The 115,343-nt window shown below is 54.4% G+C and carries 94 protein-coding genes and 4 tRNA genes (2 of these 98 running past the window's edge); 31 read left to right on the top strand and 67 right to left on the bottom strand.

What is annotated here, in order from left to right:
* On the top strand, window positions 1-913 hold the 3' portion of the coding sequence (locus tag K1718_RS14500) for a pentapeptide repeat-containing protein (RefSeq protein WP_265681964.1). 767 nt of this gene lie to the left of the window's left edge; the window shows 913 of its 1,680 coding nt (coding positions 768-1,680); the start codon falls outside the window, past its left edge; its stop codon occupies window positions 911-913.
* Window positions 914-1,080: 167 nt separating this feature from the next.
* Here the strand turns inward: K1718_RS14500 and K1718_RS14495 are convergent, their stop codons facing one another.
* Window positions 1,081-1,761 carry an isochorismatase family protein gene (locus tag K1718_RS14495; RefSeq protein WP_265681965.1) on the bottom strand — a complete coding sequence of 227 codons (681 nt, stop codon included), beginning with the start codon at window positions 1,759-1,761 and terminating at the stop codon, window positions 1,081-1,083.
* Window positions 1,762-1,910: 149 nt separating this feature from the next.
* Here K1718_RS14495 and K1718_RS14490 point away from each other — a divergent pair, with 149 nt between their 5' ends.
* Window positions 1,911-2,843 carry a LysR family transcriptional regulator gene (locus K1718_RS14490; protein ID WP_285806015.1) on the top strand — a complete coding sequence of 311 codons (933 nt, stop codon included), beginning with the start codon at window positions 1,911-1,913 and terminating at the stop codon, window positions 2,841-2,843.
* Between the two features lie 59 nt (window positions 2,844-2,902).
* Here the strand turns inward: K1718_RS14490 and dnaE are convergent, their stop codons facing one another.
* The 36 genes from dnaE to K1718_RS14310 all read right to left on the bottom strand — a co-directional run bounded on the left by dnaE (window position 2,903) and on the right by K1718_RS14310 (window position 43,760).
* Window positions 2,903-6,394, bottom strand: a complete 3,492-nt coding sequence (dnaE, locus tag K1718_RS14485; protein WP_265681968.1) for a DNA polymerase III subunit alpha — start codon at window positions 6,392-6,394, stop codon at window positions 2,903-2,905.
* A gap of 502 nt (window positions 6,395-6,896) precedes the next feature.
* Window positions 6,897-7,613, bottom strand: coding sequence for an ABC transporter ATP-binding protein (locus K1718_RS14480; protein ID WP_152501595.1), 717 nt, complete (start codon window positions 7,611-7,613; stop codon window positions 6,897-6,899).
* A 10-nt stretch (window positions 7,614-7,623) separates the two neighbouring features.
* Window positions 7,624-8,928: a lipoprotein-releasing ABC transporter permease subunit gene (locus K1718_RS14475; protein WP_265681970.1), complete on the bottom strand. Its 1,305-nt coding sequence runs from the start codon at window positions 8,926-8,928 to the stop codon at window positions 7,624-7,626.
* Window positions 8,929-9,028: 100 nt separating this feature from the next.
* Entirely contained in the window at window positions 9,029-10,357 is a 1,329-nt protein-coding gene (proS, locus tag K1718_RS14470) for a proline--tRNA ligase (protein WP_152501594.1), read from the bottom strand.
* Window positions 10,358-10,922: 565 nt separating this feature from the next.
* Complete coding sequence (locus K1718_RS14465) at window positions 10,923-11,213, bottom strand: DUF1467 family protein (protein ID WP_265681972.1); 291 nt, start codon at window positions 11,211-11,213, stop codon at window positions 10,923-10,925.
* Window positions 11,214-11,217: 4 nt separating this feature from the next.
* Entirely contained in the window at window positions 11,218-11,622 is a 405-nt protein-coding gene (mce, locus tag K1718_RS14460; RefSeq protein ID WP_265682565.1) for a methylmalonyl-CoA epimerase, read from the bottom strand.
* Window positions 11,623-11,668: 46 nt separating this feature from the next.
* Window positions 11,669-13,348: a ribonuclease J gene (locus K1718_RS14455; RefSeq protein ID WP_152501592.1), complete on the bottom strand. Its 1,680-nt coding sequence runs from the start codon at window positions 13,346-13,348 to the stop codon at window positions 11,669-11,671.
* 45 nt (window positions 13,349-13,393) lie between these two features.
* Window positions 13,394-14,164, bottom strand: a complete 771-nt coding sequence (locus K1718_RS14450) for a biotin--[acetyl-CoA-carboxylase] ligase (RefSeq protein ID WP_265681974.1) — start codon at window positions 14,162-14,164, stop codon at window positions 13,394-13,396.
* Window positions 14,165-14,172: 8 nt separating this feature from the next.
* On the bottom strand, window positions 14,173-15,612 hold the full coding sequence (nuoN, locus tag K1718_RS14445) for an NADH-quinone oxidoreductase subunit NuoN (RefSeq protein ID WP_265681978.1): 1,440 nt from the start codon (window positions 15,610-15,612) through the stop codon (window positions 14,173-14,175).
* Window positions 15,613-15,635: 23 nt separating this feature from the next.
* The gene (locus K1718_RS14440) at window positions 15,636-17,165 is read right to left on the bottom strand and encodes an NADH-quinone oxidoreductase subunit M (RefSeq protein WP_152501589.1); all 1,530 of its coding nucleotides are present in this window, start codon (window positions 17,163-17,165) and stop codon (window positions 15,636-15,638) included.
* Entirely contained in the window at window positions 17,165-19,174 is a 2,010-nt protein-coding gene (gene nuoL, locus K1718_RS14435) for an NADH-quinone oxidoreductase subunit L (protein ID WP_265681980.1), read from the bottom strand. The genes K1718_RS14440 and nuoL overlap by 1 nt, the downstream gene beginning before the upstream one ends.
* A gap of 6 nt (window positions 19,175-19,180) precedes the next feature.
* Window positions 19,181-19,489, bottom strand: a complete 309-nt coding sequence (nuoK, locus tag K1718_RS14430) for an NADH-quinone oxidoreductase subunit NuoK (RefSeq protein ID WP_094070939.1) — start codon at window positions 19,487-19,489, stop codon at window positions 19,181-19,183.
* 96 nt (window positions 19,490-19,585) lie between these two features.
* Window positions 19,586-20,200 (bottom strand): NADH-quinone oxidoreductase subunit J, encoded by a 615-nt coding sequence (locus K1718_RS14425; protein WP_265681982.1) that lies wholly within the window; start codon window positions 20,198-20,200, stop codon window positions 19,586-19,588.
* Window positions 20,201-20,290: 90 nt separating this feature from the next.
* Window positions 20,291-20,779, bottom strand: coding sequence for an NADH-quinone oxidoreductase subunit NuoI (gene nuoI / locus K1718_RS14420; protein ID WP_152501586.1), 489 nt, complete (start codon window positions 20,777-20,779; stop codon window positions 20,291-20,293).
* A 20-nt stretch (window positions 20,780-20,799) separates the two neighbouring features.
* Window positions 20,800-21,036, bottom strand: coding sequence for a hypothetical protein (locus tag K1718_RS14415; RefSeq protein WP_152501585.1), 237 nt, complete (start codon window positions 21,034-21,036; stop codon window positions 20,800-20,802).
* Window positions 21,033-22,091: an NADH-quinone oxidoreductase subunit NuoH gene (gene nuoH, locus K1718_RS14410; protein ID WP_265681984.1), complete on the bottom strand. Its 1,059-nt coding sequence runs from the start codon at window positions 22,089-22,091 to the stop codon at window positions 21,033-21,035. The genes K1718_RS14415 and nuoH overlap by 4 nt, the downstream gene beginning before the upstream one ends.
* Window positions 22,092-22,107: 16 nt before the next feature.
* Window positions 22,108-24,171, bottom strand: a complete 2,064-nt coding sequence (gene nuoG / locus K1718_RS14405) for an NADH-quinone oxidoreductase subunit NuoG (RefSeq protein WP_265681986.1) — start codon at window positions 24,169-24,171, stop codon at window positions 22,108-22,110.
* Window positions 24,172-24,197: 26 nt separating this feature from the next.
* On the bottom strand, window positions 24,198-25,499 hold the full coding sequence (nuoF, locus tag K1718_RS14400; RefSeq protein ID WP_152501582.1) for an NADH-quinone oxidoreductase subunit NuoF: 1,302 nt from the start codon (window positions 25,497-25,499) through the stop codon (window positions 24,198-24,200).
* Window positions 25,500-25,508: 9 nt separating this feature from the next.
* A complete protein-coding gene (locus K1718_RS14395; protein WP_265681988.1) occupies window positions 25,509-26,759 on the bottom strand; it encodes an NADH-quinone oxidoreductase subunit E in 1,251 nt (416 codons plus the stop codon).
* Window positions 26,760-26,773: 14 nt separating this feature from the next.
* On the bottom strand, window positions 26,774-27,769 hold the full coding sequence (locus tag K1718_RS14390; RefSeq protein WP_265681989.1) for an FkbM family methyltransferase: 996 nt from the start codon (window positions 27,767-27,769) through the stop codon (window positions 26,774-26,776).
* A gap of 3 nt (window positions 27,770-27,772) precedes the next feature.
* Window positions 27,773-28,957 (bottom strand): NADH-quinone oxidoreductase subunit D, encoded by a 1,185-nt coding sequence (locus K1718_RS14385; RefSeq protein WP_152501579.1) that lies wholly within the window; start codon window positions 28,955-28,957, stop codon window positions 27,773-27,775.
* Window positions 28,950-29,393: a GFA family protein gene (locus K1718_RS14380; protein WP_265681991.1), complete on the bottom strand. Its 444-nt coding sequence runs from the start codon at window positions 29,391-29,393 to the stop codon at window positions 28,950-28,952. The genes K1718_RS14385 and K1718_RS14380 overlap by 8 nt, the downstream gene beginning before the upstream one ends.
* A 14-nt stretch (window positions 29,394-29,407) precedes the next feature.
* Window positions 29,408-30,013, bottom strand: a complete 606-nt coding sequence (locus K1718_RS14375; RefSeq protein ID WP_152501577.1) for an NADH-quinone oxidoreductase subunit C — start codon at window positions 30,011-30,013, stop codon at window positions 29,408-29,410.
* Between the two features lie 92 nt (window positions 30,014-30,105).
* Window positions 30,106-30,684, bottom strand: a complete 579-nt coding sequence (locus K1718_RS14370) for a NuoB/complex I 20 kDa subunit family protein (protein WP_152501576.1) — start codon at window positions 30,682-30,684, stop codon at window positions 30,106-30,108.
* Window positions 30,675-31,040: an NADH-quinone oxidoreductase subunit A gene (locus tag K1718_RS14365; protein WP_152501575.1), complete on the bottom strand. Its 366-nt coding sequence runs from the start codon at window positions 31,038-31,040 to the stop codon at window positions 30,675-30,677. The genes K1718_RS14370 and K1718_RS14365 overlap by 10 nt, the downstream gene beginning before the upstream one ends.
* Window positions 31,041-31,550: 510 nt before the next feature.
* Window positions 31,551-31,627, bottom strand: a tRNA-Asp gene (locus K1718_RS14360).
* Window positions 31,628-31,686: 59 nt separating this feature from the next.
* Window positions 31,687-31,763, bottom strand: a tRNA-Asp gene (locus tag K1718_RS14355).
* Window positions 31,764-32,049: 286 nt separating this feature from the next.
* Window positions 32,050-33,669 (bottom strand): Na/Pi cotransporter family protein, encoded by a 1,620-nt coding sequence (locus K1718_RS14350; protein ID WP_265681993.1) that lies wholly within the window; start codon window positions 33,667-33,669, stop codon window positions 32,050-32,052.
* 375 nt (window positions 33,670-34,044) lie between these two features.
* Window positions 34,045-34,120: transfer RNA gene (locus tag K1718_RS14345), tRNA-Val, on the bottom strand.
* A gap of 229 nt (window positions 34,121-34,349) precedes the next feature.
* Entirely contained in the window at window positions 34,350-35,006 is a 657-nt protein-coding gene (locus K1718_RS14340) for a hypothetical protein (protein WP_152501573.1), read from the bottom strand.
* A gap of 155 nt (window positions 35,007-35,161) precedes the next feature.
* Window positions 35,162-35,437, bottom strand: a complete 276-nt coding sequence (locus tag K1718_RS14335; protein ID WP_152501572.1) for an HU family DNA-binding protein — start codon at window positions 35,435-35,437, stop codon at window positions 35,162-35,164.
* 187 nt (window positions 35,438-35,624) lie between these two features.
* Window positions 35,625-38,054, bottom strand: coding sequence for an endopeptidase La (lon, locus tag K1718_RS14330; protein ID WP_152501571.1), 2,430 nt, complete (start codon window positions 38,052-38,054; stop codon window positions 35,625-35,627).
* 338 nt (window positions 38,055-38,392) lie between these two features.
* A complete protein-coding gene (gene clpX / locus K1718_RS14325) occupies window positions 38,393-39,658 on the bottom strand; it encodes an ATP-dependent Clp protease ATP-binding subunit ClpX (protein WP_152501570.1) in 1,266 nt (421 codons plus the stop codon).
* 232 nt (window positions 39,659-39,890) lie between these two features.
* A complete protein-coding gene (locus tag K1718_RS14320) occupies window positions 39,891-40,526 on the bottom strand; it encodes an ATP-dependent Clp protease proteolytic subunit (RefSeq protein ID WP_152501569.1) in 636 nt (211 codons plus the stop codon).
* A gap of 201 nt (window positions 40,527-40,727) precedes the next feature.
* Window positions 40,728-42,077 carry a trigger factor gene (gene tig, locus K1718_RS14315; protein ID WP_265681996.1) on the bottom strand — a complete coding sequence of 450 codons (1,350 nt, stop codon included), beginning with the start codon at window positions 42,075-42,077 and terminating at the stop codon, window positions 40,728-40,730.
* A gap of 330 nt (window positions 42,078-42,407) precedes the next feature.
* Complete coding sequence (locus tag K1718_RS14310; protein ID WP_265681998.1) at window positions 42,408-43,760, bottom strand: flavin monoamine oxidase family protein; 1,353 nt, start codon at window positions 43,758-43,760, stop codon at window positions 42,408-42,410.
* Window positions 43,761-43,965: 205 nt separating this feature from the next.
* Between K1718_RS14310 and K1718_RS14305 the strand changes: the two genes are divergently transcribed.
* Window positions 43,966-44,778: a L,D-transpeptidase family protein gene (locus K1718_RS14305; RefSeq protein ID WP_265682000.1), complete on the top strand. Its 813-nt coding sequence runs from the start codon at window positions 43,966-43,968 to the stop codon at window positions 44,776-44,778.
* A 90-nt stretch (window positions 44,779-44,868) separates the two neighbouring features.
* Here the strand turns inward: K1718_RS14305 and K1718_RS14300 are convergent.
* Together K1718_RS14300 and K1718_RS14295 are read right to left on the bottom strand one after the other, a co-directional pair.
* Window positions 44,869-44,953, bottom strand: a tRNA-Leu gene (locus K1718_RS14300).
* Between the two features lie 88 nt (window positions 44,954-45,041).
* Window positions 45,042-46,577 carry an NAD(P)H-hydrate dehydratase gene (locus tag K1718_RS14295; protein ID WP_265682002.1) on the bottom strand — a complete coding sequence of 512 codons (1,536 nt, stop codon included), beginning with the start codon at window positions 46,575-46,577 and terminating at the stop codon, window positions 45,042-45,044.
* A gap of 371 nt (window positions 46,578-46,948) precedes the next feature.
* On the opposite strand from K1718_RS14295, the gene K1718_RS14290 reads away from it, so the two are divergent.
* On the top strand, window positions 46,949-47,287 hold the full coding sequence (locus K1718_RS14290) for a P-II family nitrogen regulator (RefSeq protein WP_152501565.1): 339 nt from the start codon (window positions 46,949-46,951) through the stop codon (window positions 47,285-47,287).
* 126 nt (window positions 47,288-47,413) lie between these two features.
* The gene (glnA, locus tag K1718_RS14285; protein ID WP_152501564.1) at window positions 47,414-48,823 is read left to right on the top strand and encodes a type I glutamate--ammonia ligase; all 1,410 of its coding nucleotides are present in this window, start codon (window positions 47,414-47,416) and stop codon (window positions 48,821-48,823) included.
* Between the two features lie 67 nt (window positions 48,824-48,890).
* Here glnA and K1718_RS14280 read toward each other — a convergent pair whose 3' ends face one another.
* Together K1718_RS14280 and K1718_RS14275 are read right to left on the bottom strand one after the other, a co-directional pair.
* Window positions 48,891-49,943 carry a DmpA family aminopeptidase gene (locus K1718_RS14280; RefSeq protein WP_265682005.1) on the bottom strand — a complete coding sequence of 351 codons (1,053 nt, stop codon included), beginning with the start codon at window positions 49,941-49,943 and terminating at the stop codon, window positions 48,891-48,893.
* Window positions 49,944-50,057: 114 nt separating this feature from the next.
* On the bottom strand, window positions 50,058-50,327 hold the full coding sequence (locus K1718_RS14275) for a tyrosyl-tRNA synthetase (RefSeq protein ID WP_152501562.1): 270 nt from the start codon (window positions 50,325-50,327) through the stop codon (window positions 50,058-50,060).
* A gap of 521 nt (window positions 50,328-50,848) precedes the next feature.
* On the opposite strand from K1718_RS14275, the gene tyrS reads away from it, so the two are divergent.
* Window positions 50,849-52,102: a tyrosine--tRNA ligase gene (gene tyrS / locus K1718_RS14270; RefSeq protein WP_265682007.1), complete on the top strand. Its 1,254-nt coding sequence runs from the start codon at window positions 50,849-50,851 to the stop codon at window positions 52,100-52,102.
* A 57-nt stretch (window positions 52,103-52,159) separates the two neighbouring features.
* On the opposite strand, the gene K1718_RS14265 is transcribed toward tyrS, so the two are convergent.
* The gene (locus K1718_RS14265) at window positions 52,160-55,276 is read right to left on the bottom strand and encodes a YhdP family protein (RefSeq protein WP_265682009.1); all 3,117 of its coding nucleotides are present in this window, start codon (window positions 55,274-55,276) and stop codon (window positions 52,160-52,162) included.
* 378 nt (window positions 55,277-55,654) lie between these two features.
* Here K1718_RS14265 and bcp point away from each other — a divergent pair, with 378 nt between their 5' ends.
* The 3 genes from bcp to K1718_RS14250 all read left to right on the top strand — a co-directional run bounded on the left by bcp (window position 55,655) and on the right by K1718_RS14250 (window position 58,409).
* Window positions 55,655-56,122 (top strand): thioredoxin-dependent thiol peroxidase, encoded by a 468-nt coding sequence (gene bcp, locus K1718_RS14260; RefSeq protein WP_152501560.1) that lies wholly within the window; start codon window positions 55,655-55,657, stop codon window positions 56,120-56,122.
* A gap of 7 nt (window positions 56,123-56,129) precedes the next feature.
* Entirely contained in the window at window positions 56,130-56,966 is an 837-nt protein-coding gene (locus K1718_RS14255; protein ID WP_173006010.1) for a ferritin-like domain-containing protein, read from the top strand.
* A gap of 90 nt (window positions 56,967-57,056) precedes the next feature.
* On the top strand, window positions 57,057-58,409 hold the full coding sequence (locus K1718_RS14250; protein WP_152501558.1) for a M23 family metallopeptidase: 1,353 nt from the start codon (window positions 57,057-57,059) through the stop codon (window positions 58,407-58,409).
* 47 nt (window positions 58,410-58,456) lie between these two features.
* On the opposite strand, the gene prfB is transcribed toward K1718_RS14250, so the two are convergent.
* From prfB to K1718_RS14235, 3 genes are all read right to left on the bottom strand, one after another.
* A protein-coding gene (gene prfB, locus K1718_RS14245) for a peptide chain release factor 2 (protein ID WP_265682013.1) occupies window positions 58,457-59,588 on the bottom strand; the annotation gives its coding sequence in 2 pieces (ribosomal slippage) (window positions 58,457-59,518 and window positions 59,520-59,588; 1,131 coding nt in all).
* 154 nt (window positions 59,589-59,742) lie between these two features.
* Entirely contained in the window at window positions 59,743-62,214 is a 2,472-nt protein-coding gene (locus tag K1718_RS14240; protein ID WP_209007030.1) for a penicillin-binding protein 1A, read from the bottom strand.
* Between the two features lie 188 nt (window positions 62,215-62,402).
* Window positions 62,403-63,692, bottom strand: coding sequence for an N-acetylmuramoyl-L-alanine amidase (locus K1718_RS14235; RefSeq protein ID WP_265682015.1), 1,290 nt, complete (start codon window positions 63,690-63,692; stop codon window positions 62,403-62,405).
* A gap of 675 nt (window positions 63,693-64,367) precedes the next feature.
* On the opposite strand from K1718_RS14235, the gene K1718_RS14230 reads away from it, so the two are divergent.
* The gene (locus K1718_RS14230) at window positions 64,368-67,259 is read left to right on the top strand and encodes a ribonuclease E/G (protein ID WP_265682016.1); all 2,892 of its coding nucleotides are present in this window, start codon (window positions 64,368-64,370) and stop codon (window positions 67,257-67,259) included.
* 66 nt (window positions 67,260-67,325) lie between these two features.
* Here K1718_RS14230 and K1718_RS14225 read toward each other — a convergent pair whose 3' ends face one another.
* Complete coding sequence (locus K1718_RS14225) at window positions 67,326-68,489, bottom strand: pyridoxal phosphate-dependent aminotransferase (RefSeq protein WP_265682017.1); 1,164 nt, start codon at window positions 68,487-68,489, stop codon at window positions 67,326-67,328.
* Window positions 68,490-68,715: 226 nt separating this feature from the next.
* On the opposite strand from K1718_RS14225, the gene K1718_RS14220 reads away from it, so the two are divergent.
* The 6 genes from K1718_RS14220 to K1718_RS14195 all read left to right on the top strand — a co-directional run bounded on the left by K1718_RS14220 (window position 68,716) and on the right by K1718_RS14195 (window position 75,054).
* Entirely contained in the window at window positions 68,716-70,131 is a 1,416-nt protein-coding gene (locus K1718_RS14220) for a M48 family metalloprotease (protein ID WP_265682018.1), read from the top strand.
* A 62-nt stretch (window positions 70,132-70,193) separates the two neighbouring features.
* Window positions 70,194-70,982 carry a DsbA family protein gene (locus K1718_RS14215; protein ID WP_265682020.1) on the top strand — a complete coding sequence of 263 codons (789 nt, stop codon included), beginning with the start codon at window positions 70,194-70,196 and terminating at the stop codon, window positions 70,980-70,982.
* A gap of 288 nt (window positions 70,983-71,270) precedes the next feature.
* Window positions 71,271-71,753, top strand: coding sequence for an acetyl-CoA carboxylase biotin carboxyl carrier protein (accB, locus tag K1718_RS14210; protein ID WP_152504283.1), 483 nt, complete (start codon window positions 71,271-71,273; stop codon window positions 71,751-71,753).
* A 15-nt stretch (window positions 71,754-71,768) separates the two neighbouring features.
* Window positions 71,769-73,115, top strand: a complete 1,347-nt coding sequence (gene accC / locus K1718_RS14205) for an acetyl-CoA carboxylase biotin carboxylase subunit (protein ID WP_265682021.1) — start codon at window positions 71,769-71,771, stop codon at window positions 73,113-73,115.
* Window positions 73,116-73,164: 49 nt separating this feature from the next.
* Window positions 73,165-73,833, top strand: a complete 669-nt coding sequence (aat, locus tag K1718_RS14200) for a leucyl/phenylalanyl-tRNA--protein transferase (RefSeq protein WP_265682023.1) — start codon at window positions 73,165-73,167, stop codon at window positions 73,831-73,833.
* A gap of 156 nt (window positions 73,834-73,989) precedes the next feature.
* Complete coding sequence (locus tag K1718_RS14195; RefSeq protein WP_265682025.1) at window positions 73,990-75,054, top strand: hypothetical protein; 1,065 nt, start codon at window positions 73,990-73,992, stop codon at window positions 75,052-75,054.
* Window positions 75,055-75,134: 80 nt separating this feature from the next.
* On the opposite strand, the gene K1718_RS14190 is transcribed toward K1718_RS14195, so the two are convergent.
* Both K1718_RS14190 and K1718_RS14185 read right to left on the bottom strand, forming a co-directional pair.
* Window positions 75,135-75,521: an NADH:ubiquinone oxidoreductase subunit NDUFA12 gene (locus tag K1718_RS14190; protein ID WP_152501549.1), complete on the bottom strand. Its 387-nt coding sequence runs from the start codon at window positions 75,519-75,521 to the stop codon at window positions 75,135-75,137.
* A gap of 198 nt (window positions 75,522-75,719) precedes the next feature.
* Window positions 75,720-76,445, bottom strand: coding sequence for a response regulator (locus K1718_RS14185; RefSeq protein ID WP_209006554.1), 726 nt, complete (start codon window positions 76,443-76,445; stop codon window positions 75,720-75,722).
* 637 nt (window positions 76,446-77,082) lie between these two features.
* Between K1718_RS14185 and K1718_RS14180 the strand changes: the two genes are divergently transcribed.
* The 4 genes from K1718_RS14180 to K1718_RS14165 all read left to right on the top strand — a co-directional run bounded on the left by K1718_RS14180 (window position 77,083) and on the right by K1718_RS14165 (window position 85,397).
* On the top strand, window positions 77,083-80,766 hold the full coding sequence (locus tag K1718_RS14180; RefSeq protein ID WP_152501548.1) for a vitamin B12-dependent ribonucleotide reductase: 3,684 nt from the start codon (window positions 77,083-77,085) through the stop codon (window positions 80,764-80,766).
* Window positions 80,767-81,574: 808 nt separating this feature from the next.
* Window positions 81,575-83,140, top strand: a complete 1,566-nt coding sequence (locus K1718_RS14175) for a reverse transcriptase domain-containing protein (protein WP_265682029.1) — start codon at window positions 81,575-81,577, stop codon at window positions 83,138-83,140.
* A gap of 299 nt (window positions 83,141-83,439) precedes the next feature.
* Window positions 83,440-84,891: an HD domain-containing protein gene (locus tag K1718_RS14170; RefSeq protein ID WP_265682031.1), complete on the top strand. Its 1,452-nt coding sequence runs from the start codon at window positions 83,440-83,442 to the stop codon at window positions 84,889-84,891.
* Complete coding sequence (locus K1718_RS14165) at window positions 84,882-85,397, top strand: hypothetical protein (RefSeq protein WP_265682033.1); 516 nt, start codon at window positions 84,882-84,884, stop codon at window positions 85,395-85,397. The genes K1718_RS14170 and K1718_RS14165 overlap by 10 nt, the downstream gene beginning before the upstream one ends.
* A 402-nt stretch (window positions 85,398-85,799) precedes the next feature.
* Here K1718_RS14165 and K1718_RS14160 read toward each other — a convergent pair whose 3' ends face one another.
* Window positions 85,800-86,690 (bottom strand): AraC family transcriptional regulator, encoded by an 891-nt coding sequence (locus tag K1718_RS14160; protein WP_265682035.1) that lies wholly within the window; start codon window positions 86,688-86,690, stop codon window positions 85,800-85,802.
* Between the two features lie 173 nt (window positions 86,691-86,863).
* On the opposite strand from K1718_RS14160, the gene K1718_RS14155 reads away from it, so the two are divergent.
* Window positions 86,864-87,793 carry an SDR family oxidoreductase gene (locus K1718_RS14155; RefSeq protein WP_265682037.1) on the top strand — a complete coding sequence of 310 codons (930 nt, stop codon included), beginning with the start codon at window positions 86,864-86,866 and terminating at the stop codon, window positions 87,791-87,793.
* A gap of 70 nt (window positions 87,794-87,863) precedes the next feature.
* Here K1718_RS14155 and K1718_RS14150 read toward each other — a convergent pair whose 3' ends face one another.
* The 4 genes from K1718_RS14150 to K1718_RS14135 are packed head-to-tail and all read right to left on the bottom strand — an operon-like array spanning window position 87,864 to window position 90,756.
* Complete coding sequence (locus K1718_RS14150; protein WP_265682039.1) at window positions 87,864-88,139, bottom strand: nitrate reductase; 276 nt, start codon at window positions 88,137-88,139, stop codon at window positions 87,864-87,866.
* A complete protein-coding gene (locus K1718_RS14145) occupies window positions 88,136-89,125 on the bottom strand; it encodes a CobW family GTP-binding protein (RefSeq protein WP_152501522.1) in 990 nt (329 codons plus the stop codon). Before K1718_RS14145 ends, K1718_RS14150 begins: the two co-directional genes overlap by 4 nt.
* The gene (locus tag K1718_RS14140) at window positions 89,122-90,276 is read right to left on the bottom strand and encodes a CobW family GTP-binding protein (protein WP_265682042.1); all 1,155 of its coding nucleotides are present in this window, start codon (window positions 90,274-90,276) and stop codon (window positions 89,122-89,124) included. The genes K1718_RS14145 and K1718_RS14140 overlap by 4 nt, the downstream gene beginning before the upstream one ends.
* 57 nt (window positions 90,277-90,333) lie before the next feature.
* Complete coding sequence (locus K1718_RS14135; RefSeq protein WP_173006004.1) at window positions 90,334-90,756, bottom strand: nuclear transport factor 2 family protein; 423 nt, start codon at window positions 90,754-90,756, stop codon at window positions 90,334-90,336.
* A 326-nt stretch (window positions 90,757-91,082) separates the two neighbouring features.
* Here K1718_RS14135 and folE point away from each other — a divergent pair, with 326 nt between their 5' ends.
* Together folE and hisI are read left to right on the top strand one after the other, a co-directional pair.
* Complete coding sequence (gene folE, locus K1718_RS14130; RefSeq protein WP_152501519.1) at window positions 91,083-91,721, top strand: GTP cyclohydrolase I FolE; 639 nt, start codon at window positions 91,083-91,085, stop codon at window positions 91,719-91,721.
* Window positions 91,721-92,197: a phosphoribosyl-AMP cyclohydrolase gene (gene hisI / locus K1718_RS14125; protein ID WP_265682044.1), complete on the top strand. Its 477-nt coding sequence runs from the start codon at window positions 91,721-91,723 to the stop codon at window positions 92,195-92,197. The genes folE and hisI overlap by 1 nt, the downstream gene beginning before the upstream one ends.
* A 109-nt stretch (window positions 92,198-92,306) precedes the next feature.
* Here hisI and K1718_RS14120 read toward each other — a convergent pair whose 3' ends face one another.
* A complete protein-coding gene (locus tag K1718_RS14120; protein ID WP_265682046.1) occupies window positions 92,307-93,401 on the bottom strand; it encodes a cyclic nucleotide-binding domain-containing protein in 1,095 nt (364 codons plus the stop codon).
* A gap of 187 nt (window positions 93,402-93,588) precedes the next feature.
* On the opposite strand from K1718_RS14120, the gene K1718_RS14115 reads away from it, so the two are divergent.
* A complete protein-coding gene (locus K1718_RS14115) occupies window positions 93,589-95,118 on the top strand; it encodes a B12-binding domain-containing radical SAM protein (protein ID WP_265682049.1) in 1,530 nt (509 codons plus the stop codon).
* A gap of 25 nt (window positions 95,119-95,143) precedes the next feature.
* On the opposite strand, the gene K1718_RS14110 is transcribed toward K1718_RS14115, so the two are convergent.
* From K1718_RS14110 to K1718_RS14090, 5 genes are all read right to left on the bottom strand, one after another.
* Complete coding sequence (locus K1718_RS14110; RefSeq protein ID WP_265682050.1) at window positions 95,144-96,187, bottom strand: glycosyltransferase family 4 protein; 1,044 nt, start codon at window positions 96,185-96,187, stop codon at window positions 95,144-95,146.
* On the bottom strand, window positions 96,184-97,059 hold the full coding sequence (locus tag K1718_RS14105) for a UDP-2,3-diacylglucosamine diphosphatase (protein ID WP_265682052.1): 876 nt from the start codon (window positions 97,057-97,059) through the stop codon (window positions 96,184-96,186). Before K1718_RS14105 ends, K1718_RS14110 begins: the two co-directional genes overlap by 4 nt.
* Window positions 97,060-97,148: 89 nt before the next feature.
* Window positions 97,149-97,892, bottom strand: coding sequence for a hypothetical protein (locus K1718_RS14100; protein WP_152501513.1), 744 nt, complete (start codon window positions 97,890-97,892; stop codon window positions 97,149-97,151).
* Window positions 97,889-98,407, bottom strand: a complete 519-nt coding sequence (locus tag K1718_RS14095; RefSeq protein WP_265682054.1) for an RNA polymerase sigma factor — start codon at window positions 98,405-98,407, stop codon at window positions 97,889-97,891. The genes K1718_RS14100 and K1718_RS14095 overlap by 4 nt, the downstream gene beginning before the upstream one ends.
* A 52-nt stretch (window positions 98,408-98,459) precedes the next feature.
* Window positions 98,460-98,903, bottom strand: a complete 444-nt coding sequence (locus K1718_RS14090) for a DUF4399 domain-containing protein (protein WP_152501511.1) — start codon at window positions 98,901-98,903, stop codon at window positions 98,460-98,462.
* Between the two features lie 341 nt (window positions 98,904-99,244).
* Between K1718_RS14090 and K1718_RS14085 the strand changes: the two genes are divergently transcribed.
* Window positions 99,245-100,726: a protein adenylyltransferase SelO gene (locus K1718_RS14085; RefSeq protein ID WP_265682056.1), complete on the top strand. Its 1,482-nt coding sequence runs from the start codon at window positions 99,245-99,247 to the stop codon at window positions 100,724-100,726.
* Window positions 100,727-100,746: 20 nt separating this feature from the next.
* On the opposite strand, the gene K1718_RS14080 is transcribed toward K1718_RS14085, so the two are convergent.
* The gene (locus tag K1718_RS14080; RefSeq protein WP_152501509.1) at window positions 100,747-101,337 is read right to left on the bottom strand and encodes a TetR/AcrR family transcriptional regulator; all 591 of its coding nucleotides are present in this window, start codon (window positions 101,335-101,337) and stop codon (window positions 100,747-100,749) included.
* Between the two features lie 107 nt (window positions 101,338-101,444).
* Here K1718_RS14080 and K1718_RS14075 point away from each other — a divergent pair, with 107 nt between their 5' ends.
* The 4 genes from K1718_RS14075 (at window position 101,445) to K1718_RS14060 (ending at window position 106,213) form a co-directional block, all read left to right on the top strand.
* Complete coding sequence (locus K1718_RS14075; RefSeq protein WP_209006939.1) at window positions 101,445-101,609, top strand: hypothetical protein; 165 nt, start codon at window positions 101,445-101,447, stop codon at window positions 101,607-101,609.
* A 54-nt stretch (window positions 101,610-101,663) separates the two neighbouring features.
* Window positions 101,664-105,077: an acyl-[ACP]--phospholipid O-acyltransferase gene (locus K1718_RS14070; RefSeq protein WP_265682059.1), complete on the top strand. Its 3,414-nt coding sequence runs from the start codon at window positions 101,664-101,666 to the stop codon at window positions 105,075-105,077.
* Between the two features lie 174 nt (window positions 105,078-105,251).
* Window positions 105,252-105,680, top strand: coding sequence for an HIT family protein (locus tag K1718_RS14065; RefSeq protein WP_265682061.1), 429 nt, complete (start codon window positions 105,252-105,254; stop codon window positions 105,678-105,680).
* 167 nt (window positions 105,681-105,847) lie between these two features.
* Window positions 105,848-106,213 (top strand): hypothetical protein, encoded by a 366-nt coding sequence (locus K1718_RS14060; protein ID WP_265682063.1) that lies wholly within the window; start codon window positions 105,848-105,850, stop codon window positions 106,211-106,213.
* Between the two features lie 29 nt (window positions 106,214-106,242).
* On the opposite strand, the gene K1718_RS14055 is transcribed toward K1718_RS14060, so the two are convergent.
* The 3 genes from K1718_RS14055 to K1718_RS14045 all read right to left on the bottom strand — a co-directional run bounded on the left by K1718_RS14055 (window position 106,243) and on the right by K1718_RS14045 (window position 108,123).
* A complete protein-coding gene (locus K1718_RS14055) occupies window positions 106,243-106,893 on the bottom strand; it encodes a glutathione S-transferase family protein (RefSeq protein WP_152501506.1) in 651 nt (216 codons plus the stop codon).
* A gap of 97 nt (window positions 106,894-106,990) precedes the next feature.
* Window positions 106,991-107,362 carry an AzlD domain-containing protein gene (locus K1718_RS14050; RefSeq protein ID WP_247649419.1) on the bottom strand — a complete coding sequence of 124 codons (372 nt, stop codon included), beginning with the start codon at window positions 107,360-107,362 and terminating at the stop codon, window positions 106,991-106,993.
* Complete coding sequence (locus K1718_RS14045; RefSeq protein ID WP_265682064.1) at window positions 107,362-108,123, bottom strand: AzlC family ABC transporter permease; 762 nt, start codon at window positions 108,121-108,123, stop codon at window positions 107,362-107,364. The genes K1718_RS14050 and K1718_RS14045 overlap by 1 nt, the downstream gene beginning before the upstream one ends.
* Before the next feature lie 166 nt (window positions 108,124-108,289).
* Between K1718_RS14045 and K1718_RS14040 the strand changes: the two genes are divergently transcribed.
* Window positions 108,290-109,222 carry a formyltransferase family protein gene (locus tag K1718_RS14040; RefSeq protein ID WP_152501504.1) on the top strand — a complete coding sequence of 311 codons (933 nt, stop codon included), beginning with the start codon at window positions 108,290-108,292 and terminating at the stop codon, window positions 109,220-109,222.
* 102 nt (window positions 109,223-109,324) lie between these two features.
* Here K1718_RS14040 and clpA read toward each other — a convergent pair whose 3' ends face one another.
* The 3 genes from clpA to K1718_RS14025 all read right to left on the bottom strand — a co-directional run bounded on the left by clpA (window position 109,325) and on the right by K1718_RS14025 (window position 112,862).
* Window positions 109,325-111,778, bottom strand: coding sequence for an ATP-dependent Clp protease ATP-binding subunit ClpA (clpA, locus tag K1718_RS14035; RefSeq protein WP_152501503.1), 2,454 nt, complete (start codon window positions 111,776-111,778; stop codon window positions 109,325-109,327).
* A 12-nt stretch (window positions 111,779-111,790) separates the two neighbouring features.
* Window positions 111,791-112,123 carry an ATP-dependent Clp protease adapter ClpS gene (gene clpS, locus K1718_RS14030; RefSeq protein ID WP_148587335.1) on the bottom strand — a complete coding sequence of 111 codons (333 nt, stop codon included), beginning with the start codon at window positions 112,121-112,123 and terminating at the stop codon, window positions 111,791-111,793.
* Window positions 112,124-112,529: 406 nt separating this feature from the next.
* A complete protein-coding gene (locus K1718_RS14025) occupies window positions 112,530-112,862 on the bottom strand; it encodes a phasin family protein (RefSeq protein WP_152501502.1) in 333 nt (110 codons plus the stop codon).
* Window positions 112,863-113,449: 587 nt separating this feature from the next.
* Between K1718_RS14025 and K1718_RS14020 the strand changes: the two genes are divergently transcribed.
* Window positions 113,450-115,114 carry a serine hydrolase gene (locus K1718_RS14020; protein ID WP_418068034.1) on the top strand — a complete coding sequence of 555 codons (1,665 nt, stop codon included), beginning with the start codon at window positions 113,450-113,452 and terminating at the stop codon, window positions 115,112-115,114.
* Between the two features lie 17 nt (window positions 115,115-115,131).
* Here K1718_RS14020 and K1718_RS14015 read toward each other — a convergent pair whose 3' ends face one another.
* A protein-coding gene (locus K1718_RS14015; RefSeq protein WP_265682069.1) for a DnaJ domain-containing protein crosses the window boundary here: on the bottom strand, window positions 115,132-115,343 show its final stretch. 496 nt of this gene lie beyond the right edge of the window; the window shows 212 of its 708 coding nt (coding positions 497-708); its start codon lies off the right edge, out of view; its stop codon occupies window positions 115,132-115,134.

The following is a 115,343-nucleotide window of genomic DNA, read 5'->3' as shown; positions in this document are numbered from 1 at the left end:
CTCCAAGCCATACAGATATCTGGACGCTGGAGACGACTTCGGCAGCGTACAAAGCGCGATAAAGGACGCCATGCAGCGGCGGCGTGAAGAACTCCCGAAATCGTTTGCGCGTATGGCCCGCTTAGGGAACTGGCAAGACGCTCCCGAAGCACGAGCTTTGGTTGCGCGCAGTTACAGCCCCGAACGTGGTCAGCTGCTGGACACGCTTGTGCGCTCTGGTATCAGGTCATTCGAATTCCTGAACTTTTATGGACTTGATCTTTCGCACGCCGCATTACGCGATTTCTTCTTTGGTCCCTTCAGTTTTCAAAATGGCAAGATGGCGTATGCCGATCTCGCAAGGAGCCATTTCACAGAAGTTGATTTTCAGGGAGCAAATCTTGAAAACGCGATCTTGCGCGAAGCACGCATTGAATCCGCGCGGTTTTCTTCGCTGCTGCCGGAACTTGCTCTTCCCCCAGTCGTTTCAACTTCTGAAATTCTGTCTTCCCGCCTGAGCGGTATTGATCTCACCGACGCATTCCTGCAATTCGTCTGGTTCGAAAACGCTCGGCTCACAGCTGCAAACTTCAACCGGGCAACGCTCATGGGAACAGACTTCAGCGGAGCGGATCTGAGCGGGTCAACCTTCAAAGACGCAGTCCTTGGACACGCAGAGTTTAACGGGGCAATCCTTGCCTCGGTTGATTTCGATGGAGCCTATGTTTTTTCCGAAGACTTCCTCGACCAAATTGGCGAAAAAGCTTACCCGGGAAGTTTCAAACGAACCCGTTTTGTTCAAGAAGTCTCGTCAATTGAAGCGGTCATGGAAACCTATTCCACTTTTTCGCAGTTGGAGGCTGACGATTTCAAACAATTGCTCGGATCCGACAACGTTTGGCGTATCAAACGCGTAGAACCGTTTGAGCAATAGACCTTATTGATCCCTGACGCGAAACTGTGCTGTTGCGCATGAGACCCAACAGTTTCAACAAAAATCTGGACCGTTTGAGATCGGCTGAACCGGAAGGACCGTTTCTAAAAAGACTGCCGCCGAGACAATTTTATAAAACTCGTGCCTCGGCGGCGTCAGATCTGGTGTTACAGCGCCATTGGGATCGGTGGATTGCCGGTAAGCCCGACACCTTCGCGGACTTCAGTCGCATTTGCAGCCGTTCCAAGGAAATTGTTCATGGCGGCTTGATATTGACCCATATGCTCGCTGAGCAACCGCCCGATATGCTGCCCGTTCACTTGCGTGTTGGCCGATAGTTCAGCAAGAACGGAAACCCACGTTGTCACAATCGCACCAGCCGCCGCCAGTCGGGTCATCGTGACCTGCTGTATGAAGGGGTTGAAGTCAGCACTTGCGTCCATCACCACGTAAGTCTCATACCCCTCGCGCAAGGCTGCGATTGCTGGGAATGCGGCGCAAACCTCCGTTGCAAGTCCGGAGATGACCAATTTCTTCCGCCCAGTTGCACGGACGGCTTCCCGTGAGGCCTCATCGTTCCAGAAATTGACAAATGGCCGGTCTATCACGTCAACCTCCGGAAACAACGCCTTTAACTCAGGCATGGTCGGGCCATTCGGGCCCTGTGGCCAACTCGTTCCCATTACAACAGGAATGTTCATTGCCTTGGCTGTTTTCGCATGACCAAGAATGTTGTTCTTGAGCAGCATTGGGTCAATCGAGGACAGAAACTGCATGAGCCCGACCTGATGATCGATCATGAGGAAAACGCAATTGTCAGGGGTGAGCTCGGATGTTGGAAGGGTCATTCACTAATTCCTGCGTTTTGAAGTGTGAAAGGCCAGAAAGTTGGCCACACTTCGGTTGAGACAGAGCCAGGCAAACAGCGCATTGCGCGTTGAGGCCCGAGCTCAAAACGCGATATAGACAATTGCATCAATGCGACTAGCAGCAACAAATGCATCTCAATAGTGATGAAAATGGAATGATAATCGAAGACCTTATTGACGCGCGGATACTGGTCGAGCTGCATAACCGATTGAGTTTTGCAGAAGCCGCCAAAGCGCTCGGCATACCGCCGGCTACGGTAAGCCGCCGCGTTATGCGCATGGAAGACAGGGCCGGTTTGCGTCTTTTTGACCGAACCACACGATCCGTATGCCCAACGGAAGCCGGGTCATTGGCTGTAAATCACGCACAGAGAATGATCTCGGAAGTAGAGGCAGTAGAAACGTCATTGTCGTCTATGCGCGATGCTCCCGTCGGCACTATCAGGATCACAACGCCAACGATCTTCGGACAAGCTCTTCTGAGCCCGATTGTCAGTAAATTCCTTGCCCAATTCCCGGCCTGCGACCTTCATATTGACCTCGCCGACGGTCATATAAACCTGGCGGAAGAAGGCTATGATGCTGCAATACGGGTCGGACCGATTGTTGACGATACGCTTGTTGCTAGAAATCTCGGAACAGTACGTGCAGGACTCTATCGGCGTAGTGGAGCACCGGATCTAGACCTGAAAGATCTCAGCGACTTGCCCGTGGCGCTCCTTCACAGAGGCATGAAACCCGAACCCACACTGCAACTTCGTTCCGCCGATGGCGAAAGCCGATCCTTCGCCGTAAAACCACGCCTCATTTGTATGAACCCGTGGTTGTTACTAGAGGCTGCTTTGGCGAGTGATGTCATCGTCGTTTTGCCTGAATTGATTGCAGCGCCAGCTCTTCGAACCAACCAACTCTCCAGAGTGGCTCCTGATTGGTTTGCGCGCCACGTCCCGGTGCATCTGGTCTATCAGCCCCAGCGACTGATGCGCCCTGCTGTAAGGGCCTTTGTCGACCTCGCAGCCGACCAAATTCCGAAATTGATCGAAAGTGTGGAAATCGACTAGAGCACAGACTGGTGTTCAACGGTTTCGCCCAGACTGTCCAATTGTTTCAAGCGTCGCGATCACGCCATCTGTACGTCCATTACACCTGGAACAGCCTTAAGCGCGCCTGCGATTTCCGGGGACAATCTGAACCTTCCGGGAAGTTTGACTTCCACTTCACGTGCCCCGTTTTCCAGAAGCACGATGACTGTCACGTCCCCTTCCCCGCGGACCTTCAGTTGATTGGCAAGGCTTCGGATCGGACGTTCGTCACGAACAAAGACACGCATGCTTTTTTGAAGACGTGCGGCCACCTTGTCGATCGGATCAACCTGTTCAACCCGCAACGAAGGTTCATCGTCACGCATGTCTGCGCCAACCAGAACCACAACGGATCTGCCGGATTGAAGGACATCGCGGAATTGTTCCAGCTTTTCCCTGAACAGCAAGGCTTCGTATTGACCTGTCGCATCTGACAAGCGCGCGATCCCCATGCGTGTGCCGGTCTTGGTTTTACGCTCCTGCATTGAGACGACCGTCCCTGCAAGTCTTCCCGCCGAGGCGCCTTTCTTGACTGCTTCAGCAAATTGCGTCCAAGGCTGAACCCTCATTTTCTCAAGGATTGGTGCGTATTCGTCGATCGGGTGTGCTGAAAGGTAGAACCCAATGGCGGAGTGCTCCCGCTGAAGCTTTTCCTCGTTGGTCCATCCATGCACTTCGTCCAGTTGCAACGGCTCTTCGCTGTCGCTGGCGCCGAACAGTTCATCCTGGCCGAGCGTCTTGTTTTCCTCCGTTCGTTGCGCCAAGCCCATGACTCGATCCAGCCCTTCGAAAACCTTTGCCCGGTTCGGCTCCAACTCATCGAAAGCACCAGCGGCAACCAGGTTTTCCAGTGTCCGTTTGTTGAGTGCTCGCGGTGAAATTCGTCTGGCAAAATCGCCGACACTCTTGAACGGCGCGTCGCCACGCGCCTCCACAATGTGTTCAACAGCTTGCTCGCCGACGCCCTTGATCGCACCCATCGCATAGAGGATTTTGCCATCGGCAACATCGAAAAAGACTTGTGAGCGGTTAATGGACGGCTGCACAATTTCGATACCCATGCGGCGCGCTTCCTGGCGGAAGTCTCCGAGCTTGTCGGTGTTGCCCATGTCAAGTGTCATGGAAGCCGCCATGAACTCGACGGGATGGTTCGCCTTCAACCAGGCTGTATGATAGGAGACCAGCGCATAGGCCGCAGCGTGGGATTTGTTAAATCCGTAGTTCGCGAACTTCGCCACCAGATCGAATATTGTTCCGGCCTGTGACTTGTTGATGCCACGTTCGACAGCACCATCGACAAAACGCGCACGCTGAACCTCCATTTCGGCAGCAATTTTCTTGCCCATTGCCCGCCGCAGAAGGTCCGCTTCGCCGAGCGAGTACCCGGAAAGCACCTGTGCAATCTGCATCACCTGCTCTTGGTAGACGATGATGCCATTGGTTTCCATCAGGATCGGTTCTAGCAACGGATGCAAGCAGTCCGGGTCTTGCTCGCCGTGTTTCACCGCGTTGTAGACCGGAATGTTCTCCATCGGTCCCGGCCGGTAAAGCGCCACCAGCGCAATAATGTCTTCAAATCGGTCTGGCTTCATACCGGCGATTGCGCGGCGCATGCCCTGACTTTCCAGCTGGAACACACCGAAGGTTTCGCCTCGGGCGAGCATTTCATAGGTCTTGATGTCGTCGATAGGCAAACCGGCGACATCGACATTGACCCCACGACGCTCAATCAACTCCACCGCAGTGTCGATGACAGTAAGTGTTTTCAGACCCAGGAAATCGAATTTTACGAGACCGGCATCTTCAACCATTTTCATGTTGAACTGAGCAACCGGCATATCGGAACGCGGATCACGATAAAGCGGCACCAGCTTTTCAAGGGGTCTGTCGCCAATCACCACACCAGCCGCATGCGTTGAGGCATGGCGGTAAAGCCCTTCAAGCTTCTGCGCCATGCCAAGCAAGCGCTCGACAATCTCCTCCTCCTTTGCTGCTTCGCGAAGGCGTGGTTCATCCTCGATCGCTTGGGCGAGCGTTACCGGGTTGGCCGGGTTGGCAGGCACAAGCTTACAGAGCCTGTCTACCTGACCGTATGGCATCTGCAGCACCCTGCCGACGTCCCGCAAGACCGCACGCGCCTGCAGCGAACCAAAGGTGATGATCTGAGCCACTTGCTTGCGGCCATACTTTTCCTGAACGTAGCGGATGACCTCTTCACGGCGCGTCTGGCAAAAGTCGATGTCAAAGTCCGGCATCGAAACACGTTCCGGATTGAGGAACCGTTCAAAGAGCAGCGAAAAGCGCATCGGATCGAGATCGGTGATCGTCAACGACCAGGCAACGAGCGACCCAGCTCCTGACCCACGACCCGGCCCAACGGGAATGTCATTGCCTTTGGCCCATTTGATGAAGTCGGCAACGATAAGGAAATAGCCGGGAAACTTCATACGTTCGATGATACCGGTCTCATAATCGAGCCGGTCCCAATAGTCCTTCTCCTCAAGACCCGGAGCAAGACCGTGAGCATCAAGCCGTGCCTGCAGTCCTTCCCGAGCCTGCTTTTTGAGCTCTTCCGCTTCTGCATGTTCTGCTTCTTCCGGGTCAGCATCCGCACCGGCAAATCGCGGTAGGATCGGGTCCCGTTTCATCGGCCGGAAACTGCAACGACGAGCAATTTCAACGGTCGATGAGAGCGCTTCAGGCAGATCGGCAAACAGTGCGCACATTTCTGCGCGGCTTTTGAAATAGTGTTCAGGTGTCAGGCGTCTGCGGTCATCCTCAATAAGCACGCGCCCTTCGGATATGCAGATCAGCGCATCGTGCGCTTCATAATCTTCGCGCTTCGGGAAAAAAGCTTCGTTTGTTGCGACCAGAGGCAAATCCAGCTCGTAGGCTAGATCCAGAAACGCATCTTCGGTCTTGCGCTCGACATCCATGCCATGCCGCTGCAACTCGACATAACAGCGTCCGGGAAAGCCGTCTGAGATCTGCCGCAAACGCGATTTTGCCAAATCCTTGCGACCCGCGAGAAGCGCGGCTCCAATCGGACCATAAGCACCGCCTGTGAGGGCAATGACATCCTCAGACTTTGAAAGGAGGTACTCTAGCGACACATGTGGTCGCAATCCGGTTTCCGTATCCAGAAAGGCCCGCGACGACAATTCCATGAGATTGCCGTATCCGGTCTCCGTCATTGCAATCAGAACCAGATCCGCAAGGGCTGGCTCTCCGCGGCGACCGCTCTCAAGCCCGTCTTCAAATGCAATTGACAATTGGCAGGCAGTAATCGGCTGAATACCGGCTCCCCATGCCTTCGAGGAGAACTCCTGCGCGCCAAAGAGATTGTTGGTGTCTGCAACAGCCATTGCCGGCTGTTCGTCTGCCTTTGCAAGATCCAAAAGCTTCTTGATGGGCAGAGCCCCTTCAAGAAGGGACAATGCGGAATGAACCCTCAAATGTACAAACCCAGGGCCTGAAGCTGCTCCAACACCCGCTTTGGCGCCACCAGTTGAGGTTTCGGAATTCGTCATTGATGCACTCGCACGCCCGTTCAGAATCAGCACACAAGTGAAACGCTTTGCGAGGGCTCTGTCGAGCCATCAACCCGGTTGTTACCGTTGTTCTTTCTATTGGCGAAAGGCCCAAACCTCAGCCGGACACCACCGTCCGCAATCCTGATATTCTTCGACAAAGCGCACAGCAGCGCTCAGTTACCGGCCTCAACCTGCGGAGAAAAGTACTTCACCCCAAACGGCAAGTGTCGTGCAGAAGCAAACAAGCGAACCAAAAGCTGCAAAGTCACGAGCGATATAGAACATTTCATTCTCCAGACCTGACCTAACGTTGATGAGATCATGTTCTATTTTTGTTCCTTTTGCAAGCCCTTTTTGTTCCTCTTGTCAGTAGGCAAATCAAATTCGATGAAAACCTGAGGTTTTTGCTTTGTTCCAGGCACAGTAAAGCAATGCAGATTGCCTCAATTCGGCATCGTGTCCTGAAAAATCATCTCTAAAGTTGGAAGACTTGACCCGGCTAAAGGTCTTTGACCTGGCCATCCGCAAGTGTGATAGCGCGATCCATGCGACCAGCCAGTTCAAGATTGTGCGTGGCAAAGAGCGTCGCGACACCTGAAGCACGTACCAGTGCGGAAAGCGCTTCGAAAACATAACTGGCTGTTTTGGGATCAAGGTTCCCGGTCGGTTCATCGAGAAGGAGAATGCGCGGAGCATTCGCCACCGCCCGCGCGACTGCAACGCGCTGTTGTTCCCCGCCTGAGAGTTCCGACGGCCGGTGACTGCCACGGTCGCCCAACCTCATGTATTTGAGCAACTCGTCGGCTCTATTGGCAGCCTCCTTGCGCGGCAAGCCACGGATCATTTGCGGCATCATCACATTTTCAACGGCGGTGAATTCCGGCAACAGATGATGAAACTGGTAGACGAAACCAATGTCATTCCGTCGGATCGTAGTGCGCTCCGCGTCAGAGAGTTCGGAGCAATTGACGGGACCGAGAAATACATCACCCTCGTCCGGGCGTTCCAAGAGACCCGCAATATGCAAAAGTGTCGATTTACCGGTTCCTGAAGCAGCCACGAGAGCTACCATTTCTCCAGGCTCAATCCGAAGATTAGCTCCCCGAAGGATGTGCAATTGCCGATCGCCTTCATCAAAGCTGCGCGTAATGCCGGACAGTTCAAGCGCGGCCGGAGCAGTGCCTGGCGTCTGACGCGGATCGACAGCCATGTTCATCTCCCCGCTCCTACTCATACCTGAGCGCTTCAACCGGATCGAGGCGCGCGGCACGCCATGCCGGATAAACCGTTGCCAACAAGGACAGGAGCAACGCCATCAACAGGACGGTGGTCGTCTCTCCACTATCGATTTCAGCAGGTAGTTTCGACAGGAAATAGAGCTCGGGCGAGAACAGTTCGGTGGTTGTCAGCCAAGATACGAATTGGCGGATGCTTTCAATGTTCAGACAGACAACCAGCCCGAGAACAAATCCTGCTAGAGTTCCCACGCAGCCGATACTTGCTCCCGTGATCAGAAAGATACGCATGATGGCGCCACGTGAAGCACCCATTGTGCGCAAGATTGCAATATCCTTGCCCTTGTCTTTCACCAGCATGATCATTCCTGAAATGATGTTCAGTGCAGCGACCAGAACGATCAGTGTCAGGATGATGAACATCACGTTGCGCTCAACTTCCAGGGCAGAGAAGAAGGTTATGTTGCGCTGCCGCCAGTCCGTCACGAAGGTTGGACGGTCTGCGGCCTCTTCGATTGCTGCCTTCATTGTTCCGACCCGGTCCGGATCAAGAACATAAATCTCAATGCCTGTCGCCTTGGTGTCCATGTTGAAATAGGCCTGAGCCTCGTTCAACGGCATGAACAAGAAGGTCGCGTCGTATTCACTCATTCCGATTTCAAAGATCGCTGAAACCGGATAGGCCTTGACCCGTGGCGTTACACCCATGGGGGTCACGCTGCCACGAGGCGAGATAATGGTGACATTGTCACCGACTGTAATTCCGAGCTGTTGCGCCATACGCGAGCCGATGGCAACGCCCTCACCCTCGTCAAATCCATCCAGGGTTCCGCTTCGAACCGTGTTTGCGATCAGCGGGACACGTCTCAGATCACTTTCGTAGATACCCCGAACCAGCGCACCGAAATTTCCGGCCGGTCCAGAGACGAGTGCCTGGCCTTCGGTAAAGGGAATGGCACTGACAACTTCAGGCACGCCCTCAAGGCGTGAAGCAACTGCATCATAGTCCGTCAACGGAAGGTCGATCGGCTGGACCAGCATATGTCCATTGATACCGAGGATTTTGCCCAGGAGTTCGGTGCGAAATCCGTTCATCACTGCCATGACGATGATCAGCGTCGCCACACCAAGCATGATGCCCGCGAAGGAAAAGCCGGCAATCACGGAAATAAAGGTTTCCCGGCGCCGCGACCGCAAGTAGCGGCCGGCGATCATCCATTCAAATGGGGAAAAGGGGCGCGTTGGGGTGGCTTGTTTTTCGTCACGCTCAATGTCCGCAGTGTCTGCCGCTGTCATTGTCCATCCACTTCAGCAACGCCCCAGAGCAATCAAAATAGCCCGTCTGGCCGCAGCGAACCGCGACCGAATCCCCATCACGGAGGATCACCGGACTTGATCAGTCCGTCAATGCCGCCGTCAGCTTGTTCATGGCCGCTTCAGGGGAAAGCATCTCCTTTTCCCCAGTTGCGCGGTCCTTGACCTCCAAAAGACCGTCTTTCAGGCCACGCGGACCAGCAACCACCTGATACGGCAAACCGATCAAATCCATAGTTGCGAACTTCGCACCAGCGCGTGTGTCTCGATCATCGTAGAGAACTTCAATACCGGCTGCTTCAAGCTTGGCATAGAGATCCTCCGACGTCGTATCCGTCAGTGAATCACCCGGCTTGAGGTTAACCAACCCAACATGAAACGGCGCGACGGACTTTGGCCAGATGATTCCGTTCTCGTCATGATTGGCCTCGATCAAGGCGCCAAGAAGGCGGGAAACGCCGACGCCATAGGATCCCATATGCACAGGAACCTCTGTCCCTTCTGCCGTGGCAACCTTGGCCCCCATCGCTTCGGAATACTTGGTGCCAAAATAGAAGATGTGACCGACTTCAATCCCGCGCGCTGACACTTTCGCATCGTCGGGCAACGCATCGAACGCAGTTGCGTCATGCATTTCATCGGTCGCAGCATAGGGTGTCGTCCAGCCGGTTACCAATGACGTGAGGTCTGAATAGAAGTCCGTATCTTCTGAAGGGATCGGCATTTCAAGCAGCGACTTGTCGCAGAAAACCTCGCTCTCGCCGGTATCTGCCAAAATGATGAACTCGTGGCTCATATCGCCACCGATTGGACCCGTGTCGGCTTTCATGGGGATCGCTTTTAGGCCCATGCGGTCGAAGGTGCGCAAGTAGGCGACGAACATGCGGTTATAGGCGTGCCGGGCTCCTTCCTTGTCCAGATCAAACGAATAGGCATCTTTCATCAAGAATTCGCGGCCGCGCATCACGCCAAATCGCGGACGAACCTCGTCACGGAACTTCCATTGAATATGGTAGAGGTTCAGCGGCAAATCCTTGTAGGAACGAACATAGCCGCGGAAAATATCGGTGATCATTTCCTCATTGGTCGGCCCGAAAAGCATATCCCGCTCGTGCCGGTCGGTGATGCGCAGCATTTCCTTGCCATAAGCATCATACCGCCCGCTTTCGCGCCACAGATCAGCTGACTGGATAGTCGGCATCAACAGTTGAACCGCACCAGCCCGGGCCTGTTCTTCTTCAACAATTCGCTCAATCTTGCGCAAAACCTTGTGCCCGAGCGGCAGCCAGGAATAGATCCCTGCGGATTGCTGTCGAATCATGCCCGCGCGCAACATCAGCCTGTGGGACACGATTTCTGCTTCCTTGGGCGTTTCCTTCAGGATGGGCAGGAAATAACGGGAAAGACGCATGAAGGTTCTCTCAGTTTCTGGCAGTGCCTGTTTGGTGCGCAGTCAAAGCGCATGCGGAAGGCAAAAACAAGCCCTTTACTTAAGCACTGTCGGCTTTCGCATTTTTTCGCCTGAAAATCATCAAAATTGACAGAATACCAGCCGTTTTGCCGGCTTAGTTTTACGCCTTGCAAATCCTGACCAAATGTTCAAATTCAAGGTTCGAAATTAGACAAGCAAAAATTTTCATCTCCGCACGACAAATAGGTGACAAACTGCAAACAATGAGCTACGTTCCGTTCCCATAACAAAAAGATGCCTCGGCAGAAATGCTAAGAAGCTCAAGGACATCGCGGTCTGAGTCTTGGGAGGAAGGACTCTAAGGCGCGCCATTTGGTACGCAGCCGCCCAACCAGGTTGTTATCCCAACCGGTAAGGGAAAAGGGTCAGTTTAGACGCGGAACTTTTTTAAGGCAGAGCTTAGCTCTGCCTTTTTTCTTTTATTCAAGCTGTTTTCAACTTTTCAGCAGCCAAGGTTTTGTCATCAAATTGCCCGCCTTCAATTCTGGTAGAACTAAGGCGATGGTCAGCTGCCCGGCTGACTGTAGTTCGCCCCTGGTGGCTTGAAAAACGGAATATCGTCCAATCCGAAGCCTTGCGCCCGCAATGAGACGTACGCCGAAAATACAAGAGTAGTGATAACAGTCGTCAGAACGATCACCTTGAAGAACTTCGGTTTGTCCGGGGCACTCGGCTCAGAACCTGGAATGACTTCCCCTGCTTCTTCCTGCGTGCGGTGCAGTCCAAAAGGAAGGATTGCAAACAGAATGATCCACCACAGCATGAAAAATACTGCCATGCCAAATGCCACGGACATCGCCTTACGCCTCTTCCAGCTCAGTTAAAGTTCCGAGGAAATCCTTTGGATGCAGAAACAACACTGGCTTCCCGTGGGCTCCAATTTTCGGCTCACCATCACCCAATACTCGGGCTCCGTCCGCCAGCAACTTGTCGCGCGCTGCAATGATATCATCCACCTCGTAGCAAACGTGGTGAATTCCGCCAGAAGCGTTCTTTTCCAGAAATTTTGCAATCGGAGAATTGTCGCCGAGCGGTTCAAGCAGTTCGATCTTCGTGTTGGGCAGGTTGATGAAAACCGTGCAGACACCATGATCGGGCTGTTCTTCTTTCGCCGAAACTTCTGCACCCAGCGTGTCCCGATAAACCGCAGTTGCAGCGTCAATATCCGAAACCGCGATGGCGACATGGTTGAGCCGACCAATCATTCGAATTCCTTCCCAAATAGAAACGGCCATGTGCGGCCGTCCGTAATTATAGTTGGGTCACCACCACCTTGCAGAGCGTCTTTTTGCCCCACACATCCAGGATCTGCGCGCGCGCTGCCTTCCGAGCGGCTTCGCCCACCAGGTCCTTGTCTTTGCGCCTTCCCTTCGGAATGCTCGTCACCGCTCCAACAATCGCCTTGGTAACAATGTCCTCCATCGGCTCCCCGTCGTCGTCCGTGTCCGGCAACCCGAGAAGAGTGACATGCGGGTCATCAAGGAGATCGCCGCCTCGGTTCACCACCAACGCAACGACGGCAGCACCAGCGTAAGACAGCTTGCGTCTTTCACGCACACCGGTGACTTCCGGATCATCAAGTATGGCACCATCCTTCACCAGGATGCCGAAGGGTGCTTCGTCGATCACCGCAGCCTTTCCTGCAACAAGGCGAATGATGTCCCCGTTCTTGCCGCGCACAACTTCCGGAACGCCTTGTTCCTTCGCAAATGCGGCATGCGCGGCAAGATGCAAGGGTTCACCATGAACGGGAAGCACGACTTTCGGCTTGATCACCTTATAGAGTTGCTCAAGCTCACCACGGCGCGGATGTCCCGAAACATGCACAAGCGCATCTCTGTCTGTGACAATCTCCACGTCCTTGTCGGCAAGATTATTCAATACCTCACCGACAGCCTTCTCGTTTCCCGGTATCGTACGTGAAGAGAAAATCACCATGTCCCCCTTCGACAAGGCAATGTTGCGATGATCGCCGGAGGCAATCCGGGCAAGTGCGGCCCGGCTTTCGCCCTGCGAACCGGTGCAAAGAAGCACGGCCTTTTCGCGTGGCAGATAGCCGTAGGCTTCCTCGTCATGAAAAGGTTTCAGGCCATCCAGATAGCCAAGTTCACCTGCAACATCGATCACCCTGTGCATGGATCGTCCGACAACGACGACATCGCGATCGTTTGCAGCGGCGGCTTCTGCAACCGCTCGAATTCGGGCAACGTTCGACGCGAATGTCGTGACCGCAATTCGCTTATCGGCCTCTGCCATCACTTTCTTCAATTCTTCGGCGACATCGGCTTCACTCGGGCTGACACCATCCCGGACCGCATTTGTACTGTCACAGACCAGCGCCATGACGCCCTCGCGTCCAAGCTCTGCCAACCGGTTCATGTCGATCGGAAGTCCAACGCCGGGCGTCGGATCTATTTTCCAATCGCCTGTATGTAGAACGAGGCCGGCTGGAGTTCGGATCGCCAGGGCACACGGCTCAGGGATTGAGTGTGCCATGGCAACGAATTCAACGTCGAACGGTCCGATCTTGTGCCGCTCGCCTTGCTTGACGACGGTAACCGGAACATCTTCCTCAAGCGTCTCGCTTTCCGATTTGGCGGCAAGCAGCCCCGCGGTGAAGGCCGTCGCATAGACCGGCACCTTCAAATAAGGCCAAAGGTGCAAGATAGCGCCGTAGTGATCTTCGTGTGCGTGGGTGATCACCATACCGGCAATGTTATCGACCTCGTCCTCCAGGAATTTGATATCTGGAACAACGACGTCAATTCCAGGCAATTCAGGCCCGGCGAAACTGACACCGCAGTCGACTATCAGCCATGTCCGGTCGCCGTCGGGACCGAAGCCGTAAAGGCCGAGATTCATTCCGATTTCGCCGACACCACCAAGTGGCAGAAAGACGATTTCATTTTCATTCAATTTGGCCGAAGCCATTGAGTGCTCCTTCAGAACTTGTTGCCGGCTGATGTGTTTCGGCTCTCAGCCAGGTAAAAACACATCACCCGCAAAGATGGTGCGCTGGCGACCGTCGTCCTGGCGAAGCACCAGATGACCGCGCGCATCCAAATCGGCAAAAATGCCGGTAATTTCTTCCTGGCCAAGTTTGACCGTTATGCGATTGCCCAGATGCGCTGCGCGCTTCAACCACGCCCTGCGAATGGTTTCAAAACCGCCAGGCTGCTGCCACTGCACCAATTGATCCGCCATGGTGCTCGTTAACGCTTCAAACAGTCTTTCAGCGGACACCTGGAACCCGAGACTACGCAAATCCGTCGCCTGATAGAGCGACAGCGGTGGATGGGAAACACAGTTCACACCGAACCCCAGAACGACGGCCTGTCGGCCATCGTTTAGTGTTTCCACCTCCAGCAGAATGCCGGAAAGTTTTGCCCCCTCGACCAGAAGGTCATTTGGCCATTTCAGTTTTACCAGTTGCAGCGTACCGGCAGCTTTGTCAACGGCTTCCGCTAGGGCAACCGCCGCAGCCAGCGGCAATTCACCTATCCTTGCCGCAGGTTCGGGGTTCACCAGCAGAAGGCTGGCAAAAAGGTTCCCGACCGGTGATGCCCAATCCCGTCCGCGTCGGCCCCTGCCTTCCGTCTGGATATCCGATCTGATCCAAAGATTTCCCGGGTTTCCATCACGAGCCCGTTCAAAACAAAGACTGTTCGTCGACCCGACGCTTTCATGGACCTCAAAGCGAAAATCCGGCGCACCTGGCGCCGGATGTCCCATTCCCGAAATGCTCATGTGTGTAATCAGAACAGTGACTGTGCGGCAGCACTTGCTGCATTGACGACCTGACCTAGAGCCAGCCAGAAGAAGATCACGAATATGCTGGAAAGACCGAGCACCACGCGAAGTTCCATCGGCATGGCCTCAAAGCGTTCTGCAGGTTCATCGAAGAACATGACCTTGACGATACGAAGGTAATAGTAGGCACCGACAACCGACATCAAGACGCCGATGATTGCCAACGGATAGAGCCCTGCTTCAACAGCGGCCACGAAGACATACCACTTGCCGAAAAATCCGACGAGCGGAGGAATGCCTGCCAGTGAGAACATCAGCAAGGCCAGCAAGATCGCCATTGGAAGATTGGTCTGGGAAAGACCTGAAAGATCGTCGATTTCTTCAACCATGCCGTCCTTGCGCCTCATGGACAAGATGCAGGCAAACACGCCGAGCGTCATTCCCAGATAGGCAACCATGTAGAAGATCACGCCCTCAACACCGGTCTGCGTGCCAGCTGCCAGACCCACGAGCGCATAGCCCATATGACCTATTGAGGAATATGCCATCAGCCGTTTCAGGTTGCGTTGCCCGATCGCCGCGAATGCCCCAAGCGCCATGGAAGCAATCGACACGAAGACGATCACTTGTTGCCAATCGCTGGTGACCGGATGGAAAGCCTCGATCACGATCCGCACCAACATACCCATGGCGGCAACCTTAGGAGCTGCTGCAAGGAACGCGGTGACAGGGGTTGGAGCACCTTCATAGACGTCCGGCGTCCACATATGAAACGGAACGGCAGAAATCTTGAAGGCGAGCCCTGCAAGAATAAACGTCAGACCGATGACGAGACCGATGGATGCACCTTCATGGGTCAGAGTTTCCGCAATACCGGCAAATGACACTTGCCCCGTGAAGCCGTAAACCAGAGACATACCGTAGAGCAGCATTCCGGAAGACAAGGCACCAAGAACGAAATACTTAAGACCGGCTTCCGTGGAGCGGACGCTGTCGCGGTTGATCGCGGCCACCACGTACAGTGACAAACTCTGGAGCTCGAGACCGAGATAAAGCGCGATCATGTCGTTGGCAGACAGCATCAGCATCATGCCGAGCGTCGCCATGACGATTAGGATCGGATACTCGAAATGGTCGAACGACTGACTTTTGGCATAGGCCCAGGACATCGCGATAGCAAAGAACGAACCCGCCATAACGAGCAGCTTGAGCAGATGCGCGAACTCATCCAGAACGAATGAACCCCCGAAGGTTTCTCCGAAGGAAGGCACCAGCAATAGAACCAGGAAGGCACCGCCCAGCAGGCCCATGGCACCGCCGAATATGGCGTAGCTGACACCTTTGCCACCAAAGGCACCGATCATCAAAAGCACCATTGCTCCGAGGGCCAGGATGATCTCCGGCAGAACCGGCATGAGATCTGGCAGTTGGGTCACGTCTGACATAGCTCTGTCTCGTCCTCGAAACCTTAGTGGGCAACCGCAGCGGCCGCTGCGTGCTGTGTGACGCCGGCAGCGTCAAGTGCAGCGCTATACTGATTGATGAGATTGTCGACTGCTCCCTGGGTAACATCCAGGATTGCCATCGGGTAGAAGCCGAAGAAAATCGTCAGGACAACCATCGGGATCAGGATCGCCTTTTCCCTGAGGTTGAGATCGAGCATCGACTTGAGGCTCTCCTTCTCCAGCGCGCCGAACACAACGCGTCGATAAAGGTAAAGTGCGTAGGCCGCAGACAGGATCACACCGGTTGTGGCAAACAGTGCCACCCAGGTGTTGACCTGGAAGGCCCCCATCAAGGTCAGGATCTCTCCGACAAAGCCCGATGTTCCGGGAAGGCCAACATTGGCCATCGTGAAGATCAGGAAAGCGACCGCATATTTCGGCATCCGATTGACCAGCCCGCCATAGGCCGAGATCTCACGCGTGTGCATACGGTCGTAGATCACGCCAACGCACAGGAAGAGCGCGCCGGAGACGATGCCATGCGATAACATCTGGAAGATGCCGCCTTGAACGCCCTGCTCTGTCATCGTGAAAATACCCATGGTCACGTAACCCATATGAGCAACCGACGAATAGGCAATCAGCTTCTTGATGTCTTCCTGAGCGAGAGCCACCAGCGATGTATAGATGATCGCGACCACCGAGAGCGTGTAGATCATCGGCGCAAACATGTCCGAAGCTATCGGGAACATGGGCAGAGAAAAGCGCAGAAAGCCGTAACCGCCAAGTTTTAGCAGAATACCCGCCAGGATCACGGATCCGGCTGTCGGAGCCTCCACGTGCGCATCGGGCAACCAGGTGTGCACCGGCCACATCGGCATCTTCACGGCAAAACTTGCAAAGAATGCCAGCCAGAGCCAAGTCTGCATATGCGCAGGGAACTTGGATGTTGCAAGCAGCTCCTCAATATTTGACGTGCCGGCCGTCCAGTACATCGCCATGATCGCGATCAGCATCAGGACAGAACCGAGCAATGTGTAGAGGAAGAATTTATACGAAGCGTAGACCCTGCGCGCGCCTCCCCAGACACCGATGATCAGGAACATCGGGATAAGACCGGCTTCGAAGAAGACGTAGAATACCACCAGATCCAGCGCACAGAATACGCCGATCATAAGTGTTTCAAGCACCAGGAAAGCAATCATGTATTCCTTGACGCGCTTCTGAATGCTCTCCCAGGAGGCCAGAACACAGAAAGGCATCAGGAAGGTGGTCAAGATTACGAACAACACGGAAATGCCGTCGACGCCCATCCGATAGTTGATGCCACCGCCCAACCAGTCGCGGTGTTCCACGAACTGGAAGCCCGGGTTGTCGTAGTCGAAATTCGCCCAGATGAAGAGTGACAGCAGGAAGGTGACACCTGTCGTCACCAGAGCGACCATGCGGATGTTTTTCTTGCTGCCCTCATCGTCGCCAGAAACAAGCAGGATGAAGAGCACGCCAAGCAGCGGCAAGAATGTTGTGAGTGACAGAATTGGCCAGTCAATCATTAGTGTGCACCCCCGCCGGTGCCAGCACCGGTGAACATCGACCAGGTGATCAGTGCAGCCACCCCGATCAGCATCGCAAATGCATAGTGATAGAGATATCCGGTCTGCAGTCTGACGACCCATGCGGTCACGTTCTGGACTCGGGAGGCAACACCGTTCGGGCCAAACCCGTCAATTACAGTGCCATCGCCCTTCTTCCAAAGAACACGGCCAAGCCACATTGCAGGACGGACAAAGAGGAAATCATAAAGCTCGTCGAAGTACCACTTGTTCAGCAGAAACTTGTAGAGACCGGTATGGCGTTCTGCCAGTTGCTTCGGCATCTCCGGCTTGCGGATATAGAACTGGTAGGCAACCAGTAAGCCAAGCACCATCATCACGAATGGAGAGACCCGCACCCAGGCAGGCACTTCATGCATGGCATGCAGGACATGGCTGTCGGCAAAGGCTGGCAGCGAACCATCCCAGAAGGCGTTGTAAGCCTCTTCCGAATAGAAGAACGAGCCGTAGAAGACCATCCCGGCAAGAACGGCACCAATCGACAGGACGAACAGCGGAACAGTCATTACCAGCGGCGACTCATGCACATGCTTCATCACGTCCACAGGCGCACGCGGCTTGCCATGGAAAGTCATGAATGTCAGGCGCCAGGAATAGAACGATGTGAGCGCCGCAGCGATCACCGTCAGCCAAAAGCCGTATAGCGCCATCGGATTGGCGTGCTCTCCGCCAGATGCTGCAAACGCAGCCTCGATAATCCCGTCTTTGGAGACAAATCCGGCAAATCCCAGATGGGTGAACGGAATTCCGACACCCGTGAGTGCCAGCGTTCCGATCATCATCGTCCAATAAGTAATTGGAATGTGTTTCCGAAGGCCACCCATCTTGCGCATATCCTGCTCGTCGCTGACGGCGTGGATTACCGAGCCCGCGCACAGGAACAAAAGCGCCTTGAAGAAGGCGTGCGTGAACAGATGGAAGATCCCGATGGAATAAGCGCCGACCCCAAGCGCAACGAACATGTAACCAAGCTGCGAACAGGTCGAATAGGCAATCACGCGTTTGATATCGTTCTGAACAAGACCAATCGTTGCCGCAAAGAAAGCCGTCGTTGCTCCGAAGAACACAATTACCGTCAACGCTGTGTCGGACAGCTCCATCAGCGGAGACAGACGCGCGACCATGAAGACACCTGCCGTTACCATAGTCGCGGCGTGAATGAGCGCGGAAACCGGTGTCGGACCTTCCATCGCATCCGGCAACCATGTGTGAAGAAGAAACTGCGCGGACTTGCCCATCGCCCCCATGAAGAGCAGCAGGCAGATGACCGTCATCGCTGATTGCGCATCGAGGTGATAACCAAGGAACGGCATCACTTCGCCTTGTTCCTCGATAAAGGACGGCGCGTCATTGAAAATCGTGGTGAAGTCGATGCTCTGGAAAACGTAGAAGACGCCGAAGATGCCAAGTGCAAATCCGAAATCACCGACACGGTTGACGACGAAAGCCTTGATGGCCGCGGCATTGGCCGACGGTTTTTTGTACCAGAACCCGATCAAAAGATAAGACGCAAGACCCACGCCTTCCCAACCGAAGAACATCTGCAGCAGATTGTCTGCGGTCACCAATGACAGCATGGCGAAGGTGAATAGCGACAAGTAGGCGAAAAACCGAGGCCGATGCGGATCATGATGCATGTAGCCGATGGAATAAACGTGCACCAGCGCCGAGACCGTGGTCACAACCACCAACATCACCGCAGTCAGCGTGTCCACCCTGATGGACCAGGAAACCTTCAAATCGCCGGTATTGATCCAGCGGAAAAGCTCGACGATTTCCAGTTGCGCCCCGCCAAGCCAGAAGCCGAAAAAGACGATCCACGACAGCAATGCCGCGATTATCAAAAAACCGCTCGTAATGTACTCGCTGGCTTTAGCTCCGATTGTGCGGCCAAAGAGGCCGGCAATCAGAAAGCCGAGCAGCGGCAGGAACAGAATTGCGGAATACATCGGTTCCTAACCTTTCATCACGTTGACGTCTTCCACGGCGATGGAGCCGCGGTTCCGGTGGAAGACCACCAGGATCGCCAGACCGATTGCCGCTTCTGCAGCGGCCACGGTGAGAACCAGCATGGTGAAAACCTGTCCCATCATGTCGCCGAGGAACGACGAAAAGGCAACAAAGTTGATGTTCACCGACAACAGCAACAGCTCGATGGACATCAAGATGACAATCACGTTTTTCCTGTTCAGGAAGATCCCGAAAATCCCGATTGTGAACAGGATCGCCGCGACCGACAGATAGTGCGACAGACCGATTTCCATGGGCGCCTCGCCGTGCTCCCCTCGTTTACCCCAACCAGAAACCGCACGGAGGAGCGTGTCGGTCACCGGACATTCTCTTGCGACGCGCGCTACGCGTCAGATGCCTTTACCAGGCTCAACTTTCCGAACCTCAATGGCTGTTTCGCGGTTCCGCGCAACCTGGTCCGGAATGCTCTGGCGTTTGACATTTCGCTTGTGACGCAGTGTCAGAACGATTGCTCCGATCATTGCCACAAGCAGCACCAGGCCCGCGACCTGGAAGAAATAGATGTATTTCGTGTAAAGCACCGAGCCGAGCGCTTCGATGTTGCTCATTTGGCTCAGATCCGGCGTCGGTTCGGATCCGTGCCCCAAAATCTCAGGGGCAATGATCCAGGTGCCCACACCCATCAGAAGCTCAACCATCAGGATAAGACCGACCAGCGCACCAACAGGCAAATACTGCAGAAAACCCTGACGCAACTCGACAAAGTCCACATCGAGCATCATCACGACAAAGAGGAACAGAACTGCGACTGCACCGACATAGACAACCACCAGCAGCAACGCCAGATATTCAGCGCCCAGCAAGATGAACAGACCCGCAGAATTCACAAAGGCCAGGATCAGAAACAGAACCGACGTCACCGGGTTGCGGGACGCGATCACCATGAATGCTGACGCCACCGTGACGCCGGCAAACAGGTAGAAAAAGAGGGCTTTCAGGATCATTTCAAAGACCTGCCTGTGGTGTGGCCTTTCGGCCGGAAGTGCGGGGCCCGGCCGGATTGCCAAGCGAAAATCGTTATGTGCGGTTAGCTCCTAGCGGTAAGGAGCGTCCATTTCAATGTTGCGTGCGATTTCGCGCTCCCAACGATCCCCATTTGCGAGCAGCTTTTCCTTGTCATAGTAGAGCTCTTCGCGGGTTTCCGTTGCGAATTCGAAATTCGGTCCTTCGACGATTGCATCCACCGGACAGGCTTCCTGGCAGAAGCCGCAATAGATGCACTTGACCATGTCGATGTCGTAACGCGTCGTCCGGCGCGTTCCGTCGTTGCGACGCGGGCCTGCTTCGATCGTAATGGCCTGCGCCGGGCAGATCGCCTCACAGAGTTTGCAGGCAATACACCGTTCCTCGCCATTCGGATAACGGCGAAGGGCGTGCTCCCCGCGGAAACGCGGGCTGACGGGCCCTTTCTCGAAAGGGTAATTGATCGTCGGCTTCGGCTTGAAGAAGTAGCGCATCGCCAGAATGAATGCAGACACGAACTCCTGCAGAAACAGCGATTTGACGGATTGACTGAGTCCCATCGCTTTTTGCCTCTCTTTCCTCAACCTGCCAGCGCGCTGGCGGCCCAATAACCGATGATCGGGAAGCCGATCACCGGAACTCCAAATATCAGAGCGCCCAGAAGCGCCTTGTGCTTTGCGACGGCGCCACCGTCGCCGCCCGCCTGTCTGTTTTTCGTCTCGCTCGCCTGAAGAATACCCTTCAGGATCTTCCAATCGAGCCAGCCGATGTAAAGTCCAACAGCTGCACCGACAAGGCCGGCTATCGAGATACTCACGCTGCGCCCGGCGCCCAGCCCATGACCATCAAAACAGCGGCGACAACCACGACCATCGCCAAAGACAGCGGCAGGAACACTTTCCAGCCCAGGCGCATCAACTGGTCATAGCGGTAACGCGGCACCATTGCCTTCACCATGGCGAACATGAAGAAGCCCAGCAGACACTTCAAAATAAACCAGACGACGCCGGGTACCCATGTGAATGGCGCGAAATCAAACGGCGGAAGCCAGCCCCCCATAAAGAAGATGGTCATCAGTGCGCACATCAGGCAGATCGCGACATACTCACCAAGCATGAACATCATGTACGGGGTCGAGCCATATTCGACCATGAAACCCGCAACAAGTTCTGATTCTGCTTCGGCCAGATCGAATGGAGGCCTGTTGGTTTCAGCAAGGGCTGAGATGAAGAAGACCACGAACATCGGGAACAGCGGCAGCCAATACCAATTCAGGAAAGACAGCCAAGGCACGCCCAGCATGGTCGCCAGGCCAGTCTCCTGTGCGTGGACGATGCCAGAAAGGTTCAGCGTTCCGGCACACAACAGGACAGTAACAATGACGAAGCCGATCGACACTTCATATGAGACCATTTGCGCCGCGGAGCGCAGTGCAGACAGGAACGGATACTTGGAGTTGGAAGCCCAACCACCGATAATGACGCCATAAACCTCAAGTGAAGATACGGCAAAGACGAAAAGCACTCCGACATTGATGTTGGCGACGACCCAGCCGTCGGCCACCGGTATTACCGACCATGCGGCGAGTGCCAGAAGCACAGAAACAAGCGGAGCCAGCAGAAACAGGATCTTGTTCGATCCCGCCGGAATAACCGGCTCCTTCAGCACAAACTTGAGGAGATCGGCGAAACTCTGAAACAGTCCCCAGGGTCCGACAACATTCGGACCACGCCGGATCTGCACGGCTGCCCAGATTTTCCGGTCCGCGTAAAGAACATAGGCGACAATCACCAGAAGCACGACCATCAGCAGAACGCTCTGGAATGCCATCCAGAGGAACGGCCAACCGTAGGTCGTCATGAACTCAGCCATATCGGTCCCCTGCCCCTTATTCTGCTGCTTCTGCCGCACGCGTTTTTGCGAGCGACGAACACTCGGCCATCACCTTGGAGGCACGCGCGATCGGGTTGGTGAGATAAAAGTCCCGGACCTGATTGGCAAATCCGGCACCATCCATTTTGGCCTTGGCGTTGGCCAGCTTCTGAAGATCGGCTGCATTGCCTTCTTCAATCGAGTCGATGCTTGCCATATGCGGCACCGCCTCAAACAATTTCGCACGCAACTCGCTCAGTGAATCGAACTCAAGCGTCTGCCCAAGATGCCCGGACAAGGCTCGAAGTATAGCCCAATCCTCACGGGCATCTCCGGGAGGAAATGCCGCTCTGTCGGCGAGTTGAACACGACCCTCGGTATTCACATAGATCGCGGATTTCTCGGTGTAGGCTGCGCCAGGAAGGATCACATCGGCACGATGCGCTCCGCGGTCGCCGTGTGTGCCCTGATAGACCACAAATGCACCTTCAGGAACGTCCACTTCGTCGACACCCAGCAGGAACAAAACATCCAGTGCGCCCTGCTCAAGCATTCCGCCAGTGTCTTTGCCGCCTTCTCCTGGCACAAAACCAAGATCAAGAGCGCCAACCTGTGAGGCTTCAGTGTGCAATATGTTGAGGCCGTTCCAGCCATCTTTGATCACACCGAGCGACTTTGCAGCTGCAACGATGTTGGCAAAGACGGCATCACCGTCCGGCCGATTGAGAGCACCTTGCCCAACTATGAAAATCGGACGTTCGGCATTTGCCGGCGCATGATCGACGAATTGCTTCAGGCTGTCAGGGCCTGCACCAAGGTAGGTTACCGGATAGGTCAGATCAGCGTTTTCTCCGATCAATCCTATATTGACGTTACCCTGGGACCACCGCTTGCGGATACGGGCATTCAGAACCGGTGCTTCCTGACGCGGATTGGTACCGATCAGCATGATTGCATCAGCTTCTTCAATCCCCTGGATCGTGGAATTGAAGATGTAGCTGGCACGCCCGTTCTTCGGATGCAAAGGCGATCCCGGGAAACGGCTGTCGATGTTGGCAACACCGAGCTTTTCCATCAGGCTCTTGAGCGCAAACATGTCTTCAACGCCTGCCAACTGCCCAGCCAGAGATCCAATCCTGTCTGCGGTTGTTGCCTTCACTTTTTCCGCAATGATCTGGAAAGCTTCATTCCAGGAAACCGGCTGCAGCTTGCCGTCTACCTTGGCATATGGCCTGTCGAGACGTTGTGTTTTCAGTCCGTCCCAGATGTAGCGCGCCTTGTCGGAGATCCACTCTTCGTTGATCTCTTCATTCAGCCGCGGCATCACCCGCATGACCTCCTTGCCACGGGTGTCGACCCGAATGGCGGAGCCCACAGCATCCATCACGTCGACACTTTCCGTCTTGGTCAGCTCCCACGGACGGGCATGGAACTCGTATGGTTTGTGGGTGAGCGCACCCACCGGACAAAGGTCTGCAACGTTGCCCTGCATCTCCGACGACAGCGCGGCCTCGAGATACGTGGTGATTTCGGCGTCCTCGCCGCGGCCAATAAGCCCCATATCGGTTACGCCGCACACTTCCGTCGTGTAACGAACGCAACGTGTGCAGTGGATGCACCGGGTCATGATCGTCTTGATCAGCGGCCCGATTTCCTTGTTTTCAACTGCACGTTTGTTTTCATGGAAACGGGAGCCATCGACCCCATAGGCCATCGCCTGGTCCTGCAGGTCACACTCACCGCCCTGGTCGCAGATCGGGCAATCGAGCGGGTGATTGATGAGGAGAAACTCCATCACCCCTTCGCGGGCCTTCTTGACCATTTCGGATTTGGTGTCGACCACAGGTGGTTCGCCGTTCGGACCGGGGCGCAGATCCTTCACGCCCATGGCACAGGATGCCGTCGGCTTGGGAGGCCCACCCTTCACTTCCACAAGGCACATGCGGCAGTTGCCCGCGATCGACAAGCGATCATGGTAACAAAAGCGCGGAACCTCGGCGCCCGCCTCTTCACAGGCCTGAAGCAGCGTATAGTCCGCCGGGACTTCCACTTCTTTGCCGTCGATGATGAGCTTCGTCATCCGTTGCTCTCCAAATCCCGTTCCGCTTACTCAGCCGCCACCATGGTCGAAGAGGACTTCGACTTGGCGACATAGTCATCGATGCGCTGTTCGATGACCGGCCGGAAATTCTTGATCAAACCCTGGATCGGCCAGGCGGCCGCATCTCCGAGGGCGCAAATGGTGTGGCCTTCGACCTGCTTGGTCACCTTGAACAGCATGTCGATTTCCTCATAAGAGGATTCGCCTTTGACCATGCGTTCCATGACGCGCCACATCCAACCCGTTCCTTCTCGGCACGGGGTACACTGTCCGCAGCTCTCGTGCTTGTAGAAGTAGGAAAGCCTTGCGATCGCCTTGATGATGTCAGTGGACTTGTCCATGACAATCACCGCAGCCGTGCCCAGTCCCGATCCCATGCCACGCAAGGTGTCGAAATCCATGGGCGCTTCCTTGATCTGTTCGGCCGTGCAGCACGGTACCGAAGACCCACCCGGAATGACCGCCAAGAGATTTTCCCAGCCGCCCTGAATGCCGCCGCAGTGCTTGTCGATCATTTCGTCAAAAGGAACACCAAGTTCCTCTTCGAATGTCGCAGGTTTGTTGACGTGGCCGGAGACACAGAAAAGCTTCGTGCCGGTGTTGTTCGGACGTCCAAGCGCCGAGAACCAGGCCGCACCGCGACGCAGGATTGTCGGAGCAACTGCGATCGATTCAACATTGTTCACCGTTGTCGGGCAGCCATAAAGCCCGACATTGGCCGGAAACGGCGGTTTCAGCCTCGGCTGGCCCTTTTTGCCCTCAAGACTCTCGAGCAGAGCAGTCTCTTCACCGCAAATATAGGCTCCGGCACCATGGTGAACGTAGATATCGAAATCGTAGCCGTTCTTGTTGTTCTTGCCGATCAGGCCATCGTCATATGCCTGGTCGATCGCGGCCTGCAGACGTTCGCGTTCCCGGATGAACTCGCCGCGCACATAAATGTATGCAGCAATGGCCCCCATCGCGAACCCGGCGACAAGGCAGCCCTCAACGAGGGTATGCGGATCATGCCGGAGAATTTCGCGGTCCTTGCAGGTTCCCGGCTCCGATTCGTCTGCATTGACTACAAGGTAAGCTGGACGTCCGTCGGTCTCCTTTGGCATGAAGGACCACTTCAAGCCCGTCGGAAAACCCGCACCGCCGCGGCCGCGAAGGCCCGAATCCTTCATTTCCTGAACAATCCAGTCACGGCCCTTGTCCAGCAGTGCTTTAGTGTTATCCCATTGGCCACGCTTTTTCGCGCCTTGCAGACCCCAGTCATGCAGACCGTAGATATTGGTGAAGATCCGATCCTGATCTTTCAGCATCTCGACCCCCTAGTCTTCGCTCTTGGAGGAGGCCACATCACCGGCTTCCACGCGCTTGGAAAATTCTGTGTCTTCGCCGGACGCCAGGACCTTGGCCTGCTCAATCCAGCCGTCGCGTTCGATGCGACCTTTGAACTTCAACCTGCTATCCACCCACGCGACTTCCGCAGGGCCCCAGTTCGCGACCTGGTCAAAATGGAAGAAACCGAGTTCATGAAGCGTTGCTTCCAGTTTCGGTCCAACACCCTTCAATTTCTTCAAATCATCGGGTTTTCCGCCACGTGCTTCGGCCAGTGTTTCCGGCGCCTTTTCTTCAACTGAGGCCGCAGCTTTTTCCGCCTTTGGTTTGACGGCAGACTTTGGTGCAGCCGCCTTCTTGGCTGGCTTGTCTGCCTTGCTGGCGTCTTTGGTATCGGCTTTCTGTGCAGCGGGAGCCTCTGATTTCTTTACCTCAGCTGCTGGCGCCGGTGCATCTGCCTTTTTCTCCGCTTTCGCCGCGAATGCTGCCCTCACCTTGGCAACAGCATCCTCTGCCGGAGTCGGCACGCCATCATAGTCGTTTCCACCGACATTGATGGAAGCTCCGGCAAAGTCATGCGATGCCTTTTCAGCCCCGTCAACGACATGAGCAACGGGCAACGCGCCCTGGCTGGTGTCGTCGATCTCGGTAAGGGACGTCTGGCCACCTTCGGCCATTGCGAAGCGTCGCCCGTTCTGGGGACCCGGTGTGACTTCATTGCCTTCGGAGATATCATCGAGCAACTTGTTGAAACTGTCGGGCGTCAGATCCTCATAGGTGTCCTTGAAGATCTGTACCATTGGGGCGTTGACGCAGGCACCGAGACACTCGACTTCTTCCCACGAGAACATGCCGTCTTCTGAGATCTCGTGCATATGTTTGGCAATGCGCGACTTGCAGATCTTGATAAGGTCTTCCGAACCGCGCAGCTGGCAAGGTGTTGTGCCGCAAACCTGAATATGGGCTTTCTTTCCGACCGGCTGCAGCTGGAACATCGTGTAGAATGTCGCAACTTCCAGGACACGGATCTTGGGCATGTCCAGCAACTCGGCAATATAGCGGATTGCCGGCTCACTCACCCAACCGTCATTTTGTTCCTGCGCGCGCCACAAGACCGGAATGACCGCGGAGGCCTGACGTCCGGCCGGATAGCGGTCGATCAGCTTATGGGCCCACGCGAGATTTTTCTCAGTGAACACGAAGCTTTCTGGTTGTTCCGCGGCAAGTCGGCGAACTGCCATGGTGTTATCCCCGTTTACTGCGCGACTGCCACACCGCCATCTCTGGTCTGCGTCTGACCGGCCACAAGGCCGGCAAGACGATCCACCCAGAATCGGCTTTGTGTCGCGAAAAAATCATAACCTTTGCGGCGGTCGGGTTTCAGGCCGTCAAGCTCCAAAACCGCGCCCAGTTCGAAGTAACGATCAGCATTGTAGCCAAACAGCCGCATGCCACATTCTTCGGAAAGGTACTTCGAAACCGAATGACTCCTATCGGCGCCATGGTCTTCATAGATGATCAGAACATCTTTTTGCAGAAGATTGCTTGCTCCCTTCAGAGCTTCAATCTCGCTTCCTTCAACGTCGAGTTTCAAGATTATGTTCGAGTGATCCTCAAGCCCGGCTTCTTCGATAATCTTGTCCAGAGTTATCGTCTCGACATCACCGAGGGCGCGCCCTGAAACCTGCTGATCGACCAGCGATCTGGCCTCATGTTTGCGGCCGAAGAAGTTCAGGACTTCTCCATCCTTGTCGAACACCGCCCGGTTGATGCAAATGAACCGGTTGTCGTTCAGAACCGCGTTCTCGCGCAGCCTTTTGAAATTCACCGGGTCGAGTTCCACCGCAGCAGTCTGGCGTTTGCCGAACCGTCTGCTGGTTACCTTTGCCGACCAATAACCGTAGTTCGCACCGCAATCGATGAAGGCGTAGTCAAGATCAACAAAAGTCAGCAGAAGCGCCTCGATTTCCTCCTCATAGAGGCTCAAGGGCTGCAACAGGCGGCTCCAATAAGCATCTCCATAGGGGAATGAGAATTCTAGGTCCTCGTCCATCACGAGGCAGATGTCTTTTTGACTGGGCAGAGCTTTGCTGATCAGTTTGGCCACATAGGAAATTCCACGACTGTTCACTGGCGCAAGCGCCCTGGCCGCAATGCTCATGGCAGTGAGGCCGGCGCGCTCAACAGGCGATGCGTTTGAAATCGCACCGGTGCGCCAATCAACAACAATGGGGTTTCCGGCCGAGGTCATGATCTAGCGGTCGACCTCGCCAAAAACGATGTCCATGGAACCGAGAACCGCAGAAACGTCGGCAAGCATGTGGCCCTTGCAAAGGAAATCCATCGCTTGCAGATGCGCATATCCTGGCGCCTTGATCTTGCAGCGATAAGGTTTGTTTGTGCCGTCAGAGACCAGATAAACGCCAAATTCGCCTTTGGGTGCTTCCACCGCTGCATAAACCTCACCGGCGGGAACGTGGTAACCCTCGGTGTAGAGCTTGAAGTGGTGTATGAGCGCTTCCATCGACCGCTTCATTTCACCCCGTTTCGGAGGAACGATCTTGCCATCGATTGACGACGCGGGCCCTGTCTCAACGGTCAGCTTCTCAAGACACTGCTTCATGATGCGAACCGACTGCCGCATTTCTTCCATCCGGATCAAATAGCGGTCATAACAATCGCCGTTCTTTCCAATGGGAATGTCGAAGTCGAGTTCGGAATAGCACTCATATGGCTGAGATTTGCGAAGGTCCCAAGGAGCGCCCGATCCCCGGACCATGACACCGGAAAAGCCCCAGGCCCACGCATCATCCAGATCGACAACACCGATGTCGACGTTCCGTTGCTTGAAAATCCGGTTGTCCGTCAACAGTCCTTCAATGTCATCACAGGTCTGCAAAAACGGATCGCAAAAGTCCCAGATGTCATCCAGCAGATCCCTTGGCAGGTCCTGGTGAACTCCCCCCGGACGCACATAGGCTGCGTGCATGCGGGCACCACAGGCGCGCTCATAGAACACCATCAATTCTTCGCGCGGCTCAAACCCCCAAAGCGGCGGTGTCAGAGCACCGACATCGAGAGCCTGCGTCGTGATATTCAAAAGGTGAGACAGTAACCGTCCGATTTCCGAATAAAGCACCCGGATAAGCTGGCCGCGCTTTGGAACCTCGATGCCAAGCAACTTCTCGACGCCCAAAGCAAAGGCGTGCTCCTGGTTCATCGGCGCCACGTAGTCGAGACGGTCGAAATAAGGAACGGCCTGCAGATAGGTCTTTTGCTCGATCAGCTTTTCGGTACCCCGGTGAAGAAGACCGATATGCGGATCAACGCGTGTCACCACCTCACCGTCCAGCTCCAGGACCAGACGCAAAACGCCGTGGGCCGCCGGGTGCTGGGGCCCGAAATTGATGTTGAAGTTACGGACCTGAGCCTCAGCCATTTTGAGGTTCCTGCATTTGCTGCGTGTAATACGCAAAAACTTCAGGGCCGGTCATTTTGCGCGTCTCGTTTGCAAACGCGTAGTTGGCCGGCTGTTCGTCCACGAAAATCTCCGTGGTGAATTTGAATTGCGACGGATCGTCAAAGGCCTGAGCGGAAAGGCTGGCGTGAGAGCCGTCAGCCATGCGCCAAATCAATGTCGAGCCGCATTTCGAGCAAAAAACCCGCTCGCCGTAGTCTGAAGCTTTGTAGACGCTGAGAGCGTCCTCACCTTCAATTTGAATATTGCTCATGGGGCCGCAGCCAACAGCCATGAATGTCCCGCCTGTCCAGCGCCGGCACATGCCGCAATGGCACACACCCATTTCGCCGTTGTCAGGCTGCGCACTGAACCGTACTGCGCCGCAAAGACATCCACCAGAAAGCCGCTCGCTCATCCCTGCCCTGCCGATCAGTTGGTTGTCGCCTTCTCATCGCCAGGCAGTACGTAGTCCGTACCCTCCCAAGGCGAGAGAAAGTCGAAGGAACGCATTTCCTGGTTCAGTCGAACAGGCTCGTAGACGACACGTTTCTTCTGGTCGTCATAGCGAACTTCCACAAAACCGGTTACCGGGAAATCCTTGCGCAGCGGATGTCCGTCAAAGCCGTAGTCAGTGAGGATGCGCCGCAGGTCCGGATGACCTGAAAACAGGATCCCGTACATATCGTAAGCTTCGCGCTCGAACCACTCCGCGCCCGGAAAGAGCGGCGTCAGTGAGGCGACAGCTGTCGTCTCATCGGTCGCGATTTTCACGCGGATACGCTGGTTCTGAACAGGTGACAGGAAGTGATAGACAACATCGAAGCGTTTTTCACGCTCCGGATAATCAACGCCGCAAATGTCGGTCAAATTGACGAATTTGCAAGACGCATTGTCACGCAGAAAGCGCACCACATCCAGAATGTCGGTCGCGTTCACGCTCAGCGTCAATTCACCGAATTCTGCTTTCCAGGACACGAGAGACTCGCCAAGGCCAAGCTCGACGTGCTCAGCGAGTTCCTTCAAAGTCTCGTCCATGGTGTTTGACCTCACTCCCTCGGAGCCTTCCATTTAACGCGCCGGCAAGCGCCTATCCTTTGAATTCGCCGCAAACTCAGGCGTTAAAACCCTTATCTTTCGATGGTTCCCGTACGACGAATTTTCTTTTGCAGCAGCATCACGCCGTATAGCAGCGCTTCTGCCGTCGGCGGGCACCCGGGAACGTAGATGTCTACCGGCACGACCCGGTCACATCCTCGAACCACTGAATAGGAATAGTGATAGTAGCCACCGCCGTTTGCGCATGATCCCATCGAAATCACATAACGTGGCTCTGGCATCTGATCGTAGACCTTGCGAAGCGCAGGAGCCATCTTGTTGGTTAGCGTTCCGGCCACGATCATAACGTCTGACTGACGCGGGGAAGCTCGCGGGGCAAATCCGAAACGCTCCGCATCATAGCGCGGCATGGACATCTGCATCATTTCAACAGCGCAGCACGCGAGACCAAAGGTCATCCACATCAAAGAGCCCGTGCGGGCCCATTGAATTAGGTTGTCCGTCGAAGTCACAAGAAAACCTTTGTCGGCCAGCTCATTGTTGACCTCAAGGAAAAACGCGTCGTCCTCTCCGATAGGCTTACCGGTGTTCGGATCGATGATGCCTTTGGATTTGGGAGCGACGATTGGATCGGTAGTGCTCAATCCCATTCCAGCGCTCCTTTTTTCCATTCGTAGATAAAGCCAACAGTCAGGACGCCAAGAAAGACCATCATGGACCAAAACCCGTACCAGCCGAGGTCGCCGAATACCACCGCCCATGGAAACAGGAAGGCGACTTCAAGATCGAAGATGATGAAGAGAATCGAGACCAGATAAAAACGCACGTCGAATTTCATGCGTGCATCGTCGAATGCGTTGAAACCGCACTCGTAGGCCGACAACTTTTCCGGATCCGGGTTTTTATAGGCCAATAAAAACGGTGAAATCAGCAAGGCAAGGCCGATCACCAGTGCAATGCCGATGAACACGACGATCGGGACATATTCCCGCAAGAGTTCTTCCATGTCTTTCGCGTCCTTGCATATGGAGGCGGATCGAGAGGCGATCCGGAGCCGGGGCTGCACCTCTTAGCCTCATAGAGCCGGCTGGTCGCGCAGAACCCGTCGGCTTTATGAAACCAACATGCGAGCGCACGCTTAACTTACGGCTTGGTGCAACGCAAGACCCCTACCGGGTCAAACTCTTGCCACATATGAGCCAATTTCCAAACGACCCCTGCCAACTCCTTTATTTTAGCCAGTTTGTGCAATCGCAAAATCTTTACACAGGCTGCGCGGGATTATGACGCACCCGAGCCGGAATTCCACCCCTTGAGTAGAATCGCCATTCAAAAACAAGGGAAGACCCAAAACAGTAACAAATTGAAGAGGCTGACGCTGTCGAATACTTTTACGCGAACCTACGCGCACCACTCAGACCCAAGCGACAAGAATCTGGTCGTGCCTGCTTGGCCGCATGTGCGGTCACACCATTCGGCATTTGAGATTTAAGGGAACAAGTTCGGGAACCGTGAGTGGCGCGAGTGACGGGGCTCGAACCCGCGACCTCCGGCGTGACAGGCCGGCACTCTAACCAACTGAGCTACACCCGCACAATCACGGTATATTTGCGCCGCTTCTTTCAAGATACAATTTGCATCTTAGTGAGAAGTGGCGCGAGTGACGGGGCTCGAACCCGCGACCTCCGGCGTGACAGGCCGGCACTCTAACCAACTGAGCTACACCCGCTTCGCGCGGCAACGCAGTGTTGCCGTGAAGTGGCGCTGATGTACGGCGGCTGGAAAGCGAAGTCAAGCGCACTGACGCATCCAAATTGCCTTTTTTGACAAAGCCGCAGACAACTCGGTTTTTCCGCTTCTAAGTTGCCGCTCTTCAATGTGGATAACTCACCCCCGACCAACAAGTCTGCAATGCAAAAAAGCGAAACCGGCAAACTGATTTTGTGACACGGTGCCTTCAGTGTTTTGAACAAACCCATTGTGCGAATTGGCGCAGTCTTTTCAATAAGGTGGCATTATTGTGCTGGCACAAGGCGGCTGTCCATCAATTGCCCTTCCAGTGCCAGGATCGGTACCGCCACGGTGGCGTAGAGCGAATTGATTTCCTTGAGACTGCGTACGACTTCCATATGCACGTTGCTTGAATCAATGCTTTCCGGCGTCCTCGATTTCAACCGGTCCAGATGCCGGTCATGACATTCCCGTTCCAATTGCCGCATCCTGTCTTTCTCGGCGATCAGTTCTCGTGCTGAAGCAACATCACCGGAGACAAGTACATTGAGCGCCAACTGCATGTTGGCCAACACACGATCATGCATGTTTTCAAGTTCGACTTGCCCATCTCTGGAAAAACTGATCCCCCTTTCCTGGAGCTCAACCGCACGCTCCAGAAGGTTTTTTGACACCAGATCGCCAGCCCTCTCCAGATTGATCGCAAAACTCGCCAGCTCCATGCTCCGTTCGGCCTCTTCAGACGTCAACTCACCGCGGTTTACCTCGGCAATATAGAGCTTGATGTCGGAGTGGATCCTGTTGACGTTCTCATCTATTGCCTGAAGGCGATTGATTTCCCGTTGATCGCCGTTTTCAAGCATCGTCATCACCGGACGGGTCATAAGCTCAACCAGTTCCCCCATTCGCAGGAGCTCCCGGGTCGCACTTGCAAGTGCCAGTCTGGGGACATGTACAACCCGTTGATCCAGAGCACTTTTGACTAGGGTGTCGCTGGTGTCGGATCCCCGCTCTCTTGCGGGCATCAACCGCGCGGCTAGTCTCGCGACGGGTCCGGTCAAAGGCAGACAGGTCAATACCAGCAGCAGATTGAAAAAGATATGCACCGCCACAACTTGTTGCGCAGGAACGCTGCTTAACGTCTCCAATGGTAGAGGAATGGATGTGGCCAACGTCAACGCAATCAAAGCGCCACCTGCCCTGAAGATCAAATTCCCGAGCGGCAGTTGCCGGGCCTTTTGATCCATGCCCCGTGTCAGCCAGAGCGCAACGAACCCTGCCCCGATATTCGCGCCTAAAACCATCGGCACAGCAGCCTCCAATGGCAGGCCTGCATTTTGCACGAAGGCTGCAATCATCAATACGGCTGCCACACTGGAATGAATTAGAAAAGCGAGCACCGCTCCAAGCACCAGTGCTGTTGACGCATCGCCCGCTAGATAACCGGCAATATGCGGCATGAACTGAGCTTCTTTCAAAGGTGCCGTCGATTCCCCGATCATCTGAAGCGAGATCAGCACGAGTGCAATGCCGATCAGGATCCGTCCTGCCTGTTTCGTCGTTCGCGACTCAAGTTTCAGGAACAACCACCCTCCTGCTGCCAGCAACAGCGGCACCAGCCAGCTAAGGTCGAACACAAGGATCTGTACGAGGAGAGACGAGCCGAGATCGGCGCCAAGCAGGACTGCAAGCCCTGCAGCCGTTGAAAAGATGCCAGAGGTTGCAAAGCTCGCAGCCAGCACGGCTACCGCCGTAGCACTTTGCAGCAGAACCGCCACCGCCATGCCGGACATTGCGCCGGTCACCCGTCCGGAGGCGGCTTTGTTGATGGTGCGTTTGAGCGCGGGACCTGACACCCGTTCAAAACCGGTCCTCACCATGCGAACTGCATAGAGGAGGAGCATAACTGATCCCAATATCTTGATAAAAAGGACAATCGCCATCTCATTAAACTTCTAATTCTTCGACGCTTTTTTTATTAGCCGGTGAAATTTATAAGAACCAAACACGGCGAAAAACAAGAAAAAAAGTGCACTCAGTGCTCATTTTATAGTGAATTTAGTCTATGGATTGCAGCCAAGTCCTTGAAGCTGCACCAAGAAATTCAAACGAACTCCATCCATCTTTTTGCAATTACTGTTTCATAGGATCAGACCTGTTCGCGAAAGAACAGACGATGCCGCGCCGACCGGAAAAAAACTCACTGAACAAAAACGAATGAAGACCGGGACGCACAGCGCACCGGCAAAAGCCAAAGTCTTTGAATTTAGGAAAGAAAATGGTGGGCGATGAGAGACTCGAACTCCCGACATCTTCGGTGTAAACGAAGCGCTCTACCAACTGAGCTAATCGCCCTCAACGAGGTGAGACGCCTTTTAGGTTGTCGCCACTTTCTTGGCAAGTCCTATTTCCAAGAAAATAGCATTCCTAACCATACTTGTGGATGACGGCTTCAAACCAGCTTTGTCGAACCTGAGCAAACACAACACCAGCAGAGGCATCCTTCCACCTGACAAAGCCAGCAATATGGAGCGTCTTGAACTCTGATAGGCCCTGTGTTCGAACGGAACGACCTGAAGACCGGCTATCGAAACCGATACGCAAACTGCAGCATATCCGTCAGACCGCGCTGAGGATTGTCACCGGCAAGGCCATTACGATTGAAAAATTGGACAAGCCTGGCGATTCCCTGTTGATCGTTCGGCCCTCTTGGTGGGGGTTGATCCATCAATTTGGCGGCAATGATCCACGACATTGTTCGCCTGAGTCTCTTTTGATTTGCAGAAAATTCCGGGTTGCTCGCTGCACGCTCAAACAAACCTCCCCACGCCTGATTGACTGCGTCGTTGATTGCCTCAACACGAATGAACCCTGCCTTGTTAGGGCTGCGCGCTTTGTTCAGCAAATGATCAATGTTGTAGCCCGCAAGGTCGGTGCTGGTGGCTTTGATGCCGTAAACCTGATTCACGAAAGCCAGCCATGCCTTTTGATAGGAAGAGTAGCCCGCCCGCACCCAGACACTTGCGTTTTCGTCCGGGTTTCCAGGCCTACGGACGATGGCCACATTTTTCAGGCTTCTACGCCCTGCCCGTTCTGGTTCAATGCCATCATCATAATCATCAAGAAAGACAAGGCGTCCCAACCATTCCGGGTGCTCCACCTGAACCTGGACAAGCGGGTCGCGAACCCAGGCGTCAAATAATGCGCGTTGCCGGCGGCTAATCAGCGCTTGAAGTGTCATGGCTCCCTCCTTGCAAGGAGTTCTGCATCGCCAGGGAAAAGATAAATCTAAATATGTAATTCAAAGAGAAGCACTCATAGATTGCTATTATAGACACAAAAAACCCCGGTCCTGCAATCGCAAGCCCGGGGTCAATTGAAAACGGTCTGGAACGATTAAGAGTTCACAGCGTCTTTCAGGCCTTTACCAGCCTTGAACTTCGGCGTCTTAGAAGCCGGGATCTGGATCGTTTCGCCAGTCCGCGGGTTCCGGCCTTCGGTGGCAGCACGGGCAGAAACCGTGAAGTTACCAAAGCCGATGATGCGGACTTCGTCACCGCTTTTCAGCGTTTCTGTGACTGCATCAAAAGTTGCGTCAACTGCTTCGCCTGCCTGCGCTTTGGTGAGGCCAGTCTTTTCTGCAACAGCTGCGATCAGATCGTTCTTATTCATAGCAGATACCTTTCTAAGAAACGGCAGAGTGCCGACGATTCCTGTCAGCGCCGTTGCGCGAAATTCGTGCGAATTGACGCGAAACGCAAGTGGTTTTTTCGCAGAAAACAGCCATTTCTACCGATTTTTCAAAAGAAAAGCCCCGGTTGACCCGGGGCTTGACGTTTTGTGCGGTGCAAATTGGCTCTTAGTGAGCCAAAATTCCAGACCCGTCTTCTTCTTTTTCACTCGCCTTGGTTGCGGCATTTGCGGCTGCTTCATCCCATTCGATGGGCTCCGGGAGACGGATCAGAGCATTTTTCAGCACCTCTTCCATTCCGGATACCGGGATGATTTCAAGCGAATTTTTGACCGAGTCCGGAATGTCAGCCAGGTCCTTGGCATTGTCTTCCGGGATCATGACAAGCTTAATGCCACCGCGCAGCGCAGCGAGCAGTTTTTCCTTCAGGCCACCGATCGGCAGTATCCGTCCGCGAAGCGTAATCTCGCCGGTCATGGCAACATCGCGGCGAACCGGAATTCCGGTCATTGTGGAAATCACGGCTGTTGCCATCGCGATGCCTGCAGAAGGACCGTCCTTCGGCGTCGCACCTTCAGGCACGTGAACGTGAATATCCTTCTTGTCGAAGGTCGGTGGTTCAATGCCGAAATCGATCGCGCGGGAGCGAACATAGGACGCTGCCGCTGAAATCGATTCTTTCATCACGTCCTTCAGATTGCCGGTTACGGTCATCTTGCCCTTACCCGGCATCATCACGCCTTCGATGGTAAGAAGTTCGCCGCCGACTTCCGTCCACGCCAGACCGGTGACAACACCAACCTGGTCTTCCAGTTCGGCTTCACCATACCGGAACCGCGGAACACCGAGATATTCTTCGACCACTTCCGGCGTAACGGTAATGCTTTCCTTGTCGCTCATCAGGATATCCTTGACCGCCTTCCGGGCCAGGGTCGCCATTTCGCGCTCAAGGTTTCGCACACCCGCTTCCCGGGTATAGCGACGCACGACGAATTGCAGCGCATCGTCCTCGATGGAGAACTCACCATCCCTCAGGCCGTGATCTTTTTCCGCCTTTGGAATGAGGTGACGGCGGCAGATTTCCACCTTCTCTTCTTCGGTGTAACCAGCAATACGGATGATCTCCATACGATCCATCAACGGACCGGGGATATTCAGCGTATTGGCCGTGGTCACGAACATTACGTCGGAAAGATCGTATTCAACCTCGAGGTAGTGATCCATGAACGAAGAGTTTTGTTCCGGATCAAGAACTTCGAGCAAAGCTGAAGACGGGTCGCCCCGGAAGTCCATGCCCATCTTGTCGATCTCGTCGAGAAGGAAAAGCGGATTGGACTTCTTCGCCTTTTTCATCGACTGGATGACCTTGCCGGGCATCGAGCCGATATAGGTGCGACGGTGACCCCGGATTTCGGCTTCATCACGCACGCCGCCGAGCGACATGCGAACGAATTCACGTCCCGTGGCCTTGGCTATGGACTTGCCTAGTGACGTTTTACCGACGCCGGGAGGACCGACCAGGCACAAGATCGGGCCGCGCAACTTGTTGGCCCGGCTCTGTACCGCAAGATATTCGACGATCCGCTCTTTAACCTTGTCGAGACCGTAATGGTCGGTGTCGAGCACCTTCTCGGCCAGCGCCAGATCGTGTTTGACCTTGGACTTCTTGTTCCAGGGAATGCCGATCAGCCAGTCGAGATAGTTGCGCACGACGGTCGCTTCAGCGGACATTGGGCTCATCTGCTTGAGCTTCTTGATCTCAGCAGCAGCCCGCTCACGCGCTTCTTTGGTGAGCTTCGTCTTCTTGATCTTTTCCTCAAGTTCAGCAATTTCGTCGCGGCCGTCTTCGCTGTCGCCAAGTTCCTTCTGAATGGCCTTCATCTGCTCATTCAGGTAGTACTCGCGCTGCGTTTTCTCCATCTGCCGCTTGACGCGCGAACGAATGCGTTTTTCAACCTGAAGAACGGAAATTTCGCTTTCCATCATACCAAGAACGCGCTCAAGACGCTCTGCGACGGAAACAACGCCGAGTATTTCCTGCTTTTCAGGGATCTTGATCGCCAGATGCGACGCAATGGTATCGGCCAACTTGGAATAATCGTCGATCTGATTGACCGCACCGAGCACTTCCGGCGAAACCTTCTTGTTCAGTTTCACATAATTTTCGAACTCGGAAACGACTGAGCGTGCGAGAGCTTCGACCTCGATGTTCTCGCCATCGCGCTCGGGAAGAACTGTAGCGGTCGCTTCAAAATAGTCCGTGCGATCAGAATAGTCTCCGATCTGCGCACGAGCACCGCCTTCCACGAGCACCTTGACGGTGTTGTCAGGCAGTTTCAGCAATTGAAGCACGGTTGCGAGCGTACCGACGTTGTAGATCTGATCCGGATTCGGATCGTCATCAGCTGCATTCATCTGGGTCGCCAGCAGAATGTGCTTGTCGGTGGTCATCACTTCTTCGAGCGCCTTGATCGACTTCTCGCGGCCGACAAACAGCGGCACTATCATATGCGGGAAGACGACAATGTCGCGCAGGGGCAGGACTGGATAGACAGCCGTGCTGTCCGGATCTGTGGCGCGGATTTCTGCGTCGCTCATTTTTTTTCCTTTCTCAGCGTGTCCGGGCCCCACTCATTAAAAGGCAGCCAGAACACTGGAAAACAGCTTTCGGATCCTGGAAGAACCGAGTGGCCTGACCTCGGCACCCCAGATGGGCGCACCGACAGTCCGCACGAGCCGTTCTTTAGGCCTATTAGGTGGACACCAGACCTGCTGGTGTCAAGGTAATCACGCGTCCTTGTGAAGCCTTGTCTGTTGACGACTCACACCTGCGGTGGAAAACGCGTCACATCAGTGGCTTCAGAGGGAAAATGCAAAATGCCGCTCTTATGGAGCGGCATTTATTCACGTTTATTTTCAACTGTCCGTCAAAGGTCTCAGGCGCTTGATGCCGAGCTTTCCTCACGGTCCTCGTAAATATAGAGGGGCCGCGCCTCTCCCTTCACGACTTCCGGCGAAATCACGACTTCCTTGACGCCTTTCAGGCCAGGCAGCTCGTACATCGTATCCAGCAGGATCGATTCAAGGATCGACCGAAGGCCACGCGCGCCAGTCTTGCGTTCGATTGCCTTACGCGCAATTGCCTTGAGCGCGTCTTCGTGGAAGGAAAGCTCTACCTGTTCCATTTCGAACAGACGCTGATACTGCTTGACCAGAGCATTCTTAGGCTCCGTCAGAATTGTCACCAGCGCATCTTCGTCCAGATCTTCCAGCGTCGCGATCACCGGCAAACGACCGACGAATTCCGGAATGAGACCGAATTTCAGCAGGTCTTCAGGTTCCAGCTCGGCAAAGAGCTCACCGATACGACGGTCTTCAGGTGCGTGAACCTGCGCCTGGAAACCTATCGACGACTGGGTGCCCCTGTCGGAAATAATCTTGTCGAGACCAGCGAACGCACCACCGCAGATGAACAGGATGTTGGTGGTGTCCACCTGCAGGAATTCCTGCTGCGGATGCTTTCGCCCGCCTTGCGGTGGAACGGAAGCGACCGTGCCTTCCATGATCTTCAAGAGCGCCTGCTGAACACCTTCACCCGACACGTCACGCGTGATCGAAGGGTTGTCGGCTTTCCGGCTGATCTTGTCGACTTCATCGATATAGACAATGCCGCGCTGCGCACGCTCAACATTGTAGTCAGCGGACTGCAGCAACTTCAGAATGATGTTTTCTACATCTTCACCGACATAACCGGCTTCTGTAAGTGTCGTCGCATCCGCCATGGTGAAGGGCACGTCCAGAATGCGGGCTAGTGTTTGCGCTAGCAGAGTTTTGCCGCACCCGGTCGGACCAACCAGAAGGATGTTCGATTTCGCCAGCTCCACATCGTTGCTTTTCGATGCGTGATTCAGGCGCTTGTAGTGATTGTGAACGGCGACCGATAGTACCTTCTTGGCACTACCCTGTCCGATGACATAGTCATCCAGAACGTCGCGGATCTCTTGAGGGGTCGGGATCCCGTCCCGAGACTTCACCAGCGAGGATTTGTTCTCCTCACGGATGATATCCATGCACAGCTCGACACATTCATCGCAAATGAAAACAGTCGGGCCGGCGATCAGCTTGCGAACCTCATGCTGGCTCTTGCCGCAAAAGGAGCAGTAAAGCGTATTCTTGGAATCGCTGCCGCTGGCCTTGGTCATGTAGTCAACCTCGCGTTTGTGGGGCGTTTCCCCTTTTCAGCCGGTTTGGCCCATCCGGACCCACCGGTACCGAAGAGACACCGAAGCGCCGCTTCTCTAGGTCCGATGTCACCATGCTTCGCCATTAAAAATCAATATAGGTTTAAGGCGAAGATGAAAACCCGGCATCAATTGGGGTTTTCCCGGTCTCAATCAAAGAAATTCAATCTTTGCTTAAGACCAGGTAAGCCCGTTATTCGGTCTCTTCGCCACCAAGACCTGTACGGTCAGTGATGACATTATCTACGATGCCGAATTCCTTAGCCTTTTCAGCAGTCATGAAGTTGTCACGCTCAAGCGCTTCTTCAACCTGATCGAGGCTTTGTCCGGTGTGCTTCACGTAGATTTCATTCAGCCGGCGCTTCATAGCCAGGATTTCCTGTGCATGAAGCATGATATCCGCCGCCTGCCCACGGAAACCGCCCGATGGCTGATGAACCATCACACGGGCATTGGGCAGAATTGAGCGCATGTCCTTGTGTCCGGCTGCCAACAGCAAAGACCCCATAGAGGCCGCCTGGCCAATGCAAAGGGTCGATACCGCCGGTCGGATAAACTGCATTGTGTCGTAAATCGCAAGACCAGATGTCACCAGACCGCCCGGTGAGTTGATGTAGATTGCGATTTCCTTGCTCGGATTCTCCGCTTCCAGATAAAGAAGCTGCGCGCTGACCAGGGTTGCCATGTGATCCTCGACCGGACCGGTCAGGAAGATGATGCGCTCCTTGAGCAGGCGCGAGAAGATATCGAAGGCCCGCTCGCCCCGGTTTGTCTGCTCGACAACCATCGGCACGAGTGTGTTCATGTAGATATCGACAGGATCCTTCATACCTCATCCATATGCTTGAGATGATGCCGGGATGATTCCCTGGCTTGAAACAGGCCTTGAAGCGCATCGATTCAGGGCCTGACTCGAAAAAAGCGACATCCCGTATATATGAGATGTCGCCCTCAACGCAAAGTCATGACAGATGCGGCATGAAAGCAAAGTTAAAACCACTGCCGCATCTGGGGATATGGGGGAAAAAGCTTACGCGTCTTCCTCGTCGTCGGCGACCAGCTTTTCGAGCTCTTCCTTGGTCACCGTCTTGTCGCTTACCTTGGCAAGCTCCAGCATGTAGTCGACGACTTTTTCTTCGTAGATCGGCGCACGAAGGCTTGCCAGGGCCTGCTGGTTGTTCTTGTAGAACTCGAACACCTGTTGTTCTTGACCCGGGAACTGGCGCACACGGTCATAAAGCGCACGCTGCAGCTCTTCGTCAGTAACCTGAATGCCGTTCTTCTCACCAATCTCGGACAGGACCAGGCCAAGGCGCACGCGACGCTCGGCGATCTTGCGGTATTCCGCCTTCGCCTCTTCTTCTGTGGTGTCCTCGTCTTCGAAGGTCTTTTCGTTGCGCTTCATGTCTTCCTCGACCTGGCGCCAGACAACATCGAATTCACTGTCGAGCAGTTTTTCCGGAAGCTCGAAAGAATAATGCTCGTCCAGCTTGTCGAGAAGCTGACGCTTTACGCGCTGACGGGTCATCTGGCCGAACTGACCTTCAATCTGACCACGAACAATCTCTTTCAGATTTTCAAGTGATTCGAGACCAAGTCCCTTGGCAAACTCATCGTCGATGGTTGCTTCACCAGGCGCTGCAACTTCCTTGACAACGACATCGAAAGCAGCTGCCTTGCCGGCAAGGTGAGCCGCCGGGTAGTCCTCCGGGAAGGACACTTCAACGACTTTTTCGTCGCCTGCCTTGGCACCGACCAGCTGATCTTCAAAGCCAGGAATGAATTGACCGGAGCCCAGCACCAGCTGACCGTTCTCGTCAGCACCGCCTTCAAACGGCTCACCGTCGATCTTGCCGAGGTAAGACATAGTCACCCGGTCGCCATTTTCCGCAGCACCTTCCTTGGTATCGAACGGTGTGTTGTTCTTGGCGATTTCAGCAACTTGTTCGTCGACTTCACCTTGTTCGATCTCAACGACCGGGCGCTCGATTTCAATGCCGGCGAAATCGACAATGTCGAAATCAGGCAGAACGTCGTAGGTCATCTTGAAGGAAAGATCGGCGTCTCCAGCCATGATCTTTTCAGCATCTTCTTCCGGAAGATCAATTTCCGGTGTCAATGCCGGGCGCTCGGAGCGCTCCTCAACGGCCTTCTGCGTGGTTTCCTGAATGGTGTTGGACAGAATTTCTGCCATGGCCTGACGGCCATACATTTTCTTCAGGTGTCCAAGCGGCACTTTGCCCGGACGAAAGCCCTTGATGTTGGCCTTGGATTTCAGGTCGGCCATGTAGTCTTCGAGCTTGGCGGCAAGATCACCAGCCGGAATGTCGATTTTCAGCTCACGCTTGAGGCCCTCAGAGAGGGTTTCGGTTACCTGCATGGGTTTAGTCGTCCTCAATCCCGAGCGGCAATCCGCCCCGGAGGTTTTGTTTTAAAATTCCGTGTGCCGCGCTGCCGGTACTCCCCTTTTTCCGGAAGCGTTCAAACAGCAGCGCATCGCCTTGAACGGAGTCCGAGACGCACGATGGGAGCGCGATACTGCTTGGGGTCCGAAGTGTCAAGGGGAGACGGGGAAATCGCAGCGATATGACATGCGGAAAGCTGTTCTAAAACCAAGAACGGTCCCGATCGCGATTCCACCAGAAAACAATTGGCTTCTTGAAACATCTTTCGACCTTGGGCCGAGATTCCTCAGTCGATGAAATTTTCCTCAGTCCGCCAAATCCTCGTCAATTGATTTTGCGGCGTGCAAACCGCTCATGTAAGCGCCATGCGTAGTCCCGTGATACGCAAAATTCGTATGCTCACCTGCGAATAAAAGCGTATCGGCGACAGGCTCTTGAAGGCCCTCAAAATCCTTCGGTGAACTGCCCAGTTTCGAGTAGGAATAGGCGCCGCCTGTCCAAGGGTCTTCTGACCACCTGGTTGCAATATGCGCAACAGGTTCCGGCGCACCGGGTCCGAACATGGCACGGATGGCTGCCATGCAGTCGACCACCATTTCAGCGTCGGAAAGCTTTTCAACTTCCAGAGCATAAGCGCCAACACTGACGCCTAAAAGTATGTTTTCGTTACTGAAAGTCCGGTAGTTCAGGAAGTAGTTCCATCGCCCTCTTGGTTCGCTCATATAGCCGAAATATTGGATGTCCAACGGCCAAAATGGAGCATCGAACTTAAGCGCGAGCTTTGTTACGTTTCCAAAGCCGAGATTGGCGATATGCGAGCGGAGCTTTTTTGGCAGAGGTGGATCAAAACCAATTCGTTGCTGCTTGAGCATACCAAGTGGAACGGTACAAATGACAAAATCCGCTTCGAATTTTCCACCTGCGCTCAGCACAGTTGCTCCCTCGCCTTTCTCATATTCGACAGCTGCAACCGGGGTATTGAAGCGTATGTCCAATCCGCCCGACAGAGCGCTGGGAATTTTGTCATAGCCTTCCGGGAGGATGACGTCATCGCCTTCGAGGACGTCATCTTCGTCAAAATAGTAGGCTGACAATGTCTCCAGGGCACCTCCGGTCGAGAACTCCGTATAGGCACTCGCCATCCAGTTCAAAACTGGATCTGCCAGGCGGTTATCAGGCAAGGAACGAAGAGCAGCTTCAAGCGATTGCCCAGTGCCGACTTGTGCGTCGACCTGCTCATAAAGCTCCGTAAGGTCTTCATAGGCATCATATATTCGCTGACGGGATTGCCGTTCTCCCGTTCGGGAATAGACCTCGAAACTGTCATCCCGGGTCACAAAGATCGGTGCATCAATCCTGGCCGCGAGACCAGATATCGGGTTCTTTTGCGGGCCATGTATCCAACCAGCGCCAACTTCAAAGGGGGCTCCCAAGCGCCAATCCGTTCTGATCCGGCCACCGACGGTATCTGTAGCCTCCAGAACGACGACGGAATATCCAAGTTCCGTGAGCCTGCCAGCCGCCGCAAGGCCGGCAATTCCCGCCCCGATCACAATCACATCGAAACTCGTCTGAACAGCCGACGCATAGCGCGGCAGCAGGGTGGACGTTGCCATCACGGAGCTGGCTGAAAGCTTCAACACGTGCCGTCTGTTCATCCGCAGCTTCATAAAGGCCTTGCCACTCTGATCGTTGCGCCCTGGATGCTTGCAAGTGCCTGCAACGCCAATCCGGCCGCAATTTATCGGAATTTTCAAGCAGGTTCAGCCGCTTGACTGGACATCTCACCTTAACTTTCACAAGTTTGGCAATTCAACCTTCCCTCGCCACAGCCTTCAGCATTCGGCGTTTTGGAGATATTGCGTGAAGCAAAATACGCAAAGACACATTTTCCTGCTGCTCTCCGGGCTCATTTTGACCTTTGTGTTCTCACTGTTGGCGACCTCCGTTTTTGCGCAACACAAATTGCCAACTTCTGAACGCTTGGAGAACGTTGCAGAAAGAGTGCTGCCGAGGCTTGAAAAAGAGTTTGCCGAAAAGGGTTTGAGACTAGGTTCACCCGTATTTATCCGGGTTTTCAAGGCATCCAGCGAGCTTGAACTCTGGGCGGCGACCATAAATGGATTCAAGCGCTTCAAGACCTATCCAATTTGCAACTTTTCAGGTGAGCTGGGACCGAAGCTGAAGGAAGGTGACAGGCAAAGCCCTGAAGGTTTCTACAAGGTCACACGCGGGCTCATGAACCCGAACAGTCACTATCACCTTTCCTTCAATTTGGGTTTTCCCAACGCCTATGACCGCGCTCTTGGCCGGACCGGAAGCTTCCTGATGATCCACGGGAGCTGTGTCTCAATTGGCTGCTATGCGATGACGGATGCAGGCATTGAAGAGATCTATTTGGCTGCGAATGAAGCCTTCAAAAACGGACAGGAAGCCTTTGATGTACATGTGTTTCCTTTTCGAATGACCGATGAAAATCATTCCCAGCAAACCTCCTCTGAGTGGTCTGATTTCTGGCAAAACTTGAAAGAGGGACACGACGCCTTTGAAAAGACAGGCATGCCACCGTCAATCGAAGTTGCCAATCAGCGTTATGTCATTGTGGAAACACCAAATTTTGGCGAGGTAGCCAATCACCTGTTCCGCCAAAAGCCACAGCAGAACGAGGTCGATTGAGCAGGTCGCAATATTCGGGTGTGTTTGATGGTGCTCTCTCGAACAACGCTTTATCAAGTCAGGCTGAAGGACCGGAAACGCGTAGAATATTGGTGCGGATGGAGGGACTTGAACCCCCACGCCTTGCGGCACCAGAACCTAAATCTGGCGTGTCTGCCAATTTCACCACATCCGCACTGCAGAGCCTTTGTCGCTCTGCCGATGAAGCGGGGCTTCTATAGCACCACTGACTTTTCCGTCAAAGGAAAAACGAGGCTGCGGCCCTACCCCTCACCGAATTTGTCCACAAGCGCTCGCAGCACCTCTTTGAGAGCCGGGGCAAGGTCTTCAGCTATCAGTCCGGGCCCAACGATATTTCCTGCTTCTCCATGGAGCCACACCGCCTGGCAGGCGGCCTCAAAGCCGGAAACACCTTGAGCAAGCAATCCGGTCGTGATGCCGGCAAGAACGTCGCCGGATCCAGCCGTCGCAAGCCAGGGCGGTGCATTGTGGTTGATCGCGGCACGGCCATCAGGTGAAGCGATGACGGTGTCGGCCCCCTTCAATATGAGTGTGGCGCCGGAAAGCCTGGCTGCCAATCGTGCACGCGCGAGTTTGTCACCCTCGACCTGCGGGAAAATCCTTGCGAACTCGCCCTCATGTGGTGTCAGAACAACCGGTGCATCACATAGTTTGACCAGGGAAAAAAGATGTTCGGGAGTTTCAGAAAAACTGGTCAAGGCGTCTGCATCTAGTACGGTCGCTCGACTGGCTCGAAGAATGGCCTCTACAGAAGAGCGAGTCCCAGCACCAATACCGAACCCGGGACCGATTAGAACAGAAGAATATCGCTCATCTGACAGCAAATCCTGGACAGCCTTTTCGCCAGCCAGTTTTTTCAGCATGACAGCGGTCAAGTGGCAGGCGTTGACCATCATTGCATCCGGGGGTGATGCGAGCGTTACAAGCCCGGCCCCGGCGCGCAGTGCTGCAGCAGCGCCCAGTCTGGCGGCCCCTGTTGAAGAAACAGAGCCGCTGAAGACAACTGCGTGGCCCTTGGTGTATTTATGCCCCTGCTGGCTCGCCATCGGCCAGGCATGTCGCCAAAGTGCAGGCGCATTTTCGAAGGTTTGTGGCCTGATATCGCCAAACACGTCCGGCCGGATCCCGATCTGTGCCACGACAACTGCGCCACAGAGTTCCCGACCAGGAAAAAGCAAATGACCGGGCTTTTCGCAAAAGAACGTAACCGTTCTTTGTGCCCTGACCGCCGATCCCAGTTTCTGGCCACTGGCGCCATTGACACCAGAGGGAAGATCGATGGCCAATACCGGTTTGCCGCTATCATTCACAGCGTCGACAATTTGCTTGATCTCACCCTCGAGAGGCCGGTCTAGACCGGCACCGAATAGACCGTCGATGATCAGGTCCACGCTGTCCAGGAGCATGGGCAGGCGTTTTTGTCCTTCTTGGCCTTCAGCGATGCGTTCGGCAGGCAGCCCCATCCTCTCAAAGGCCAGGCGTGCATCGCCCTTAAGCCGATCAGCCGAGCTGATCAGAAGAACGTCGATGCCATATCCCATGGCGGCAAGGCATCGTGCCGCAATGAAACCATCACCTCCATTGTTTCCAGGGCCACAAAGAATAAGAATTTGCGCACCTGCTGATACCAATTCCACGGCTGCACGCACCACCGCCCGCCCGGCCTGCTCCATCAATTCGATACCGGCAATGCCACCCTCGATAGTCAGTCTGTCAGCCCGGCCCATTTCTGTGGGAGACAGCAAGAAGGGGTGTGGTGAGCGCCAGTCTGTTGTCATTGGTTCGAACCTCAATATCCTGCAGGGGCACCTTTGCAAGGGATGGTCAGTTTTGTCGAGATCCAACCTTTTGATGATGGAAGCAGCACAATTTCCGCCTATTAATTAGGCGAGTTGCCTAGTAAGTAGTCATCTACGTGTTGGGCTGCGTGTGTTATTCGAAACTGCACTGCTTGAATTGCTGCTTTTTTTGGCGGAATTCTAGGCCCTTCAAAAATTTGCAGGTGACCAACTTCGGTTGGCACACATCATGCTTTGTTGCGGTCAACGGTCCCTCCGGGCCCGTAGGGTCGACTTGTCTCTACGAGAACCGGACAACTAACGACCAGCCGAGCACTCACGGCCTGACAAGTGGAGAGAGACACAAGGTGATGAAAAAGATCGAAGCGATCATCAAGCCCTTCAAACTGGACGAGGTTAAGGAAGCTCTGCAGGAAGTCGGCCTTCAGGGCATCACCGTGACCGAGGCCAAGGGTTTTGGTCGCCAGAAGGGCCACACCGAACTTTATCGCGGCGCTGAGTATGTCGTGGATTTTCTCCCCAAGGTGAAAGTCGAGATCGTACTCGGCGATGACATGGTCGAGAAAGCCGTTGATGCGATCCGGTCAGCCGCGCAAACAGGTCGCATTGGTGACGGCAAGATTTTCGTGTCTAACATCGAAGAAGCTGTTCGCATCAGGACCGGTGAGTCCGGCACCGACGCGATCTAACCCACCTAATTCCGGCAATTGCCGGCTATCCGAATTCCGGTCCAGCGTCTGAAAGAGCTCTATCTGAACCTCAGCAGGGCCGGAACATTACCCAACCGTTCACATGATAATTAAGGGATGGACACTATGACCACTGCCGCTGAAGTCCTTAAGGAGATTCAGGAAAAGGACGTGAAATTCGTCGATCTGCGCTTTACCGACCCCCGCGGTAAAATGCAGCACGTCACGATGGATGTTGCTCTTGTTGATGAAGACATGTTTGCCGAAGGCGTTGCCTTCGACGGATCATCCATTGCCGGCTGGAAAGCCATCAACGAGTCCGACATGATGCTGATCCTGGATCCGGAATCAGCTCACATCGATCCGTTCTTCGCACAGTCCACCATGGCTATCTTCTGTGACATCGTCGACCCGATCACCGGTGAAGGCTATAACCGCGACCCGCGCATGACTGCCAAAAAGGCAGAAGCATACGTCAAGTCCGGCGGTTTCGGTGACACGATCTACGTTGGTCCGGAAGCCGAATTCTTCATGTTCGACGACGTTCGTTTCAACGCTGATCCTTACAACACTGGCTTTATTCTGGACAGCACGGAACTGCCGTCCAACATGGGTTCCGAATACGAGACAGGAAACCTTGGCCACCGTCCGCGCACCAAGGGCGGCTACTTCCCGGTTCCGCCGGTTGACAGCGCACAGGACATCCGTTCCGAAATGCTGTCCGTAATGGGCGAAATGGGTGTGCCGACTGAGAAGCATCACCACGAAGTGGCTGCAGCTCAGCACGAACTCGGCATGAAATTCGACGCTCTGACAAGCTGCGCCGACAACATGCAGGTCTACAAATACGTCGTCCATCAGGTTGCCCATGCCTACGGCAAGTCCGCCACCTTCATGCCTAAGCCGGTCTTCGGCGACAACGGCACCGGCATGCACTGTCACCTGTCAATCTGGAAAGATGGCGAGCCGACATTTGCTGGCAACCAGTATGCGGATCTTTCCGAAACCTGCCTCTACTTCATCGGCGGCATCCTGAAGCATGCCAAGGCACTCAACGCCTTCACCAACCCGTCCACCAACTCCTACAAGCGTCTGGTTCCGGGTTATGAGGCTCCTGTTCTCCTTGCATATTCCTCGCGCAACCGGTCTGCATCTTGCCGTATTCCGTTCACGGCGTCTCCGAAGGCCAAGCGCGTCGAAGTCCGGTTCCCGGATCCGACTGCCAACCCGTACCTGTGCTTCTCCGCACTGCTGATGGCAGGCCTCGACGGTATCAAGAACAAGATCCATCCTGGCGATGCCATGGATAAGAACCTCTACGATCTTCCGCCGGAAGAGCTTGCAGAAATCCCGACAGTTTGCGGCTCGCTGCGTGAAGCGCTTGAAGCTGTCGACGCTGACCGTGAGTTCCTGAAAGCCGGCGGTGTGTTCGACGACGACCAGATCGACGCCTACATCGAACTGAAAATGGAAGAAGTCGAGCGTTACGAAATGACGCCGCATCCGGTCGAGTTCGACCTGTACTACTCCGTCTAATCGGATCGTAGCTTGCAACATCGAAAACCCCGGCGGCAACGCCGGGGTTTTCTGTTGGGTTCGTTCCCTAAAGCTGGTTCGACGTGTCTTGAAGCCAATCGATCAGCGACGGCCTCTGATGCCGTTCTCTGCCTGTTGTCGAAGGTGAAGCGATCATCGCATTCAAGACGGCTTCTTGTGTTGTTTCCGCGGCGGCTCTGAAGAGGATATCGATCCGGTCTTCGTTCAAGCACCGTCGGTCGACAAAATCATTTTCTTCCTGATGAAGAACATTTTGTGCTGTGGAAAACGCTAGCGCTATATCACCACTGCCATTTCCATAAAATGCACCAAGACGGGCAAGGCCCGCCCCTGCCCGCTTCGCAATGCGTTTCAACTGTCGGCTCTCAAGTGGAACGTCGCTCGCAAGGACCACAATAACCGAGCCACGCTCTTCAGAGGTTTGTGTATCCTTGGGGTCCGGACGGCGACCATCCGGCAAGACCAGGTCGCCCGCGCGCCCGAAATTGGCAAGCACCAATGCCCCCAGCACAAAACGGCCACTATCTAGTTCGAACGTTCTGGAAGCCGATCCAATGCCGCCTTTGAAACCGAATGCACTCATGCCGGTACCTGCGCCAACACTGCCTTGCTCGACTTCAGACGAAGCCGCTTCGAGAGCCGCAATTGCATCAACTTCGGCAAGAGGCATGGCTTGAATATCGTTCAGATACCCGTCATTGCATTCCAGAACCAAAGGATTGACCGTACTTGTCGTGCGACCCACCTCCGGATTTTTCAGGATTGCCTGCCGGATCAACGCGTTGACGCCAGCGCCGATGGCGAATGTATTTGTTAGGAGAATTGGCGTCTCAAGTGTCCCAAGCTCATCAACCTGAATCAGTCCGGCACTCTTTCCAAAACCATTTATGATTTCGACACCCGCAGTGAGCTTCTCCTGGAAGATGTTCCCCGGATGCGGGACCAAAGCAGTGAAGCCTGTATTCACATCGCCGTTACGGATTGTCTTGTGCCCAACGGAAACGCCGCTGACGTCAGCAATTGAATTTGTGGGACCCGGCTTCAGCGAGCCACAAAGCAGGCCAAAACGGCGTGAGGGTGAAAGTTGATGAGATGACATGGAACACCGGCCAAGATTCGCGGGTCCCGTATTTGAAGGTGAAATGACACACTTCACAATACGAAAAAGCCTCCCGGAGGAGGCAATTCGCTAGCGATTGGATCTTGAAAGATCTTAGTAGCAAACTTGACGATGACCAACGACAACGTAACGGCCATAGTAAGCATCCCAGCGTGTAATTGGACGGTAGCTGCAGCGAACCGGCGGCTGATAGCGCGGACGTGCCTGGGAGGCGATAATAGCGCCGGCAGCAAGGCCGAAGATCGCTCCGGCAGCGACGGCTCCGGCACGGTTTTTTGCATGAGCTTCGCTCGGTGTCATGGAAACGGCAGCAGTTGCGACGGTGGCAACAGTAACGGCGGCGATTGCGAACTTACGAAACATGTCAGGTCCTCTCTCTTGATCCTGGCGCAATTCGCTGCGCCGATGAGAAGAACATAGACTTGCCGCAATTGTTCGGCTGTGACTGCCATCACGTTGGGTTACTTTCATATGATTAGCCGCGGCTTTGTTACATTTTATGATGTAAATCACAAAAGAGAGGTGATTCAATATGTGGGCTATTCTTGCAGTATCCATTCAAATGCTAACCGGTCCGAATGTTTGGCCAGTAAGTGATGAAGGTACTTTCGAAACCGAGGCTGAGTGCCAGGCTGTGCTGAATGAATTGGTGCCTCGAACACTGAGCGAAGAATTGCGTATCGCCTGGGAAGAAGGTCAATTGAAGTATGTATGTCTGAAAGTTCGCCCGGTAGGACGCACTCCAAACTGAACTTTTTCGGTCAAGCTGCAACAACACCCCCTTTTCCTATGTGCTGCAATTTACAACTCCGGCAGCACGCGCTAGAGCACGTCCAACAGGGCCCTTGATGGCGCAGAAGACGACTACGGACGGACAGACAGGCATGAGCGAGTTCAAATCGGACTTTCTAAACGTTCTTTCAGAACGCGGTTTTATTCACCAGATATCCGACCCAGACGGGCTCGACACACTCTGCGCCAAGGAGACCGTAACCGCTTATATCGGTTTTGATTGCACGGCACCGAGCCTTCACGCCGGATCGCTGGTGCCAATCATGATGCTCCACTGGTTTCAGAAAACCGGGCACCGTCCAATCGCCTTGATGGGCGGCGGCACAACCCGTGTCGGCGATCCATCCGGCAAGGACGAAACCCGCCGAATGCTGACGGAAGAAGACATTGAAGAAAACAAGGCTGGTATCAGGAAGGTATTCGAAAAGCTTCTGACCTTTGGAAACGGTCCGACTGATGCGCTCATGCTGGACAATGCCGATTGGCTCTTGAAACTGAACTATGTCGACTTCCTGAGGGACATCGGCAGGCATTTCTCGGTCAATCAGATGATCCAACGTGACTCGGTCCGTCTTCGACTTGAGCGTGAACAACATCTGTCCTTCCTGGAATTCAACTACATGCTCTTGCAGGGCTATGACTATCTGGAGCTTTTCCGCAGGACCGGGTGTCGGCTGCAGATGGGCGGCTCGGATCAATGGGGCAACATCCTTTCCGGAACCGACCTTGTGCGACGCCTCGGCGAGGCGGATGCCTATGCCCTGACATCCCCGTTGTTGACCACTGCCTCAGGTGCCAAAATGGGCAAGACCGCAGCTGGAGCTGTCTGGCTGAATGAGGAGCAGCTTTCCGCCTATGACTATTGGCAGTATTGGCGCAATACGGAAGATGCGGATGTCGAGCGTTTTTTGAAACTCTTCACAGTCCTGCCAATGGACGAGGTCGCAAGGCTGGCTGCACTCCAGGGTGCCGATGTCAACGAAGCCAAGAAGATCCTCGCTACAGAGGCAACAGCTCTGATCCATGGCCGTGACAAGGCAGAGCTTGCCGCAGAAACTGCACGCAAGGCCTTCGAAGAAGGTCAGTCTGCGGAGGGTTTGCCTACTGTAGAGATTTCCAAAGCTGATCTTGAAGCGGGTCTGGGGGTGTTGTCCGCATTTGTTACCGCCGGACTGTGCGCTTCTAACGGCGACGTCCGTCGCAATATCAAGGGCGGTGCGGTCAAGATCAACGACAAGGGTGAGCAAAATGACCGCCGGCAACTGTCTCTCGACGATGTCACCGACGAGGGAATTGTCAAACTGTCACTTGGTAAGAAAAAGCACGTGCTCTTGAAGCCGGTCTGAACAATAGCAAAGACCCATACAAAGGCCGGCTCATGTTGATCGGCCTTTTTTTGATGCTCAATTGGCCTGGAATTCAAACATCTTGCGAAAGATACCGGGCGCGATCGCTGAGATCGGATTGACTGACAGGACCGGATCGGAAACAGATCCGGACAGTTTGTAGGTGACGCCAATCAGCCCTTCACCGGAATTGCCACCGAGTGCAAACCCAAGCAGCGGTATTTTGGCAAAGAAATTGTTCAACGCATAAATCGGTACGAATGTCCCGGTCAGGTTGAGTGTCTGCTGATCAAGATCAACGGTGCCGCTGACCGTGCCGCCGAGCGCGGTCCCCTGCAGGGCTCCTCGGGTAATTGTCATCAAGTCGCCGTCGCGCGTGAAACTGATATCGAGTGTATCGAAACTCGCCGTTCCATCAACCTCCCGCCGATTGGTAACCGAACCGTCCGGGTTTAACCCATTTCGATCACGCTCCCGAATGCGTTTGATCGCCGGGTCTTCGGTAATTTTCAGGCTTCGAACATTGAAGTCACCGACCCAACTGTCTTCATCGGCCATGGCAACATTCACGGTGCCATTGCCGCCCTGCATACGCTCGTAAAGATCCAGGAAGCGAAGTGTTGCTCCGGTATCGGCAAAGTTTCCGTTGGCAGTCTGCGATCCGTTCTGCGGTGTCACAGAGAATTCAAAACCGGAGTTTCCGTTCATCAGTCCGCCCAGATCAGCCGACACCAATCCTTTGCTTCCGGTCTCGATCTGCCCGGCAAAGCCTGAGATACTTTGACCGTTGAAGCCTGTGACGCGATCAATCGTAGCGGAGATTCTCGCGCCATCTTCGAAGTCACCCGCTCCCTTACTTCCACCGGGACTACGAATGCTGCGAATGAGTCCACGACCGTCGAACGCAGCACCCGCAAAAATGATGTCGTACCGACCACCAGAAGCGCGCTGTATGTCAACTTCCACATCATCTCCCGGTCGTAACTGAAAAGTATCAAACGACGCAGTAACGAGGTCTCCATCTGCCGACAGGTTCATATTTCCGGTGACGTTGACACCTTCAGACGTAAGCTTGAAGTTTTCGATTTTGCGAGAAGTGTCCGTCTCCACGAGCCTGAACGAGGCCGTTGCCGGAACGCCATTGGCCTTATGCCATCCAAGTGCCAGCAAGCGCACGTCCGTAGGTTTCAGGTCGATCACAAAGTCCTGTGCGTCCTCTGCCCGGGTGACATTCAGCGTCATGGGTCCGTCCAGAAACGCTGTCAGATCAATTCCTTTGTCTTTCAATTGGGCAGCAGTGGTGGAGACGATCACGTCTTGTTTGCCGGCAACTCCGTTTTCGCCAAGGGGAACGACGAGGTCGATATCGGCCTGCAGACCGTCCAGCTTGCCCCTCCCCGTTATCGCGACCTGCTGCTTGTTCGCATCAATTGAGACATCTGCATCTGCAACGGTGTGCCCCAATATCGGGTTTTTATCGGTGAAATTCTCCAACTCGCCCGTAGCTCGCCAATCGAGATCGACAATATCGACGGGTTTTCCAAGCGGAAAAGTTGCCGTGACGTCGAGTTCGCCCTGACCGCTGACACCATCGTTTTTCAATCCGGCACGTTCAAGCACTCTAAAGGGAGCGCTATCGACAACCTCGCCCAGATCCTTGGCCTCGCCTTGCAGCTTCGTCGTAATCTGGGCAAGCTTTCCGTGTCGGAGGGGCAAGTTGAAAATATTGAAGACACCCTCTGGCAAAACAATTTCGCCGCCATCGGGGGTCGTCGCAAAGCCATCGGTTGCTGAAACAGTGAGCGTTTCGTCCTGAACGGTCAGCGTCCCCGCAAGCCCCTTTATCTCTGGAACTTCTCCAATGGGCGTGACGGACCCACCGGAAAAAGTCATGTCAAGACGCATGTCGTCGCCGGACCAACCCGGGTCCGGATCACGATGATTGAATGCTGGTGGACGGATGGCGCCGGTATAGGAGACCTTTTCAATTTTCCCGCCGGTTATTCTGTCGATGATCCAGCGCCGCGCAGGTGGAACGAGTGTTATTGGCCAAAGCTGTTTGGCCACGGCGATTGGAATCTGCTCGCCCTCAGCGGCAAGTGCCAGATAAGGCCCCTTAGAGGTTATCTCGAGAACGGCCACGCCATGAACAACCGCTTTTCCGGAACGTGCGGTAAAGCGATCTATCGACAAAAGCCGGCCATGCGGGTCAAAGCGCGCTCTCACCTGAACCCCATCAAGCATATGGGGCGCTTCGCGAATGTCGGCCGAACCGAATTGAGGATGCTCGGCATCCAGCTTGATGCCCCATTCGCGCCCGCCACCGAGACCGGGCTCCAACGCACCGGTGAAAAAGATTCGACTATTGCCTCGAATGATATGAGATTTTGTTATTTCAATAGGTTGGCCGGACTTTTTAAACAGAAGTGATAAAGCTGCATCATCAAATGCAACCAAGGTCCTTCCCATTTGAAACCAGCCATTTCGGACCCGCGCGACCGCGTTTGCTGAAAGAAACTCTCCTTCCGCATCCAATCGACTTTCAATTTTGGCCGAAGCCGGTAACCCGAAGCCCTTGCCGTATTGCGGTGTGGCATTGGGTCCAAGGAGTTCTGCGAGAGTGATACCGTTGACCACAACGCCGATGCTCTTCTCTGCTCCCCCCTCGGGGGCGCTGCGTGCAAGTTCCATCCGCCAGGTGGAAACACCACCCGATACCTTTGCAAAAGCGCGGATCGCACGGTTACTTCCCCTGAACACATTGGCGTCAATGCCTGTGAATTTTCGCTTGGTCGCCCCGGACAGTTCAACCGATGCATCCGTGACACTGACAAACTTCAGCGCTCTGCGCGCGAACTGATCATCGACAACGTCGCTAACCCGATCAACCGCCTCCATAAGAGGACCGATTTCCGGTATCTTTGCCGGACCGCCTTTCAGCTCGATTTCGACGTGCGGTTGATCGAGAATCAGGGAAGAGAAATGGACTTTGCCCGAGAACAGCGCATCCCTGTTAAGCGGCGCGGTCAGTTTGGGAAGGCGTAGTGTGACAGCCGAGGGGCCACTGATACTGGCCTCTGCACCTTCAAGGATAATGTTGATGCCGTCACGCGCGGTGAAATCAAGGCTCGCACCGTCGACGGAAAGCGTGACCGGACCACGTGTCCCTTGCATTGCCAACAGGCTTCCCAGCATAGGCACGCGAACTGGCCCAGACGCAAACACGGCGATAGTCGCCGCAACCAAGCAGACGAGAAGGAAAGCGACGAAGTAACGTAGTCGCTTCCGTTTGGGCCTGGCTTTACCCGGCTCTTTCAGCTCTGTCGCTCCGCCTTTGGTTGGCAACTCCACAAATCCATTCTAAAGCCTGTGCGTATCAGTCAGGCGATCCAGTGTTTCCTGGAACAAGATCTGGCTTGCTCCCGCGCAGCATTGAACGAGTCGCCGAGCGACCTATGATACTGCGAACTCTTTGACAAAAGCGACAGCCGCGATCCCGCGAACTGGCGGATTCGGGCATTAACGCACAAACTTTGACGGAAGGAAGGCAATATGGGTGATTTGACCATTGGCGATGCAGCACCTGACTTTGATCTGGAGAGCGATGGTGGCGGTCGGGTCTCACTAAGTTCCCTGAAAGGGAAACCCGTGGTGGTCTATTTTTATCCCAAGGACAACACACCAGGCTGCACAAAGGAGGCAATTGCCTTCTCTGAAAACATGGAAGCCTTCAAGAACCTCGGAATAACCATCATCGGAATTTCACCCGATTCCGCCAAGAAACACGACAACTTCATTGCCAAACACAACCTCGCGGTCAGACTTGGGGCCGATACCGATACACAAACAGCAGAAAGTTTTGGTGTCTGGGTGGAGAAATCCATGTATGGCAAGAAATACATGGGTGTAGAGCGAGCCACGTTTTTGATAGACGCAGAGGGAAAAATCGCTCAAATCTGGCGGAAAGTGAAAGTGCCCGGGCATGCCGAGGCCGTTCTTGAAGCAGCAGGCACACTCTAAGGTAAGCATGCCGACTACGGAAAAACCAGACATCCCTGAAAGCCTCGTAGCCGGTGCGCGTGCGATTGTCGCAGCTCAAGAGACAAGCGAAAAGGTTCGGCTCGCTTACGGCGTGTCCAAAGCCTGGTTTCAAAGAAGCCTGGCTTTGGGGTCGCTTTCAAAGGACGGTGACATGCCGGAACGGCCAGGCCGTCCGCCGAACCCAACACTCCTGGCGCCGCGCGACATGCCCAAGCGAAGCCTTACCGGCAAGGCCGGCAGACTGGCGCTCATCCATTCGCTTGCACATATCGAGTTGAATGCCGTTGATTTGACCTGGGACCTTATCGGGCGCTTTGCTTATGTACGACTACCCAGATCCTATTATGACGACTGGGTCCGTGTCGGACTGGAGGAAGCAAAGCATTTTGCAATGCTCCAAGACAGGCTGTCACGATTGGATGCCACCTACGGCGACCTGCCTGCGCACGATGGTCTCTGGCAGGCAGCGCAAGACACCGGACACGACCTGGCTGCCAGATTGGCGATCATTCCCCTTGTTCTGGAGGCCCGGGGTCTCGATATCACACCTCCAATGATCGAAAAGGCCCGTCAGATTGGTGACGAAGACACTGCGAAGTGCCTGGATATCATCTACCGGGACGAAAAGAATCACGTTGCATTTGGAGCGAAATGGTTCCGATTCTTATGCGATCGACAGGGAATCAGAGCTGAACCGGCATTCCATGCTTATGTTCGGCGACACTTCCGCGGAGCTCTGAAACCACCTTTTAACGATCGTGCGCGCTCGGAAGCTGGCCTAACCCCTGGGTTTTACAAGCCATTGGCGCCTCTTGTCGGGTAATTTCACCCCCTTTGAAGACGATTTATTAACCTTACCAAATTCTAATCACACTCAGTTCTTTTGCAGAATGCAGGCAGTGACTGAGTGACCATGCAACAGCGCCGAGAAAAGACGCGGACATACCCAAACCAAAGGGCAGCAGCCCATCATGCGCCCTTGGGGAAAAACGCCAAGACAACCACATATACGGTGCGTCCCGCTCACCTTGTCTGCGGCGCTATCGCCTGTGTAACAGCCACGCTCGCAGTGGTTGGGACAGTCGGTTACTATCTTCTGCGCAACGACATGATGGCGGAAGCAAGCGCTGAGCGCACTGAACTTGTCCTTGAGTACCAGGATCACATCGATCGCCTGCGTGCCGAAATTGAAAACCTGAACAGCCGGCAGATGGTTGATCGGGAATCGGTTGAAATTCAGGTCATGGACGTGCTGCGCAGGCAGCAGGATCTCAATCAGCGTCATGCTATTGTTGCTGATCTTGTTGCGCGGGCTGAAAATGCAGGCATCTATCTCAGCAGTGACAAACCGCTGCCGCCTCAAAAGCCCAGTCTGGACGGCCGTGGCCTTGCAGCAGCTGATACGCATGACAAATCTGCGATCGGTGGCGAAAGTGAACTGATCGATGAGCCGGTAAAGGCACTTGGTCTTCGCGACGGTACGAGCAGGAGTGTCGACCCACTCACAATCCTGCAACAACCGGTCGATGGCGCCAACGCCGAGCTGCTCGACGAAAAAAAAAACTCTGAGAAGCAAACTGCTCTCGATGCGGTGAAGGCTGACATCTCGGCGATGGATGTCGAAAGCACTGCAGCGATTGATGCGATCACGGTCGCGACTGAAGGTCGGATCAACGATATTCTCGACATCACCCGGAAGATAGCACCTTCCGTAAACACAGCGTTGCGCAAAAAGACATCCGTCGGCGGCCCATTCCTGCCCATAACCGATGAGAACTTCCCACAAAGAATAGAACGTGCCAGCAATGCCTTAGACGCGTTGCGGCGAATAAAATTCACTGCACTACGGCTCCCCGTCAAACGTCCGATTAAAAACGGGTCGGTTTCCAGCAGCTATGGACCTCGTGTCGATCCTTTCCTTGGCCGACTTGCAATGCACACCGGTACAGACTTCAAGGCACCCTATGGTTCCCGCGTCTATTCGACCGCGCCGGGAACGATCCTGAGCGCCAAATGGCAAGGTGGATACGGCAAAATGGTGGAGATCCGACACGCTAACGGGTTCGTGACCCGTTATGCGCATCTCAGCCGCATTCGCGTCTCTGAGGGCGATCATGTGCTGGCGGGCGACCTGATTGGAAATATCGGTTCTACAGGTCGATCAACAGGCCCTCATCTGCACTATGAGATTCGCCGCAATGAAAAGCCCAACAATCCGGCCTCGTTCCTGGCTGCAGGCGAAAAATTGACGGCACTGTCGCTCTAAGCAAAACGGGGCCACTGGGGCCCCGACTGTTTCAATAGTTTTCGGGACTATTCGACGTCCTCGACCTCAACCGGTTCTCCTCCGAAGACCCGCTGCGCCAACGCCGCTTCCATAAAGCGGTCAAGGTCTCCATCCAGGACATCACCCGGTGAAGTGCTTTCAACACCGGTGCGAAGATCCTTCACAAGCTGATAGGGTTGAAGCACGTAGGATCTGATCTGGTGACCCCAACCAATGTCGGTCTTGGACGCAGCTTCAGCGCTGGCAGCTTCCTCGCGTTTTTTCAGCTCTGCCTCATAGAGACGTGCCTTAAGCATGCCCCAAGCCGTTGCCCGGTTCTTGTGCTGAGAACGCTCTGACTGGCATTGAACGACAATTCCGGTCGGCTGGTGCGTTATGCGCACGGCTGAATCCGTTGTGTTGACATGCTGTCCGCCCGCGCCGGAAGCCCGGTAAGTGTCGATACGGCAATCGCTTTCGTTAACGTCAATTTCGATGGAATCATCGATCACCGGATAGACCCAGGCGCTCGAAAAGCTTGTGTGCCGACGCGCGTTGCTGTCATAGGGCGAGATTCGAACCAGCCGGTGAACACCAGATTCCGTCTTCATCCAACCGTAGGCATTCTCTCCCTTGATGAGGAGTGTCGCGGATTTGATGCCGGCCTCTTCACCATCGTGGTATTCAAGTATTTCTACCTTGAAACCGTGTTTTTCAGCCCAACGTCTGTACATCCTGAGCAACATGGACGCCCAGTCCTGGCTTTCCGTGCCACCTGCCCCGGAATTGATCTCCAGATAGGTATCGTTGGCATCGGCTTCACCGGACAGCAATGATTGCAGCTGCAGCTCGTTGACCTTGTCTTTCAGGCCACGAAGTGCCTCTTCGGCATCTTCAACAACAGACTTGTCGTCTTCCATCTCGCCGAGTTCGATGAACTCGACATTGTCGGCCAAGTCCTGCTCTAGTCCCTTGACACCGTTGATGCCGTCGTCGAGTTGCTGCCGTTCCCGCATGAGCTTCTGAGCCCGGCTCGGTTCGTTCCACAGCTCTGGATCTTCGGAAAGAGCGTTCAGTTCCTCCAGGCGGACAAGTGCATTGTCCCAGTCAAAGATGCCTCCTCAGCAGGCTTATGGCCTGCTTGATTTCATCGACGATCGCTTCCATTTCGGCGCGCATCGGGTACCTCGCGTCAATTTATGTGAAGCGGCCCGGTCTCGACGAGGAGACACGGGCCGGGAATTGGAGCGGGACATTACCTGTGAGACCAGCTGCTGTAAACCGGGCTGACTGGTCTCCATTGTCCCATCGCGACCAAAGGAGCTTTGGTCGGTTAGTAGAGGCCGCCTGTGCCGCCTGCAACCGCGTCGAGCGCCTCTTGTGAAACATTGGCCGGGACCCCCATGGAGTCCTGGAAATCGATCACGGAGAAGCTGTCGTTTGGCGCCATGCCCGGTTTGAAGGCTTCCAGAATCGCTCCAGGTGTGCCTGCAGCTGCGCTCAATCCGGTCCTGCGATTGATAGCAATCAACTGCAGTCCCTTGGGCACTCTGAATTCCACTGGCGGTTTGTCGGCAAGCGCCTTTTTGACGAAGTCGGTGAAGATCGGCGCAGAAACCTGACCACCGGTCGCGCCACGGCCCATCGGTTTCGGATTGTCAAAGCCTACAAAGACGCCGACTGCAAGATCAGGCGTGAAGCCCATGAACCAGGCATCTTTTTCGTCGTTTGTTGTGCCCGTTTTTCCGGCAACAGGGCGACCGACAGCACGTACGGAGGTTGCTGTACCCCGCTGAACGACGCCTTCCATCATGGACGTTATCTGGAAGGCCGTCATCGGGTCCAGAACCTGCTCACGATTGTCTATAAGAGACGGCTCTCCCTGCCCTTCCCAGTTGTCCTGGGTACAGCCATCACAGATCCGGCTGTCATGTTTATAGATGGTACGACCGTATCGGTCCTGAATCCGGTCGATCAGGGTTGGACGAACTTTCCGGCCACCATTTGCAATCGTTGCGTAGGCAGTGGTCAGACGCAGCACGGTGGTTTCACCTGCGCCAAGTGACATCGACAGAACGGGAAGCATGTTGTCATAGATGCCGAAACGCTTGGCGTATTCAGCAACGAGGGGCATACCCATATCTTGCGCCAAACGCACGGTCATGACGTTTCTGGACAGTTCAATACCCGTACGCAATGTAGATGGGCCGTAGAATTTTCCGCCATAGTTTTGAGGCCGCCATGTGCCGAGCCCCGGTCCCTGACTGATTTCCAGAGGCGCGTCCATGATCACGGACGACGGCGTGTAGCCATTGTCGAGCGCAGCAGCGTAAAGGAACGGCTTGAACGAGGATCCAGGCTGGCGGTAGGCCTGTGTCGCCCTGTTAAATTCACTTTGTGCGAAACTGAACCCGCCAACCATCGCGAGAACACGGCCCGTATACGGGTCCATGGCCACAAGCGCGCCGGAGACCTTGGGGATCTGACGAAGTTCAAAGGTTCCCGGCGCAACCGGGCTTTCCTGCACGTAGACGACATCTCCAGGTGTCAGCACATCCGAAACAGCGGACGGCGCACGACCGGAGACCCGTGCCCATTTCATTGTATCAAGGAAAAGCTGTCCGATTTGGCGTTCTTCATCAAGACTGCCGCTTACCAACCGTTTCGGCTGAACGCCGACACGCGCTTCGTCGCCGCCGGCCTCCAATACGACAGCCAGCTGCCATTCCGGGATGTCGCTCAAGGGTTCCACTTTGGCCAGGTCGACGCCCCAATCAGCGCCAAGGTCAATCTTGTCGACCGGGCCACCCCAACTGCCGCGTTTGCGGTCAAAGTCGATCAGGCCATCCATGAGGGATTTGCGCGCCATTTTCTGAAGTTCGGGATCCAGAGTGGATCTGACCGAAAGCCCGCCTTCATAAAGACGCTTGTCCCCGAAAATTTCAGCGACTTCACGCCGGACTTCTTCGGTGAAATACTCGGCGGCAAACAGGAAAGACCCGCGTTCGCGAGGCTTGACGACGATCGATTTCTTCTTCGCCTCTTCGCCTTCCGCTGTCGAAATATAGCCATCAGCCATCATACGATCGAGCACATAATTACGACGGGCGATGGCCGCTTCGGTTTTGCGATACGGATGATAGTTGCTGGGCCCCTTCGGAAGCGCGGCCATATAGGCGATCTCTTCCAAATTGAGCTCGTGCACGGATTTGTCGAAATAGATCAATGAAGCGGCAGCTACGCCATAGGCTCCGAACCCGAAATAGATTTCGTTGAGATAGAGCTCGAGAATCTCGTCCTTGGTAAAGGCCTGTTCGATGCGCAGCGAAAGGATTGCTTCCTTGACTTTGCGCTCGTAGGCAGCTGAGCGGCGGCGGCGTTCTTCGCTGACCAGGTCTGACAACAGAAAGTTCTTCGCGACCTGCTGCGTGATGGTGGAGGCCCCTTCCGGGCGCCGCCCAGAACCGTAGTTTTGAACGAAGCGCACACCGGCACGGGCTATGCCCTCAGGGTCAACACCGATGTGAGAATAGAAATTCTTGTCTTCCGCGGCGATAAAAGCCTGTTTCACACGGTCTGGAATGGCCTGGATCGGCAAGAACATGCGGCGCTGCGTGGCGTATTCAGCCATGAGACTACCGTCCGCTGCGTGAACGCGAGTCATCACCGGCGGCTCGTAGTTCTGCAACGCCGTATAGTCGGGCAGATCTTCCGAGAGTGTCTCCAGGTACATCCAGACACCTGCCGCTATCAACAGCGCAAATACTGCGCCGATCCCGAAAAGATAGCCAAAAAACTTCACCAAAAATTTCATACTGCGGGCTCGTCTTTCCCCGTCATTAACGCGTCAGGCTTTTTAACACGGAAACATTAATACAGCACCCTTTGGCGCCGATTGTCACAAACACTTGTCAGCCTTCCTCGTGCACCAATATGGCGATGCTGAGGCAATCGCCTGACAAGACCTTCAATTTTCGAGACAATTCAGGCCTTTTACTGAGATGGCGTCACGTGTTGCCGGGCCAATCTCGGCCGGAAAAAACCGTGAATTGCCTCGCTCATTGCGCCGGCCATGCGCTCACGCCACTCTTCGGAAATCAGGAGCTTTTCGTCATGTTCGTTCGAGAGATAGCCCAGCTCCACCAGAACTGACGGCACATCATGCGCTTTCAACACCCGAAAACCCGCAGATCTGTGCGGGTTGTTGATCAATCGAACAGCGCTTTTGAGCTCGCTCACAAGCGTTCTGGCGAAATAGACCGAAAAAGACCTGGTCTCGCGCCGAGCCAGATCCAGCAGGATATCGGTCACCTCGGTCGGCTCCTCCTGCAATTCCACCCCCGCGATCACGTCGGACATGTTTTCAATTTCTGCCAGATCCTCTGCAAGTTGGTCAGATGCCTTGTCAGAAAGTGTGTAAACCGTCGCTCCCCGCGCGTATTTCCGGCCTCTCCTGACCGAATCAGCGTGAATGGAAATGAACAGGTCCGCTTCGAGGTCGTGTCCGATCTGAACCCTCTTTGCCAGCGGAATAAACGTATCTTCCTCGCGCGTCATGTGCACAGTGTAAAGACCGCTCTCATCCAGTTTTGCCTTAAGAAGTTTGGCGAAATCCAAAACGATGGCCTTCTCCAGCGTACCGGCAACGCCCGTGGCACCGGTGTCGATGCCACCGTGGCCCGGGTCCAGAACAATGAGAGGTTTGTCGCTGTCCTTTGCGGCCGCCAATCGGTCGGTCTTGGTATCTGTTTTCTTGTCGGCCGTGGACCGGTTTGGGCGAGAAGCTTCTACGAATGTCGAGAAATCTTCGGCTGACGCGCTAACCAGATCCACGACAAGTCGTGCCGGTTGGTCGTCAATTGCGGGTAAGAAGAAGGTCTTGTCCACACTCACCGGGCCGGTCAGGTCCAACACAATCCGGGATTTGCCGACAGCGAACAAGCCGAATCGCCAATCGGATACGAGACCTCGACCACTCTCTCCGGCATCCTCGGGTACCTTGAAGACAACCTCAGGGAGATCGATGATCAGTCGATAAGGATTGCGCAAACCGGAAATTGTCGGCGTCACCTGCTGGTCCATGTCCAGAACGATTCGCGTTCTAGCGTCATCGCCTGCCACTCTGGCGCCCAAAACAGTTGGTTTTTCGGCTTCCGCGTGTGCTGGCATCAATAGCGCACTGAAACCAAACAGCAAAAGACAGAAAACAAAGCCAGCGAGCGTCAGCAGCTGACACATGGCGTTCGGCATGATGCCAACCAGTGGTTTTGTCCAGTGTTTCACTTCAATTATTCCGGCCATTTTGCTTGCAATTTGCCTGCACACGGGCCCCAGCCAGCCCTGTCATACGCGATCCGAAGCTCAAGGAAAATGCCTTATGCATTTCACATTGCTTGCAAAGCGAAGCAGCGGATCGTAAAAGTACCTTACGGATTTCGGTTCAAGACCGATACCTTCCCTGGTGACGAACAAGGGTATCTATCCACAACGTCATCACCCGCCAGGACATGGAAATGGCAGAACAGAGGCCGTTCTACCAGTCAAAAGTTCCACTTGGCAGTTTGCGGATAAGGTATTGGCACATCTTTGAAACCGCCCCGCCTCGCAATGTGATGCCCATAACCAATGGCAGATTTTCCGGCGAGGCCGCGGCGGCTCTTCTAGACGAACACAGTCCGGAACCGGTGCAGACAGAGCGTTCACGCCAAGCTGTAAACCGGAAAAGGTACAACGACTTAACTAAAGGGCTTGCGTTGCCCCGAAGGACCCGCGCGATGCACATGGAGAACAACATACAGCAAGGCCCCGCATTTGCGGCCGCTTGTGTTGATGACCCGACCGCGCCGGGCGCAAACGCCCTTTCTCATCTTATCAAAACAAATACGGCAGCCATCCTCCTTTCGGGCGATGCGCGTTTTGCACACGCGCCCATGAGCGCTGCCGTGGAGAAGTTTCATAATGGCAAACAAAATGCTGATCGACGCGGGCCACCCGGAAGAGACCCGGGTCGTCGTCGTGCGTGGCAATCGGGTTGAAGAATTCGACTTTGAAGCGGCAAACAGAAAGCAGCTTCGCGGGAATATCTACTTAGCAAAGGTTACAAGGGTCGAACCCTCGCTTCAGGCGGCCTTCGTGGAATATGGCGGAAACCGTCATGGTTTCCTCGCTTTCAGTGAAATTCACCCGGACTACTACCAAATTCCCGTTGCGGACCGTGAGGCGTTGCTTGCAGCCGAGGCTGCCGAGCGCCAGCGCGATGACGCAGAAAACGAAGAAAAGCCAAAACGCCGGCGTAAATCCCGCGCAGCCAAGAACGAGGCGAGCGAGACGGTCGCCAGTGAAAAGGTGGAAGCCGAAGCCGAAGGTGCTGCTGAAGGCCCGCTGAGCGCAGCGGAAGACGGCGAACCGGTTGAAGAGAGTGTGAACCAGTCTCCTGAGGGAGACGAAGAACTGACGGCAGATGCCTCCGGACAAGAAGAAAATTCGGACGAAGCATCTGCAACAGATGGAAGCGAAACAGCTTCTGAGGAAATATCGGCCAAGGCACCGCAGGAAGTGACTGACGGCGACGCAGCTGAAAGTGAAGCTCCCGAGGCAGGTACTGCAGAGGACGACGCTGAGGAAACCGACGAAGACGTTTCCGACGAAGTGGAAACGGACGAAGAAGAAGACAAAAGACCCGCTCGCACCAGAAGCCGCCGTGGTCGCCGTCGCCGCAATGACGACGATGATGATGCCGATTCGGAAGAAGACGCAGTTGAATCCGTTGGCGCTGAAGATGCCATGGAAGAGGTCCCTGAGCGGTCTGTTCCGGTACGCAAACAGTACAAGATCCAGGAAGTCATCAAGCGCCGCCAGATCATACTGGTTCAGGTCGTCAAGGAGGAGCGCGGCAACAAAGGCGCGGCCCTGACCACTTACCTGTCTTTGGCAGGCCGCTATTCGGTTCTCATGCCCAACACGGCACGTGGTGGCGGCATCTCTCGCAAGATCACACAGCCAACCGACCGCAAGCGCCTGAAAAAGATTGCGTCTGAACTCGATGTGCCGGAAGGCATGGGTGTCATCTTGCGCACGGCTGGCGCGAGCAGAACCAAGGCTGAGATCAAGCGCGACTTTGAATATCTCATGCGGCTTTGGGAAAATGTTCGAGAGCTGACGCTGAAGTCTAGTGCGCCGAGTCTCGTCTACGAGGAAGGCAGTCTCGTAAAACGCTCAATTCGCGATCTATACAACAAGGACATAAACGAAGTCCTTGTCTCGGGTGACGAGGGTTACCGGGAAGCCAAGGATTTCATGCGCATGCTCATGCCGAGCCATGCAAAGAATGTTCAGCCATATCGCGACCCCTCACCGCTTTTCATCCGTTACGGCGTGGAACCGCAACTTGACGCGATGTTCTCACCACAGGTCACGCTGAAATCGGGGGGGTACATCGTCATCAACCAGACCGAAGCTCTGGTATCCATCGATGTGAACTCAGGCAAATCCACGCGCGAACATAATATCGAAGACACGGCTCTCCAGACCAACCTGGAAGCCGCTGAAGAGGTAACTCGCCAGCTCAGGCTCAGGGATCTCGCCGGTCTGGTGGTTATCGACTTCATCGATATGGAGGAGTCGAAGAACAACCGTGCCGTTGAACGCAAGCTGAAAGATTGTTTGAAGAACGATCGGGCGCGCATCCAGGTTGGGCGCATCTCGCATTTCGGTCTGCTGGAAATGTCCCGTCAACGGATCCGGACGGGTGTTTTGGAAAGTTCGACAACGCCCTGCCCACATTGTCAGGGTACCGGCATGATCCGGTCCGTGGAATCGGTTGCCCTTCACGTTCTAAGGTCCATCGAGGACAACCTTCTCAAGGGTGCGTCACACAACCTGATCATTCGCACGACCACGCAGGTCGCGCTCTATATTTTGAACCAGAAACGCTCCAACCTCTTTGATTTGGAGACCCGGTTCGGGGTCGAAATAGAGGTGCACGCTGACGACATGGTCAATGGGCAACTCTACGTGCTTGAGCGTGGGGCACCGGTTGACAGGGATCGAATTCCAGCGCCGGCACCTATCGTTCAGCCCGATACCGTCGAGATCATCGACGAGACGACGGAACAGCCGGTCGTTGAAGAACAGGCCCAGGACGAAGACGGCGACGGCCGTCGTCGCAGACGCCGGCGCAAGCGCCGCAGAGGCGGTTCCGATCAGCAGTCTGACGAAAACGAAGTTCGTCAGACCTCGGGAGAAGGTGAAGAGCAAACTGAAGACGATGATGCGTCTCAGGAGGCACGATCCGAAGACGGTGACGGTGATGATGAGCCACGTCGCAAACGCCGTCGCGGTCGTCGCGGGGGACGCAGAGGTCGCCGCAACGGCGACGATGTGCGCGCCGATGGCGAAGAAGATGAGAGCACGGAAGCTCAAAACATCGCGAACGGCGAAGCGCAGGACGGGTTTGACGCTCAGGAAGGCTCAGAGACGGAAGAAGCCTCTGAGGACGTCGCTGAGGTCGCAAGCAGCGATGACAGCGATGCAACGCCCGCAGAAGTGGCTGAAACCGATACGGTGGTCGAGGCAACTGAAGAAAGCGTTGCCGAAGTAACAGAAGACACACCGGAAGCCGATGGTGCTGTTGCAGCCGAAGCGGCCGAAACACTCGTCTCGGAAGAGACAATCGTGGTGGAAACACCAACCTCCGAGCAGCCTGTTGCTGCTGATGCACCTGAAGAGGACGCAGAAGTGAAACCCTCAGCTCCCGCTGAGCCGGTGGTCACAAGCGAAACGTCGCAGGAGGAAAAGGAAGACAAACCAAAGCGCGTCGGCTGGTGGCAGCGTGGAAGATCGTTCTTCTGATCCTAAATCATAGAAACAGTTATTAGGCGGCCAATTTGGCCGCCTTTTCTTTGTGCGCACTTGGGACTAACCGAGAAAACCTGAAAGCCTTTCTAGAGCAGATTTCATGTCCTCATGGGCACCTGCAAAAGAGAACCGCAGAAATTCGTGCCCGTGGACGGGGTCGAAATCGACACCGGGTGTCGCTGCGACCCCTGCTTCATGGAGGATACGCTTGGCAAATTTGAGACTGTTTGAACTGAAACGGCTTATGTCGGCGTAGATGTAAAATGCGCCGTCGACTGGCAACAGTTTATCGAAACCGATCGCAGGCAGTCCCTCCAGCAACAGGGTCCGATTGGCTGCATAACCTGCCTTGACTGCTTCAAGCTCCTGAACCGCACCAAGTGCGGATGTTGCCGCGATCTGGGAGAGTTCTGGTGGAGAGATATAAAGGCTTTGTGCAATGCGTTCGGTCGGTCGAACGAGTTGCTCCGGCAAGACCATCCAGCCGATCCGCCAACCTGTCATACAATAGTATTTTGAAAAGCTATTGATAATTATAACTTTTTCCGACGTTTGCAGAGCGGTTTTCTGCTCACCGGCATAGTCGAGGCCATGGTAGATCTCATCGGAGATGAACCAGATCCCCTCATCGTCACAGTAATGGATGAGGGTGTCGAGCGCTTCAGCACTCATCATGGTGCCCGTTGGATTGGCGGGGCTGGCGACCAGAACACCTCTGATGGGACCTTCGCGCCTGGCTGCTTCCAGATGCTCAGGCGTCAGGCACCAACGGGTATCTGAACCGACCTCCACTTCGACGGGGATCAATCCGAGCGCCTTCAAGATGTTCCGGTAAGCCGGGTATCCCGGTGCGGTCAGCACAATACGGTCCCCTGGATCGAACGCTGCCAGGAATGCCAGATTGAAACCAGCGGAAGAACCGGTGGTCGCCATGATACGCTCCGCCGATACATTAACCCCATAAGTGTGTCTGTAGTGGTCAGAGAGCGCAGTCCTCAACGGCTTGATGCCGAGCGCTTCTGTATAACCGAGACGGCCATGCTTCAACGCCTCTGTAGCTGCTGAAAGTGCAGCCTTAGGCGCTGGTGCGGAAGGTTGCCCAACTTCCATATGAACGATTGATCGCCCCTGGGCCTCCAGTTTGGCTGCCTCGGACAGAACGTCCATGGCGATAAACGGGGCAACCTCACTTCGCTTGGAAGGCGAAAAAACTGGTGTGTTCATAGGGGTAGCGTTTCCGGTCCTGCTTCGAAGGCAACCGGTATCGCGGATTTTATGAAGTGATGCAACGCATCCATCGGAATTGGCGCGGCAGACAGTCACAATCCTTACTTATTTGTCATTCGGCTTTTCTTGACCCTGACGCGACACCTCCATACCTTCGCCACACAAATATGTGCGTGGAATGGGTGTGCTGCCCCAAGACACATCAAAGAGCGAGAAGACCTTCGTGCCCGTTCAAGCTTTGTCGACGTTGAAGTCCGGTAGTCGATTGATGAAAAAAGCCGTTGCCATCGCCTGCTCGGCTGCAGTCATTTTGCCGATGGCTATTGTCCCCGCACAGGCACAACGCGGAAAACTTCCACTGGTTCGTGATGCTGAAGTGGAAGCGCTTTTGAAGGACTATGCAAAGCCTATCTACAAGGTGGCTGGCATTTCCAATTCAGAACCACAGATCATTCTCGTCAACGACAAGAGTTTCAACGCCTTCGTTCCCGATTCCCGGCGCATGTTCATCAATATCGGCGTCATCATGGAAGCAGAAGCGCCAGGCGAAGTTATCGGCGTTATAGCGCATGAAACAGGTCACATCGCCGGCCGGCATCTCGTCCGTCTGAGATCCGCAGCCGCGAACGCCCAAATCGTTTCCGTGATCGGCATGATACTGGGCGCTGGAGCAGCCGCTGCCGGCGCGGCAGCCGGATCAGGGGATGCTGCTTCAGGAGGTGCTGCAGCTGCTCTTGGAGCTGGCTCAGTCGGCAGACGAACGTTGCTGAGCTATCAGCGCGGTGAAGAAGCTGCGGCCGACAGGGCAGCACTCAGATACCTCAACGCAACAGGACAGAGCGCCCGCGGCATGTTGAAAACCTTTCAACGCATGTCGGAACAGCAAATGTTCTCAAGGAAATTTGCCGACCCATATGCGCAGAGCCATCCTATGGCGCAAGAGCGTTTCAACGGCCTTTTGAACGAGGCTCAAAAATCCAAGTACTTCAACCAACCGGAAGATTATGTGTTGCAGTACAGGCATGACCAGGCGCGTGCCAAACTCTATGCCTTTACCAGTCACCCATCGGCAACGCTCAGGGCTTACCCCAGAAGCGACAAAAGCCCGGCTGCACAATACGCCAGAGCGATTGCGGCCATGAAAAGCCGCGGCAAAGGTGCTGTCAAAGAGATCGATGCCTTGATCCGCACACAACCCAACAATCCCTATTATTACGAATTGAAGGGACAGGCTCTTCTGGAGAGCGGCGACCCCAAGCGCGCCATTGCACCGTTCCGAAAAGCGCTTTCCTTCAAACCCAACGAACCACAGTTTCTCGTTTGGCTTGGCTACGCGCTTGTCGGTGCAAATGAGCAGTCCTATCTGCCTGAGGCCGAGAAGGTTTTGAAACGAGCCATTCAAATGGACGAAAACTCAGGCATTGCCTACAGCCAGCTTGCCATTGCGCATGGCCGTCAGGGCGAACGCGCTGAGGCAGATTTGGCCACCGCAAAGGGGTTGATGGTTCGCGGAGACTTCGAGGCAGCCAAGCGCTATGCGGCGCGTGCTCAAAAAAGTTTGAAGCGCGGATCGCCGGCATGGCTTCAAGCGGACGATATTGTAGCGTACAAGACACCCAAACTACCGCGAAACCGCTGACCTGTGACACGCAAGGCGGAGAGACCGGCCAAGATCCGGATCTACCGTCAAAGGAGCCCTGAATGACCCAAGTATTCCAATTCTCCCGGCGCCTGTGCCCGCCTGTGCTGCTGAGGATCTTTTCCGCAAGCGCGCTGTGTCTTGCACTTGTCGCAGGGTCGGCGACAGCTCAGGACATTGACCGTGGCGAGATTGAAAAGATCGTCCGCGAATATATCTTGCAGAACCCGGAGATCATCGCGGAAGCGCTGACCGAATTGGATCGACGTGAACGGGAAGCTGCAGAGACTGCACGCTTGCAGGCTCTCAATGACAGCGCCGACATTCTGTTCAATTCCACTCGTCAGGTTGTCATGGGCAATCCAGAAGGTTCGGTGACGCTGGTCGAATTCTTCGATTACAATTGTGGCTACTGCAAGCGCGCTTATGGCGACATGATGAAATTGATCGAGGGCGACCCGGACTTGAAGGTCGTGTTGAAGGAATTCCCCGTTCTCGGTCAGGGGTCCGTTGAAGCAGCGCAGGTTGCAGTCGCGGTCAATTCCGTTGCCCCGGACAAATATGCTGAATTCCACGAATCCCTGCTTCTCAGCCGTGGTCAGGCAAATAGGGCAAGCGCACTCAAGGCTGCTCTGGAAACCGGCATCGAGGAAGACAAGCTGCTCGCAGCCATGGAAACCGACGAAGCCGGGCTGACAATTGAAGAAGTCTATACAATCGCCAATCGCCTGGGCCTTACCGGAACACCCTCTTATGTGGTCGGCAACGAGGTCGTAATGGGCGCTGTTGGATATGATCAATTGCGCAACAAACTGGACGCGATGAAGAACTGTGGTCAGACGACCTGCTAAAAAACCTTCATCCGACACGACTTTTCCTCGATTTCGATGATCCGTCGGGGTTTTCCTGTTACTATTGAATGCCTATAAGGGTCGTAATCCGCTTTCTGAACGGAAGCGGGATACGACCTCAAATGCTTTGATAATGCGGGGCTAATTGCACAAAACGAACCGGAGTTGACGGAATTCAAATCCCCGAAAACCGGCAAGATCGAGCCAGCCACCAGCCAAGGTGGAGCTGACAGCGGCCGGTATATGTTTGTGCCAATTGCGGACCGAGTACGAGAGCCAAACCACATGATGCGTAACGATAACAAGAAATTCGACACTGCCCTGATCCGGGATCTCGCAGTTTTACTCGACGAGACCAATCTTTCCGAGATCGAGCTGGAACAGGGCGACACCCGCATTCGCGTCGCCCGTCAAATGTCAATCAACGCCCCGATCAACATGGCTGCCGCTCCTGCTGTTGCACCTGTCGCCGCAGCAGCACCAGCCGCAGCGCCGGCTACAGCTTCCGCGCCAGCTGCTGATACGACAGCCAGTGCCGGTTCAACGGTAACATCTCCTATGGTCGGAACAGCTTATCTGTCTCCAGAACCGGGAGCTGCCGCATTTATTCAGGTCGGCGACAAGGTGACAGAGGGTCAAACGATCCTGATCATCGAAGCCATGAAGACCATGAACCACATTCCCTCCACCAAAACCGGTGTCGTCAAGGAAATCCTTGTGGAAGATGCTCAGCCGGTGGAATTCGGCGAACCGCTCATTATCGTCGAATAAGGAGCCTCTTTGGCTATGTTCTCGAAAATCCTAATTGCCAACCGAGGCGAAATCGCCCTGCGCATTCTGCGTGCATGCAAAGAGCTTGGCATTCCAACCGTCGCCGTTCACTCCACCGCAGACGCTGATGCAATGCATGTGCGCCTCGCCGATGAAAGTGTTTGCATCGGACCTCCGGCGGCACGTGAGAGCTATCTCAACATTCCGCAGCTTCTGGCCGCCTGTGAAATTACCGGGGCCGATGCAGTTCATCCTGGATATGGTTTTCTTTCGGAAAACGCACGGTTTGCGGAAATTCTCGAAGCACACAATATCGAGTTTATCGGTCCGACCGCCGAACACATCCGCATCATGGGAGATAAGATCCAGGCCAAGCAAACGGCCAGGGATTTGGGTATTCCTGTTGTTCCTGGATCTGACGGGGCAGTTACATCTTCCGATGACGCCCATGCGATTGCCCGTGAAATCGGCTACCCGGTGCTGGTCAAGGCCGCTTCGGGCGGCGGTGGTCGCGGCATGAAAGTCGCCAAATCCGAGGCCGATTTGGACACTGCCCTTTCAACCGCGCGGAGCGAGGCAGCCGCCGCTTTTGGCGACGACGCCCTCTATATGGAAAAGTATCTCGGAAAACCGAGGCATATTGAGATCCAGGTATTGGGTGACGGGAAAGGAAATGCGGTCCATCTTGGAGAACGCGACTGTTCGCTCCAGCGCCGGCATCAAAAGGTTCTTGAAGAAGCGCCTTCACCGAGCCTCAATGCCGAACAGCGCAGCCAGATTGGCGAAATTGTTGCCAATGCCATGCGCAAGCTCAAGTATCGCGGCGTTGGCACAGTCGAATTCCTCTATGAAAACGGCGAATTCTATTTCATTGAAATGAATACGCGCCTTCAGGTGGAGCATCCGGTGACCGAAATGATCACCGGCATCGATCTGGTGAACGAACAGATCCGGATTGCCGCTGGTGGCTCGCTTGACATGACCCAGGAAGATATCAGCTTTGAGGGGCACGCAATCGAGTGCCGTATCAACGCCGAAGACCCGGTCAACTTCACGCCGTCTCCAGGGACAATTACCTATTATCATCCGCCCGGCGGCTTGGGCGTTCGCGTCGATTCTGGTGTCTATCAGGGCTACAAGATCCCGCCTTATTACGACAGTTTGATTGGCAAGCTGATCGTGCACGGTCGCAATCGTGTCGAATGCATGATGCGTCTGCGTCGGTGCCTGGATGAATTTGTCGTTGACGAAATCAAGTCGACTATTCCGCTTTTCCGCGATTTGGTGGACAATCAGGACATAGCCAACGGTCAGTACGACATTCACTGGCTCGAGAAGCACCTGGAGAATAAGTCCAGCTGACCGACCAGGCGGCGAGCCAACATCGCCGCCACAGGGACAGTGAGGCCTTATGGCAGGTTACAAAGACGACATCGTTATGGAAATTACGCCACAGGTACTGCTGAAGGCCTATGCCTGCGGTCTGTTTCCCATGGCTGAATCAGCCGACGATCCCGGCCTGTTCTGGCTTGAGCCGGAACGGCGCGGTGTCTTGCCGCTGGACAATTTCCATCTTCCCAAACGCTTGCGCAGAACCATTCGAAACGACGTTTTCGAAATTCGTGTCAGTACGGATTTCCAGGGCATTATCGACGGCTGTGCAACACCTCAGCCAAACCGCGACAAGACCTGGATCAATCGCGAAATTCGAAGGCTTTACGGCGAGCTTTTCGACATGGGGTATTGCCACACGGTCGAGGCCTGGCAGGACGGTCAACTTGTTGGCGGGCTCTATGGTGTGAGCCTGAACGGCGCTTTTTTCGGCGAAAGCATGTTTACCTTCAAGTCTGATGCTTCGAAGGTCTGTCTTGCGCATTTGGTCGCCCGTCTGATTGTTGGCGGCTACTCCCTGCTCGACACACAATTTGTGACCGATCATCTGAACAAATTTGGTACGCAGGAAGTTTCGCAGGCCGACTACAATCAACGCCTTGCCGACGCTCTCAAGCTTGAGACCGACTATTACGCCTTGTCTCCTCAAGCTTCCGGACAAGACGTCTTGAGTGTGCTGGACGCCTAAAAATACACTCTAACGGCCAACGCCAAGCGTGAATGGTGCCCTGTTTGCCTTTAGACAGATGCGCGGCAACCTTGACGCGCATATAGGTTGCAATTGCCGTAACCACCTATCTTTGCTAGCATTCCGTTACGTAACAAAGAAAAGTCAGGATGCTGCATGGCTGGGGATGTCAAAGACAAGACAGACGCTCGACTGGTGCGTGAGCAGGCAGTCCACAAACGCAAGGAGTTGGGCGACGAGGCTTTTTCACATGGGTCGCCTCCTCCAGCGCCTACGACGCCACCTTCCTTGAAGCCGGACAAACTATCATCGTCATCAGCGCCCAAGTCCGGGACGGCCGCCCACTTGAGTACGGAGCTTCAAAAAGCCAAGCAGACCATGGCGGATTTTGCCGCCTCCGTCTGGAACAGCGGGGCCACGGACCCGAGCAACACAATCCTGGATCCGAAGTTCAACAAGGATCTGGAAACCCTGCGCGGCTTGCATTCGTTTTTGATTCGCGAAGCGACATCACTGCCGGAGGACTTTTCTCTCGGCATTCTCAATCACCTGCAAGCCGGCAAGCAAGGCGACCAAGGCCGCGCTCCGACGGACGCTGAGTGGCAGGCGATTGAGCAGAAAACCCAGGCTCTCTTCAGTCAACTGTCAGACGCCAATCGCAAAAGGTTCCTGGCATCTCAGATGCCGAATTTTCTGCCCAAGCTCGCTGTCTGGCTGGTTGTTGCTTCGATCGGCTCGATGATCATGTCCGTGGTCTTGTCTGAGGTTCCCTTGTTCGGCGCTGGAATGAACGGTGCAGCGATGGTCCTCTTCTTCCTTGTCTGGCTGATGTCCCTGGGAGCAATCGGTTCTGCTGCCTTTATCGGTTTCAATGCCATTTCGGTCACAAGCGACATCACGTTCGATATTTCAGATTCGCGTCTGATCGTTCAAAGGATCGTTCTGGGAGCACTATTTGCCCTGTTTTTCACCCTGCCATTCGGGTTTCATGAATTCCTGAGTTTCGTGAAAAGCCTGAGTTCGGCGGCATTGAACAAGACAACAGTCCCCACGAAATCGGAGCTCGCCTTCACCAACCAATCCATGCTGCTGATCATGCCGTTCGTACTGGGCTACAGCACGTCTCTGGTCATTCTGGTCCTGAACAGGTTGATCTCTTCCGCAAGCACATTGTTTGGTGCGCAGCAGGCATCTGCAAAGGCAAGTCAGAAACCCGGCTAAACGGCTGGCTTGCCCTTCAGGCCAACAAAACGAAAAAGGCCCCGCTCTTCAGCGGGGCCTTTCAATTGGTTCAGAAGGCCTTAGTTGCCAGGTGTCCAAGCTTCATAGTCACCGGTCACCTCAGGCCGCTTTTCAGGCGTCAGGATCGAACCGTGCGGTCGATAGGCTTCTGGTGTTCCCGTTCCGTTGGCGCGATGCGTCTGCTGCCAATGCTTCGGGTGATAGGTTTCATCGGACGGCGGGGTATCGACCCGATGGTGCATCCAGCCGTGCCAGCCCGGCGGTATCGTTGAAGCTTCTGCCAGACCGTTATAGATCACCCAGCGCTTCTTGCCCGCGCGTTCCTTGTAATACTTGTTGCCGAATTCGTCTTCGCCGACAAACTCGCCCTTGCGCCAGGTGAAGAAACGGGTGCCCATTGTCTGGCCGTTCCACCAAGTGAAAAGTTCAAGCAGGAGAGTTTTCATGGCCCTCTGGGGTCCCTCAAAGTCAATTCGCACGCATTCCGCACAGCTATACTCGCACAACTGACGGATTTCGGCGGACTATGGCGGCAACGCCCGCATCTGTCCATAGGTCGCAGATACAAAATATCGGCATTCGCACCGTTGCGGCCATCATGCCGCAGATGCCGGATCAATCAATTGTGGACCTTGCGCACATCGTCAGTGGGGTTTGAACCCCTTGAGACCGGTAAAGCCTGCCGTGCGGATGTGTTTTGCAGCTGCCGAGAACTTCTTTTTGATATCCTTGTCCTTGCTGACGGCACGTTTCTTGACACCGGCAAAGATCGGTTTGGGCTCTTCTTTCTTCTCAAAGGCCTCTTCAACGGCGTCTTCCACTTCAGCCCGCTTCTTTACAGCGGTCCGGTGATGCAGTCTGGCCCCCGCCAATGACTGCATTTTCTCTGCCTGCTCATCCATCGTCTTCTGGATGCCATAGATATTGTAAAAACCCGAGTGCTCGAGAATCATCGGACGGTCGTCATTCAACAGCCAGTGCAGCCGCTTGAAGAGTGTCGACGGTGAAACCGGCTTCACCAGCACATGATGCGCGCCAGCTCTCAATGCCTTGTCCACCAGCGGACGCGTTCCGTGAGCCGTGATAAAGAGAATCGGCACATAGCAGAGCGGTTCCATGTGGCGATGACGGACGAGCCGCAAAAACTGATACCCGGATGTCGGTGCCATCCGCCAGTCGGTGAGAATCACATTGGGCGGCTCTGCGAGACTTGCCTCGAGCGCCTCATCGACCGAATCAAACACGCGTACGCGTGACACTTTGAAACTGAGGAGAATCGATCGGAGAATCGTTTGCATCGGCTTGCTGTCTTCCACGACAACAGCGTCGATATCCTCCATTGCGAGCCCGAAAGCGGCATGATGCTTCATATTGTGCGGGTCCCTATCCCTGTCCTACCCACACTAAAGCAGACGCGGCTTAAACCCGGTTGAAGGCGACGCGCGCCATTTACTTCAAATTTTCATAAAATCGCGCGCACACTCATCCACAGCTTCGTAGGCAGAGCGCTACCGGCACTTCTTCGCCGGGAAAGCAAGCGCTTTTTCCCTTGGGTTTGCGCGCTCCCCACTCCCCTCCCCAATATCCACATGGACACACAAGATTTTGCGTTTGTATGTTTTTTGAGCACTAGCTGTTGTCACTCACGCCTTGACCTTAAGATTTCATTTACCTTAGATTTCCTATCATTGCGATGTGCGTAGTCGGGAGCTTTTCCAGGCAACCCGGTCATCCAAAACCACCAGTAGCCGCGTTTGCATCTCAGGTTTTTTTCCAAAACCGGGGAACGGGATTTTGTGTGCCTGATCCTTGGCGCATATCGTGACAAAGCTGTTGATGAACACTATATGTAGTGGATCGTTAATCTCTATACGCTACATACAGACACAGACCTAGTGTAGGCAGGACAACATCCGGTGTAAGAGGCAGGCGAAACGCCAAAACCGGATGAAATGCGGGACAAGGCTGGTTTCAGGAACCGGCAAGGGATTAAAGGGGTAACTGAGAATGCGGATCGAGCGGCGCTACACCAAGGAAGGCCAATCGCCTTACGCCGGCATAGAATTTCGGACAGCTAACAGTGAGATCCGCAATCCGGACGGATCGGTGGTATTCCGTCTGGAGAACATCCAGGTACCGGCCCAGTTCTCCCAGGTTGCCTCGGACATCCTGGCGCAGAAATATTTCCGCAAGGCTGGTGTACCTGCCAAACTGAAGCCTGTTGAGGAGAACACTGTCCCGTCCTGGCTGTGGCGTCATGAGGCCGACGAAACCGCCCTTGAAAAAATCGACGAAGACGACCGCTACGGTTCTGAAATTGACGGACGCCAGGTCTTCGACCGTCTTGCTGGAACCTGGACCTATTGGGGCTGGAAAGGCGGCTATTTCGACAAGGAATCAGACGCGCAGGCTTTCTACGATGAGCTGCGCTACATGCTGGCCACCCAGAAGGTCGCACCGAACTCTCCTCAGTGGTTCAACACCGGCCTGCATTGGGCTTATGGCATCGACGGACCGAGCCAGGGCCACTTCTATGTCGATTTCCAGACTGGCCGCCTGACCAAATCCAAAACCGCCTATGAGCATCCGCAGCCCCATGCGTGCTTCATTCAGTCGGTTGGTGACGACCTTGTGAATGATGGCGGCATCATGGATCTGTGGGTCCGTGAAGCACGCCTCTTCAAATACGGCTCCGGCACAGGCTCCAACTTCTCGCATGTCCGCGCAGCTGGCGAAAAGCTGTCTGGCGGCGGCAAGTCCTCCGGCCTGATGAGCTTCCTGAAAATCGGCGACCGTGCAGCAGGCGCAATCAAGTCCGGCGGCACGACACGCCGCGCAGCCAAAATGGTTGTTGTGGATGTCGACCACCCCGACATTGAGGAATACGTCAACTGGAAGGTTCGTGAAGAACAGAAGGTGGCTGCCCTCGTCACCGGATCCAAAATCTGCCAGAAGCACCTTTCCGCCATCATGCGCGCCTGCGTCAATTGTGAAGCAGACAACGGTGACTGCTTCGATCCGGCCAAGAACCCGGCCCTGAAGCGCGAGATCCGCGCTGCAAAGAAAATGATGGTGCCGGAAAACTATATCCAGCGCGTCATCCAGTTCGCACGCCAGGGCTTCACCAAGGTCGAGTTTCCGACCTACAACACCGACTGGGACTCAGAAGCCTATCTGACCGTTGCCGGCCAGAACTCGAACAATTCCGTCCGCGTGACCGACGGCTTCCTGAACGCTGTGATCGAAGAAGGCGAATGGGATCTGACCGCTCGCAAATCCGGCGGCGTTCTGAAGACCGTCAAAGCCAAGGAACTTTGGGAACAGATCGGTTACGCCGCCTGGGCGTCCGCTGATCCGGGCCTGCAGTATCACACAACCATCAATGACTGGCACACCTGCCTGGCTGATGGCGAGATCCGCGCCTCCAACCCGTGCTCGGAATATATGTTCCTGGATGACACAGCCTGTAACCTGGCATCCCTGAACCTGATGCAGTTCCGGCAGGAAGATGGTTCATTCGCCATCGACAACTACGAACACGCCGTACGGCTGTGGACCATCGTCCTCGAAGTATCCGTGTTGATGGCTCAGTTTCCGTCAAAGGAAATCGCGGAACTCTCCTATAAATTCCGTACGCTTGGACTTGGGTATGCCAACATTGGCGGCCTGCTGATGACGTCCGGCATCCCCTATGACAGTGTCGAGGGCCGCGCGATTTGCGGTGCGCTTACTGCTGTCATGACCGGGGTTTCCTACGCGACTTCAGCCGAAATGGCCGGTGAGCTCGGCTCTTTCCCGGGATATAAGAAAAACGCCAAGCACATGCTCAAGGTGATGCGCAACCATCGCCGTGCGGCCTATGGCGAAGCCGAAGGCTATGAGGGTCTTCAGACCAACCCGGTCCCGCTCGACCATGCCTCCTGTCCGGAGCCGATCCTGATCGACCGTGCCAAGAAGGCCTGGGACCGCGCGCTGGAACTTGGCGAGCAAAACGGCTACCGCAACGCCCAGTCGACGGTGATTGCACCGACCGGGACCATCGGTCTCGTGATGGACTGCGACACCACCGGCATCGAACCGGACTTCGCGCTTGTGAAATTCAAGAAGCTCGCCGGTGGAGGCTACTTCAAGATTATCAACCGCGCCGTTCCCGAAGCATTGCGTGCACTCGGCTACTCCGAAAGCGAAATCGGCGAGATCGAAGCCTATGCTGTTGGACATGGCACGATCGATCAGGCACCGGGCATCAATCCCTCATCCCTGAAAACCAAAGGTTTCAGCGACGAAAGCCTCACAAAACTGAAAGACGGCATGAAGTCGGCCTTCGACATCAAGTTCGTTTTCAATCGCTGGACGCTCGGCGACGACCAATTGAAGACGCTTGGCGTCTCAGACGAACAGCTTGAAGATCCGGAATTCGATCTGCTGACGTTCCTCGGCTTTTCCAAGGCCGACATTGAAGCCGCCAACACGCATGTTTGCGGTGCCATGACGCTCGAAGGCGCTCCCTTCCTGAAGGAAGAGCACTATCCGGTGTTTGACTGTGCCAACCCGTGTGGCCGCATCGGCAAGCGCTTCCTGTCGGTGGAAAGCCACATCCGCATGATGGCGGCAGCTCAACCCTTCATCTCCGGCGCGATCTCCAAGACGATCAACATGCCGAACGATGCAACGGTCGAAGACTGCATGGAAGCTTACATGCTGTCCTGGAAGCTGGCTCTCAAAGCCAACGCGCTTTATCGCGACGGTTCCAAGCTGTCTCAGCCCCTCAACTCGCAGCTTCTGTCAGACGATGAAGACGAGCAGGAAGATGCCATCGAGGAACTCGCCGCCAAGCCACAGGCCGCCAAGGCCGAAATGGTTGCAGAGCGGATTGTCGAGCGGATCGTTGAGCGCGTTGTCCGTGAGCAGGAAAAGCTGCCTGCCCGTCGCAAGGGCTACACCCAGAAGGCCAAGATCGGCGGACACACCGTGTTCCTGCGGACCGGTGAATATGACGACGGCCGTCTTGGTGAGATCTTCCTGGACATGAACAAGGAAGGCTCCGCTCTTCGGGCCTTCATCAACAACTTCGCAATCTCCGTTTCGCTCGGTCTGCAATACGGCGTGCCGCTTGAGGAGTATGTTGACGCCTTTACCTTCACCAAGTTCGAGCCGGCCGGCATGGTTCAGGGCAACGATGCGATCAAGAACGCAACGTCTATCCTGGACTACGTGTTCCGCGAACTGGCGGTTTCCTATCTCGGCCGTCACGACCTTGCCCATGTCCCGCCGGAAGCCTTCAGCGGTCCGGTTGACGCAGGCGCGGTCAAGAACATGGATAAGGGCGACCCGGGCGTCGTGTCCCACGGTCTTGTCCGTGGTCAGACGGAACGCTTCCGCCTTGTCTCCGGCTCAGAACCGGCAGGTGAAATCACCGAAACGGTGAAAGTGGAGCTCGCGGGAACCGTCGCTGCGCAGGCATCGGCTGTGGCAACTGCATTTGCCCGCGGCGGTGAAAGTGTTGCAGCGGCAGTTGAGGTCACAACGGCCCCTGCCCCCCAGGTCAGCACTGCAGCACAGCAGATCGCCCAGGCCCGTATGAAAGGCTATGAAGGCGAAAGCTGCGCCGAATGCGGCAACTTCACCATGGTGCGCAACGGCACCTGCCTGAAATGCGACACATGCGGCAGCACAAGCGGCTGCAGCTAAGCACTTAGCCGGGAGTTCGCCCAGGCCGGTTTCACTACCGGCCAAGCGCGGCTCCCGGCGCCCAGACAAAGAAACCCGCCCATCGGAGACGATTGGGCGGGTTTTGCTATATCCATGGGTGTTGATGACGGCCCAGAGCAGACAACTATGGATGCCGAGTTGAGAGTCAGTTTCGGACGGGGAGCCTACATTCGTGCTAAGTGCGAGATTGTGTTAAAAGTGACGATAATGCAGGCGATAAAGATGCCGATTTCGTCCTTTTTACGCCAGCCTTTGCATACAAGCTAGGTTTTGGGGAGCGCTTGGTAATCTACCTCGCTTTAACCGCGAGGATTACTGGTATAAGAGGCAATCTGCCAAATGCGTGATGGCGATCCGAAAGCCTCGCGCAAAAGCCTTGTGCGAGGCTTTCGGAAAAGTTTTCATAGGCCGGTGACAAGCCGGAAGAACGGTCAGGCAGAAATACTATCAAGGCAGGCGGCTCTCTGAGAACGGTAAGGACTGCCAAGGACGTGGACGTAAGGGCGACCTCCTCGCCGAACATCGCCCCTAGCGGACTTGATGAGCCGCCTGATTTTTGACCCTGCAATCTGTGATTGACTCTTTTCACAACTTTTGATCCAAATGCTTGAAGGGCGTGGAGCCTAGGTGAGGCGCGACTTACCCGTCCTTTATGGGGGCGATGACGTCCATTTCGGGAAACTGATTTGGCGACAGTGGTTTGAGAGAACTACTGGACGGTATCGACGACGACAGTCGTCGTTTCCCCTTACTCTATGCGCCTCACCGACATTCCATGGAATAATTGATGCGAAACGAGATAAAGTTTGAAATCAAGCGCCTTAGCAAAAAAGCCTTCGACAAATTTCGGAAGCAGGCGGAAAAAGAACAAAAGTACAGAGAAAAATTTGAGCGGAGGACTGGAGGTTTAGCCGGTGTTCCCGCCACAAGAGCGCGAACATCTTTTCATCGCCACTTCGACCCTAAACATTGCAAGCGTAATGCGAATGCCATCGCCACTGCAATTTGGTATAAAATCCTGGCTAAGAGCTACGATCCCGAACCCGCAGTGCTATTCGAACTTCCGAAGCCAGACGGTTCTAAACGCGAAGTTACTGCATTTGGGATACCGGACGCAGCAGTAGCGAATATTTTACTTCGCCGGACACTTAGCCGAAACAAAAAAAGGCTATCACCAAATTCTTACGCATATCATCCAGACAAGAATGTTTTTGATGCAATTCTTGCACTTCGTGACTTTGACAAGGATGGCAAGCTGTTTGCGGTTCAAATTGATTTTGAGAAATACTTCGACAACATTCCCGCCAGCTATCTAAAAAGAAAAATTTCTGATCGCGCTACAGTGAGCCTCACGCCTCATGAGCGTCATGTTTTTGAAGCATTTCTTCACCATCGCTTTGGAAACTCGGAAGCTCATCGAACATCAACCTTCAAAAGAAAGGTAAAAGGCACACCGCAAGGTTCCTCTGCATCTCTGTTTCTAGCAAACCTTGCCAATCATGACTTGGACCGAAAGTTATCGGCAGCGTCTGGGAAATTTGTCAGATTTGCAGATGACGTAGTTGCCATCTGTGGTAGCTATGAGGAAGCGCAACGATTAGAGCGTTGTTTTGATCGGCATTGCTCCGATAGCGGACTTGTCATCAATCGACGAAAGTCTCCCGGAATCGCGATTATCTCTGACTACCCACACGAAATTCGAACGATAAACGATTTCACCTACTTGGGTTACGGTTTCAGAGATTCTGGCTTAACCATGCCCGTCAAGACCAAACGTAAACTTCAGCAAAAGGTTTCTCGCCTTATCAACATCTATCTCATCAACTCCCTATCGCATGGTTTCAACATCAGGCGCGCCAACCGGCGAAGCAAATATGACTGGGACTTGTTGGGCCTAATTTATGAGATGCGCAGAGGCTTTTACGGTGGTTTGAGAGAGCAGGATATTCAAGATTTCTTGTACCACCAAGGAAGTCTAAAAACGATGCGCGGCCTGATGGGCTTTTATTGCCTTATCGAAGACCCGCAAGTGTTGAAGGATTTAGATGGTTGGGTTGTCAATATTGTGCGTCGCGCGTGCGTAGAGCGCAGGCGTATTCTTAGAACTAAGTATCGCAGAAACTGCCCAACACCATCCAACGAAGAGTTGATACTTGGCACTTGGTTTGATCAATCCGCGTGGCGCGAGGAAAATGACACTGCCGAAGATGTTGAGGCGAGCTTTCCGAGCTTGGTTCGTGGCTGGCGAGCCGCGAGGAAGCACTTCTTTACTTTCGGATTGGAAGGCGTGCAAGCGCCAGGATATAACTCCTCATTCGACGTTTCATCGCTGTTCGATGCTTTCGACTACTGATCACAAATTGCCCTTGAGCGACATTCGCCCGATATATGCGCCGACGCTCCGATGAACGGCGAACCCTTTCGAAGTGCTCGTGGCCGCAGAGCTTCAGCGCTACTGCCCACGAAAGCATCTCGCCAAGCCCTCGATTTTGTTCTATATTTGTTCTGATGAATAAAGATGCAGATAATATGACTTCCATAGGTGCCCCCAACGCAGACCCGAGAAACGATAGGTGCAGCGTGGGCGGTAACGGGTGGCGCGCACGGTTTCAAGCTTGCAAGCGCAGGATGCGATCGCAAGGGTCTGTGCTTATGTTTGCTAATCAACTGTGGAGTACAGACAAAGAATCTCGTATTCAATTCAATATGGCTCAGCAGCGGATCCGCGATCCTTTACATAATCTAATAGAATTCAAGGTCACAGGGGATGACGAACTTGAGCGAACCCTTTGGCGCGTCATCCAAACCCGCCCGTTCCAGCGTCTACGTCGTATAAAGCAACTCGGTTTCTCGGATTTTGTTTATCCCGGTGCCAGCCACTCCCGATTTGCACACAGCATCGGGGTTTTCCACACGGCAAGGCAATTGATGGACGTGGTTCGGACTGTTGATGGCCGTTCGGAAACCCGCGAGAACCGTGCCTTGGCCGCGGCGCTTGTCCACGATCTAGGCCATGGACCGTTTAGCCACGCGTTCGAGACAGTGGGAAAGCGACTGGGTCTGAAGCTTGCTGACCACGAGCACGTTAGCGATTTGCTGATTCGACAAGGCCAAGTCGCCGACATACTAAACAATGAATTAGGGAGTGGGTTCGCAATCGATGTTGCGGACATGGTGAAGAAAGAGGGTCGTGTGACGGTTCACAATGCCGTCGTGTCAAGCCAATTCGATGCTGATCGGCTAGACTATATGCGGAGAGACCGGCTTATGACCGGCACCCAGCATGCGGCAATCGACTTTGCTTGGCTGATAGCTAACCTTGAGATTGCATCGCTCCCAACTGGCGTAGACGATGAACAAACGGGTACCGTTGATACGTTTGTTATTGGACCAAAAGCTATCCACGCAGCAGAAGCTTATGTGCTGGGTCTCTTTCAACTCTATCCTACCGTCTATTTTCACAAAACTACACGTGGAGCAGAAAAGCTCTTTACGGAGTTGCTCGTGCGTATAGTGACGCTTGCTAAAAACGATAGTGCTGCACAAACAGGATTGCCCGACCGCCACGCCCTCATCAAATTTGCCATCAATCCCGACGATTTAGATATCGTCCTTTGTCTGGACGATGCCGTAATCTGGGGTGCGCTTTCTCTGATGTCGGAAGCCAAAGATCCGCTGGTAAGTCAATTTGCCACGAGGCTTCGGGATCGCAAGCTCTATAAGTGTGTTGATGTTCGTGCGCGGGTCAGTCACGAGTTCGATCCTGAAAGCAAGGGTGAGGCTGAACATTTGGCTAAAATAGAAACGTGCTGCGCAAGGGTAAACGAAAAATTAACCGAATGGACTAAGGCTAATTCTGAGGATATTCATCGGGTCTTGATCGATGAAGCAGAGCGCTCTCCGTACAAAGACGACGTTGGCTCTTTGGGAAGGATTAACGTGCGAACCGACGGCAACAATTTCGTAGATTTAAAACAGCGTTCGCGCGTTGTAGCCAGCCTTTCTGACTTTAAGCTTTCACGTGCATATCATGACTGTAATGATGTGGACGCAGGCAAGACCATTGACAGCATCATTGAGGGGGAGGTTGAAGCATGCCGCTAAGCGATACTAAAAAAGTTGCTGCAATTATTGCTGATGCTGGCGGCCGCGTCGTGGGCCGTACCCGCTTACAGAAGATTGCATATCTCCTTACTGTCTCGGGAATGGAGAACGGGTTGTCTTTTAGCTACAAGCACTACGGCCCATACAGCGAAGATTTGGCTACTGCTGCAGATCTAGGCGATTTGCTGGGCGATTTGCAACAAACCGAGCATCCTACGTCTTGGGGCGGCTCGTACTCGATATTCACAGCGCAGTCACCAGCCGATGGGTTGGTAGATGAGCGTCGTCGTGAGTTTGCTAGAGCTGCTGCCGATTCTGATGCTGTAGAATTGGAGTTGGCTGCTACGGCAGTTTTCCTTGCGAGGGAAGGCTACCCGGACCCATGGGAAGAAACTGCTAGGCGGAAACCCGAAAAGGCAGAAAAAGGACGTTTAGATAGGGCAAAGGTTCTTCTAGCCGGTCTCACACGTATCCAGACTCCTGTTCCTCTACCCGCTATCGTCTGATTCAAACCGAATTAGTACGGCTATGGCGGCTTGGTTTGATCTATGCTGTCATAGCGAGATTGGACACCGCTAACAGTAGTCTCAGAAACTGTATTGGTAACGTCTGCCTGCGGTCAAAGTCCGCTCCTAACGCATCCCAGACCTTCGTTCATCCTGCAACAAAAGACCTCTTCCCGCCCTCAATTGACCTTCGCTAATCCCTTAACGAACGGTAGCTTTCAGGATCGGGTGGAAATCCTGCGAGCGTCCGAATTGGTGGCGCGAAGCAGCCGCATATGCTTCCCCTCATTCGTCACTATGGGGAAGGCGCTGACCATTGCAGAGCAACCAGTCGATGACATCGTTGATGGTCTGGAATAGAGAGCAAACCTCAACGCACAGTGAAAAAAGCTCCTCTGCCTGTTACAGCACCCCCTCCGGGAGTTGTGCTTCTTGGCTCCAGCGTTTGGGAGATTGGCCATACATGCGTTTGAACTCCCGGCTGAATTGCGAGGAACTGACGTAGCCGGCTTCCCAGGCCGCTTCACTTACATTCATCCCCCCCGCGATCTTCATTGCCGCGTGGTTCAAACGCATGGATTTTGCGAATTGGATCGGTGACAGAGTGGTCGCTTGTTTGAACTTGCGATGGAACACGGCCCGGCTCATACCCGCGTGCGCCGCCATGTCGTCGATGGTGACCGGTTCGTTCAAGTGTGCTGACAGGAACTGGATAGTTCGGGCAATCTCGTTGCCAACGCCAAAAGCCCCGCGCGCGGTGGCGCCGGCTTCGCCTTTCAAGACAGCATAGTAGAACTCGCGCAGCCGACTGTCTCCGAGGACCGCTGTATCGGTGGGGTCATCGCCCAGTTGCACGAGCCTGTGCAGAGCATCGGTGAAGGCTGCATCCCACCGCGCAAATGTCAAACCCGACTGGGGCGTGCTTCGCCCCGATTTCCGTGTAGGTACGGCGCTTTCCAGCTCAATGGACAGCTCGGTCATCACCCGCGTGTCGAGGGAAACAATAACGCCGAGCAGTGGGTTGTCCGGTGCCGCTGTGGGCGTCCCTGCTTCAACGGGCATCGACATGGGGCAACAAAGGTATCGCTCACTGTCATAGATGTAGCGTCGGCCATCGAGAATGGCTTCCTTGGCTCCGTCAACTATGGCAACCACGGTCGGTTCATAAACCGCAGGGGCACAAGCCACAGGTTCGGTAACCCGAAAGAGCTGCACTCCCTGGACGCCGGTCGGAACCATTCCGGCACCCGGCAACCTTCGGTCGATGATTTGTCTGATCTGATCTCTGCTCATTCCCGCAACCTGCCCTGAAAAGCGACACTCATCAACACCATCGATACAATCAGGCAATTAATCGCGACCAATTCGCCTGTTTTCAATTACCTTTGAGAGTTATCTCTCATTTCAACTTTGTGGAAACACTTCCCGAAATGCCCTGCCATCGCAGGAAGAAATGCGAGTTGAAAATGAGATTTGGACCAAAAGGATGGACGCCGGAACGTATCGGCTCCCTGAAAGGAAAAACCTACGTCATCACAGGGGCAAACGGGGGCACAGGTTTCGAAGCGGCGCGGATACTGCTCTCCAAAGGCGCACGTGTGGTGATGATGAACCGCAGCGCTGAGAAGTCAGCCGTCGCGATCGAAAGATTGAAACAGGAATTCGGGCCGCAAACCGACGTCAGTTTTGTTCGTATGGACCTTGCTGTACTGGCAAGCGTTCGGGACGCTGCGGCAGAGCTTCTGCAAACCGTCCCCCAAATAGATGCCCTCATATGCAACGCCGCCATCGCGCAGATCGCCACGCAGCAACTCACCGTGGACGGTTTCGAAAGCCAGCTCGGCGTGAACCACTACGGCCATTTCCTGTTGTGTGGGCTGCTCTTCAAACGGATCGAGGAAGCATCAGGCAGCATCGTTGTCGTCGGCAGCAACGGCTACAAGATGGGCGAAAAACGCATCCGGTTTGAAGATCCGAATTTTGACAATAGTTATTCGGCTTGGAACGCCTACGCGCAAAGCAAACTGGCGCAAATGATCTTTGCCTATGAACTTCAGCGTCGGGTGAAAAAAGCAGGAAAGACCGTTCAGGTTCAGGTGTGTCACCCTGGCGCGTCGCGAACCGGTTTGATCCGTGACACGGCCGACCTGAAGACCCGAGTTTTGGCCATTCTGCTTCTGGCATTTGCGCAATCTGCCGAGAAAGGGTCCTGGCCCGAGGTCATGTGTGCCACCGAGGAAGGATTGGAGGAAAAGAAATACTACGGCCCGACAAGGTTTGAAATGGTCGGCCCTGTCGGTGAGTGCCCGCTGGAGGCATTCACCCTGGAACAGGAACAGGCCACAAGGCTTTGGGCTCTCTCTGAGCAGAAGACAGATTTGAGCTGGTCACCTTAGACATTTCAAAGCTGCAGCCCTTACACAAACCTTCCGTCGATCGCATGCCAAAGGGCCGTATGTATCCCGATTACACCTTGGTACCTGTGGCTTCAGCGACCACTGACTTGGTAACCTCGGTCATCGTGGAGTGCAGGCGAAACTTCACGATGGGTTTGTCGGGTTCAAGAACACCGATTACCGTTTCAATATCCGGACACCCTTCATCCCGGCAGGCCAATTCCGCCACGGTAATCGGCGTATCGTCCGGCAAACTCAACAGTTCACGGACCCAGCCCTTTATCTCAGAGGATTTGACTTTCAAGCGGCTGAATTTTGGTGCGAATGGATTGTCGAACTTGGTCATTCAGCCGCAACCCCCTCTTGAACGAAGCAATTCCGGAACCCCTCTTCAAAGGCATCACGCGGGAGATCGCGGCCTATGAAGACAAGTCGGGTCGTGCGCTTTTCTCCAGCCTTCCAAGGGCGCTGATGATCACCCTCCAGCAGCATATGAACACCCTGCATTACGAAGCGATCATCGTCATCTGCAAATGCGATGATCCCCTTCATGCGCAACATGTCAGGACCATGGTTCTGGGCAATCGATTGTATCCAGGGAAAGAACCTTTCCGGATCGAGCGGCGCATCACTGAGCAACGAGAAACTCGCAACATGGTCGTCGTGGTCATGATCATGAAAGTGCTTCAGAAATTCCGGCTCGATTTCGAGCACACGGTCGAGATCGAAGGCACTCCGTCCCAAGATGTTGTCAAGGTCGACCTGACACCTTTCGCTGCGATGAATAACGGCAGTCGGGTTGATCCTGCGGATCCTCTTTTCCACTTCGCCGAGCCCCTCCTCACCGACCAGGTCAACCTTGTTCAAGAGCACAATATCAGCAAAGGCCAGCTGTTCCTGGGCTTCATGCGCCTTGTCGATCTCGTCGAGGAGATGTTTGGCGTCAACCACGGTTACGATCGCATCAAGCTTGGTCTTTGACTGCACGTCTTCATCAACGAAAAAGGTTTGAGCAACCGGAGCCGGATCGGCCAATCCGGTTGTTTCGATCAGGATCGCATCAAAGTGGTTTCGTCGTTTCATCAAGCCTTCAATGATCCGGATGAGGTCGCCGCGAACCGTGCAGCAGATACATCCGTTGTTCATTTCAAAGACTTCTTCATCCGCATCGACAACAAGATCATTGTCGATTCCGACATCGCCGAATTCGTTGACAATAACCGCGTATCGCTTTCCATGATTTTCCGAAAGAATGCGGTTGAGCAGAGTGGTTTTTCCAGCCCCGAGATAACCGGTAAGTACGGTAACAGGCGTCTTGTCCAATGTGTTCATTGTGACCTCCGAGAAGTGCTGGTGAGGTTGGAAAACGTGCGGGAGACAGGGCCCAAAATGGCTGCTCCGGCGACTTTGAGTGACTTCGTGAACGAAAAGGGAGTGGTGTTGGTCACCGCCGCAAACAAATCGCGCACCGGTCCGGGATCTATACCGTTGGTAATGAAGACCAGTCGTGTCCGGCGGTCTTCATCGGGCCACGCGCCAAGACGCACAGGTTCGGAAACAACATGTTGAACTGCGTGGACAATCAACGGTTTTTCGGGGGTATCACTGGTGGCAACGATCCCCTTGACACGCAAGAGCCTCTGTCCTGCGGAGTTCTGAAGAAGATCGAAAAACTGGTCCAGATTTGACTTCGGCAATGGATCATCGCGCACAATGCTGAATGTCCGAATACCTGAACCGTGCCTGAGATTGACGGTATCCGATCCCGATGCATCGCCATGACCGTCCTCCAGTGCCAATGCGGCCTCGAGAGCCAGCCAACCAGCAACATCTTCTCCTCGTTCGACGGCCGTATAAGGCCTTGGAGAAAACAAGGTTGAAAGATCGACCGACTGGCGATCAACAATGTCGGCACTTGGGTTCAGCGCTCGCAATTCACCGAAAAGCCCGGAACACTCTGTTGAGGTCTTCGGCTCTTCAACCAGGTCGGTTTTGGTAAGGACGATCCGGTCAGCAAAGGCAATCTGTTTGAACGCCTCGAAATGGTTTTCAATTGTGCTGGCACCGGTGACGGTATCAAAGAGGGTAACCACACCGGCGAGGTAAAATGCAGGACCCGCAGCATTGTCACCGGCTGAAAATGCGTTGACGAGCGGAGCTGGATCCCCGAGCCCGCTCATCTCCACAATCACCCGCGAGAACCCACCCGTCAGGCCGGAAGAGGCCGCACTTTGGAGATCTTCGAGGGTTTGACGAATGTCTGTCGTGTCCGAGCAGCATAAGCAGCCGGTGGAGACCTGACTGATTGTTGTCTCGCCTTGACGGACCAGGAGGTGGTCGACTGGAATGTCGCCGAACTCGTTGATGATCACCGCCGTGTCCTCAACTGCAGGATCATTTAAGAACGCGTTCAGCAGGGTTGATTTGCCGGAGCCCAGAAAACCACTCAACAAGAAAACAGGAATTCGGTCGGGAAGCGTCATGAAATGCTGGTCACTTGCGCTGATTGGGGTGAAAGGATCTGTATTTGCCGTGTCAGTTCAAACACAGCGTGAAGAGTGATGACCGGTTATCAGCCAACGCGTACCAAACTCCTCGAATGTAAAAAGAAATCTGGCAGGCACCTTTTCCACACCGCTTTTCCGGGGGAAGACAAAACAATAGATACCGCCAATCAAGACCGTACTGTTTTGTTGATCAATCCGGACTTCATCGCGCTTGATCTCGCAACTCGGCACTCCGTCGGACAGAAAAAACTCAAAGTATCGACGGCGGTCGTCTTCTGAAAAGACGATCTCGTTGGAAAGCGTCGGCACAAGAACTGCGTCAGGTGCGTAGAGCTTCAAGATCCCTTCGATTTGTCCTGCAGCAACAGCTTCCGTCCAGTTCACCAACGTCGAACGCGCACCGCGATAGCGGGGTCCCTGAAGTTGTTGAGCGCGTTCAGCTAGGTTTCGCTTCAATTCCAACTCCCGAATTCGTCCTGATCCTGAGGCTCTTGGCATTGCTGTCGTGCAGTCGTTAGCCCGCTCTCCTATCAAAGCGGCAGACGCCTGATCCGCAGACCCATTCCAATTGTCATATGTTATGTTATATCGTACCAAGTCAGATTCAAGGAAGCGGGAAATTTCTTTTCTTGAAGCAAATGATTGCTTTCAAATTCTGGAGCGAATGACAGCGCTGACGATGTCGATAGAGGTTTCGAAAGTCACGCGAATGCGCGGTTCAAATATCGTGCAGTCATGTCGCACTTAAGCCTGCAAAATCAACGAACGAGGTTTTAAAAACAATGACTTACGCTGCGAGCGTTGCGGCCATGGCAGAGCATCGCAAAGAGCACGGGCTGCGCCCCTCTCGTGAAGACGCCGAGGCGGCTGTACGTGTTTTGCTGGAATGGAGTGGGGATAATCCGGACCGTGAAGGCTTGGTGGATACGCCTGCCCGCGTTGTGCGCGCCTATGAAGAGTTTTTCGAAGGATACACGGTCGACCCTGCGGACCTGCTCGCTCGAACGTTTGAAGAGACCAATGATTACGATGATTTGATCGTGCTCAGGAACATGCGGATGGAATCGCATTGCGAACACCACGTTGTTCCGATCATCGGCAAAGTGCACGTTGCCTATCTTCCAGCAAATCGTGTTGTCGGCATCAGCAAGATCGCACGCGTTGTCGAGGTTTATGCAAAACGTCTTCAAATCCAGGAAACCCTGACTTCTCAGATTGCCGACACCATTCAGGAAGTTCTTCAGCCGAGAGGAGTTGCCGTGGTGATCGAAGCGGCTCACATGTGCATGACAACGCGTGGTGTCAGAAAACCCGGCGTATCGATGTTGACCAGGAAACTGCTGGGAGAATTTCAAACAGATCCTGAATTGCGCAGAGATTTCCTGTCCTCCGTTTCTGTGTCGACAGGAGGAATGGGATAATGTCTGATGTGCAACCATTCGCGAGCCGCGTCTCCGTTGAGCAAGTCGAAGAGGGCAAATTTCTTGCCCCCAAGTTTGACGAGAACGGCCTTCTTCCCGTCGTCACGACCGATGCAGAAACCGGTGACGTTCTGATGATGGGCGTGATGAACGAAGAAGCCTTGCTGAATACCGTCAACACCGGTGAAGCCCACTATTGGAGCCGCAGCCGCAAGTGTCTTTGGCACAAGGGTGCGACCAGCGGGCTCATCCAGAAAGTCGTTGAAATGAGGATCGATGACGACCAGGACGCGGTCTGGTTACGAGTTGCTGTCGAAGGCGGTGCCAGCTGTCACGTTGGGTACCGCTCCTGTTTCTATCGTGCTGTTCCGACAAAGGTTGAGAATGGGCCAATTGAACTCAACTTCACGGAAACAGAGAAAGCCTTTGATCCGATTGAGGTTTATGGAGACGCACCCAATCCGACCCAGTTGTGAAGAAGGTTCATACGCAAGCGCCCGGTGGGTTTCGGCCCACCGGACTTGCTGCGTCTCGTGCGTATAGGTGTATTCGGTTTTGTCTTCTGCCGGGTATTTTCAGTAAATATCAGATCGCGACCATCAGCGCGGCCAGAACGCCAAACCAGTAGTGCATCAAAATCACGCCTGCGAGGTTCTTCTGATAGAGATAGACATACCCGAAAATGATGCTGGCGAAGAATGTTATGACGACGGCATCCACGCCGAATGTCAGGTGAAGCGAAGCAAATATCGTGCTGGTCAAGAGAACCGCACGGTGCCCCTTGGTATCGGCCAGGAACTTCTGGAACAGTCCCTGCATCAGCCCCCTTGATCCGATTTCCTGAAACACCGTGTGAAACAGGTATTGCGTCAAAAAGAGCAGATCAACCCTGACGCCGCCGGTGACTGGCGCTTGGACCTGCTTAAAGAAAAGCAGGTAAATTCCGATCGGAATCGACAAAACCACGCAGATACCAAAGGACTGTGCAAGTGACTTCGCCAGCCCCTCCCGGCGCAACCCGAGTTGAGCCGGTGGTATCTTCATGGCCTTGATGATGATCAGGCAGGGAATCGCAAAAAGCAGGATCGTCTGCCAGGAAAATCCGGGATCATAGACATCCTTCACGTAGCGCTCGGCAACGAGATAGAAAAGCGAAGTTGAGATCAGAAACAGCGCAATGGTGAAAACCAGAAAGTAACCGAACTGGTTCTGCAGGGTCTTGGCTGCGAGTTGTTCGCGCAGCGCGGCCAGCATTTCGTCACTCAAGCTACGTGCCCGTTTGACAACGACGCCAGCCAGCGCACCTTTCAACTCACCTGTCACCATCGCACCGTCAGGCAGGGCTCTCAAGGCATCCACTGGGATCTTGATAAGTTTGCAGGGCGATTCCGCAACCACCGAGGCGGATCTGGGCGCACCGTCCAGGAAGGCAAGTTCTCCGACGCATTCACCGGTCCTAATCACATTCAGCTTGATGTCGCCGCCGCCCGGATCTCGCCTGACCGCGCGTGCCTCACCGTCAATCAGCAGATAAAGATCTGAGGTCTCTTCACCCTCTCGCACAATAAACTGGTGCTCAGGAACGTCGATTGTCTTTGAGACCGAACAGATGCCCGCAAGGACGGCATCGTTCAGATGCGCAAAAGCATCGTGTTTCCTGAAGTGTTCGATCATTTCCATGAAATGGCGGTCGACTGCGTTTATGTGTGAAAACAGATCATTTAAACCCGGATCGTTAGCATCAAGGTGTTCATAAAATGCTACTTAGCCTTTGAACGGGAAGACTATTCCACGCCGATATGCAAGGTTTGCCCGCAAACTTGCCACAAGAGGAAAACCAGCCAAAAGAGTGGCATTCGGAGACAGCATGCAAGCAGGCCGCAAGAGCCGAATTCTGATCGTCAACGCTTACTTCGACCCTTGGAGATCGGCAACGCCGACGCGCTTGTTCGTGCCGCGGGCAATGGCACCCTATTACCTGGCAGGATATTTCAACCCCGCCCTCGCCGAAGTTCGCGTATGGGACGAGGTGTATCACGGTGCACTGCTTGATCGGCGTCAGTTCGAATGGCCGGATATGGTGGTCTTCACGGGCCTGACGGCTGCGTTCGACAGAGCACGGCAACTCTTGGCCTATTGCAGGCATTTCAATCCGAACGTTGTCGGCGTCATTGGTGGCCCGATTGCGCGGGCTCTTCCCGCAATCTGTGACAGGGTCTTTGACTATTCCTGCCAGGGCGATGTTGAAGAAATTGCCGAAGTCATCGAGGCCGTTCTTTCCAGAGGTCACGTTTCTGACGCAACCGCCCCCAGATTTGACCTGACATCGCCGAGCATGGGGATCGCCTATCTGGAAACGACAAAGAACTGTAACTTTGCCTGTTCCTTTTGCTCCCTTTCCGGAGAAGGCCGCGCCTATACAGCTCATTCCGAGCACTCGATCGACAGCCAGCTGGACGCAATCGGCAAGGCTGTCTGTGTCATGGTTCTCGACAATAACTTTTACGGTAACAATCGTGGGAGCTTTGAGTGGCGGGTTAAGAAAATCGGCGACAGATGGCGCCGGGGACAATTCCGAGGATGGGGAGCCCTTGTCACCGGAGACTTTTTCAAACGTCCAGAAAATCTCAAACTCATGGCTGAAAACGGCTGCAAGGGCATTTTTTCGGGCGTCGAGACGTTGGACCCTGCCCTTCTTCGGACCTTCAACAAGAAACAAAGTCTTTCTTCCGACCCGCTGACCTTAACCGAAGCTTGCGCGGAAAACGGTATTTTCTTCGACTACGGCATGATCATCGACTTTGCACATCAGACTGTCGCAGAAGTCGACGACCAATTGTCCGGTCTTCTGGCGAACCACCGAGTGCCTCTTCCGGGACTTTTGTCCATGACCATCCCGATTACAGGAACCCCATATTTCGACAAGGCAGCACGAGAAGGCCGTATGATGCCGAATGTCCTGCTCAGCGACATGGACGGTCAAAAACTTGTCGAATGGCCAAAAGAGCCCGTTGAGAAAGTCGTGCCTTTTCTGAGGGACCTTTTGAAATTTCGTGGCCGTAAGAGCGCCTTGACGCGCCACACACTCGCCCATGCCTGGCATTGGCGTAAGCACTTTGATCTTGAACAGACGATACTTGCTGCAGTCCGGCCATTACACCGGTTCGGTTGGAATGCAGGCATCGGCAGTCCGCGCCAGATGTATCAGTCCTTTAAAGAGCCACCACTGACCTACAGCGCCATGACAGATCAGCTCAGGTCCGCCTACCAGCCACAACATCGCCTCCCCAGCCGCTTTGAAAGTGATTTTGAACCGCTGCAGGTGACAGACGAAAACGGTGCGCTAACGGATCAGTTCCAGTCAGCGCGCGTCGCACCCTCGTCGATTGCGGTCTAGTGGCAGCAATGTCGCCTTATGGATGTCAGGCAGCTTTTCTGGATTTGGCAGCCGAATGGACACCGTCTGCAGCCTGAATATTCGCCAAAAACTGGTCGGTGCATTTGGACCAGCTCTGTTCAAGAGCCACCTGACGGCAGGTCTTCCTTGATATCTTGATCGCCTGGAGCGCGGCCTCTTTCAAATCGCCAGAAAGAACGCCGCCATCACTTTTCCCGATCACATCAACCGGGCCCATCACGGGATAGGCGGCAACGGGTGTGCCGCAAGCCAGGGCCTCAAGCAGAACGAGCCCAAATGTGTCCGTCCTGGAAGGAAAGACAAAGACATCCGCGCCGGAGTAATGTCGCGCGAGGTTCTCACCGTTCATTGCACCGGTGAAAAGAACGTCTGGATAGGCCTTCTTGAGGCTTGCCAACTGTGGGCCATCGCCAACCACAACCTTTGAACCCGGCAACTCAAGGTCAAGGAATGCCTTGATATTTTTTTCAACTGCAACTCGCCCGACATTCAAGAAGATGGGTCGTGGCAGTTCGACCGGAAAAACCGAACCCTCATGCGGCGTGAACAGATCCGTATCCACCCCGCGCGCCCACCGCATCAGGTTCTTGAATTTCCGCTTGTGAAGGCTCTCTTCCAGAAGCGATGTGGCGACCATGCAGCCTGATCCTGAATTGTGAAACCGGCGAAACCAGGCATAAAAGGGTGTCGTCGGAATCGGCAGCCTGGCAGCGACATATTCAGGGAACCGCGTGTGATAGCTTGTTGTGAAGGGCAGTCTGTCGCGATTGCAAACGCTTGCGGCAAGCAAGCCAAGTGGCCCCTCCGTAGCGATATGCACATGTTCGCAACCGAAATCCCTCAGCACTTGCCGAACCCTGCGCCTTGTTGTCAGCGAAAGGCGAATTTCCGGATAGGTCGGGCACGGAATTGTTCTGAACCCTTTTGGGGTCATGAACTCGACACGCACACCGCGTCGCTCAAGCTCGCGTGCCGTGTATTCAAGCGTCCTGACAACACCGTTGATTTGCGGATACCAGGCATCGGTTACAAAAAGCACGGACTTCATGCAGCAACAATCGTCTCTGTGTCTTTGATTGGCCGAGGGTCGATCTGTTCAGCACCTTGCCAGCGGATCACCTCGAGCGAACCATCCAGATTTTCACCGACCGCGGTGCAGCTCTCCACCCAATCACCTGTGTTGAGATAGTGAATACCATTCACCTCCCTGTCCGAGGCATGATGAATATGACCGCAAATGATGCCGTCGAGATCCCGTTTGTCTATCTCGGCAGAAATCGTGTCTTCGAATTTGCCAATAAGATTGACGAATTGCTTCACATGCTGCTTTGCGAATGCCCCCAGAGACCAATAGTTCAAGCCCAGCCGTCGCCTGAAGATATTCAGCCAGGTGTTGAGCGCCAAAGCGGTGACATAAAAACGATCACCAAGAAAAGCCAGCCACTTGGCATTTTGCATGACAACATCAAACTGGTCGCCATGAATGATCAGATATCTCCGCCCGCCGGCAGTGAGGTGTTCGATGCTGTCGGCAAACCGAACGCAGCCAAATCTGGTTCTATTATGCCTTCTCAGGAATTCATCATGATTTCCAGGAATATATATGAGTTCAACGCCGCGGCGACCGCGCTCCAGGATCTGGTTCATGACGTCTTGATGAGACGCAGGCCAGAAGCGTTTTTTCCGAAGGCGCCAGCCATCGATAATGTCACCGACCAGGTAAATCCTCTGTGCCTCGTGATGCTTCAGGAAGTCAAGAAGCAACTCTGCCTGACAACCACGTGTGCCCAAATGAATATCGGATAAAAAAAGTGACCTGAGATGCCTGGCGTGAACTTCGCCGGAATGGATCGTCTCGCGAATGACAACTGCTCCTGATTCTAACTGATATCTGGAGTATTTTCCCGAAACAAAAAGCATGCAACCCGGCAAGGACCATGTCCATCGAGGATCAATTGGTGTTTCCAAAAACAGCGCTCATTGCACAGCCTTGAGCGCGACTTTCGGCTTCAAAGAAAGGCTTTGAGCTGCAGAGCAAGCTGCTCGGTCTCTGTCAGGTCTTTCCCACCCACAAGGATGTAGCGAAAGGATCCATCGTGCCAAGCGGTGGTCGCCAGACCATGAAACATTTCAGACTTGGCAACATCAGGGTCTCCTGCCCCGGTTCCCGTCGTTATGCACAGCGCAAAAGGCCGTCCATCGTCGGCTTGATAGACAATCTGGATCAAGGGCTCGTCGTCGAGACCAAGCACCTGCACGCGAGCCAGACTGAGCAAGGCTGGAGCATCAAGGCCTTGCTGCTCCAAGGGGCGCCCGAGCGTATCGACAGCCGCATCGAGTTGTCGTTCAAGCGTTTCAGCGGATGCGGTGGTGAGCCTAACCGTTTCCGCAACATAGAGTGACTGGTATTGCGCGATGCGGCTTCTCCAATCTTCTGGAGCCGGCTGGCCGAACCACATCGCACCACTTCCTAAAAGCGCGCCCAACACCAATACGGCTGCCAATTTGGACCATTGCAACGAGCTCGCCTTCGCCTGAGGAGCGAAGGGTGCAGCGCGCTTCAGGTCCATAAGCACATGGTCGCCAGGCAGGGCTTTCATGGCGTCTCGAACCGGTGCAGCAACCGGATCCAGATCCATCACGCGCGTTTCCAGATCCTGATCGATGCGCATGGTTTGTTCGATCTCTGCAGTTCGCTTCTCATCAAGTCGGCCATCCAGAAAGGCCAGCAATTCCTGATCCGAATAGGTCATCGCTTCTCCTTCCTTTGGTCCTGGTTCGGTGTTTGGGCGAATTTTTGCAGGGCTTTGCGCGCGGCATGCAAACGGCTCATGATCGTACCGATCGGAACATCCAGGATCGTCGCGGCTTCCGAATAGGTGAATTCCTGCACAAAGACCAATTCCACTGCACTGCGCTGAGCGTCAGGCAAAGCCATCACCCGCTCGATGATTTCCTTGGCAAAAAGACTGTGTTCGACACTGGGGGCAATATCAGGGATCAGATCCGCGTCCACTGTCGCAAAGACTTTGTTTTGCCGTGTCGCGCGACTGCGCAGCTCATTCAGCCAGATAGAACGACAGATCTGCAAACACCAGCCTTCGAAACTTCCGGAAAATCGAAACTGATCAGCCTTTTCCACCGCACGCAAACAGGTGGATTGCGCAAGATCGTTGGTCATGTCGATGTCACCGGTCAGGCTCAACGCAAACCGCCAGATTGACGGCAGCGCATTCGGCAACAGGTCCCTGACTTCTTTTGGCTTCATCTGTTCCCCCAACATGCCGGCGGTTGCGGTACCGCCGGCCGGTTGGTGATCCTTACTCGACAGTGATCTTGATGACGTCAGAGAAGACTGGCGGATTGTGCGGAATGTGATTGAGATCGCCAAGAACGAGCTGCAATGTGTGTTCACCCGGTGCAAGTTCCAGCGTCGTTTCGGTCTGACCGCCGCCATAGTGGATATGGTTCTCGTCAGCTGGAATGCTGTAGACGAATTCGTCTTCGCCATCTTCGCCTTGACCGATCGGAGCCCGGTTAATCAGCAGATGATGGTGCCCTGTGTTGTCCTTTTCGACACCGGCCGGCGCAACACCCATGCCCGACAGCCCGAAAACGACTTTGACAGGACCCTTCACCGTGGCTCCGTCATCAATGTTGACAAAGTAGACCTTTGCGTCCGGACTGGACGGGGTCTCTCCCGCAAATGCCGGGGTATAAGCCAGGCTCAAGGCAATGGCGGCGGATGCAAATACAGTTTTCATGGCGCTTCTCCCTTTGAAAATTCACACCACGTAGACACGCGGCATTCGAAAATATTCATTGTGCGTCGAAAAAAAATTGAACACCAAATGACATCGCGCCTTGGAGCCTATCAACTCCTCCTACGTGAGCCAATGCACGGGCGGCTCTGACGCGGCTTAAGTCTCCAAACATGCCAGCATGATTCATTCGTCGTCTTGCAGACATACGCGCCAATTGGCCTCTGTTTGTCGCCTCATCCGACATAGTGCGTGCTTCATTCGATCTCTGCTCTCGGAATCGGTCCTAGTCTGCCTATATGCTTGAGTAAGAGTTCCCGCCGTTTTCTGGACAACAGGCAATCATGACTGCAAATCCGCCGCTATTCCACTTTGACAACTCCTATGCCCGTGAACTTGAAGGGTTTTATGTGGCCTGGGAAGGCGCACAAGTCCCCTCACCCAAACTGGTTTTGTTCAACAACAGACTGGCAGCTGAACTCGGCCTCAACTCCGACGAGCTGATGGGAGCCGAAGGGGCCGCTATTTTTGCCGGAACCAACAGTCCCGAAGGTGCCAGCCCCTTGGCTCAGGTTTATGCAGGTCATCAGTTTGGCGGGTTCTCTCCTCAACTGGGTGACGGCCGCGCCCTGCTTCTGGGAGAGTTGGTCGACCGCGAAGGCATAAGACGGGACATTCAGTTGAAGGGCTCAGGTCCGACACCCTTCTCGCGTGGCGGTGACGGCAAGGCGGTCATCGGTCCGGTATTGCGGGAATACATTATGGGCGAAGCGATGCATGCGCTCGGTATTCCAACGACCCGCGCCCTCGCAGCGGTGACCACCGGCGAAACGATATTCCGTGATGGTCCCAAACCGGGCGCTGTTCTCACACGCGTGGCAGCCAGCCATTTGCGTGTTGGCACGTTTCAGTTTTTTGCTGCAAGAGGCGAAACCGATAAGGTTCGCCAGCTCGCTGACTATGCGATTTCCCGGCACGACCCGGACCTTATGGATGCAGAGGACAAGTACCTGAACCTATTCAGGCGCGTCGTCGAGCGGCAAGCCCACCTGATCGCACACTGGGTTTTGGTCGGGTTCGTGCACGGCGTCATGAATACGGACAACACAACGATTTCAGGTGAAACCATCGATTACGGCCCCTGTGCCTTTATCGATGCCTATGATCCCGCAGCGGTTTTCAGCTCTATTGACCATGGTGGCCGCTACGCCTTTGGCAGGCAACCAGTCATAGCCCAGTGGAACCTTGCCCGGCTGGCAGAAGCGCTTCTGGCGCTGATCGAGCCTGATGACCTGGACAAAGCTGTTACGCTTGCAGCAGACGAACTCGCACGCTTTCCAGAAATATATGGCCAATTCTGGCTGTCGGGCATGCGATCCAAGCTCGGATTGTCCAAGGAAGCGGAAGGTGACCAGGACCTGATTGAAGACCTGCTAAACCTGATGGAGGATCAAGCCGTCGACTACACATTATTCTTCCGCCGGTTGGCAGAGACTGCCGAGGAGAATGAAGACGAAGCAGCGGCGCTTTTTGAAAACACCAGCGCATTTGTTTCATGGCGCGACAGATGGCTGAACCGATTGCAGTCAGAGGGTACTGACACTGCCGGCCTCAAAGACCGGATGAATGCCGTCAATCCTATCTATATTGCTCGCAACCACATGGTCGAAGAGGCGCTCTCGGCAGCGGAGGACGGCAATTACGACCAGGTTGAACGATTGCTTGACCTTCTCTCAAAACCATATGAGGAGCGTCCGGGTTTTGAAGCCTATGCGTTGTCCGCACCTGAAGATTTTGGTCCCTACCAAACCTTTTGCGGCACGTAGTCTTTGGAGTGGTGCGCCAGTCACCGTCCAGACAATCGCTCCACCAGATACATCATTTCTCGATCTATCTCTTCTCCACTGAGGCCGACAAATCGAGCCTCCAGGCTAATGGTGACGAGACCATGAACTGCGGCAAAGCAAGTACGGGTTCTTGCCGCCAGAAAATTGTCCTCAAGATCCGGATTAAGTGCCTTAAGCGGGACAGCGATGAATTCCAGCAGTGAGATATTTTCCTGAATATGCTCCTCCGGAACCGCTTTGTCCTCCGGCAGCTGGTGGGCGAAAAGTGTCGTCCATAGATTTCGGTTTGCGCGCGCAAAATCAAGGTAGGTCTGAGCCAGCACCTTCATTTGAACCACCGGATCATCCGCTTGGTCGATCGCTTCCGACATCTTCTCTCGGATGCGTCCGAGTGTAACGGAATTGACGGCGAGCAGTAGTTCGTCCTGATCGCCAAAGTGTTTGTAGACCGAGCCAACAGAATAGCCGGCTTCAGCGGCGATCTTTCTTATGTTCACGGCATCCAGACCTCCGGCTTCGACCGCGCTGATGGCTGCCTCCAAAACCCGGCGATGCGTCTCCTCGCTCTTCGCTTTCTGCAATCCGGCCAATACACAACCTTTCCATAAAAGTGAACGGAGTTCATTTTTTTCTTGACTTAACTGAGTCTCTGTGGCTTTGTCAAATAATGAACAATGTTCACTTTTATGGAGGCGTTATGTTCGAGCCGTTGATATCGCAACAGAGAGCACTTTTCGCAGCAAGTTTTCAGGTCGCTCTGACCCTGACCGACTGCAATGAAGCTGAAAAATTTCACAATCGGTTGGAACACGCGAAACCCGAGAAACTGAAGATTGGCATCAATCAGCCTGAGCAATCCTAACCGACGTTCGTTCAAGTGGAGCGCACTGCAAGCAGTCCCCCGCAGGAGAAGATAATGCAAAAACCATTGATGACATCCCGGCGGTTTGCGCCGCTTTTTTGGACCCAGTTTGTTGCAGCGTTCAACGACAATTTCCTCAAAAACGCACTCGTGTTTCTGATCCTGTTCAATGTCGCCGGCTCTTCCGCAGACAACTCCGGTGCCCTCATTGCCTTGGCCGGCGCGGTCTTTATCGCTCCGTTTCTGGCGTTCTCCGCGATTGGCGGTGCATTGGCCGACAGATTTGACAAGGCCAGGATCGCTCGGCTTACCAAGTTGGTGGAAATCGGCGGTGCAGCACTTGCTGTCACGGGCATGGCCCTGAGCTCACTTCCAATCCTCTTTTCAGCTCTTTTCGTTTTCGGCGCAATGTCCGCCCTCTTCAGTCCCGTTAAATACGGGCTTTTGCCTGATCACCTTCCATCGAACGAACTGCCACGCGCCAACGCCTGGATAGAGGCCGGCACTTTTCTGGCCATTCTCGGTGGAACCATTTCAGCTGGCCTCGTCTTTGCCACAGGGGCACCTGTCATGTTGTTCGCACCGGTCATGATCGCTTTGGCCGTTGCCTGCTATGGATTGAGCCGCCTGATACCCGCAGCACCGGCAGCAGCTCCTGATCTCAAGATCGACTGGAACGTCGCCACGTCTACCTGGCGTGTACTTGCGGACCTTGTCGCCGACAAGCGCCTTGTCCGCGTCGCGCTCATGAATGCCTGGTTCTGGCTGATCGGCGCCATGATACTGGCCATCCTGCCGCTGATGGTAAAGTCCTTGCTTGGCGGCGGCGAAGTTGCAGTCACCTATTTTCTAGCCGTATTTGCCGTGTCCATCGGTATTGGTTCAGCCATCGCCGCCTGGCTGCTAGCCGGACGCGTTGTCCTGTTGCCGGTTCCGGTCGGCACCTTTCTGTTGGCCATTTTTTGCCTGGACACGGCTCTCACCTTGAATGGCGTGTCTCATTCTATGCCTGCCGCAACACTGGGTGAATTCATTGCACGCGACGGCGTCCTGCGCCTGACCATCGATATGGCAGGCCTTGCCATCTCTGGAGCCTTCCTCGCAGTTCCAACCTTCACCGCATTGCAGACCTGGTCTGATGCTGACTGCCGGGCGCGCAGAATTGCTGGTACCAATGCGCTGGGTGCAGCGATCATGACGCTTGGCGGCCTGGCGCTTGCCGGTGCACAGTATCTCGGCGCTTCTGTGCCGGCGATCCTTGTCTTCCTGTCTGCGCTTAACCTGGTCGTTGCAATCGCAATGCTGGTCTTCCTGCCGACCAATCCGATGCGGGACGCGGTTTCGATACTTTATCGTTCGATCTTCCGCGTGGAGATCTCCGGCCTGGAGAACCTTGAAAAAGCTGGTCCGGCTCCAGTTCTAGCCCTCAATCACGTCAGCCTTCTCGACGCTGGACTTGCATTGACCTTAAGCGACAGAACGCCAACGTTTGCAATCGATTATGACATTGCCAAGCGCTGGTGGGTGCGTCCGTTCCTGCGCCTCGCCAACGCATTGCCGATCAACCCGTCAAAGCCGATGGCAACGCGGGCTCTGATCAGAACCGTTCAATCGGGCGAACCGCTCGTGATTTTTCCCGAGGGCCGTCTGACGGTCACCGGCTCCCTGATGAAAGTCTATGACGGCGCGGCAATGGTTGCTGACAAGACCGGGGCTATGATTGTGCCCATCCGCATCGAAGGCCTTGAAAAAACTCCGTTCTCGTATCTGAGACCCGACCAAATCCGCAAACGACTGTTTCCGAAAGTAAAGGTGACGATTATGGAACCGAAACGCCTAGAACTGTCCGAAGACCTGAAGGGCCGCAAGCGCCGCGCAGCAGCGGGTGCTGAACTTTACCAGGTCATGTCAGGTCTGATGTTCGAAACCAGCCTGTCACAAGACAGCACGATCCTCGACCGGGTCATCGAGACAGCCAAGGAGCGCGGATATTCGCAACTTGCTGTCGAAGACCCGCTGAGCGGCAAGCTCAACTACGGCAAACTTCTGACGGGCGTCTCCGTTCTGGCGCGCAAGATTGCAAAGCTGACACCCGGTGAAACCACACTCGGCATCATGCTGCCCAATGCCAACGGTTCTGCGGTGACCTTTCTTGCCGCTCAATCGGCCGGCAAGGTTCCGGCAATGATCAACTTCACCGCCGGACCGAGCAACGTACTGTCAGCCTGCCGGACAGCCAACGTCAAAACCGTTCTCTGCTCGCGTACGTTTGTCGCTCAGGCGCGGCTCGACAACCTCGTTGAGCAGCTATCGCCGCATGTCCGCTTCATCTGGCTTGACGAAGTCAGGAAGGAAATCACGCTCCTCGACAAAGTCAGAGGTCTCGTCACAAAGACCCGACCTTTGGTTGCGCGTCATGCCAGCGATACAGCCGTTATCCTGTTCACATCCGGGTCGGAGGGCGAACCGAAAGGTGTTGTCCTGACGCACAGAAACATTCTGGCAAATGCGACACAGGCTGCCGCCCGAATTGACTTCACCCCATCCGACAAGGTTTTCAATGTTTTGCCGATGTTTCACTCATTCGGCCTGACAGCTGGAACAATTCTGCCCCTGATTTCAGGAGTACCTGCATATCTTTACCCGTCTCCCCTGCACTATCGCATCATTCCCGAACTCATCTACGGCTCCAATGCAACAATTCTCTTTGGGACCGACACGTTCTTGAACGGATATGCCCGGACAGCCCATGCTTATGACTTCCGTTCGCTGCGCTATTGCTTTGCAGGCGCAGAGCCAGTCAAGCCGTCGACAAGAGAGACCTATCTAGAACGTTTCGGATTGCGTGTTCTTGAAGGTTATGGCGTAACGGAAACCGCACCCGTCATTGCGATCAACACGCCCATGTTCAACAAACCGGGCACGGTCGGCAAGCTGATGCCGGGAATGACAGCTAAACTGGAGCCCGTACCCGGCGTTGAAAGTGGCGGCCGACTGCTCGTATCCGGTCCGAACGTTATGGTCGGATACCTGAAATCCGAAAATCCAGGTGTAATAGAACCGCTCGTTGACGGATGGCACGACACCGGTGACATCGTTGACATCGATCAGGACGGTTTCATCACCATCAAGGGACGCGCAAAACGCTTTGCTAAAATCGGCGGAGAAATGGTCTCACTCGCCGCCGTTGAAGCGCTGGCTGGAAAGATCTGGCCCGACCATCTGTCAGCTGTTGCAGCAATCAAGGATCCCCGCAAAGGAGAGAAACTGATACTGGTCACTGAAAACCCCGACGCGACACGATCCGCGTTCGTTGAAGCCGCCAAATCAAACGGAGCTCAGGATCTGATGATACCGGCAGAAGTTCGTGTCGTGCCGAGTGTTCCGGTTCTGGGCTCTGGTAAACTGGATTTTGCCGGTGTCTCAAAGCTCGTTGCGGATGGTTCCGGCGAGTCCAAAGCCGCCTGATAGATCCAGCATCCCGTCTAATGACGGGATGCAATCCTTTAATCAGAAGGTCGCTCTTACTTCCTGGAAATTCAGATCATTTCACCCTTGCTCCCATCCGGTTGGACCGACTAGTCTCGCTGCTGCCTGCTCCAAGGTTGGAGCATTGTTGACGATTTGAGGAATGAGATGGCTATGCCCACACCCGCGTATGACGACCAGAACGTCTTTGCAAAGATCCTTCGAGGTGAATTGCCAAGTCACAAGGTCTATGAGGATGACAAGACGCTGGTGATCATGGACATCATGCCACGCGGCGACGGCCATATTCTGGTGATCCCGAAGAACCCGTCACGCAACATCTTCGACATCGCCGAAGATGACTTGAACGCTGTTATGGCAACGGTTCAGAAGATGGCACGCATTGTAATCACGGCATTTGCTGCGGATGGAACCACAATCCAGCAGTTTTCCGAACCGGCAGGTGGTCAGGTAGTCTTTCACACACATGTTCATGTAATTCCGCGTTTCGAAGGCGTCTCACTGAGACCCCACACAGGCGATATGGCGGACAATGACGTTCTTGCTGCTCAGGCTGAGAAAATCCGGGAAGCGCTCTCCTGATTGCCCCTTCAGCCAACGGAGCGCCATCGGAGTTCGCCCGCCTTTTCACATTTCAGCGCAAAGAGGTTCTGCCTCTTCTCAACAAGAATGGTACCTATGTGCCCTCCTGGGCGGGAATTCAAACACCGCCCCAGTACAGGCTAGCATACGAGTATGCAGCCAAGCACATGAAGGAACATGGCTTGTGCGACGGCCGGACACCGCCAGTCTGGACCTTTGAAACCCAGGAGGACGATCTTGAGCTGCTGGCGGCAAGCCTCCTTTCGGAGCACGAGTTCAATCAATTTGAATACGTGACTTTGGAGCTGCTGGTTCCGGAGAACCGGCTCCTGCGTTCTTCCTATGGCCATTGGTGTGAGCTTCTATTTCAATCCATAGAGACGGGACGGATCGAGGATGACGGCTCCTGGCTTTGTTTGAACGGGCAGCAAGACGATCACTCACCGGGTTCCGTCCAGATACTAATCCCTCACATCAGGAAAGAGTGGATCAGAAAAGTCGAACCATTGGAAATCAACCCGGATATGTACTAGCGGCCTCGTTTCTGCCGATCAGAAATCGATCAGTCCACGCCCGCCTGGACCGCTGCATCTTCCTGTTCTTTGGCGAGGTTTTGATCCTCCTGCAACACTTTGACGGGTGCGGGACGCTCAAAATAGCGTTGCGTGAAACTCTTGAATTCATCGAATTCAGGAACAATACCGAACATCATTCCCCAGCGCAGCCCCACTGCCCAAAGCACATCAACCGCCGTCATGCGTTCGCCAAGAACATATGGGCCCTTCGCGAGTTGCGCCCTCATATTTTCCATCACGGTATCGAAACTGCCATAGGGTGACATGACTTGTGGCGGTTCTTCCCGTTTGAGCGCACGATCCACCAGGGCGGGCTCAAAACAAGAGGCCATGTGAACGAACCATCGTAGGTACGGACCACGGCGGGGGTCATCGAGAGCGGGGGTTAATCCCTTTTCAGGAAACAAGTCGGCCGCATAGATATAGATGGCAACCTGTTCTGTAATTACTGCATCACCACTGCGCAATGCAGGCACTTTCCCGGAGGGGTTCACAGCCAGGTATCTGGGTTGCCGGTTCTCACCAAGTTTGAAGTTCAATACATTCAACTTGTAAGGTGCACCCAATTCCTCAAGGAGCACACGCACCCCGGTCGCCCGTGTCTGCGGTGCATAGAAGAGTTCCACTTGGTTGGTCATTCCGGTGTTCTCCTTCTTGCTGCAACACGGAGTGTGTTCAACTCATCGTATCAAGCTCCCTGAACAGCTACAGCAAAAAAGTCCGCAATACCGTCAACTACAAGAGATCGAGAGAAGTCCACCCAATGAGCAAAAAGGCCTCTGCCGCCAAAACGCCAATGACAACGCGCTGACGAGATCCAAGAAAGGCGGCAAATCCGAAGGCTGTTGCGGCAAGGCGCAACCACATGGGTGTTTCAGCGAGAACGCCTTGCGGAAAGAGGATCAGTTTGGAGATGAGCCCCGCAACGAGCGCCGTTGCAACACACCTTACCCAAATCAGAAGCTCACCGTCTTCACGCAGGCGTCCACCAGCAAAAACACCCAGCCAACGCCACACATCTGTTGCCAGCCAGCCGGCGACCAGGATCATGAGAAAGGGCCACCACCAGGTATCCGCATAAGCCCCGCTGCGCATGAGACCATCCATCACGACAGCCCCCGCCGCCAAATACGCGTAACCAGATACGCCAGCGTGCCACCCGCCAATCCGGTCCAAAGCAGATCAAGCCCAGGCAGTGAAATAAAAAAGACCGGCCCAAGCACCAGACCAGCCACCATGGACGCCTTGTCCGCATTCAGTCTTGCAGCCCCCCAGAGCGAGCACAGAAAATAAACGGGGGTCAAAAGAAACAAGGCCCCGGCCACAACGTCCGGAAGCCGCTCAACCAGCAAATAGGCAATGCCCGTCAATACAAAGACAAAGGTGGAAATCGAACTGCCGAAGCCCACAAAAAAGGGCAGCCTTGCCTCTCTCGGCAGGTCCGGCAGGTGTTTCATGGCATAGACCCAGGCCGTGACCGCAACGAAGTGTGACGCAATCAGAAGCTGCCAGTTCCTGGTTTTTCCTTGAACTTTGATGATCGGCATCAACGCCATTGTCATGGGCATCAGTCGCACGGAAGCAAGCGCCACGGCAATGCCCGCCGGGATAAGACCCATTCCGGAAGACAAGGCACCGGTCAAGACCACCACGGACGGCAACGCCCAGATAAAGCCAGTCATTGCAAGGGTTTCAAGCAATGTGAGGCCGGTCTCGCGAGCCAGTCCGGCATATCCGACAAATGCTGCCGTCAATATGAACGCAGGTATCGAGATTGCTGCACGTGCACCGCGAGCAAACCATTTCTTCGAAGAAATGACTTCCCTGTTTTCAGGTGGGTTTTCAGAAGCGCCGTTTGGCGAGGACATGAACGTAGACCAAAACGAAAATCGTAAGGAGACCTTATTTTCTGATCCTGTTCCCACGAAATGTCAACGCGGTGCCACAACAGGTTCTGTTCAATATTGACATGTTCTTGATGAGCAATTTCTCTGGTTCAACCAATGGCAATCGACCTCAACTGGACAGCGCTTTATGTCAGACCTCTCAAAAGACATCTGGTTAAATCGGTGGCTAAAGGGATTGCGTCTTGCCGATCACGTCTACAACGACGAATCCATTCGATGGGGTGAATTTATAGAACCGAGCGTTGATTCAAGACCTCGCCCTGCTAGCGACACTCTGCGCATCGCCGTGATCGCAAGCCTTCCAGTTGGGTTTTTGACGCTCAAGACACTGCTCGCCTTCGCACACCATTTTCCCGCAAAATTATACATCTCATGCCTGTTGACAGATGATCCTCTAAACCAGGATGCCCGGATCAGTGCACGCAAGCGCATATGGCACCTTTATCCCGAAGACATGCAACGTGAGCTTGAAAGCGCGACCGTTAGAACAGCCCTGTCGGCAGGTATTCCCGTTTATACAGGCGACATAAAGCAGGATTGGTTTCGCGAAACACTACGGGACTTTAAACCCCATGCAGTTTTGTGCTGTGGCTTCGGACAACTGATCGACAAACCGTTCCTCCGCATTCCGGACCTTGGTGTTTATAACTTTCACCCGTCCGACCTAGCGAGCGGGCATGGTGCCGGTCCGGCACCGCATGAGGATGTAAAGCAAAGAAACGCAGACACGACGCGCTGGACAGTCCATCTAATGAACGAGGAAATCGATGCCGGCCACATCGTCGGCAGCTCTCCTCCTATCAACATTCGTCGAAGCAACGGAAAGTTTGCGGACAATCCCATAGATTTTTACAGCAAGCTCACGGACGGGCTCGATCACCTAGTTTTTCATACGACAAAAAGTCTTGTTGCGTGGCATGCGCGCGGACAGACAAAACCTATGGACTCGATCGATTTCGAGAAGCTGTTTACGTCAGAAATCAAGGCCCGCATGATGCTGCCGATCGCCGACTTCGCGGAGGCTGTTTTCCCGGACCCGACATTGTTTGCCGACGTTTAGCAAACACGACATCCAACAGTCCGCACATTCTAGGCTCGACAGCCTTTACTCAAAAAGAAAGCCCCGGCAATACCGGGGCTTTCTAAGCTTGGAACGGACCGATCAATCCGCCAGCGGCACCTTGGGCACCAAGCTCTTCTTGGAGGAACCGCCTTTGCCGGACGACGATGCTTTGCTGTCCTTGCCGGACGCTGCCGATTTCGCCGGCGCTTTCCGCTTGCGCTTAGGGCGCGGCTTGGGCTCGGTCTTGGCTTTGGTTTTCGGTGGTGTCGCCCGCTCCTCAACGCTTTCAAGAAGGAGACCCTTCCCGTCTTCCGAAACCGACACTTTGACCATGCCGCCTTTTTTCAACTTGCCGAACAGCACCTCATCGGCAAGCGGTCGCTTGATATGCTCCTGGATAATCCGGCCGAGAGGTCGAGCGCCCATTCGATCATCATACCCTTTCGTCGCCAGCCATTTCACGGCCTCATCGGTCAACTCGAACGTCACGTTGCGATCAGCAAGCTGTACTTCCAGCTGCATGACGAACTTCTCGACGACTTTGTAGACGACCTCGATCGGCAAGTTGCCAAACGGAATGATCGCGTCCAGACGATTGCGGAACTCTGGCGTGAACAGCTTGTTGATCGCTTCGGTATCGTCACCTTCACGTTTCACACGATTGAAGCCGACAGGCATCTTGGCCATGTCCGCAGCGCCAGCATTCGTCGTCATGATCAAGATGACATTGCGGAAATCGACCTGTTTGCCGTTGTGGTCGGTCAATTTGCCGTGGTCCATGACCTGCAGCAGGATGTTGAACAGATCCGGGTGGGCCTTCTCGATCTCGTCCAGCAGCAGCACGCAATGCGGATGCTGATCGACGCCATCGGTCAACAGGCCACCTTGATCAAATCCGACATAGCCCGGAGGTGCGCCGATCAGGCGCGACACCGTGTGCCGCTCCATATACTCCGACATATCAAAACGGATCAGCTCTACCCCGAGCGATGAAGCCAACTGACGGGCAACTTCCGTCTTGCCGACACCAGTCGGTCCGGAGAACAGGTAACTGCCGATCGGCTTGTCAGGCTCGCGAAGCCCCGCTCTGGCCAGCTTGATCGCCGAGGCCAGGGTTTCAATCGCATTGTCCTGGCCGTAGACGACCCGTTTCAGGTCCTTGCCGAGGTTCTCAAGAACTTCAGCGTCATCCTTGGAAACCGACTTCGGCGGGATCCTGGCCATTGTGGCAATGGTGTTTTCGATTTCCTTCACACCAATGGTCTTACGCCGCCGCGCCTCCGGCACAAGCATTTGGGACGCACCGGTCTCGTCCAGAACATCGATGGCTTTGTCTGGAAGCTTGCGGTCAGAAATGTATTTCGCTGACAGCTCAACAGCTGTCTTGATGGCATCGTTGGTGTAGCGAACCTTATGGAAGTCTTCGAAATAGGGCTTCAGTCCGCGAAGGATATCGATTGCATCGGGAATCGACGGTTCGTTGACATCGATCTTCTGGAATCGCCGCACAAGTGCCCGATCCTTTTCGAAAAACTGGCGATACTCCTTGTAGGTCGTGGACCCAATGCAACGGATTGCTCCCGACGCAAGCGCCGGTTTGAGAAGATTGGAGGCATCCATGGCACCACCGGATGTGGCACCTGCCCCAATCACGGTATGGATCTCGTCAATGAACATGACGGCACCCGGGTAGTCCTCGATCTCCTTGACCACCTGCTTCAGACGTTCCTCGAAATCGCCGCGATAGCGCGTTCCGGCAAGAAGCGAGCCCATATCCAGCGAAAAGATGGTGGCGTCCTTTAGAACATCAGGCACGTCACCATTGACGATACGGTGGGCCAATCCTTCCGCGATCGCAGTTTTGCCAACACCTGGGTCTCCGACAAACAGCGGATTGTTCTTTGACCGCCGGCACAAAATCTGGATTGTGCGCTGGATTTCGCTGTCTCGTCCAATCAGTGGATCGATTTTGCCACCAGTCGCCTTGTCATTGAGATTGACACAATAAGCTTCAAGCGCATCGGTCTTCTGACTTGATTTCTTGTCCGCCTCCGCGCCTGGCAATACGTCTTCTTCTTCCGCACCTTCCACGGGTCTGGCTTCGGACATACCAGGGCGTTTCGCGATACCGTGTGAAATATAATTCACCGCATCGTAACGCGTCATATCCTGGTCTTGCAGGAAGTAAGCAGCGTGGCTTTCCCTCTCAGCAAAAATCGCAACCAGCACATTCGCGCCCGTGACTTCTTCACGCCCAGAAGACTGCACATGAATCACGGCACGTTGAATGACGCGCTGAAAACCAGCGGTCGGCTTGGAATCATCGTCACTGTCCGTGACCAGATTATCGAGTTCGGTTTCGATGTATTCTAGGAGGTTCCTGCGGATTGTATCCAGGTCAACATTGCAGGCCCGCATTACGGCCGCAGCATCCTGGTCATCGAGCAACGCCAGAAGGAGATGCTCGAGTGTCGCATATTCCTGCTGGCGTTCGTTCGCGAACGCCAGAGCCTGGTGAAGGGCTTTTTCAAGACTGCGTGAGAAGGAAGGCACGTGCGTTGGTCCTCACTTTTTTTCCATGACGCATTGCAAAGGATGTTGGTGCTTTCGCGCAAAATCCATCACCTGTGTCACTTTTGTTTCCGCGACTTCGTAAGAAAATATCCCGCATTCTCCGACGCCGTGGTGGTGAACATGAAGCATGATGCGAGTCGCTTCTTCGCGGTTTTTTTGGAAGAAGTTCTCCACAACGTGAATGACAAACTCCATCGGCGTGTAGTCGTCATTCAGCAGCAGCACACGATACAGATTTGGCCGCTTGGTAACCGTTTTCGTCCGGGTGACAACGACCGTTCCGGCATCGCCACCGTCATTGTCATAATCAGAGCCTGCCGACATTGCCCAGTCTATCGCCTTATTCACTCCGGCCATCACTCATTTCATACTAGCGGGCAGAAGCTAACTCTGGAAAGCCTGCCCGTAACCCAAACCGCAGCTCCGAAAAACGTCCGCGGTCGCTTTGCTTCTACGGTAATCCTGCCGCGCAAGCCGTCCTTGCGCAATGGTCGATTTCATCAACAAACCGGTGAACTGCACAAATCGGCATAAAGTGCAGCCGGTATTGCTGAATGTAGGTCTCTCAAAAGAGATTAAAAGATGGGGAGGTAGCGCATTTCCAATCCGTGAAGACGATGTGTTCGACACCAACAAAAGACTGGGCAAAACTGTGCATATACGAAAAAACCCGGCTCAAATAAGCCGGGTTTCGATCAATTCACTGCCTTTCAGCGGCAGAAATTGGAAATTACTTTGCCAACTTGCTCATCACGCCTTCGTAAGGCTTGTAAGCGTCTTTGGACATGTCAGTGAACATTTCACCGAGCTTGGTCATTTCACCGACGAAGCCTTCGTAAGCGCTCTTGGCGTAGTCAGCCTGAGCTTCAAAAGCCTTGTCCAGAGATTTGGAGGACACGAGCTTCTCGACTGCAGCAGTACCTTCATCGAAGGACTTTTTCTGATAGTCAGCGACTTCGGCTGCAATTGCCTGCATGCCTTTGCTCATCGTGCCGAACGACTCCATGGCCATGTCCATGTTGTCTTTGCTCATCTTCTGGATCTCATCGAAGTTATTCATCATCTAACTGCCCTCATCCGGCGAACCGGTCTTTGTGGCCTCGTGGTTGCTCCATTCGGCAGCCGGCGCGCTAATCGCGTTACCTAATGAAACTTCACATAATGCACTGCACAAAAAGTGTCAAGGTGATTTTGCATCGCAACAACAACCATTACGAGAAATTAATAATGTTATAAAACCGAAAGGCGCGTACCCGCGACAGGTAAAATAGCAGCCAAATAGAAAATCCACTGCAACGAATGCCCCAGCGGCACTTCAAGTTATTCCTCCAATATTTTCACCATGAAACAACACGACCCAAAAAAGAAACACTTCATTAAGAAAATTTACTTGATAATTTCAAAAATTATCTTCGCTAACGATATAAAAATCAAATAACAACCGATTAACTATTGATTAACTCTAATCAAAATCAATTTTTTTAAGTGTTTTTTGCGCAAACTATTTACACATTCGTAACCGTGTTTCCATCAAATACACACGTAGTCGACGGGGTAGCCGGATTGAATCGCACGGGGGTTCATGATCCAGTCCAGGCAACTTCAAACACTGGCCGCGTGACCCTGAATGGGATAGTTATTGTGTTTGGTATGCGTTTTCTTCGCAATGCGAGAATGGTTGCCCGTGCAGGCAAGATTTTGGTCCTAGGCGCTCTCTTGCTGAGTGTTCCGTCTACGGCGATGGCCAACCCGAAATATGCCGGCATCGTTGTCGACGCAAAAACCGGCAAGACCCTTTATGCATCTTCCGCAGATGCCTATCGCTACCCAGCTTCGCTGACAAAGATCATGACCCTTTACGTGGTCTTTGAAGAGCTCGAGGCAGGTCGGCTTTCGCTCGATTCCAAATTGACCGTATCCAAATATGCCGCTGGTCGCCCACCTTCGAAGATAGGCGTCAAGGCAGGCCGCACGATCAGGGTCAAGGATGCCATTCTGGCGCTCGTAACCAAGTCAGCCAATGATGTTGCAACAGTTGTGGCGGAAAACATCGGCGGTTCTGAGAAGAAGTTCGCGCAACGCATGACCAGGACTGCGCGTCAGCTCGGCATGTCCAAAACGACCTTCCGCAACCCACACGGTCTGCCAAACTCCAAACAGCGCACAACCGCAAGAGACATGGCACGGCTTGGTCGGGCAATTCAGGAGCGCTTTCCGCAGTATTACGGCTACTTCAAAACCCGGTCATACAAATACAAAGGCCGGACCTACGGCAATCACAACAAGCTGCTTGGTCGGGTCAAGGGCGTAGACGGCATTAAGACAGGCTACATTCGCGCGTCCGGTTTCAATCTGGTCACTTCTGTCAATCGCGACGGACGCCACATTGTTGCAGTTGTCATGGGTGGCAGGTCTGGAAAGTCCAGAAACGCCCATATGACCAATCTCATCAGCCGTTATCTGCGCAAAGCCAGCCGCGGACCAAAAACCGTGCCTGCGATCGCAAAGAGCAATGTTCAACCGACATTCGTTGCCGCGAATTTGAAAAATCCGCCGTTGCCGGTTTCTAAGCCCGGCAGCAAACCTGCGCCTGCGACCGGTGCTCCGATGGTGCTTGCGTTTTCAGCGCCCAAACAGGCTGGTGTCGTACCTGCCCCGCAGCCGGCAACCGTGCCCGGTTTTGGTGAAGCAGTGCCGTTGCCGCCGCGCCTCGTGAAGCAGCGTTTCGACAGCACCTTCGCAGTTGCAACCGCGCTGCCGCCTATTCCGCCGGAAAGCCCGGACGGCTCGTTGAGCACGAATTCCATCTCGAAAACTGCACTGCTTCAGGCCGCTCAAGCCCGTTCAGGTGGAACGTCGCAACAGCAACTGGCCCTTTCGAATGCTCCGGCAACCCGGTCCGTTCAAGTAGAAACAATCCAGCTGGACACCGTGCCTGTAGCAACGATCAGTGCAAAACAGGCAATCGAACAGCAGCCGGACACACAAGTAGCTGCGCTTGCGCCAGTCGAGCCTGAAACAGCCGACGATACAGTGACTGTGGCAACCAGCGACAGCAAGGATATCGAGCCAGGCTGGCAGGTCCAGATTGCAGCGACAGAAACCGAAGGCCAGGCAATTCGTATGTTGAAGAACGCCAAGGCCAAAACCGGTGGCGCCCTGCGTGGCCGCTCACCGTATACCGAACCGGTCGAATCCGGCGGACAAACCCTCTATCGAGCAAGGTTTGTCGGCTTCGACAACAAAACTGCAGCCAAAAGAGCCTGCAGAACACTGAAAAAAGCAAAATATGCTTGCTTCGCCATCTATCAGTAACCGCGTAACGGATGCCGTCAATGTCTTCTGAGAAGCGTGTCTTTAGCCTCGTTGATTTTCGCCGCGAGGAAACCGGATCCTCCCTGGTCGGGATGAACCCGCATCATAAGCCTTCGGTGCGCGGCTCGAATTTCCGCGTCCCCGGCTTCGGGCGTAAGCCCCAGGATCTGGTAGGCCTCCTCATCTGTCATGGGGCCCGCGCTCGGCGAGCTTCCCTGCCGCTCTGTTC

The sequence above is a fragment of the Roseibium porphyridii genome, assembly GCF_026191725.2.
Lineage (GTDB): Bacteria > Pseudomonadota > Alphaproteobacteria > Rhizobiales > Stappiaceae > Roseibium > Roseibium porphyridii.
Note: the sequence above shows the minus strand (reverse complement) of the source record. Positions and strands in the feature narration are given on the sequence as shown.

Coding starts and splice junctions, on each gene's coding strand:
- K1718_RS14495 (WP_265681965.1), bottom strand. CDS start 1,761: ATGACCCTTCCAACATCCGAGCTCACCCCTGACAATTGCGTTTTCCTC.
- K1718_RS14490 (WP_285806015.1), top strand. CDS start 1,911: ATGCATCTCAATAGTGATGAAAATGGAATGATAATCGAAGACCTTATT.
- dnaE (WP_265681968.1), bottom strand. CDS start 6,394: ATGACGAATTCCGAAACCTCAACTGGTGGCGCCAAAGCGGGTGTTGGA.
- K1718_RS14480 (WP_152501595.1), bottom strand. CDS start 7,613: ATGAACATGGCTGTCGATCCGCGTCAGACGCCAGGCACTGCTCCGGCC.
- K1718_RS14475 (WP_265681970.1), bottom strand. CDS start 8,928: ATGACAGCGGCAGACACTGCGGACATTGAGCGTGACGAAAAACAAGCC.
- proS (WP_152501594.1), bottom strand. CDS start 10,357: ATGCGTCTTTCCCGTTATTTCCTGCCCATCCTGAAGGAAACGCCCAAG.
- K1718_RS14465 (WP_265681972.1), bottom strand. CDS start 11,213: ATGTCCGTGGCATTTGGCATGGCAGTATTTTTCATGCTGTGGTGGATC.
- mce (WP_265682565.1), bottom strand. CDS start 11,622: ATGATTGGTCGGCTCAACCATGTCGCCATCGCGGTTTCGGATATTGAC.
- K1718_RS14455 (WP_152501592.1), bottom strand. CDS start 13,348: ATGGCTTCGGCCAAATTGAATGAAAATGAAATCGTCTTTCTGCCACTT.
- K1718_RS14450 (WP_265681974.1), bottom strand. CDS start 14,164: ATGAGCATTTCGGGAATGGGACATCCGGCGCCAGGTGCGCCGGATTTT.
- nuoN (WP_265681978.1), bottom strand. CDS start 15,612: ATGTCAGACGTGACCCAACTGCCAGATCTCATGCCGGTTCTGCCGGAG.
- K1718_RS14440 (WP_152501589.1), bottom strand. CDS start 17,165: ATGATTGACTGGCCAATTCTGTCACTCACAACATTCTTGCCGCTGCTT.
- nuoL (WP_265681980.1), bottom strand. CDS start 19,174: ATGTATTCCGCAATTCTGTTCCTGCCGCTGCTCGGCTTTCTGATTGCC.
- nuoK (WP_094070939.1), bottom strand. CDS start 19,489: ATGGAAATCGGTCTGTCGCACTATCTGTCGGTCGCGGCGATCCTGTTC.
- K1718_RS14425 (WP_265681982.1), bottom strand. CDS start 20,200: ATGATCCTGAAAGCCCTCTTTTTCTACCTGTTTGCCGGCGTCACGGTG.
- nuoI (WP_152501586.1), bottom strand. CDS start 20,779: ATGGGACTCAGTCAATCCGTCAAATCGCTGTTTCTGCAGGAGTTCGTG.
- nuoH (WP_265681984.1), bottom strand. CDS start 22,091: ATGGCTGAGTTCATGACGACCTACGGTTGGCCGTTCCTCTGGATGGCA.
- nuoG (WP_265681986.1), bottom strand. CDS start 24,171: ATGACGAAGCTCATCATCGACGGCAAAGAAGTGGAAGTCCCGGCGGAC.
- nuoF (WP_152501582.1), bottom strand. CDS start 25,499: ATGCTGAAAGATCAGGATCGGATCTTCACCAATATCTACGGTCTGCAT.
- K1718_RS14395 (WP_265681988.1), bottom strand. CDS start 26,759: ATGGCAGTTCGCCGACTTGCCGCGGAACAACCAGAAAGCTTCGTGTTC.
- K1718_RS14390 (WP_265681989.1), bottom strand. CDS start 27,769: ATGACCTCGGCCGGAAACCCCATTGTTGTTGATTGGCGCACCGGTGCG.
- K1718_RS14385 (WP_152501579.1), bottom strand. CDS start 28,957: ATGGCTGAGGCTCAGGTCCGTAACTTCAACATCAATTTCGGGCCCCAG.
- K1718_RS14380 (WP_265681991.1), bottom strand. CDS start 29,393: ATGAGCGAGCGGCTTTCTGGTGGATGTCTTTGCGGCGCAGTACGGTTC.
- K1718_RS14375 (WP_152501577.1), bottom strand. CDS start 30,013: ATGGACGAGACTTTGAAGGAACTCGCTGAGCACGTCGAGCTTGGCCTT.
- K1718_RS14370 (WP_152501576.1), bottom strand. CDS start 30,684: ATGGGATTGAGCACTACCGATCCAATCGTCGCTCCCAAATCCAAAGGC.
- K1718_RS14365 (WP_152501575.1), bottom strand. CDS start 31,040: ATGGAAGAACTCTTGCGGGAATATGTCCCGATCGTCGTGTTCATCGGC.
- K1718_RS14350 (WP_265681993.1), bottom strand. CDS start 33,669: ATGCTCCTCCTCTATGCAGTTCGCATGGTGAGGACCGGTTTTGAACGG.
- K1718_RS14340 (WP_152501573.1), bottom strand. CDS start 35,006: ATGACACTTCAAGCGCTGATTAGCCGCCGGCAACGCGCATTATTTGAC.
- K1718_RS14335 (WP_152501572.1), bottom strand. CDS start 35,437: ATGAATAAGAACGATCTGATCGCAGCTGTTGCAGAAAAGACTGGCCTC.
- lon (WP_152501571.1), bottom strand. CDS start 38,054: ATGAGCGACGCAGAAATCCGCGCCACAGATCCGGACAGCACGGCTGTC.
- clpX (WP_152501570.1), bottom strand. CDS start 39,658: ATGACCAAGGCCAGCGGCAGCGATTCCAAGAATACGCTTTACTGCTCC.
- K1718_RS14320 (WP_152501569.1), bottom strand. CDS start 40,526: ATGAAGGATCCTGTCGATATCTACATGAACACACTCGTGCCGATGGTT.
- tig (WP_265681996.1), bottom strand. CDS start 42,077: ATGCAGGTAACCGAAACCCTCTCTGAGGGCCTCAAGCGTGAGCTGAAA.
- K1718_RS14310 (WP_265681998.1), bottom strand. CDS start 43,760: ATGAACAGACGGCACGTGTTGAAGCTTTCAGCCAGCTCCGTGATGGCA.
- K1718_RS14295 (WP_265682002.1), bottom strand. CDS start 46,577: ATGACAACAGACTGGCGCTCACCACACCCCTTCTTGCTGTCTCCCACA.
- K1718_RS14290 (WP_152501565.1), top strand. CDS start 46,949: ATGAAAAAGATCGAAGCGATCATCAAGCCCTTCAAACTGGACGAGGTT.
- glnA (WP_152501564.1), top strand. CDS start 47,414: ATGACCACTGCCGCTGAAGTCCTTAAGGAGATTCAGGAAAAGGACGTG.
- K1718_RS14280 (WP_265682005.1), bottom strand. CDS start 49,943: ATGTCATCTCATCAACTTTCACCCTCACGCCGTTTTGGCCTGCTTTGT.
- K1718_RS14275 (WP_152501562.1), bottom strand. CDS start 50,327: ATGTTTCGTAAGTTCGCAATCGCCGCCGTTACTGTTGCCACCGTCGCA.
- tyrS (WP_265682007.1), top strand. CDS start 50,849: ATGAGCGAGTTCAAATCGGACTTTCTAAACGTTCTTTCAGAACGCGGT.
- K1718_RS14265 (WP_265682009.1), bottom strand. CDS start 55,276: ATGCAAGGGACACGTGGTCCGGTCACGCTTTCCGTCGACGGTGCGAGC.
- bcp (WP_152501560.1), top strand. CDS start 55,655: ATGGGTGATTTGACCATTGGCGATGCAGCACCTGACTTTGATCTGGAG.
- K1718_RS14255 (WP_173006010.1), top strand. CDS start 56,130: ATGCCGACTACGGAAAAACCAGACATCCCTGAAAGCCTCGTAGCCGGT.
- K1718_RS14250 (WP_152501558.1), top strand. CDS start 57,057: ATGCAACAGCGCCGAGAAAAGACGCGGACATACCCAAACCAAAGGGCA.
- K1718_RS14230 (WP_265682016.1), top strand. CDS start 64,368: ATGGCAAACAAAATGCTGATCGACGCGGGCCACCCGGAAGAGACCCGG.
- K1718_RS14225 (WP_265682017.1), bottom strand. CDS start 68,489: ATGAACACACCAGTTTTTTCGCCTTCCAAGCGAAGTGAGGTTGCCCCG.
- K1718_RS14215 (WP_265682020.1), top strand. CDS start 70,194: ATGACCCAAGTATTCCAATTCTCCCGGCGCCTGTGCCCGCCTGTGCTG.
- accB (WP_152504283.1), top strand. CDS start 71,271: ATGCGTAACGATAACAAGAAATTCGACACTGCCCTGATCCGGGATCTC.
- accC (WP_265682021.1), top strand. CDS start 71,769: ATGTTCTCGAAAATCCTAATTGCCAACCGAGGCGAAATCGCCCTGCGC.
- aat (WP_265682023.1), top strand. CDS start 73,165: ATGGCAGGTTACAAAGACGACATCGTTATGGAAATTACGCCACAGGTA.
- K1718_RS14195 (WP_265682025.1), top strand. CDS start 73,990: ATGGCTGGGGATGTCAAAGACAAGACAGACGCTCGACTGGTGCGTGAG.
- K1718_RS14190 (WP_152501549.1), bottom strand. CDS start 75,521: ATGAAAACTCTCCTGCTTGAACTTTTCACTTGGTGGAACGGCCAGACA.
- K1718_RS14185 (WP_209006554.1), bottom strand. CDS start 76,445: ATGAAGCATCATGCCGCTTTCGGGCTCGCAATGGAGGATATCGACGCT.
- K1718_RS14180 (WP_152501548.1), top strand. CDS start 77,083: ATGCGGATCGAGCGGCGCTACACCAAGGAAGGCCAATCGCCTTACGCC.
- K1718_RS14175 (WP_265682029.1), top strand. CDS start 81,575: ATGCGAAACGAGATAAAGTTTGAAATCAAGCGCCTTAGCAAAAAAGCC.
- K1718_RS14170 (WP_265682031.1), top strand. CDS start 83,440: ATGTTTGCTAATCAACTGTGGAGTACAGACAAAGAATCTCGTATTCAA.
- K1718_RS14165 (WP_265682033.1), top strand. CDS start 84,882: ATGCCGCTAAGCGATACTAAAAAAGTTGCTGCAATTATTGCTGATGCT.
- K1718_RS14160 (WP_265682035.1), bottom strand. CDS start 86,690: ATGAGCAGAGATCAGATCAGACAAATCATCGACCGAAGGTTGCCGGGT.
- K1718_RS14155 (WP_265682037.1), top strand. CDS start 86,864: ATGAGATTTGGACCAAAAGGATGGACGCCGGAACGTATCGGCTCCCTG.
- K1718_RS14150 (WP_265682039.1), bottom strand. CDS start 88,139: ATGACCAAGTTCGACAATCCATTCGCACCAAAATTCAGCCGCTTGAAA.
- K1718_RS14145 (WP_152501522.1), bottom strand. CDS start 89,125: ATGAACACATTGGACAAGACGCCTGTTACCGTACTTACCGGTTATCTC.
- K1718_RS14140 (WP_265682042.1), bottom strand. CDS start 90,276: ATGACGCTTCCCGACCGAATTCCTGTTTTCTTGTTGAGTGGTTTTCTG.
- folE (WP_152501519.1), top strand. CDS start 91,083: ATGACTTACGCTGCGAGCGTTGCGGCCATGGCAGAGCATCGCAAAGAG.
- hisI (WP_265682044.1), top strand. CDS start 91,721: ATGTCTGATGTGCAACCATTCGCGAGCCGCGTCTCCGTTGAGCAAGTC.
- K1718_RS14120 (WP_265682046.1), bottom strand. CDS start 93,401: ATGGAAATGATCGAACACTTCAGGAAACACGATGCTTTTGCGCATCTG.
- K1718_RS14115 (WP_265682049.1), top strand. CDS start 93,589: ATGCAAGCAGGCCGCAAGAGCCGAATTCTGATCGTCAACGCTTACTTC.
- K1718_RS14110 (WP_265682050.1), bottom strand. CDS start 96,187: ATGAAGTCCGTGCTTTTTGTAACCGATGCCTGGTATCCGCAAATCAAC.
- K1718_RS14105 (WP_265682052.1), bottom strand. CDS start 97,059: ATGCTTTTTGTTTCGGGAAAATACTCCAGATATCAGTTAGAATCAGGA.
- K1718_RS14100 (WP_152501513.1), bottom strand. CDS start 97,892: ATGACCTATTCGGATCAGGAATTGCTGGCCTTTCTGGATGGCCGACTT.
- K1718_RS14095 (WP_265682054.1), bottom strand. CDS start 98,407: ATGAAGCCAAAAGAAGTCAGGGACCTGTTGCCGAATGCGCTGCCGTCA.
- K1718_RS14090 (WP_152501511.1), bottom strand. CDS start 98,903: ATGAAAACTGTATTTGCATCCGCCGCCATTGCCTTGAGCCTGGCTTAT.
- K1718_RS14085 (WP_265682056.1), top strand. CDS start 99,245: ATGACTGCAAATCCGCCGCTATTCCACTTTGACAACTCCTATGCCCGT.
- K1718_RS14075 (WP_209006939.1), top strand. CDS start 101,445: ATGTTCGAGCCGTTGATATCGCAACAGAGAGCACTTTTCGCAGCAAGT.
- K1718_RS14070 (WP_265682059.1), top strand. CDS start 101,664: ATGCAAAAACCATTGATGACATCCCGGCGGTTTGCGCCGCTTTTTTGG.
- K1718_RS14065 (WP_265682061.1), top strand. CDS start 105,252: ATGCCCACACCCGCGTATGACGACCAGAACGTCTTTGCAAAGATCCTT.
- K1718_RS14060 (WP_265682063.1), top strand. CDS start 105,848: ATGAAGGAACATGGCTTGTGCGACGGCCGGACACCGCCAGTCTGGACC.
- K1718_RS14055 (WP_152501506.1), bottom strand. CDS start 106,893: ATGACCAACCAAGTGGAACTCTTCTATGCACCGCAGACACGGGCGACC.
- K1718_RS14050 (WP_247649419.1), bottom strand. CDS start 107,362: ATGGATGGTCTCATGCGCAGCGGGGCTTATGCGGATACCTGGTGGTGG.
- K1718_RS14045 (WP_265682064.1), bottom strand. CDS start 108,123: ATGTCCTCGCCAAACGGCGCTTCTGAAAACCCACCTGAAAACAGGGAA.
- K1718_RS14040 (WP_152501504.1), top strand. CDS start 108,290: ATGTCAGACCTCTCAAAAGACATCTGGTTAAATCGGTGGCTAAAGGGA.
- clpS (WP_148587335.1), bottom strand. CDS start 112,123: ATGTCGGCAGGCTCTGATTATGACAATGACGGTGGCGATGCCGGAACG.
- K1718_RS14025 (WP_152501502.1), bottom strand. CDS start 112,862: ATGATGAATAACTTCGATGAGATCCAGAAGATGAGCAAAGACAACATG.
- K1718_RS14020 (WP_418068034.1), top strand. CDS start 113,450: ATGCGTTTTCTTCGCAATGCGAGAATGGTTGCCCGTGCAGGCAAGATT.